Origin of the sequence: Mesorhizobium qingshengii (assembly GCF_900103325.1) — a bacterium.
Lineage (GTDB): Bacteria > Pseudomonadota > Alphaproteobacteria > Rhizobiales > Rhizobiaceae > Mesorhizobium > Mesorhizobium qingshengii.
In genome coordinates, this window is record NZ_FMXM01000002.1 from 393,717 (window position 1) to 506,110 (window position 112,394).

The 112,394-nt window shown below is 62.3% G+C and carries 110 protein-coding genes, 4 tRNA genes and 1 pseudogene (2 of these 115 cut by a window edge); 39 read left to right on the forward strand and 76 right to left on the reverse strand.

Annotated elements, in window-relative coordinates; all coding sequences use genetic code 11:
- The 6 genes in view from BLS48_RS01985 to cpaB are tightly spaced (at most 59 nt apart) and all read right to left on the reverse strand, a layout consistent with a single transcriptional unit that may run on beyond the window.
- Positions 1–421: the 5' end (the start) of a type II secretion system F family protein gene (locus BLS48_RS01985; protein ID WP_091575199.1), read on the reverse strand. It extends 545 nt beyond the left edge of the window; 421 of the gene's 966 nt are visible here — the first part of the coding sequence; its start codon is at positions 419–421; the stop codon falls past the left edge of the window.
- Positions 422–425: 4 nt separating this feature from the next.
- Complete coding sequence (locus BLS48_RS01990; protein ID WP_091575200.1) at positions 426–1,847, reverse strand: TadA family conjugal transfer-associated ATPase; 1,422 nt, start codon at positions 1,845–1,847, stop codon at positions 426–428.
- Positions 1,844–3,058: a CpaE/TadZ family protein gene (locus BLS48_RS01995; RefSeq protein ID WP_091575202.1), complete on the reverse strand. Its 1,215-nt coding sequence runs from the start codon at positions 3,056–3,058 to the stop codon at positions 1,844–1,846. Before BLS48_RS01995 ends, BLS48_RS01990 begins: the two co-directional genes overlap by 4 nt.
- A 34-nt stretch (positions 3,059–3,092) precedes the next feature.
- Positions 3,093–3,362 (reverse strand): hypothetical protein, encoded by a 270-nt coding sequence (locus BLS48_RS02000; RefSeq protein WP_091575204.1) that lies wholly within the window; start codon positions 3,360–3,362, stop codon positions 3,093–3,095.
- 4 nt (positions 3,363–3,366) lie between these two features.
- Positions 3,367–4,785, reverse strand: coding sequence for a type II and III secretion system protein family protein (locus BLS48_RS02005; RefSeq protein WP_425284649.1), 1,419 nt, complete (start codon positions 4,783–4,785; stop codon positions 3,367–3,369).
- Positions 4,786–4,844: 59 nt separating this feature from the next.
- Positions 4,845–5,750: a Flp pilus assembly protein CpaB gene (gene cpaB / locus BLS48_RS02010; RefSeq protein WP_091575207.1), complete on the reverse strand. Its 906-nt coding sequence runs from the start codon at positions 5,748–5,750 to the stop codon at positions 4,845–4,847.
- A 258-nt stretch (positions 5,751–6,008) separates the two neighbouring features.
- On the opposite strand from cpaB, the gene parE reads away from it, so the two are divergent.
- Complete coding sequence (gene parE / locus BLS48_RS02015) at positions 6,009–8,063, forward strand: DNA topoisomerase IV subunit B (RefSeq protein ID WP_091575626.1); 2,055 nt, start codon at positions 6,009–6,011, stop codon at positions 8,061–8,063.
- Between the two features lie 46 nt (positions 8,064–8,109).
- A complete protein-coding gene (locus tag BLS48_RS02020) occupies positions 8,110–10,176 on the forward strand; it encodes an FUSC family protein (protein ID WP_167364908.1) in 2,067 nt (688 codons plus the stop codon).
- On the opposite strand, the gene BLS48_RS02025 is transcribed toward BLS48_RS02020, so the two are convergent.
- Positions 10,173–11,294, reverse strand: coding sequence for a DUF2336 domain-containing protein (locus BLS48_RS02025; protein ID WP_091575210.1), 1,122 nt, complete (start codon positions 11,292–11,294; stop codon positions 10,173–10,175). The two genes, BLS48_RS02020 and BLS48_RS02025, sit on opposite strands and share 4 nt — an antisense overlap.
- Before the next feature lie 109 nt (positions 11,295–11,403).
- Here BLS48_RS02025 and BLS48_RS02030 point away from each other — a divergent pair, with 109 nt between their 5' ends.
- Positions 11,404–11,898 carry a MaoC family dehydratase gene (locus tag BLS48_RS02030; protein WP_483127881.1) on the forward strand — a complete coding sequence of 165 codons (495 nt, stop codon included), beginning with the start codon at positions 11,404–11,406 and terminating at the stop codon, positions 11,896–11,898.
- A complete protein-coding gene (locus BLS48_RS02035; protein ID WP_091575214.1) occupies positions 11,898–12,779 on the forward strand; it encodes an HpcH/HpaI aldolase/citrate lyase family protein in 882 nt (293 codons plus the stop codon). The genes BLS48_RS02030 and BLS48_RS02035 overlap by 1 nt, the downstream gene beginning before the upstream one ends.
- A gap of 2 nt (positions 12,780–12,781) precedes the next feature.
- On the opposite strand, the gene BLS48_RS02040 is transcribed toward BLS48_RS02035, so the two are convergent.
- The 3 genes from BLS48_RS02040 to BLS48_RS02050 form a co-directional block, all read right to left on the reverse strand.
- Complete coding sequence (locus BLS48_RS02040; RefSeq protein ID WP_091575215.1) at positions 12,782–14,683, reverse strand: CASTOR/POLLUX-related putative ion channel; 1,902 nt, start codon at positions 14,681–14,683, stop codon at positions 12,782–12,784.
- 186 nt (positions 14,684–14,869) lie between these two features.
- A complete protein-coding gene (locus tag BLS48_RS02045; RefSeq protein ID WP_091575217.1) occupies positions 14,870–15,478 on the reverse strand; it encodes a flavin reductase family protein in 609 nt (202 codons plus the stop codon).
- Positions 15,479–16,063 carry a nitroreductase family protein gene (locus BLS48_RS02050; protein WP_091575218.1) on the reverse strand — a complete coding sequence of 195 codons (585 nt, stop codon included), beginning with the start codon at positions 16,061–16,063 and terminating at the stop codon, positions 15,479–15,481.
- A gap of 155 nt (positions 16,064–16,218) precedes the next feature.
- Between BLS48_RS02050 and BLS48_RS02055 the strand changes: the two genes are divergently transcribed.
- Positions 16,219–17,181 carry a hypothetical protein gene (locus BLS48_RS02055; protein ID WP_091575220.1) on the forward strand — a complete coding sequence of 321 codons (963 nt, stop codon included), beginning with the start codon at positions 16,219–16,221 and terminating at the stop codon, positions 17,179–17,181.
- A 77-nt stretch (positions 17,182–17,258) separates the two neighbouring features.
- Here the strand turns inward: BLS48_RS02055 and BLS48_RS02060 are convergent, their stop codons facing one another.
- From BLS48_RS02060 to BLS48_RS02080, 5 genes are all read right to left on the reverse strand, one after another.
- Entirely contained in the window at positions 17,259–18,197 is a 939-nt protein-coding gene (locus BLS48_RS02060) for a lysophospholipid acyltransferase family protein (RefSeq protein WP_091575222.1), read from the reverse strand.
- A gap of 83 nt (positions 18,198–18,280) precedes the next feature.
- The gene (gene thrS / locus BLS48_RS02065) at positions 18,281–20,257 is read right to left on the reverse strand and encodes a threonine--tRNA ligase (RefSeq protein WP_091575223.1); all 1,977 of its coding nucleotides are present in this window, start codon (positions 20,255–20,257) and stop codon (positions 18,281–18,283) included.
- Between the two features lie 237 nt (positions 20,258–20,494).
- Positions 20,495–21,322 carry a class D beta-lactamase gene (gene blaOXA, locus BLS48_RS02070; protein WP_091575225.1) on the reverse strand — a complete coding sequence of 276 codons (828 nt, stop codon included), beginning with the start codon at positions 21,320–21,322 and terminating at the stop codon, positions 20,495–20,497.
- A 147-nt stretch (positions 21,323–21,469) separates the two neighbouring features.
- Positions 21,470–21,844, reverse strand: coding sequence for a membrane protein insertion efficiency factor YidD (yidD, locus tag BLS48_RS02075; RefSeq protein WP_091575226.1), 375 nt, complete (start codon positions 21,842–21,844; stop codon positions 21,470–21,472).
- 64 nt (positions 21,845–21,908) lie between these two features.
- Positions 21,909–22,082, reverse strand: coding sequence for a hypothetical protein (locus BLS48_RS02080; RefSeq protein WP_091575227.1), 174 nt, complete (start codon positions 22,080–22,082; stop codon positions 21,909–21,911).
- A gap of 91 nt (positions 22,083–22,173) precedes the next feature.
- On the opposite strand from BLS48_RS02080, the gene BLS48_RS02085 reads away from it, so the two are divergent.
- The gene (locus tag BLS48_RS02085; protein WP_091575229.1) at positions 22,174–23,097 is read left to right on the forward strand and encodes a LysR substrate-binding domain-containing protein; all 924 of its coding nucleotides are present in this window, start codon (positions 22,174–22,176) and stop codon (positions 23,095–23,097) included.
- Here the strand turns inward: BLS48_RS02085 and BLS48_RS02090 are convergent.
- Positions 23,094–23,540, reverse strand: coding sequence for an iron-sulfur cluster assembly scaffold protein (locus BLS48_RS02090; RefSeq protein WP_091575231.1), 447 nt, complete (start codon positions 23,538–23,540; stop codon positions 23,094–23,096). The genes BLS48_RS02085 and BLS48_RS02090 overlap by 4 nt on opposite strands.
- A 240-nt stretch (positions 23,541–23,780) precedes the next feature.
- On the opposite strand from BLS48_RS02090, the gene folE reads away from it, so the two are divergent.
- The 3 genes from folE to BLS48_RS02105 all read left to right on the forward strand — a co-directional run bounded on the left by folE (position 23,781) and on the right by BLS48_RS02105 (position 26,024).
- Positions 23,781–24,416 (forward strand): GTP cyclohydrolase I FolE, encoded by a 636-nt coding sequence (gene folE, locus BLS48_RS02095; RefSeq protein WP_091575232.1) that lies wholly within the window; start codon positions 23,781–23,783, stop codon positions 24,414–24,416.
- 93 nt (positions 24,417–24,509) lie between these two features.
- Positions 24,510–24,968: a phosphoribosyl-AMP cyclohydrolase gene (hisI, locus tag BLS48_RS02100; RefSeq protein ID WP_091575627.1), complete on the forward strand. Its 459-nt coding sequence runs from the start codon at positions 24,510–24,512 to the stop codon at positions 24,966–24,968.
- Between the two features lie 84 nt (positions 24,969–25,052).
- A complete protein-coding gene (locus BLS48_RS02105; RefSeq protein ID WP_091575628.1) occupies positions 25,053–26,024 on the forward strand; it encodes a patatin family protein in 972 nt (323 codons plus the stop codon).
- 7 nt (positions 26,025–26,031) lie between these two features.
- On the opposite strand, the gene recJ is transcribed toward BLS48_RS02105, so the two are convergent.
- The 8 genes from recJ to BLS48_RS02145 form a co-directional block, all read right to left on the reverse strand.
- Positions 26,032–27,816 carry a single-stranded-DNA-specific exonuclease RecJ gene (gene recJ / locus BLS48_RS02110; RefSeq protein WP_091575629.1) on the reverse strand — a complete coding sequence of 595 codons (1,785 nt, stop codon included), beginning with the start codon at positions 27,814–27,816 and terminating at the stop codon, positions 26,032–26,034.
- Positions 27,817–27,903: 87 nt separating this feature from the next.
- Positions 27,904–28,128, reverse strand: coding sequence for a DUF6434 domain-containing protein (locus tag BLS48_RS02115; RefSeq protein ID WP_091575234.1), 225 nt, complete (start codon positions 28,126–28,128; stop codon positions 27,904–27,906).
- A 72-nt stretch (positions 28,129–28,200) separates the two neighbouring features.
- A complete protein-coding gene (gene glpX / locus BLS48_RS02120) occupies positions 28,201–29,184 on the reverse strand; it encodes a class II fructose-bisphosphatase (protein WP_091575235.1) in 984 nt (327 codons plus the stop codon).
- A 259-nt stretch (positions 29,185–29,443) separates the two neighbouring features.
- Positions 29,444–29,611, reverse strand: a complete 168-nt coding sequence (locus BLS48_RS02125; protein WP_081293949.1) for a Thivi_2564 family membrane protein — start codon at positions 29,609–29,611, stop codon at positions 29,444–29,446.
- A 71-nt stretch (positions 29,612–29,682) separates the two neighbouring features.
- On the reverse strand, positions 29,683–30,039 hold the full coding sequence (locus tag BLS48_RS02130; RefSeq protein WP_091575237.1) for a hypothetical protein: 357 nt from the start codon (positions 30,037–30,039) through the stop codon (positions 29,683–29,685).
- Positions 30,040–30,173: 134 nt separating this feature from the next.
- The gene (locus BLS48_RS02135) at positions 30,174–31,487 is read right to left on the reverse strand and encodes a homoserine dehydrogenase (RefSeq protein ID WP_091575239.1); all 1,314 of its coding nucleotides are present in this window, start codon (positions 31,485–31,487) and stop codon (positions 30,174–30,176) included.
- Positions 31,488–31,533: 46 nt separating this feature from the next.
- Positions 31,534–32,751 (reverse strand): LL-diaminopimelate aminotransferase, encoded by a 1,218-nt coding sequence (locus BLS48_RS02140; RefSeq protein ID WP_091575240.1) that lies wholly within the window; start codon positions 32,749–32,751, stop codon positions 31,534–31,536.
- Positions 32,752–32,808: 57 nt separating this feature from the next.
- Positions 32,809–33,195, reverse strand: a complete 387-nt coding sequence (locus tag BLS48_RS02145) for a hypothetical protein (RefSeq protein WP_091575242.1) — start codon at positions 33,193–33,195, stop codon at positions 32,809–32,811.
- 98 nt (positions 33,196–33,293) lie between these two features.
- On the opposite strand from BLS48_RS02145, the gene BLS48_RS02150 reads away from it, so the two are divergent.
- The 3 genes from BLS48_RS02150 to BLS48_RS02160 all read left to right on the forward strand — a co-directional run bounded on the left by BLS48_RS02150 (position 33,294) and on the right by BLS48_RS02160 (position 36,894).
- Positions 33,294–35,129 carry a PHA/PHB synthase family protein gene (locus tag BLS48_RS02150; protein ID WP_091575243.1) on the forward strand — a complete coding sequence of 612 codons (1,836 nt, stop codon included), beginning with the start codon at positions 33,294–33,296 and terminating at the stop codon, positions 35,127–35,129.
- A 267-nt stretch (positions 35,130–35,396) separates the two neighbouring features.
- The gene (locus BLS48_RS02155; RefSeq protein WP_244529489.1) at positions 35,397–36,596 is read left to right on the forward strand and encodes a YcbK family protein; all 1,200 of its coding nucleotides are present in this window, start codon (positions 35,397–35,399) and stop codon (positions 36,594–36,596) included.
- Positions 36,597–36,819: 223 nt separating this feature from the next.
- A tRNA-Glu gene (locus tag BLS48_RS02160) sits at positions 36,820–36,894 on the forward strand.
- A 537-nt stretch (positions 36,895–37,431) separates the two neighbouring features.
- Here the strand turns inward: BLS48_RS02160 and BLS48_RS02170 are convergent.
- The 7 genes and pseudogenes from BLS48_RS02170 to BLS48_RS02190 all read right to left on the reverse strand — a co-directional run bounded on the left by BLS48_RS02170 (position 37,432) and on the right by BLS48_RS02190 (position 41,517).
- A complete protein-coding gene (locus BLS48_RS02170) occupies positions 37,432–37,722 on the reverse strand; it encodes a hypothetical protein (RefSeq protein ID WP_143019379.1) in 291 nt (96 codons plus the stop codon).
- 860 nt (positions 37,723–38,582) lie between these two features.
- A complete protein-coding gene (locus BLS48_RS35535) occupies positions 38,583–38,840 on the reverse strand; it encodes a hypothetical protein (protein WP_167364884.1) in 258 nt (85 codons plus the stop codon).
- A 137-nt stretch (positions 38,841–38,977) separates the two neighbouring features.
- Positions 38,978–39,109, reverse strand: a complete 132-nt coding sequence (locus tag BLS48_RS36530) for a hypothetical protein (protein WP_280142499.1) — start codon at positions 39,107–39,109, stop codon at positions 38,978–38,980.
- A 124-nt stretch (positions 39,110–39,233) separates the two neighbouring features.
- On the reverse strand, positions 39,234–39,671 hold the full coding sequence (locus BLS48_RS02180; RefSeq protein ID WP_091575252.1) for a hypothetical protein: 438 nt from the start codon (positions 39,669–39,671) through the stop codon (positions 39,234–39,236).
- Positions 39,672–39,818: 147 nt separating this feature from the next.
- Positions 39,819–40,683 (reverse strand): annotated as a pseudogene (locus BLS48_RS02185) (ATP-dependent DNA ligase).
- Positions 40,684–41,072: 389 nt separating this feature from the next.
- Entirely contained in the window at positions 41,073–41,237 is a 165-nt protein-coding gene (locus BLS48_RS35540; RefSeq protein ID WP_167364910.1) for a hypothetical protein, read from the reverse strand.
- Positions 41,224–41,517, reverse strand: coding sequence for a hypothetical protein (locus tag BLS48_RS02190; protein ID WP_091575254.1), 294 nt, complete (start codon positions 41,515–41,517; stop codon positions 41,224–41,226). The genes BLS48_RS35540 and BLS48_RS02190 overlap by 14 nt, the downstream gene beginning before the upstream one ends.
- A gap of 499 nt (positions 41,518–42,016) precedes the next feature.
- Here BLS48_RS02190 and BLS48_RS02200 point away from each other — a divergent pair, with 499 nt between their 5' ends.
- Positions 42,017–42,553 (forward strand): DnaJ domain-containing protein, encoded by a 537-nt coding sequence (locus BLS48_RS02200; protein WP_091575257.1) that lies wholly within the window; start codon positions 42,017–42,019, stop codon positions 42,551–42,553.
- Between the two features lie 172 nt (positions 42,554–42,725).
- Here BLS48_RS02200 and BLS48_RS02205 read toward each other — a convergent pair whose 3' ends face one another.
- The 7 genes from BLS48_RS02205 to BLS48_RS02235 all read right to left on the reverse strand — a co-directional run bounded on the left by BLS48_RS02205 (position 42,726) and on the right by BLS48_RS02235 (position 46,911).
- Positions 42,726–43,127 (reverse strand): TadE/TadG family type IV pilus assembly protein, encoded by a 402-nt coding sequence (locus tag BLS48_RS02205; RefSeq protein WP_091575258.1) that lies wholly within the window; start codon positions 43,125–43,127, stop codon positions 42,726–42,728.
- The gene (locus BLS48_RS02210) at positions 43,117–43,542 is read right to left on the reverse strand and encodes a TadE/TadG family type IV pilus assembly protein (protein WP_091575260.1); all 426 of its coding nucleotides are present in this window, start codon (positions 43,540–43,542) and stop codon (positions 43,117–43,119) included. The genes BLS48_RS02205 and BLS48_RS02210 overlap by 11 nt, the downstream gene beginning before the upstream one ends.
- Before the next feature lie 20 nt (positions 43,543–43,562).
- Complete coding sequence (locus BLS48_RS02215) at positions 43,563–44,789, reverse strand: pilus assembly protein TadG-related protein (protein ID WP_167364911.1); 1,227 nt, start codon at positions 44,787–44,789, stop codon at positions 43,563–43,565.
- A 475-nt stretch (positions 44,790–45,264) separates the two neighbouring features.
- Positions 45,265–45,561, reverse strand: coding sequence for a DUF6074 family protein (locus tag BLS48_RS02220; protein WP_244529490.1), 297 nt, complete (start codon positions 45,559–45,561; stop codon positions 45,265–45,267).
- A 166-nt stretch (positions 45,562–45,727) separates the two neighbouring features.
- Positions 45,728–46,024, reverse strand: coding sequence for a DUF982 domain-containing protein (locus BLS48_RS02225; RefSeq protein WP_091575262.1), 297 nt, complete (start codon positions 46,022–46,024; stop codon positions 45,728–45,730).
- A 141-nt stretch (positions 46,025–46,165) separates the two neighbouring features.
- Positions 46,166–46,402 (reverse strand): hypothetical protein, encoded by a 237-nt coding sequence (locus tag BLS48_RS02230; RefSeq protein ID WP_091575263.1) that lies wholly within the window; start codon positions 46,400–46,402, stop codon positions 46,166–46,168.
- Positions 46,403–46,512: 110 nt separating this feature from the next.
- Positions 46,513–46,911 carry a hypothetical protein gene (locus BLS48_RS02235; RefSeq protein WP_091575265.1) on the reverse strand — a complete coding sequence of 133 codons (399 nt, stop codon included), beginning with the start codon at positions 46,909–46,911 and terminating at the stop codon, positions 46,513–46,515.
- Between the two features lie 222 nt (positions 46,912–47,133).
- Here BLS48_RS02235 and map point away from each other — a divergent pair, with 222 nt between their 5' ends.
- Positions 47,134–47,961: a type I methionyl aminopeptidase gene (map, locus tag BLS48_RS02240; protein WP_091575632.1), complete on the forward strand. Its 828-nt coding sequence runs from the start codon at positions 47,134–47,136 to the stop codon at positions 47,959–47,961.
- Positions 47,962–48,006: 45 nt separating this feature from the next.
- Here map and BLS48_RS02245 read toward each other — a convergent pair whose 3' ends face one another.
- The gene (locus BLS48_RS02245; protein WP_091575633.1) at positions 48,007–48,975 is read right to left on the reverse strand and encodes a quinone oxidoreductase family protein; all 969 of its coding nucleotides are present in this window, start codon (positions 48,973–48,975) and stop codon (positions 48,007–48,009) included.
- 97 nt (positions 48,976–49,072) lie between these two features.
- On the opposite strand from BLS48_RS02245, the gene BLS48_RS02250 reads away from it, so the two are divergent.
- The 3 genes from BLS48_RS02250 (at position 49,073) to BLS48_RS02260 (ending at position 51,952) form a co-directional block, all read left to right on the forward strand.
- On the forward strand, positions 49,073–49,915 hold the full coding sequence (locus BLS48_RS02250) for a LysR family transcriptional regulator (RefSeq protein ID WP_091575634.1): 843 nt from the start codon (positions 49,073–49,075) through the stop codon (positions 49,913–49,915).
- Positions 49,916–50,110: 195 nt separating this feature from the next.
- On the forward strand, positions 50,111–50,866 hold the full coding sequence (gene radC, locus BLS48_RS02255; protein ID WP_091575267.1) for a RadC family protein: 756 nt from the start codon (positions 50,111–50,113) through the stop codon (positions 50,864–50,866).
- A gap of 306 nt (positions 50,867–51,172) precedes the next feature.
- Complete coding sequence (locus tag BLS48_RS02260) at positions 51,173–51,952, forward strand: hypothetical protein (RefSeq protein ID WP_091575268.1); 780 nt, start codon at positions 51,173–51,175, stop codon at positions 51,950–51,952.
- A 169-nt stretch (positions 51,953–52,121) separates the two neighbouring features.
- On the opposite strand, the gene BLS48_RS02265 is transcribed toward BLS48_RS02260, so the two are convergent.
- Positions 52,122–52,646, reverse strand: a complete 525-nt coding sequence (locus BLS48_RS02265; RefSeq protein ID WP_091575635.1) for a hypothetical protein — start codon at positions 52,644–52,646, stop codon at positions 52,122–52,124.
- A gap of 163 nt (positions 52,647–52,809) precedes the next feature.
- On the reverse strand, positions 52,810–54,285 hold the full coding sequence (tig, locus tag BLS48_RS02270; RefSeq protein WP_091575270.1) for a trigger factor: 1,476 nt from the start codon (positions 54,283–54,285) through the stop codon (positions 52,810–52,812).
- Between the two features lie 342 nt (positions 54,286–54,627).
- Between tig and BLS48_RS02275 the strand changes: the two genes are divergently transcribed.
- Positions 54,628–54,712, forward strand: a tRNA-Leu gene (locus tag BLS48_RS02275).
- 28 nt (positions 54,713–54,740) lie between these two features.
- Here the strand turns inward: BLS48_RS02275 and BLS48_RS02280 are convergent.
- The 3 genes from BLS48_RS02280 to BLS48_RS02290 are packed head-to-tail and all read right to left on the reverse strand — an operon-like array spanning position 54,741 to position 57,916.
- A complete protein-coding gene (locus BLS48_RS02280) occupies positions 54,741–56,189 on the reverse strand; it encodes an aromatic amino acid lyase (protein ID WP_091575271.1) in 1,449 nt (482 codons plus the stop codon).
- Between the two features lie 27 nt (positions 56,190–56,216).
- Entirely contained in the window at positions 56,217–56,801 is a 585-nt protein-coding gene (locus BLS48_RS02285) for a GDYXXLXY domain-containing protein (protein ID WP_091575273.1), read from the reverse strand.
- Positions 56,798–57,916 (reverse strand): DUF2157 domain-containing protein, encoded by a 1,119-nt coding sequence (locus BLS48_RS02290; RefSeq protein ID WP_091575274.1) that lies wholly within the window; start codon positions 57,914–57,916, stop codon positions 56,798–56,800. Before BLS48_RS02290 ends, BLS48_RS02285 begins: the two co-directional genes overlap by 4 nt.
- Positions 57,917–58,154: 238 nt before the next feature.
- Here BLS48_RS02290 and BLS48_RS02295 point away from each other — a divergent pair, with 238 nt between their 5' ends.
- The 5 genes from BLS48_RS02295 (at position 58,155) to BLS48_RS02315 (ending at position 60,948) form a co-directional block, all read left to right on the forward strand.
- Positions 58,155–58,295, forward strand: coding sequence for a DUF1127 domain-containing protein (locus BLS48_RS02295; protein ID WP_013531315.1), 141 nt, complete (start codon positions 58,155–58,157; stop codon positions 58,293–58,295).
- A gap of 50 nt (positions 58,296–58,345) precedes the next feature.
- A complete protein-coding gene (locus BLS48_RS02300; RefSeq protein WP_091575276.1) occupies positions 58,346–58,486 on the forward strand; it encodes a DUF1127 domain-containing protein in 141 nt (46 codons plus the stop codon).
- A 373-nt stretch (positions 58,487–58,859) separates the two neighbouring features.
- Positions 58,860–60,272 (forward strand): methylenetetrahydrofolate--tRNA-(uracil(54)-C(5))-methyltransferase (FADH(2)-oxidizing) TrmFO, encoded by a 1,413-nt coding sequence (gene trmFO, locus BLS48_RS02305; protein ID WP_091575277.1) that lies wholly within the window; start codon positions 58,860–58,862, stop codon positions 60,270–60,272.
- Between the two features lie 69 nt (positions 60,273–60,341).
- Positions 60,342–60,632 carry a type II toxin-antitoxin system ParD family antitoxin gene (locus BLS48_RS02310; RefSeq protein WP_091575279.1) on the forward strand — a complete coding sequence of 97 codons (291 nt, stop codon included), beginning with the start codon at positions 60,342–60,344 and terminating at the stop codon, positions 60,630–60,632.
- Positions 60,616–60,948, forward strand: a complete 333-nt coding sequence (locus BLS48_RS02315; RefSeq protein ID WP_208604573.1) for a type II toxin-antitoxin system RelE/ParE family toxin — start codon at positions 60,616–60,618, stop codon at positions 60,946–60,948. Before BLS48_RS02310 ends, BLS48_RS02315 begins: the two co-directional genes overlap by 17 nt.
- Before the next feature lie 9 nt (positions 60,949–60,957).
- Here BLS48_RS02315 and BLS48_RS02320 read toward each other — a convergent pair whose 3' ends face one another.
- The 6 genes from BLS48_RS02320 to yajC all read right to left on the reverse strand — a co-directional run bounded on the left by BLS48_RS02320 (position 60,958) and on the right by yajC (position 66,632).
- Complete coding sequence (locus BLS48_RS02320) at positions 60,958–61,908, reverse strand: sterol desaturase family protein (RefSeq protein WP_208604574.1); 951 nt, start codon at positions 61,906–61,908, stop codon at positions 60,958–60,960.
- On the reverse strand, positions 61,908–62,342 hold the full coding sequence (locus BLS48_RS02325; RefSeq protein WP_091575282.1) for a hypothetical protein: 435 nt from the start codon (positions 62,340–62,342) through the stop codon (positions 61,908–61,910). The genes BLS48_RS02320 and BLS48_RS02325 overlap by 1 nt, the downstream gene beginning before the upstream one ends.
- 79 nt (positions 62,343–62,421) lie before the next feature.
- Positions 62,422–63,264, reverse strand: coding sequence for a phytoene/squalene synthase family protein (locus tag BLS48_RS02330; protein WP_167364912.1), 843 nt, complete (start codon positions 63,262–63,264; stop codon positions 62,422–62,424).
- A gap of 1 nt (position 63,265) precedes the next feature.
- Positions 63,266–63,658, reverse strand: coding sequence for an Mth938-like domain-containing protein (locus BLS48_RS02335; RefSeq protein WP_091575284.1), 393 nt, complete (start codon positions 63,656–63,658; stop codon positions 63,266–63,268).
- Positions 63,659–63,686: 28 nt separating this feature from the next.
- On the reverse strand, positions 63,687–66,239 hold the full coding sequence (secDF, locus tag BLS48_RS02340; RefSeq protein WP_091575285.1) for a protein translocase subunit SecDF: 2,553 nt from the start codon (positions 66,237–66,239) through the stop codon (positions 63,687–63,689).
- A 51-nt stretch (positions 66,240–66,290) separates the two neighbouring features.
- Positions 66,291–66,632 (reverse strand): preprotein translocase subunit YajC, encoded by a 342-nt coding sequence (gene yajC, locus BLS48_RS02345; RefSeq protein ID WP_010909882.1) that lies wholly within the window; start codon positions 66,630–66,632, stop codon positions 66,291–66,293.
- A gap of 291 nt (positions 66,633–66,923) precedes the next feature.
- Here yajC and BLS48_RS02350 point away from each other — a divergent pair, with 291 nt between their 5' ends.
- Positions 66,924–67,799: an ATP-binding protein gene (locus tag BLS48_RS02350; RefSeq protein WP_091575638.1), complete on the forward strand. Its 876-nt coding sequence runs from the start codon at positions 66,924–66,926 to the stop codon at positions 67,797–67,799.
- A 40-nt stretch (positions 67,800–67,839) separates the two neighbouring features.
- Here BLS48_RS02350 and BLS48_RS02355 read toward each other — a convergent pair whose 3' ends face one another.
- Positions 67,840–68,661 carry an AraC family transcriptional regulator gene (locus BLS48_RS02355; RefSeq protein ID WP_091575287.1) on the reverse strand — a complete coding sequence of 274 codons (822 nt, stop codon included), beginning with the start codon at positions 68,659–68,661 and terminating at the stop codon, positions 67,840–67,842.
- A gap of 111 nt (positions 68,662–68,772) precedes the next feature.
- Here BLS48_RS02355 and BLS48_RS02360 point away from each other — a divergent pair, with 111 nt between their 5' ends.
- Positions 68,773–69,663 (forward strand): NAD-dependent epimerase/dehydratase family protein, encoded by an 891-nt coding sequence (locus tag BLS48_RS02360; protein WP_091575289.1) that lies wholly within the window; start codon positions 68,773–68,775, stop codon positions 69,661–69,663.
- Positions 69,664–69,774: 111 nt separating this feature from the next.
- On the opposite strand, the gene BLS48_RS02365 is transcribed toward BLS48_RS02360, so the two are convergent.
- The 13 genes from BLS48_RS02365 to BLS48_RS02425 all read right to left on the reverse strand — a co-directional run bounded on the left by BLS48_RS02365 (position 69,775) and on the right by BLS48_RS02425 (position 85,687).
- Entirely contained in the window at positions 69,775–71,304 is a 1,530-nt protein-coding gene (locus tag BLS48_RS02365) for a peptidoglycan DD-metalloendopeptidase family protein (RefSeq protein WP_091575291.1), read from the reverse strand.
- A 244-nt stretch (positions 71,305–71,548) separates the two neighbouring features.
- A complete protein-coding gene (locus tag BLS48_RS02370; RefSeq protein WP_091575292.1) occupies positions 71,549–72,208 on the reverse strand; it encodes a protein-L-isoaspartate(D-aspartate) O-methyltransferase in 660 nt (219 codons plus the stop codon).
- The gene (gene surE / locus BLS48_RS02375) at positions 72,205–72,963 is read right to left on the reverse strand and encodes a 5'/3'-nucleotidase SurE (protein ID WP_091575639.1); all 759 of its coding nucleotides are present in this window, start codon (positions 72,961–72,963) and stop codon (positions 72,205–72,207) included. Before surE ends, BLS48_RS02370 begins: the two co-directional genes overlap by 4 nt.
- Positions 72,963–74,267 carry a serine--tRNA ligase gene (serS, locus tag BLS48_RS02380; protein ID WP_091575294.1) on the reverse strand — a complete coding sequence of 435 codons (1,305 nt, stop codon included), beginning with the start codon at positions 74,265–74,267 and terminating at the stop codon, positions 72,963–72,965. Before serS ends, surE begins: the two co-directional genes overlap by 1 nt.
- 112 nt (positions 74,268–74,379) lie before the next feature.
- Positions 74,380–75,255 carry a twin-arginine translocase subunit TatC gene (gene tatC, locus BLS48_RS02385; RefSeq protein WP_091575296.1) on the reverse strand — a complete coding sequence of 292 codons (876 nt, stop codon included), beginning with the start codon at positions 75,253–75,255 and terminating at the stop codon, positions 74,380–74,382.
- On the reverse strand, positions 75,252–75,968 hold the full coding sequence (tatB, locus tag BLS48_RS02390; protein ID WP_091575297.1) for a Sec-independent protein translocase protein TatB: 717 nt from the start codon (positions 75,966–75,968) through the stop codon (positions 75,252–75,254). Before tatB ends, tatC begins: the two co-directional genes overlap by 4 nt.
- A gap of 29 nt (positions 75,969–75,997) precedes the next feature.
- On the reverse strand, positions 75,998–76,219 hold the full coding sequence (locus BLS48_RS02395) for a twin-arginine translocase TatA/TatE family subunit (protein WP_013895102.1): 222 nt from the start codon (positions 76,217–76,219) through the stop codon (positions 75,998–76,000).
- 169 nt (positions 76,220–76,388) lie between these two features.
- Complete coding sequence (scpB, locus tag BLS48_RS02400) at positions 76,389–77,153, reverse strand: SMC-Scp complex subunit ScpB (protein WP_091575299.1); 765 nt, start codon at positions 77,151–77,153, stop codon at positions 76,389–76,391.
- Positions 77,150–77,950 (reverse strand): segregation and condensation protein A, encoded by an 801-nt coding sequence (locus BLS48_RS02405; RefSeq protein WP_091575640.1) that lies wholly within the window; start codon positions 77,948–77,950, stop codon positions 77,150–77,152. The genes scpB and BLS48_RS02405 overlap by 4 nt, the downstream gene beginning before the upstream one ends.
- A gap of 60 nt (positions 77,951–78,010) precedes the next feature.
- A complete protein-coding gene (nagZ, locus tag BLS48_RS02410) occupies positions 78,011–79,030 on the reverse strand; it encodes a beta-N-acetylhexosaminidase (RefSeq protein WP_091575301.1) in 1,020 nt (339 codons plus the stop codon).
- A gap of 168 nt (positions 79,031–79,198) precedes the next feature.
- Positions 79,199–82,537 carry an SPOR domain-containing protein gene (locus BLS48_RS02415; RefSeq protein ID WP_091575302.1) on the reverse strand — a complete coding sequence of 1,113 codons (3,339 nt, stop codon included), beginning with the start codon at positions 82,535–82,537 and terminating at the stop codon, positions 79,199–79,201.
- Positions 82,538–82,640: 103 nt separating this feature from the next.
- Entirely contained in the window at positions 82,641–84,398 is a 1,758-nt protein-coding gene (argS, locus tag BLS48_RS02420) for an arginine--tRNA ligase (protein WP_091575304.1), read from the reverse strand.
- 74 nt (positions 84,399–84,472) lie between these two features.
- The gene (locus BLS48_RS02425; protein ID WP_091575305.1) at positions 84,473–85,687 is read right to left on the reverse strand and encodes a deoxyguanosinetriphosphate triphosphohydrolase; all 1,215 of its coding nucleotides are present in this window, start codon (positions 85,685–85,687) and stop codon (positions 84,473–84,475) included.
- Between the two features lie 76 nt (positions 85,688–85,763).
- On the opposite strand from BLS48_RS02425, the gene erpA reads away from it, so the two are divergent.
- The 4 genes from erpA to BLS48_RS02445 all read left to right on the forward strand — a co-directional run bounded on the left by erpA (position 85,764) and on the right by BLS48_RS02445 (position 87,711).
- On the forward strand, positions 85,764–86,111 hold the full coding sequence (gene erpA / locus BLS48_RS02430; RefSeq protein ID WP_091575307.1) for an iron-sulfur cluster insertion protein ErpA: 348 nt from the start codon (positions 85,764–85,766) through the stop codon (positions 86,109–86,111).
- 10 nt (positions 86,112–86,121) lie between these two features.
- A complete protein-coding gene (locus BLS48_RS02435) occupies positions 86,122–86,514 on the forward strand; it encodes a VOC family protein (RefSeq protein WP_091575309.1) in 393 nt (130 codons plus the stop codon).
- Positions 86,515–86,521: 7 nt separating this feature from the next.
- Complete coding sequence (gene xth, locus BLS48_RS02440; protein WP_091575311.1) at positions 86,522–87,316, forward strand: exodeoxyribonuclease III; 795 nt, start codon at positions 86,522–86,524, stop codon at positions 87,314–87,316.
- A gap of 95 nt (positions 87,317–87,411) precedes the next feature.
- Entirely contained in the window at positions 87,412–87,711 is a 300-nt protein-coding gene (locus tag BLS48_RS02445) for a hypothetical protein (protein WP_091575312.1), read from the forward strand.
- 51 nt (positions 87,712–87,762) lie between these two features.
- On the opposite strand, the gene BLS48_RS02450 is transcribed toward BLS48_RS02445, so the two are convergent.
- The 10 genes from BLS48_RS02450 to BLS48_RS02495 all read right to left on the reverse strand — a co-directional run bounded on the left by BLS48_RS02450 (position 87,763) and on the right by BLS48_RS02495 (position 101,032).
- A complete protein-coding gene (locus BLS48_RS02450; protein ID WP_091575314.1) occupies positions 87,763–88,590 on the reverse strand; it encodes a tetratricopeptide repeat protein in 828 nt (275 codons plus the stop codon).
- Positions 88,577–90,301 carry a dihydroxy-acid dehydratase gene (gene ilvD, locus BLS48_RS02455; protein WP_091575316.1) on the reverse strand — a complete coding sequence of 575 codons (1,725 nt, stop codon included), beginning with the start codon at positions 90,299–90,301 and terminating at the stop codon, positions 88,577–88,579. The genes BLS48_RS02450 and ilvD overlap by 14 nt, the downstream gene beginning before the upstream one ends.
- 279 nt (positions 90,302–90,580) lie before the next feature.
- Entirely contained in the window at positions 90,581–91,801 is a 1,221-nt protein-coding gene (locus BLS48_RS02460; protein ID WP_091575318.1) for an OmpP1/FadL family transporter, read from the reverse strand.
- A gap of 393 nt (positions 91,802–92,194) precedes the next feature.
- A complete protein-coding gene (locus BLS48_RS02465; protein WP_091575320.1) occupies positions 92,195–93,487 on the reverse strand; it encodes an OmpP1/FadL family transporter in 1,293 nt (430 codons plus the stop codon).
- 368 nt (positions 93,488–93,855) lie between these two features.
- The gene (locus BLS48_RS02470) at positions 93,856–96,639 is read right to left on the reverse strand and encodes a valine--tRNA ligase (RefSeq protein ID WP_091575321.1); all 2,784 of its coding nucleotides are present in this window, start codon (positions 96,637–96,639) and stop codon (positions 93,856–93,858) included.
- Between the two features lie 206 nt (positions 96,640–96,845).
- Entirely contained in the window at positions 96,846–97,703 is an 858-nt protein-coding gene (locus BLS48_RS02475) for a PopZ family protein (protein ID WP_091575323.1), read from the reverse strand.
- Positions 97,704–97,922: 219 nt separating this feature from the next.
- A complete protein-coding gene (locus tag BLS48_RS02480) occupies positions 97,923–99,311 on the reverse strand; it encodes a TolC family outer membrane protein (protein WP_091575324.1) in 1,389 nt (462 codons plus the stop codon).
- Between the two features lie 183 nt (positions 99,312–99,494).
- On the reverse strand, positions 99,495–100,163 hold the full coding sequence (locus tag BLS48_RS02485; protein WP_091575326.1) for a protein-L-isoaspartate O-methyltransferase family protein: 669 nt from the start codon (positions 100,161–100,163) through the stop codon (positions 99,495–99,497).
- Positions 100,164–100,253: 90 nt separating this feature from the next.
- Positions 100,254–100,327 (reverse strand) — tRNA-Cys (locus BLS48_RS02490).
- Positions 100,328–100,774: 447 nt separating this feature from the next.
- Positions 100,775–101,032, reverse strand: a complete 258-nt coding sequence (locus BLS48_RS02495) for a PGPGW domain-containing protein (RefSeq protein ID WP_091575327.1) — start codon at positions 101,030–101,032, stop codon at positions 100,775–100,777.
- 224 nt (positions 101,033–101,256) lie between these two features.
- Between BLS48_RS02495 and BLS48_RS02500 the strand changes: the two genes are divergently transcribed.
- Positions 101,257–101,331 (forward strand) — tRNA-Asn (locus tag BLS48_RS02500).
- Between the two features lie 301 nt (positions 101,332–101,632).
- Here BLS48_RS02500 and BLS48_RS02505 read toward each other — a convergent pair.
- Positions 101,633–103,576: a winged helix-turn-helix domain-containing protein gene (locus BLS48_RS02505; RefSeq protein ID WP_091575329.1), complete on the reverse strand. Its 1,944-nt coding sequence runs from the start codon at positions 103,574–103,576 to the stop codon at positions 101,633–101,635.
- Positions 103,577–103,806: 230 nt separating this feature from the next.
- Here BLS48_RS02505 and BLS48_RS02510 point away from each other — a divergent pair, with 230 nt between their 5' ends.
- The 7 genes from BLS48_RS02510 to BLS48_RS02545 all read left to right on the forward strand — a co-directional run bounded on the left by BLS48_RS02510 (position 103,807) and on the right by BLS48_RS02545 (position 110,480).
- Complete coding sequence (locus tag BLS48_RS02510; protein WP_091575330.1) at positions 103,807–104,241, forward strand: monooxygenase; 435 nt, start codon at positions 103,807–103,809, stop codon at positions 104,239–104,241.
- Positions 104,242–104,304: 63 nt separating this feature from the next.
- A complete protein-coding gene (locus tag BLS48_RS02515; RefSeq protein ID WP_091575332.1) occupies positions 104,305–105,315 on the forward strand; it encodes an NAD(P)H-dependent flavin oxidoreductase in 1,011 nt (336 codons plus the stop codon).
- Between the two features lie 514 nt (positions 105,316–105,829).
- A complete protein-coding gene (locus tag BLS48_RS02520) occupies positions 105,830–106,492 on the forward strand; it encodes a class I SAM-dependent methyltransferase (RefSeq protein ID WP_091575333.1) in 663 nt (220 codons plus the stop codon).
- A 211-nt stretch (positions 106,493–106,703) separates the two neighbouring features.
- Positions 106,704–106,982, forward strand: coding sequence for a hypothetical protein (locus tag BLS48_RS02525; RefSeq protein ID WP_091575335.1), 279 nt, complete (start codon positions 106,704–106,706; stop codon positions 106,980–106,982).
- A 1,070-nt stretch (positions 106,983–108,052) separates the two neighbouring features.
- Positions 108,053–108,247, forward strand: coding sequence for a hypothetical protein (locus BLS48_RS02535; protein ID WP_091575338.1), 195 nt, complete (start codon positions 108,053–108,055; stop codon positions 108,245–108,247).
- Positions 108,248–108,472: 225 nt separating this feature from the next.
- Positions 108,473–108,787 carry a GYD domain-containing protein gene (locus BLS48_RS02540; RefSeq protein WP_091575641.1) on the forward strand — a complete coding sequence of 105 codons (315 nt, stop codon included), beginning with the start codon at positions 108,473–108,475 and terminating at the stop codon, positions 108,785–108,787.
- 1,261 nt (positions 108,788–110,048) lie between these two features.
- Positions 110,049–110,480 (forward strand): cupin domain-containing protein, encoded by a 432-nt coding sequence (locus BLS48_RS02545; RefSeq protein ID WP_091575339.1) that lies wholly within the window; start codon positions 110,049–110,051, stop codon positions 110,478–110,480.
- Between the two features lie 132 nt (positions 110,481–110,612).
- On the opposite strand, the gene BLS48_RS02550 is transcribed toward BLS48_RS02545, so the two are convergent.
- Complete coding sequence (locus BLS48_RS02550) at positions 110,613–111,068, reverse strand: carboxymuconolactone decarboxylase family protein (RefSeq protein ID WP_091575341.1); 456 nt, start codon at positions 111,066–111,068, stop codon at positions 110,613–110,615.
- Between the two features lie 289 nt (positions 111,069–111,357).
- On the opposite strand from BLS48_RS02550, the gene BLS48_RS02555 reads away from it, so the two are divergent.
- Together BLS48_RS02555 and BLS48_RS02560 are read left to right on the forward strand one after the other, a co-directional pair.
- Positions 111,358–112,116 (forward strand): copper homeostasis protein CutC, encoded by a 759-nt coding sequence (locus tag BLS48_RS02555; RefSeq protein ID WP_244529491.1) that lies wholly within the window; start codon positions 111,358–111,360, stop codon positions 112,114–112,116.
- On the forward strand, positions 112,113–112,394 hold the 5' portion of the coding sequence (locus tag BLS48_RS02560) for a GNAT family N-acetyltransferase (protein ID WP_091575345.1). 216 nt of this gene lie beyond the right edge of the window; the window shows 282 of its 498 coding nt (coding positions 1–282); the start codon lies at positions 112,113–112,115; the stop codon falls past the right edge of the window. The genes BLS48_RS02555 and BLS48_RS02560 overlap by 4 nt, the downstream gene beginning before the upstream one ends.

The window sequence follows — 112,394 nt, forward strand, 5'->3', positions numbered from 1 at the left end:
GCTTGCGCATGAAACGCATCGTCATCACCGGCAGCACCGGCACCAGCACGACAAACAGCACAAGCCCCATCAATAGCGGCAAGCCGTACCAGATGGCGACCAGAGCGGCGGCGAATGCCACGCCCGAGGTGATCATCAGGAATTTCGATTGCGGCATGATCATGCCAGACTGGGTGCGCAGCGCACGAAACCGGTCCGGCGAGAACAGCGATGTCCCCGCATCGAGGCCACGCTCCTTGCGCAGCTGGATCAGCACCTGCTCCTGGCTGATCTTGTTTCCCTGCAGCTTCATGCGCCGGTTGATGGCGCTCCGCTTGTCGCTGCGGCCGGCGTAAAGCAGATAGCAGGCCTCGGCGATCAGGATGCCGGTAAGCCCGGCCGCCGCATAGATGACATAGATCGCGCTGAACCCGTCGAACACTTGGCTACTCCTGCGGCCGGCCGGGTTCGAAGTATCGTCCGGGGAATTCGATGCCCATGGCGCGCAGATCCTCGAGGAAACGCGGCCGGATGCCGGTCGCCTCGTAGTAACCGAGGATCTTGCCGTCGGCCTCCATGCCGGTGCGCACGAAGCGGAAGATCTCCTGCATCTGGATGACGTCGCCTTCCATGCCGGTCACTTCGGCGACGCTGGTCACCTTGCGCTTGCCGTCGGACAGGCGTGTCAGCTGGACGATAAGGTCGAGCGCGCTGGCGATCTGGCTGCGGATCGACTGCACCGTCATCGGCATGCCGGTCATGCCAAGCATCTGCTCAAGACGCGAAATGGCGTCGCGCGGCGTGTTGGCATGGATGGTCGCCATCGATCCTTCGTGGCCGGTGTTCATTGCCTGCAGCATGTCGAAGGCTTCTTCGCCACGGCACTCGCCGAGAATGACGCGGTCGGGACGCATGCGCAGCGCGTTCTTGACGAGATCGCGCTGCTTCAGTTCGCCATGGCCTTCGATGTTAGCCGGGCGCGTCTCCATGCGCGCGACATGCGGCTGTTGCAACTGCAACTCGGCCGCGTCCTCGATGGTGATCAGCCGCTCGTCTTCGGGAATGAAGGCCGACAGCGCGTTGAGCATGGTCGTCTTGCCAGTGCCGGTACCACCCGAAATGATCGTCGTCTTGCGGGCGTGGACCGCTGCGGCCAGCACTTCGGCCATGTTCTGGGTGATGGCGCCGAATTCGACCAGCTTGTGCAGACCGAGCTTGTTCTTGGAGAACTTGCGGATCGACACCAGCGGTCCGTCGACGGCGACCGGGCGGATGGCGGCGTTGAAACGCGAGCCGTCCAGCATGCGCGCGTCGACCATCGGCTGAGATTCGTCGACGCGGCGGCCGACAGCTGCAACGATCTTGTTGATGATGCGCAAGAGATGCGCCTCGTCCTTGAACGGAATGTGAACCTGCTGCAGCTTGCCCTTCTTTTCGACAAAGCAGTTCTGGTGGCCGTTGATCAGGATGTCGTTGATGTCGGGATCCTTGAGCAGCGGCTCCAGGGGACCGAGACCAACCATCTCGTCGACAATGTCGTCAACCAGCGCGCCAAGTTCGGCGGTGTTGATCGCCATCCGCTCCTGCTTGGTTTTTTCCGACACGAAATCATGCACCTGGCGGCGCATCTCATCCTTGGGCAGACGCTCCAGCGCGACAAGATTGATTTCCTCGAGCAGCAGCCGGTGGATGCGCACGCGTGCATCGAGCACCTTGTTGGCATTCTTCGCAGGTGCTGCTTCCGGCTTTGCCGGCAAGGCCTTTCGGCTCGTCGGAATGACGACGGCATGATGCGCAACCGGCGTTGGCTCGGCGGCGCGCTGCGGACGCGCATCGCGGTTCTGCAACGTGGAGAAGCGGCTGCTCATCCTGCCTTCCTCTTCAGCAATTCTCTGCCCATGCCAAACAACGAACGCGATTTCGTCCGGGTTGGGACAGCTTCCTCTGGCAGGATGATCTTCTTCAGATCGTTGATGACATTGGCGTTCGGATCGATCTCGTGCAGCGGCACGCCGCGGTCGACCGCCTCGCGCACCAGACGGTAGTTGTTCGAAATGCCGCCGACGAAATGCTCGCCAAGGATCTCCTGGACGTCGGCCTGCTTGATGCCATTGTCGAACATCTTCTGCTCGAAACGGTTGACGATGACGTTCGGCTTCACTTCCTTGCCCACGGTCTCATAGACCGCCTGGATCAGCCGCTGCGTGTGGCGCAGGCATGGCACCGTCATTTCGGCGACAATGTAGAGCTTGTTGGAACCGAGCAGCACGGTCTCCGTCCACGGAAACCAGGTACGTGGCATGTCGATGACGACATTGTCGAAATAGGCCGAGACAAGATCCAGCATACGCACCACGACATCGGTCTTGAACGAGCGCATCTCGGCGGGATGCGTCGGCGCCGCCAGCACGCAAAGCCCGCTGGCATGCTTGGACAGCATCACGTCGAGCAGTTGCCGGTCGAGGCGCTCGGGCTGGTTCTCGATCTCGGTGATGTCGAAGCGCGGTTCGAGGTCGAGATATTCGGCACAGGCGCCCTGCTGGAAATTGAGGTCGACCACGCAGGTCGAGGCGCCGCGCGTTACCGAGTGATGCAGCTGGAAGGCGGTCTGCAGCGCCAGCGTGGTGGTCCCGACGCCGCCCGCGGCCGGCATGAAGGTGTAGATCTGCGACTCGGTGTTTTCCTCGCGCCCAGGCCCTTGCAGCGCACGGACGACCGAGCGCACGAGGTCGGCGGTGCCGATCGGCTTGACCAGGAAATCCGCGACCTTGAGCTGCACGAGGATGCGCACCGCGGCCGCGTTGAACTCCTGGGTGACGACGACAACCGGCGTCTTGCCCTCCAGCCGGCGCATGATGCGCTGTAGCGACTCGACCTCCTCCAGTTTTGCCGCATCCATGTCGACGATGATGACGCCGAAGTCGGCCTCCTGGATCTCGCCGCGTAGTTCGCTGACATTCTTTTCCACGGTCGCGAGCTGGATGATCTCGGAGGAGGCGAATGCGGTCCGCGTGTCCTGCACAAACGTCCTATCGGTCGATATGAGCAGGATCTTCCTGGTCTTGGTGCCGTTTGCCATTCTTGTCAGCCTGTCAGGTCGGTCGACCGTTGGATCAGTTGGTTGTGGTAGTCTGTGACGCCTTCGCACCGGCCGCCTGATCGGGAGTGACGGCCGCCGCGCTGTCGCGCTGTGCGGGTACCAGAAGCCTGGTGTTCTGGACGCCGTATTTCCACGGATCGACCATCTGCATGACGGTGTTCGCGGCCTGTGCGTTGCCGGCGTCCGTCGTCACCCCTTCGCTGCGCACATAGTCGTCGCTGGTGCAGCCGGCGGCGAAGCCGGCAAGCAACAAGGTGAAGCACAATCCTCGAGCCTGACGCATGATTTCAATCCTTTGGCAGGTCGAGGAAATGGCCGGCCGTGGTGGCCGCAGCGGGTTGCGTGACACGGCCGTCGGCCATCGCGACAGCGCGGCCGGGATCGGAGCCCTTCACTTCCTCGGTATTGTTGAGGAAATAATCGACGTTGCTGGCCGGCTGCGTGCCGTCGGTCGGTTCGACGAGCTTCTTCGAGGGGTCGACCGGTTTGACCAGGTAGGGCGTGACGATGATGACCAGGTCGGTCTCGCGCCGCTGATAGGATTTCGACGAGAACAGCGCCCCAAGCACCGGCATCTTGCCGAGGCCGGGAATGCGCGACGTGGTGATGTCGTTTTGCGACTGCAGCAATCCGGCGATCATGAAGCTCTGGCCGTTCTTCAGGTCGACCGACGTCTTGGCGCGGCGCACGATGAAGCCGGGCACCGAAATGCTGCCGATGTTATAGGAGGCCGAGGCGTCGATCGAGGAGACTTCCGGCGCGATGTCCAGGCTGACCAGCCCATCCTTGAGCACCGTCGGCGTGAAATCCAGGCTGACGCCGTATTTCTTGTAGCTGACGGAAATCTTGCCGTTGTCCTCGGAGACCGGGATCGGGAATTCGCCGCCGGCGAGGAAGCTGGCTGTCTCGCCGGAGCGGGCGATAAGGTTCGGCTCGGCCAGCCGCCGGGCCAGGCCGCGCTCTTCCAGCGCCTTGATGGCAATATCGATCGATACGCCGTTCGACAGAAGCCGGCCGATGATCTCACCGGTGCCGGCGGCCGGCACCGAGCCCGGATCGAGCGTGACGTCGCGCCCGCCGATGCCGTAGGCGAAATTGGCGCTATATTTGGCACCCAGATCCTGGCCCGCCTGGCGATTGATCTCGACGAAGCGGACATTGAGCTGAACCTGCTGCGATGACGAGATGTTGACCGAGTTGATCACTTCCTCGTTGCCGGAAAACCGCGTCGCGATCTTGTTCGCCTTTTCGGCGGCGACCGCGTCATCCGCCTCGCCTGACAGCACGACACGGCCATTGGCCGAGCCGACCTTGATCCGGGCGTCCGGCACGCTGGCGCGGATGGTGCTCGCCAACTGGTCGGTGTCGAGCGTCACCTCGATGTCGATGGTGCCGACAAGCTGCTTGTTCTGATCGAACAAAGCAACGCCGGTGGTGCCGAGGTTGTTGCCGAGCACATAGAAGGACTTGTCGGTCAGCGGATTGACGTTGGCGATCTCCGGATCGCCGATGACGATCTGGTAGAAGGCAGCGCTCGTCATGATCGTCTTCGGCTTGCCCTTGGCCACTTTTATCGAGGCATTCTTGGTCGACGACACATAGACGATGTCGTTGTCGGCCCTGGCCGAGGCGCCGAAAGTCAGCATCGCGGCAGCGGCCAGCGAAGCCGCGACAGCCAGGCTACGCACAACGCGCAACCTTCCCATAATCCGATACGCGATCAGCCCGAGCATTGTCCCGTCCCTCACCCAGTCCCCACTGGCTTCTATTTCTGGTCCCGCGAAGGAACCTGATATTCCTCGGCCTGCGTGCCGCGCGTTACGATAATCGTCTTGAACTTTGGCTTCTCCGGCTCTTTCGGCATGGCATCGAACAGCGATCCTGCAGCCGCCTTGACATTGGATGCCACCGACCCGCCGAAGGATGAGATGGTGGTGACGCCGTTGTTGCCGTCGCCGCCTTCGGAGGCCGAGCGAAGCGACAGCGACAGCGTGCCGACGGTGCGGGCAAGCGCCACTTTCTGCGCGCCGTCGGTCGTCACCTCGATGGTCACCGAATTGGCAATCTGCGGCGTCGTCTGGCGCACGTCCGCGCCCTGCCCGACACTCAGCACCTTGGCGTCGGCGACGACGATCTCGGAGGTGATCGTCGAACCGGCCGCCCCTTGAGCATTCTTGGCCACTTCCTGGATTTCGCCGGCGTCGCGCGTCAGCACGACATCAACGCGGTCGCCGGGGGTGACGAAGCCGCCGACACCGGCAATCTCGTCGGTGCGGATGGTCACCGCCCGCATTCCGGGCGTCAGCATGTTGGAAAGCGTCGCGCGGCCATTTGCCCCCGACAACTTGGTGAGCAGCACCGGTTCGTTGACCTCGATCGGCGACAGCACCACGCGACTGCCTTCGCCAAGCAACCCGTCGATGGTGGCAAAGGCGCCTTGCGGCAAGGAATCCTGCGGCCAGGGGATTTCGCTGAGCTTCGCGCGGTCGAGCTCCATGCCATAACGCAATGGGGCACTCGCCACCACGATGGTCTTGAACTCGATCCTGGGTGCCGCGGGAGGGGCGATCGACGCCGTCTTCTCCTCGGAATCGGCCGCAGCCTGGCGCTTGACCCAGAAATCCGCGGCAAAGATCGAGATCGCACCGAAAACGGCGGCGATCCCGATCATCGTTATGGCCTTGCCCCTCACGCCGAAAACCCCTGATGCCCGTAGTTTCTTGTTTTGTTGGGCTCACGTTAGGCGGCATTGTTAAAGAATCAGGAATCTTGTGCAGCGCATTGGACCTATTTCCGCCGGCTTGGTTATCGAATGGTTTTGGGTTAAGACGGGGCAGATCCCCGAACGGAACAGGAACCTCGGTCGCTTGGCGCTGAAAAGCGTGGCAGTATCCCGAGGTGATTCGCAGCACCGGAATCTATGGCAGGCATGGACGACAACAACGATCTTTTCGGCAATCTGGACAAGCAGCCGCAGCCGGTTCGCACACCGGCGCGCCAGGCGGACCCGCTGGTGCAGGCCACCAAGCGTCCCGCTGCGACCAAGGATGGCAGCGAGGGCTATAGTGCCGCCGACATCGAAGTGCTGGAGGGGCTGGAGCCGGTGCGTCGCCGGCCAGGCATGTATATCGGTGGCACCGACGACAAGGCGATGCACCATCTGTTTGCCGAGGTCATCGACAACTCGATGGACGAGGCCGTCGCCGGCCACGCCACCTTCATCGATGTCGAACTTTCCGCCGACGGCTATCTCGCAGTCACCGACAATGGCCGCGGCATCCCGGTCGATCCGCATCCGAAATTCAAGAAGCCGGCGCTCGAAGTGATCATGACGACGCTTCACTCGGGCGGCAAGTTCGACTCGAAAGTCTACGAGACCTCGGGCGGCCTGCATGGCGTCGGCGTTTCCGTGGTCAACGCGCTGTCGGACCATCTCGAGGTCGAGGTCGCGCGGGGACGGCAGCTTTACCGGCAAAAATTCTCGCGTGGTGTTCCAGTGACCGGCCTGGAGCAACTCGGCGAGGTCCATAACCGGCGCGGCACAAAAATACGGTTCCATCCCGACGAGCAGATTTTCGGCAAAGGCGCCGCGTTCGAACCGGCGCGGCTCTACCGCATGACGCGCTCGAAAGCCTACCTGTTCGGGGGCGTCGAAATCCGCTGGACCTGCGATCCGTCCCTGATCAAGGAAAAGGACCAGACGCCGGCCAAGGCGGAATTCCATTTTCCCGGCGGCCTGAAGGATTATCTCAAAGCATCGCTCGGCGACGACTTCCAGGTGACGCGCGAAATCTTCGCCGGCAAGAGCGACAAGCAAGGCGGCCATGGTTCGCTCGAATGGGCGGTGACCTGGTTCGGCGGTGATGGTTTCATCAATTCCTACTGCAACACCATCCCGACCGGTGAAGGCGGTACCCACGAGGCTGGCTTCCGCAATGTGCTGACGCGGGGCCTGCGCGCCTATGCCGATCTTGTCGGCAACAAGCGCGCCTCGATCGTCACCTCGGAAGACGTCATGATCTCGGCGGCGGGCATGCTGTCGGTGTTCATCCGCGAGCCGGAATTCGTCGGCCAGACCAAGGACAGGCTGGCGACGATCGAGGCGATCCGCATTGTCGAGAGCGCGATCCGCGATCCGTTCGACCATTGGCTGGCCGACAATCCGCAAGAGGCCTCGAAGCTGCTCGAATGGGTGATCGCCCGCGCCGACGAGCGGGTGCGCCGCCGCCAGGAAAAGGAAGTGTCGCGCAAAAGCGCGGTGCGTAAACTGCGGCTGCCGGGCAAGCTCGCCGACTGCACGCAGAATGCCGCCGCCGGCGCCGAACTCTTCATCGTCGAAGGTGACTCGGCCGGCGGCTCGGCCAAGCAGGCGCGCGACCGCGCCAGCCAGGCGGTGCTGCCATTGCGCGGCAAGATCCTCAACGTCGCCAGCGCCGGCAACGACAAGCTTGCCGGCAACCAGCAGATTTCAGACCTGATCCAGGCGCTCGGCTGCGGCACACGGTCGAAATACCGTGATGAGGATTTGCGCTACGACCGCGTCATCATCATGACCGACGCCGACGTCGACGGCGCCCACATCGCCTCGCTGCTGATTACCTTTTTCTATCAGGAGATGCCGGCCCTGGTGCGTGGTGGCCACCTCTTCCTGGCGGTACCGCCGCTTTACTCGATCAGGCAAGGCGGCAAGGTCGCCTATGCCCGTGACGACGCGCACAAGGACGAGCTTCTGCGCACCGAATTCACCGGACGCGGCAAGGTCGAGCTTGGCCGCTTCAAGGGGTTGGGCGAGATGATGGCCGCGCAGCTCAAGGAAACCACCATGGATCCGCGAAAGCGCACGCTGCTTCGGATCGACGTGATCGATGCCGAGGCCGCGACCAAGGACGCGGTCGACGCGCTAATGGGGACCAAGCCGGAAGCCCGCTTCCGCTTCATCCAGGAACGCGCCGAATTCGCCGAGACGGAAGTGCTGGATATCTGAACATCGTCTGCTCTAGCTTGTTGGCGTCGAGTGCGGAGATGAGCGATTGACCTGGGACCGGCTGCGCAGCGGTTTTATGGCGAGGCTTGCCGCCCTGACGCAGCCGACGCGCTCGGACTGGATTTTCGCCCTTCGCACCGTTTCGGCCGGCTTGATGGCGCTTCTGGTCGCCTACGCCCTCAAGCTCGACCACCCGCAATGGGCAATGATGACGGTGTTCATCGTCGCCCAACCCGTTGCCGGCATGGTGCTTGCGAAAGGCTTCTACCGGTTGCTCGGCACGCTTGCCGGCGGCGTCGCCGCGATCGGCATTACCACGGTCTTTGGCACCAACCCCTGGGTGCTGGTGACCGTGCTCGCCGTATGGATCGGCATTTGCACCTTCGTCTCGTCGCTGCTGCGCAATCCCGAAGCTTACGGTGCCGCCCTTGCCGGCTACACCGCGATGATCATCGGCTTGCCCTCCTTCGGACAGCCGCACCTCGTTGTCGATCTCACGGTCGCGCGTTGTGCCGAGATCGTGCTCGGTATCGTCTGCGCTGGCCTGACCAGCCGGCTGATCCTGCCAAGACTGGCCAGCGACGCCATCATCTCGCGGCTGAAGCGCTGCATTCTCGATCTCGCCACCTATGCCGGCGGCGCGTTCTCCGGTGGCGATGCGGCAACGCTCTCCGGCCTGCATCGAAAGCTGGTCGCCGACACCCAGACGCTCGGCGAGATGCGCGCCTATGCCAGGCTCGAAGCGCCGAGCTTCGCGCCGCGCGCCCATCCGGTCCGGCGCACCATCGGACAACTGCTCTCCGCCCTGTCGGCGGCTCGCACGCTGCATTCCCACGCCGCTCCGAAGAACGCGGCCCTCATACCGGTGCGCTCAGAGTTGCAGGCCCTTGTCAGCGAACTGGCGGCCAGGCCGGGCGCGCTCGACGATACGGCGCCTTGGGTGGAACGGCTCGATGCGATCTCGGCCAGGGCACGGCAGATGCCTGATGCATCGGTCGACCAAGGTGATGACAGGGTTGGCACCGTCACCCGCCTCATCATCGCCGCCGATTTCGCCGAGGCCCTCAAGCAGGTGCTGCGCGGCCTCGATGCCCTGCGCGCGCCTGTCGTGCGCCCGGCCCGGGGCAGCAGGCAGCCCGCGCTGGTGGTGCACCGCGATTACCCCGGCGCATCGCGCAACGCCATACGCGCCGCCCTCGCGACGCTGCTGGTCGCGGCTTTCTGGCTGACGACCAAATGGACGGAAGCCGCCGGCACCGTCATCCTCGTTGCCGTCGTGTCGAGCCTGTTTGCCGCGCGGCCGGACCCGGTCCAGGTGTCCTGGGGCTTCTTCAAGGGAACGCTGCTCGCTTTGCCCTTTGCCTTTCTCGTCGGCCAGATCGCGCTGCCCGCCCTGCCCGGCTTCGGCTGGTTCATGCTGTTTGTGGTGCCTATCCTGGTGCCAACGGCCCTGGCCATGGCCAATCCGCGCTATGTTGGCGTGGCGACGGCCTTCGCCATCAACTTCCTCGCCTTCCTCAGTCCGCATCAGGCGATGACCTATGATCCTGGCCCGTTCTTCGCCGGATCGGCGTCGATCCTGGTCGGCATCCTGCTGGCAATCGGTGTCTTCATCGTCGTGCTGCCCGCCAATCCGTGGCTGGCGGCCAACCGCATCGTGCGCGCCATGCGCGAGGATCTGGCGCGGCTTTGCCTGCATGAGCGCGTGGCGAGGCGTTCGGCCTTCGAGAGCCTCGCCTATGACCGCATCAACCAGCTGATGCCGCTAGTGCAGAACGCCGGCCGGAAAGGCGATGCGGTTCTGGGCGGCGGCGTCGCCGCCGTCACGGTCGGTCTCGAAATCCTGCGGCTGCGCGGCGCAAGCCAAGGCCATGCCATCCCGTCCGAGACCGCGCTTTCGATCGCCAACTTCCTGAAGGGGCTGGCGCGCGAGCTGCTCTTCCGCGCTCCGGGCGATCCGCAGACAGCGACCGTCGCCGTCGCTCGCCAATATGCGGCGTCCATCGCTCGGCGAAACGACACCGGTGAATTGCTGCAGATCGCGGCATCGCTACGCATCATTGCCGCCGCGATGGACGATTTCCCGGACTTTTTCGCGAAGAATGAAGGTTAAGCCGCCGCGATCGCCAGCGCATGGCCGCGCGCATTCTCACGCAGCGCATCGAGATGGATCGACTTGACCAGGGCGGCGAGATCGCCTTCCGCCGACTGTCCGCCCACTTCCTTGAGCATCAGCCAGCTGACCTCCTGCACTCCAGCGACGCGCTTGCCGTTGGCGACCTCGCGCCAGATCTTCAGCGCACGCAGGATGACGGCATGCGTGGCGGTGGCGAGGCCGGCGCTGCGAAACAGCGCCTGCAAAGCCACGTCGTGCCCGCCGGCCAGCAACGCCCTCACCCTTTGTTCGGACTGCTGGCTGAGCGCGACCAGCGCCGAGCCGAAGAAATCGACCTTGCCGTGCGCGATGGTTCGGATGAGGAAGCTGGCGGTGAGATCGCCGCGCAGGCGCAGATGTTCGATCAGCGCCGAATGTTCTTCCTGACGCGTGCCCTCGATCAGCGTCACCGAGGCCTTGATGCAAGCGTCGCGCATGACGCGGTCGGCCCGGGCGGCCCCCATCAACGCCATGACCAGCGGCGACGTCTTGAGCATTTCACCGAGCTTGACGAGCAGCATATGCCGGCAGTCGGCAGGCAGGCGGGCGTCTGATATCAGCGCCTCGCGCACCAAAGGCAGGTGCCCATGGCGTTCGGCCATGCGGCGGAAGCTGAGCGAGGCGATGTCGGCGCCGCTGTTGGCGAGCAAAACGGCACAGGCTTCCGCCTCGCCGATCTCGGCGATGGCAGCCGACAGCGCCATCGAGACGAGCGGCCGATCGGCGATCAATTTTTGCGTCACTTTCGGACTGCTGGCCACGCGGTTGATCAAATCGGCGTCGGTGAGCAGCGGCGAGCGTGCCAGGACCACGCCGGCGACTTCCGGCTGGTCGGACGCCAGCGCGCTGATGATCTGCAGCGGCGCGTGGTGGCTCATGGACAGCGCTTCGGCCATCGCCAGCCGCACCTTTGACGAGGCGTCGTCGAGCAGCAGCGTCAGCGCCGCCTCGGCGGCGCAGCGATCCTCGAAAGGCAGGTCGGAATTGACATAGGCTCGAGCCAGCGCGTTGGCCGCGGCGGCGCGCTCCGAGACCCTGGCCGTGCAAATCCATCTCAAAAAATGCGAAACGACCATGCCGCCTGCCTATGCCCCTCACCAGAATGCTTCTGGTCCCGTGGAGACGGTAGGCAGAAATGGTTTACGAACGGTTCACCATGTTCATTAACTGGCTTGCGAGCGTGGTTTGCAGCGCCTATCAACCGTCAGGCAGCGGAGGAGAAGGAAAATGGCCGGGCTTTATCTCCAGGAGTTCGTCGTCGGCCACGTCTTCCAGCACACACTGCGCAAGACCGTCACCGAGAGCGACAACATGCTGTTTTCGGTGATGACGCTGAACCCGCAGCCGCTGCATATCGATTTCGACTTCGCCGCCAAAAGCGAATGGGGCAAACCGCTGGTCAACTCGCTGTTCACGCTCGGCCTGATGATCGGCATTTCGGTCAATGACATCACCGTTGGCACCACGGTCGCCAATCTCGGCATGAAGGAAACGGTGTTTCCGCATCCGGTTTTTCATGGCGATACCATCCGCGTCGAAACGACGGTGATTTCGGTGCGCGAATCGAAATCGAAGCCCGATCGCGGCATCGTCGAATTCGAGCACCGCGCCTACAACCAGCATGGCGACCTTGTCGCCAAATGCACCAGGCAGGCCATGATGCTGAAGAAGGCGGCCTGATGCGTTCGCTGCTGTTCGTCCCCGGTGACTCGGAGAGGAAGCTGGAGAAGGGTTTTGGCGCCGGCGCCGACGTTGTCATCGTCGACCTCGAGGATTCCGTGGCGCCCCAAAACAAGGCGCTGGCGCGCGAGATCGCGGCACGTTTCATCACCAGCCACAGGACGCAAACGGGCTCCGCGATCTATGTCAGGGTCAACGACCTCTCGACCGGGCAGACCGATGACGATCTGGCGGCGCTCGTTCCAACCAGGCCCGACGGCATCATGCTGCCGAAGTCGAACAGCGGCCAGGATGTGCAGCATCTCTCGGCAAAGCTCCGGGTTCGCGAGGCCGAAAACGGCTTGGCCGACGGCGCGATCACGATCCTGCCGATCATCACCGAAACACCGGCGGGCGTGCTGGCGGCGGCGACCTATGCCGGGGCAAGCGCGCGACTTGCCGGCCTCACCTGGGGGGCGGAAGACCTGTCGGCGGCGCTCGGCGCACGCGCGGCGCGCGACGAGCGCGGCCGCTACACCGATGTGTTCCGCCATGCGCGCCTGACGACCATCCTTGCGGCCGCCGCAGCGGAAGTCGCGGCGATCGACACCGTCTTTCCGAATTTTCGCGACATGGCCGCCTTCGAAGCGGAGTGTGCCGAGGCGGAGCGGGATGGCTTCACCGGCAAGATGGCGATCCACCCCGATCAGGTGCCCGTCATCAACGCCGCTTTCACGCCTTCGGCGGAGGCTGTGAAACACTCCATGGCAATCGTCGACGCATTCGCGGCGGCGGGAAACCCCGGCGTCCTCGGCATCGACGGCAAGATGGTCGACCGCCCGCATCTGCGCCTGGCCGAACGGCTTCTGGCTCGGGCCAGGGCAGCGGGGATTTCCGCTTAGTCTCAGTCCCGCGCCAGCACGATGATCCGGTCTTCCGGCAGATAGGCCAGCGCTTCCGACTTCAGCGGGTTGACGGTCACCCCGCCCAGCGCTCGCTGGTCGGCGTCTGCGGCGCGGATGCGTCGGTGACCTATAGCGATTTCGCCGCGCAACCGCGCGGATTCCGCGATCGTCCAGAAGGTCAAAGGCCGGTCGATGGCGACATAGTCGGCGACCGGACGCATGTAGATTTCAGAACCCTTCTCGTCGAGCAGGTCATCGAAGATCGCGGCGAGGTGCTGGTTCTCGGACGCCTGCGCCAGCATCAGGCTGACCAGCCTGTTGCTGACGACGAAGTCATCGGCCTTGGTCACCGCCGCAAGCTCCCGGTTGCGCACATCGATCATCTCGCTGACGATGCTGATGTGCAGGCCGGTATCATCCGCGATCTTGCGCAGATGCAGCAGCGTCACCAGGGTGCGCGTATCGGCCGGCTGTGCTGCCATGGTTTCGCTGTAGCCGAGGACGAGCACGTGGTCGTAGGAAGGCACATCCAGGCCTGCCAGCGCGGTGCTGCTCGACGTGTCGGTGACACGGCAATTGACCGTCAGATTGTCGCCGGCGACCGGCAGTTCGGCAACTTCCTGCTGGAGGCCGGGCGTATCGGCGGCGATGGTCAGGATCGAACCAGGCGCGACGTAGCGCGACAATTCGTAGGTGATGATCGGACCGCGCCTGTTCCAGCCAAGGACCAGCATGCGCTCAGGCTTTGCCTCGACGGGCTGCGGGCCGCGGATCGCCGCCGCGTCGATCTTGATCCCAGCGCTTCCCAGCTTTATCGCGGCATCGTCCTCGGCGATGATAATGGCGCGCATGTCCTTGGCGATCACGAGGTTCGACGAAGGGTTGAGACTGACGCGCCCCTTGGCGTCGCAAAGCCCGATCAGCGTGCAGTGCTCAAACGCCATCACCGCCTCGCCGAAGATCTTGCCGGCGAGGTCCGGCTGCTCGATCGTGTAGATTTCGCAGCCGTCGAAATCGAGCAGCTCCGAATAGACGCCGCTCAGACCCGATTGCCGGCTCGAATGCACGACGATGCGCGAGATCAGCTGGTCGGCCAGCACGAGCTGCACCTCGGCTCCGCCGACGACGCGGGCGACCTCGGCGTTCTTGCCATCGCGAATCTCGGCCGCGATGTTGTAGGGGTCGGCGCGCCGGTTCGGGTCATTGACCAGCGCCAGCACCGTCTTGATGACCTGCGAATCCGGATCGTCGCCGTCGGGCGACAGCACGATGACCGAGCGCGAAGTCTGCGGATTGACGATGGCCAGGTCGTAGAGATCGGTCGGGTCGCCGCTGCGGCAGATGATGCGCGTGTTGCCCAGTTTGCCGACCTTGGCCGCGATCTCGTCCTCCATCTCGACCTTGTCCATATTGGCCATGACGACGATGCGCGGATGGCGGCGGCTGGCATTGGCAATGACGAGTTCGGAGATGACGTCGAAGATCGACGGCGACCAGTTGAGGATGATAGTGTGATCGGTCTCCAGCACCCGCGAACGGCCCTTGCGCAATTCATCGAGCTTGCTGTCGACACCGGCGCTGAGCACGCCGATGAGAGCCGAGACGACGAAGATGCCGGCCAGCGTGACCAACAACATGACGAGACGGAAGGCCCAGCCAGTGTCACCGCCCATCGTGCCGGAATCGAGCGTGCGCATCAGCGATTCCCAGAACGCTTCGAAAAAGTTCAGCGGCTCGCCGCCTTCCGGCGTGATGCGGGTCACCGCAAGGAAACCCGCGGCGGCGATGATGATCAGCAGGGAAATGACGGCGAGCCAGCCGATCAGCGCGATCGGGCCGGCGGCCATGCTCTTGTCAAAGCCGTAGCGCAGCCGGGTTCCCAGCGAGTCTCGTTTCTTCATGTCGCCGGCGCCCCGCACTATCCCCAAGGTCGATGCGCCTACCCCAACGCACCGCCGAAGCCGCTCTCTTAGCGTGTGTTTTAATAAAGGGGAATCGCTTTCGCTTTTTCATGGCCGATCGCTCTGGACCGCTCATCGGCCTTCCAAACCGAAGCATTGGGATTGCGGTCGGGCCGAGTCTGAGGGTTAGTCCGTGCCCCAGCGCGGCCGGCGCATCGAAAATACCTCGTCGACGCTGGCATAGTCCATGTAGCCGAGACGAGCGACGTTGCCGGCCTTGGTGATGTCGAACAGGCCGTCTTTCAGGAAGGCATCGTCGATGTGCACGCCGACCACTTCGCCGGCGACAACGACTGCGCTCGTCGGCGTTCCATCGAGCCCCCTTGGCCGAAAGACTTCCGTCACCCGGCATTCGAGCGTTGCCGGTGCTGCCGCCACGCGTGGCGGCGCGACGAGGCGCGACGGCGCCATGGCAAGGTCGGCATAAACGAACTCATTGACGCCGCGCGGTGCGCTGACCGAGGTGCGGTTCATCTTCTCCGCGAGATCGCGACTGACGAGATTGGCGACGAACTCGCCTGTTTCCTGGGCGAAGGTAGCGCTGTCCTTCTCGCCTTCGGAGGAGAACCAGACGATGAAAGGCCGCGTCGAAACGGCGTTGAAGAAGGAGTATGGCGCGAGATTGATTTCGCCAGCCGCGTTCAGCGTCGAAATCCAGCCGATCGGACGCGGCGCCACGATCGCCTTCGACGGATCGTGCGGCAGCCCGTGGCCCTTTGACGGCTCGTAGAACATTCAGCCCACCCACGGCCCCGAATAGTCGCCGTAAAGCTTGGCCGGGTCGGGCCGTGGCCGCTCCGGTGCCGGGCCAGCATAGGAGCCGATATGGACAAAGCCAATGACGCGCTCCTGCGGCGCCAGCCCCAGCAGCGCCCTGCCCTCCGGCACATCGGAATACCAGTTGCTGATCATGTTGGTGCCATAACCCAGCGCGTTGGCTGATATCATCAGGTTCATCGCGGCCATGCCGCCAGACAGGAACATCTCCCATTGCGGGATTTTTGGATTCTCCCTCGGGATCGACACGACGCCGATCACCAGCGGCGCGCGTGAGAACCGCGCCAATTCCTGGTTGCGGCGGCCCTCCGGCAAAGGTCCTTCCCGCTGTTCAGCAAGGGCAGCCAGTTGTCTGCCGATCTCGACGCGCGCGTCGCCGCGGTAGAGGATGAAACGCCAGGGTTCGAGCCGGCCGTGGTCGGGCACACGTGAGGCGGCGGCGATCATCGTCGCGATGTCCGCGTCATTCGGCGCCGGCTCCTTGAGCTCCGGGATCGGCGCTGAATTTCGGGTCAGCAGGAAGTCGATGATCGGCGACGCCATGGGCGCAAGTCTCCTAGAACTCTTGTTTGAGCTGAAGCGCGCCATCGGGAACAGGGCGGCTCGGGCATTGGCGCGGGCGGCGCCGGACGGAAGAGTCCTGTCGATCGGACTCTTAAGCCTTGAAATTGCCACCGCCATGGGCTTCAACGCAAGGCATGTTCGAGGGGACACTGCGTCTTTTCCTGGTCTGGCTCTGTGCCGCGCTGTTCGTCGCGCCGGTTTCGATGGCTGTTGCACAGCAAAAGGACGGCGTCAGTGACCTGAAGCTGCCCGGCATTTCGAGCTATGCGACGCCGAAAAGCGAAACATCGCTCGCGCCCGGTGGTGGCGGCGCCATCACGCTGTCCGCCCAGCTGACCGACAAGGGTTCCGACATCACCCGTGGTATCGTCTGGCGCGTCTTCAAGCCCGAAGCCGTGAACGGCAAATTGCCGATGGTCGCTTCCGCGCATGGCGGCACCGCCGTCTTCCAGCTCGAACCCGGCAGCTATCTGGTTCATGCATCCTATGGCCGGGCCGGTGCCACCAAGCGCATCACCGTCGGCAAGGACACCAAGCGCGAAAACCTGGTGCTCGACGCCGGCGGGCTGAAACTTGACGCCGTGCTGTCCGGCGGGGTGCGAATCCCGCCCAAGAATCTGCGCTTTTCGATCTACGAAGGGCACGCCGAACCCAATGGCGACCGCGCGCTGATCATCCCCGACGTCGAACCCAACACTGTCGTTCGGCTCAACGCCGGCATCTACCACGTCGTCTCGACCTATGGCGCGGTCAACGCGGTCATCCGCTCCGACATCCGCGTCGAAGCAGGCAAGCTGACGGAAGCCACCGTCGAGCATCACGCCGCCGAGATCACGATGAAGCTGGTCCGCGAAACAGGTGGCGAGGCAATCGCCGACACGTCCTGGTCGCTGCTCAACGAATCCGGCGATCCGATCAAGGAAACCGTCGGCGCCTTCGCCTCTATGGTGCTGGCCGAGGGCGACTACACCATCATCGCCAAGAACCGCGACCGCATCTATCAGAAGGATTTTACGGTCGTGGCCGGACAGAACCAGGAAATCGAGGTTCTGGCCACCGAGGCAGCGGCGATGGACCCCGAGGAAGGTGCGGATTAGCCTTCTGCCGGACGCTTCCAAGCGGCAAATACCCGTTTCTTTGACCTTGTGGTCAGCACCATACGTGGATGCTGATTTCAGGCTGCCAGCTTGGTCCGCGCCGGCAGAAACGGAATCTTGCGACGCGCTGTGACTGGCGCCAGATCGAAGACGCCGCGATGAAGGCGGTTGAGCAATGCCTTGCGGTCGCGCAAAGGTTCCAGTTCGCTCCAGCTCAGCACATCGCCGACGCGCACGTCGATCGCCTTGCCCGACAGCCGCGCGAACTCGTGGATGAGCAGCGAAATGCGCAGCGTCAGCGAGGCCTTGCCAACGAATTTCGCCACCCGGCCGTCGCGCTCGGCCATGTTCATCGGGCCGCTGACCAGATGGAACAGCCGGCCGTTCTGCCCGGAAAAATGCATCGGAATGACCGACGCCCTGGCGTCCTGGACGAGACGCGCCGGAAACATCTTCCATGGCAGGTCGCGCGCACGGCCAAAGCCCTTCGGCGCCGTGGCGACACCACCGGCCGGAAACACCACGATGGTGACACCCTCTTTCAGCAGCCGCACCGCCTCGTGGCGCACGGCCATGTTGTTTTTCAACGCGTCCTTGGACTCGGAAAAGTCGATCGGCAGCGAATAGGGTTCCATCTCGCGGATCTTGAGCAGGTCCTTGTGGATCATCACCCGGAATGGGCGCCCCAACTGCTCGGCCAGCGAAAGCACGGCAATGCCATCCCCAATGCCGAACGGATGGTTGGCGACGATCACCAGCGGCGTATCCGGCAATTGCGCGGGCGGCCATTGATCGGCGGTCCGCACACGGACGTCGATCAGCTCGAGCATGCGGCTGAACACGCGCTCGCCGGTCGGCACGACCTGGCGGCGCCAGAAATCATAGAGCGCCGCATAGCGGTCGCGTCCCGACAGGCCTTCAATGGAATGGATGACCCACCGCGTCAGCGCCGGCTGGCGCGGATTGGCATAGGAAAGCTCGGGAAACGGTTTCTCGCGCGTCTTCAGTTTGAGCATGCGGGCTCGTTACAAGGTTGGCGTGACAAGGATATGAAAGTGGCGGTGGATCGCTCCACCGCCATGTCGTCGAGACTAGTGGATCAGGCAGCGCGTTTGCGCCGGCGGTCAGGCGTGATCGCTTCTTCGCTCAATTGTGCGATCGCCTCGGCAAGGCCAAGCGGTTCCTGGTCGCGCGAGCCCAGTCGGCGCATGTTGACCGTCTGTTCCTCCGCCTCGCGCTTGCCGCAGACGAGGATGACCGGAACCTTGGCCAGCGAGTGTTCGCGGACCTTGTAGTTGATCTTCTCGTTGCGCAAATCCGCTTCCGCCAAAAGCCCGGCGGCCTTCAGTTTCGCCACCACCTCGGTCGCATAGCCGTCGGCATCCGACGTGATCGTCGCCACCACCACCTGCAGCGGTGCGAACCAAAGCGGAAAATGACCGGAATAGTTCTCGATCAGGATGCCGAGGAAGCGTTCCATCGAACCGCAGATGGCGCGGTGCACCATCACCGGCTGCTTCTTTTCGGAATCCGAGCCGATGTAGAAGGCGCCAAAGCGCTCCGGCAGATTGAAGTCGACCTGCGTCGTGCCGCACTGCCATTCACGGCCGATGGCGTCCTTCAGCACATACTCGAATTTCGGCCCGTAGAAGGCGCCCTCGCCGGGATTGATCGAGGTCTTGATCCGATTGCCGGACCTCGTCCTGATCGTCTCCAGCACGCTGCCCATGATCGCTTCGGCGTGGTCCCACGCCTCGTCGGTGCCGACGCGCTTGTCCGGTCGCGTCGACAGCTTGACGCTGATTTCGTCAAAACCGAAATCGGCATAGGTCGACAGGATCAGGTCATTGATGCGCAGGCACTCCGACGCCAGCTGCTCCTCGGTGCAGAAGATGTGCGCATCGTCCTGCGTGAAGCCGCGCACGCGCATCAGCCCGTGCAGCGCGCCCGATGGCTCATAGCGATGGACATTGCCGAATTCCGCAAGTTTTACGGGCAGGTCACGATAAGACTTCAACCCATGCTTGAAAATCTGCACATGGCCCGGACAGTTCATCGGCTTCAGTGCGAAGACGCGGTCATCGTCGGTATCGTCCCCGGCGACCGTCACCTTGAACATGGCGTCGCGATACCAGCCCCAGTGGCCTGACGTCTCCCACAGGCTCTTGTCGAGCACCTGCGGCGCGTTAACCTCCTGATAGCCCTGCTCGTCGAGGCGGCGGCGCATGTAGTTGACCAGGTTCTGGAACATCCTCCAGCCCTTGGCGTGCCAGAAGACGACGCCCGGCCCCTCTTCCTGGAAATGGAACAGGTCCATCTCGCGGCCGAGCTTCCGGTGGTCGCGCTTCTCGGCCTCCTCCAGCATCGTCTGGTAGGCTTCGAGCTGCGCCTGGTCGGCCCACGCGGTGCCGTAGATGCGCGTCAGCATCGGATTGTTCGAGTCGCCGCGCCAATAGGCGCCGGCCACCTTCATCAGCTTGAAGGCGTTGCCGATCTGGCCGGTCGAGGCCATGTGCGGGCCACGGCAGAGGTCGAACCAGTCGCCTTGCGCATAGATCTTGAGATCCTGATCCTCGGGAATGGCGTCGATCAGCTCGAGCTTGTAGCGCTCGCCCTTCTCGGCGAAGACCTTCTTCGCCTTGTCACGCGACCAGACTTCCTTGGTGAACGGCTTGTTACGCGCGATGATCTCGCGCATCTTCTTCTCGATCACCGGGAAATCGTCTGGCGTAAACGGCTCGTTGCGGGCGAAATCGTAGTAGAACCCGTTCTCGATCACTGGCCCGATCGTCACCTGCGTCCCCGGCCACAGCTCCTGCACGGCTTCCGCCAGCACGTGGGCGGCGTCGTGGCGGATGAGCTCCAGTGCGCGCGCATCGTCACGGGTGACGATCTCGACCTTGCCGGACTTGCCGAGCGGGTCGGAAAGGTCGCGCACGGTGCCATCGATGGCGTAGGCTACGGCCTTCTTGGCCAGCGACTTCGAGATCGATTCGGCAAGACCAGCGCCGGTCATCGCCGCGTCGTAATCGCGGACGGAGCCATCGGGAAATGTCAGGGAAACGGAATTCAGCATTTGTATCTCCTATCCAGTCCCGCAAACGAGCGCGGGTGGTTAAAATGCAGGTCGCCCAAAGCGTGCAGCGGCTTTGGGCTACGACATGCATTGGGGTAAAGCCGGATGCGTCCGACAGCGGGCGGGTTTTAGAGGCAGTGCCGCGCCAGGTAAAGAGCGCTGATTGGCCTGGCAGTCAGGAAATGTCGCTAGAGGTGTCGCCGGGCGATTTTTCCAGGCTTGCGCCGAAGCGCAGGCTTATTTGATGAGCTGCGGCAGGTCTTTCAGGAATCCGGCCCGCGTCTTGAGGCCCTTGGGCATGTCGGTCCGTTTCGTGTCGACAACGAGCCTTGCAAACACAATCTGGCGGCCGTCCTTTTGCGCCCAGCCGACGAACCAGCCGAGCGAGCGCTTGTCCTGGATCTTGTCGGCATCGTTGGCCAGCCTGGTGCTGCCGGTCTTGCCTTGCACCGTCCAGGCTCCCGCCTGGAAGGTCGGGATGATGGCATTGGTCATGTCATAGGCCTTGGCCGAAACCGGCAGCTTGCGGGCAAGCAGTTTGCGCAGGAAATCGACCTGCTCGACCGGTGTGATCTTGAGCGAGGAATTCACCCAGGATTGGGTCAGGCCATCATTCTTGCCAGGGGTGCCGGAAACGTCGGCGTTGCCGTAGTCGAACTTCGAGACATAGCCGGCAAGGCTCTGCGGCCCAAGCCTGCGGGTGACTTCACGCGAATACCAGAGGATCGAATCCTTTTCCCAGATCGTCGGATCGACGGTCTTCTGATCCCGCTTCACCGCATTGAACTCGTCCTTGTAATCCCAACTCGGCGTGTGCGCGTCACTCAGGATCCCGGCATCATAGCCAATCAGCGACAGCGGCACCTTGAACGTCGAGGCCGGGCTGAACCGCTGGTCGCACACCCCGTCCTGGTAGAGCGTCTTGCCGCTCGCCGCGTCGGCGATCAGCGTGCAGCGGACATCCCCCAGCGGCGCCGATTGAGCGCGCATCGGAAATCCCAGCAACCAGGCAAGCAGGAACAGGATTCCGGCAAAGATGAAGGGAAGACGGTCGACGTTGCGCATTTTGAGGCTCGCTCCAGAAGGGGGTCGCGAGTGGCTTAGCGAGGTCTCTTGTCTCGATTTTGTCTCAAATGCGCAGTCTTTGTGCAGGCTTGCGTTAACCCTACCGGATCGTAAATGCGCACTGCCGCCGGGGCTTGACCGGCGCCATCAGCCCTGCGCTTTGCCGTGCTTGCTGCCGATCCGCCAATAGCGCCAGGGCATGAACCAGACGTAACGATCCGCCAGCGCCTCCGGCACAAGGTCGATGCCACGCGTGCCGAATGGCCCGCAGCGCAGCACCCGGAAAAATCCCATCCAGCCGCCGGCCCACAGGCCATGGCGGGCGATTGCCTCATGCGCATATTCGGAACAGGTCGGCAGGTGCCGGCAGGAATTGCCGACAAAGCCGGACAGCGTGAGCTGGTAAAGGCGCACAAGCGACGTGCCGAGGAGACGCCCGGGCGTCTTGCGCCACGGGCCAGGCCAATTGCGCCCGCGCCTCGGCCGTCCGGCGATATGCGCATGCCCATGTTGGTCGCGCACCGCATTCTCCGTATCGCGTTTCCAAACGGATAGATGTGGACTTCGGCCGGAGAACGCAATCCCCTCACCTACCCTGCCATCGCGGACGGGAGCGGCGAAACGGATGCCGGTCGCCCGAAGGTGCCCAGCGCCCAGGACTGGCCGGCTCTTCATGGCGCTTTGCATGCAGCCGTTCGTCATGCCATTGAAACGTTGCGACCCGCATGACATCACCAAAGATGCTCAGGAACTGGATCATGACCGTGTCTCCTTTGACGCGATTAGATCGCCACTGGCTCTCGCCTTCAAACGAGTATAATTTCCACTACGGATAATCTGAGGTTATGCGAATGAAGCGCGGACGCTTGCCGCTGACGGCATTGAGGAGCTTCGAGGTGGCGGGCCGGCATCTGAGCTTCAGCAGGGCCGCCGAGGAGCTTTTTGTCTCGCAGGCGGCGATCAGCCGGCAGATCCGCGAGCTCGAAATCTTCCTGCGTCAGCCCCTGTTCGAACGTCACCACCGCCGCGTCGAACTGACCGATGCAGGCCGGCGTCTGCTCGCCCAATTGGTCCAGAGTTTTGACGACATCGACAGACTGCTTTCGGAATTGGTCACGGTCCCGGCGCAGTCCGTGGTTCGCGTCAGCGTCGAACCCTCACTTGCATCCGTGTGGCTCGTGCCACGGCTCAATCGATTTCGCGAATTGCGACCCGATATCGACGTTTCCCTCGAAGTCGATCCAAGGCTGATCGAGTTCCGCGGCGATCAGCCCGAACTTGCCTTGCGCTTCAGCGCGCATGCCGCCTCGTGGCCACACAGCGAGGCTGAGCGACTTGCATCGACAGTCGATTCACCGGTTCTGTCGCCGGCGCTGCTCGCCTCGGGTCCTGCCCTTGAGAAGCCGATCGACCTTGGTCGCTACACGCTTTTGCACGAGGAAAACCGGCAGGGCTGGGCGCGCTGGTTTGAAGCAGCCGGCGTTCCCGCCGATGCCGTGCCCGCGCGCGGTCCCATGCTGGCCGATGCGTCACTTTCAAAGCAGGCCGCCCTGCTCGGGCATGGCGTGGCGCTGGGCGATCTCTTGCAGATCGGCGAGGAAATCGCATCCGGCGCCTTGATCAAGCCGTTCGACATCGATGTCGCCTCCGGCGCTTATTGGCTGGTGGCCAGGAGTTTGAGGAATCTATCGGAGCCGGCCGCGGCATTCGCCGACTGGGTCCGGAGCGAATTTGCCGAAAGCAGGCGCGCGCCGGATTTAGGGGATCCCGCCTAAGCCGCTTCTTCGGCGCGCTTCTTCTCGATCTGGCCGATCGCGTCGACCACGGCGTCGAAGGTCAGCATGGTCGAGGCATGGCGCGCCTTGTAGTCGCGCACCGGCTCCAGATACTTCAGGTCGGCGAAGCGGCCGTCAGGCGGGGCGCCATTCTCCTTCAGCATCTTCAGCATGGTGTCGCGCACCGCGCGCAATTCTTCGGCGCTGGCGCCGACGACATGCTGCGCCATGATCGAGGATGACGCCTGACCCAGCGCACAAGCCTTCACGTCATGGGCAAAGTCGGTGACCACGCCATCCTCCATCGTGAGGTCGATGGTGACGGTCGAGCCGCACAGCTTGGAATGCGCCTTCGCGGTCGCGTCGGGATGGTCGAGCCGGCCGATGCGCGCGATGTTTCCGGCAAAACCGAGAATTTTCGCATTGTAGACGTCGTTGATCATTATTTTCCAATCCGTCGCCGCCCAGCGAACAGCGATTGCCGCTGCCGTGTCTTCCTTTCGCTCGTCATGACCATATATAATGCTGGCAGTCCGGTATCGACAAGGCAGCGAAAGCCAGCGTCATTGCCGGGAAGTTCACGCCGCTTACGGGGCTGGAAACGGGGCGAGTTTCCGACGCCGAAAGGTCGTGGTCCGTTCAACTCGTTCCTCCGCCGAGAGGAACTACGGGAGACGCCTTTTATGGATGCCGTTATCAAGAAACTCATGCCCCAGTCCGCCTACATGGAAAAACCGGTCACCGACCGACCGAGCGAAGCTGAGGTCGAGGCTGCCGTGCGCACGCTTTTGCGCTGGACCGGCGACAATCCGGACCGTGAGGGGCTCGTCGACACACCGAAACGCGTGGCCAAGGCCTATCGCGAAATGTTTGGCGGCTACGACATGTGCCCGGCCGAGGAACTTGGCCGCACCTTCGAGGAGGTTGCCGGTTATGACGATCTGGTCATCGTCAAGGACATAAGTTTCCATTCGCATTGCGAGCATCACATGGTGCCGATCATCGGCAAGGCGCATGTCGGCTATCTGCCCGACGGCAAGGTCGTTGGCCTGTCCAAGATCGCGCGCGTCGTCGATATCTTCGCCCATCGCCTGCAGACGCAGGAAGCACTGACCGCGCAGATCGCTGGCGTCATCCAGGATGTGCTCAATCCCCGTGGCGTCGCCGTCATGATCGAGGCCGAGCACATGTGCATGGCCATGCGCGGTATCCGCAAGCAGGGTTCCACCACCCTCACCTCGACCTTCACCGGCGTCTTCAAGGACACTCCCGATGAGCAGGTTCGTTTCGTCACCATGGTGCGCGGCGGCGGGGTCTGATCGGTTTCCCGCCGGCTTCGCCTGACCATGATCCCGAAAAGGGGAGACCGGTTTTCGGAAACGATCATGGTCAAACAGGAAAATGAACCGGCGATGTCGGCACTGGAATTTCCGAAAGCTCCATCAGACAAGAAAGCGCTGGAGGAAGGCACTGTCCTCTCGCCGCGCTTTGATGCCGCCGGCCTCGTCACTGTGGTCGTCACCGATGCCGAAGATGGCATGCTGTTGATGGTGGCGCACATGAATGCGCAGGCGCTGGCGCTGACGCTGGAAACCGGCATCGCCCACTACTGGTCGCGCTCGCGCAACGCACTTTGGAAGAAGGGCGAAACCTCGGGCAATTTCCAGCATGTCGTCGAGATACGCACCGACTGCGATCAGGACGCATTGTGGCTGCGCGTCAAAGTGTTGGGCCACGATGCAACCTGTCACACTGGTCGGCGTTCATGCTTTTATCGGACGGTGGGGCTGATCGACGGCAAGGCGACGCTTGCCGGCGACGGCAGCAAGCCGCTGTTCGATGCGGAAAATACGTATCGGAAGCCTTTGTGAACCATTCAATATTCACAAACCACTCATATTCACTATTCTCAAACGGACTTCCTGTAGAAAGGGAGTGGGACAAGGGAGATTATGGTGCTCGAGTGGGCGTCATTGCGTAACAGACCAGACGTTCGGGAAGCCAACGGCCTCTCTTCGTCGGGCGGCGCGTCCGAACCAAAACCTGCAAAGAAAACAGGCATTTCGCTCGCCTTGGGTGGCGGTTGTGCCAGAGGCTGGGCCCATATTGGCGTGCTGCGCGCGCTCGATGAAGCCGGTATCGAGCTCTCGATGATCGCCGGCACTTCGATCGGCGCGCTGGTCGGCGGCTGTTACCTCGCCGGCAAACTGGATGAGCTGGAAGACTTCGCCCGCAGCCTGACCAGGCGGCGCATCTTCGGTCTGCTCGACCTCAATCTGCGCGGCAGCGGCCTGTTCGGCGGCATGAAGCTGGACGCCCGCCTGCGTGAACATGTGGCCGGTGTTCGTTTCGAGGATCTGCCCAAGCCCTTCGTCGCCGTCACGTCGGAGATCCGCACCGGCCATGAAATCTGGTTGTCGAGCGGTTCGCTGATCACTGCCATGCGCGCTTCCTATGCGCTGCCTGGCGTGTTCGAGCCGGTAAACTGCAACGGCCGCGTGCTGGTCGACGGTGCACTGGTCAACCCGGTTCCGGTTTCGGTCTGCCGCGCCTATGAGCAGCCGCTCGTTGTGGCGGTCAACCTTCACTATGATCTGTTCGGCCGCGCCGCCGTCATCAAGCACAGCGCCGGCGAGCTGGTCGTCGAAAAGGACGCGCCGAGGCCCGGCCAGGTCGACACGGAACGCCAGTCCCGCGAGACACGGCTCGGCATTACCGGCGTCATGGTCGAAGCCTTCAACATCATCCAGGACCGCATATCGCGCGCCAGGCTTGCCGGCGATCCGCCTGACATGTCGCTGCAGCCGAAGCTCAGCCATATCGGCCTGACCGAATTCCATCGCGCCGACGAGGCGATCCGTCTCGGCTATGAGGCAACGATGGCGCAGATCGGCGAACTGACGCGGCTGCAGACCGTTCTCGCCTGATCAAACCCTACGCGCGGGCCGCGTCGACAATGCGAAATTGCACCGTTCGGTTGCCGTTCCAGTAGTTGCCTGAGAGCGAGCCGGCGACATGCACCGTCTTGCCCCGGTTCTTGAACAGGAATTCGCCAAGTGCCGTATCGACGGCGCGGAAGGCGATTGCCTGGATGCGGCCGCCACTTTCCGACTGCAAGTCGACGCGAATGTGGTTGGTGCCGACCGGCCTGGCGTCGGCCAGCCGATGACGCGGCAGCACAAAGACGGGTGCCGCATGCCCGGCACCGAAGGGTCCCGCCTGCTCCAGCGCGTCGAGCAAACCAACCGTCGCGCCTTCGGCGGCCAGCGCGCCATCGATCGCCAGGCATTCCTCGCCTTGCAGCCGGAACACATCGGCCGCCGCCCGCTCTTCGAAAAACGCCCTGAGCTCGCCAAGTCTCGAGCGCTCCACAGTGATGCCGGCCGCCATGCCATGGCCGCCACCCTTGACGATCAACCCGGCATCGGCGGCTTCTCGCACCAATCGGCCGAGGTCGAAACCCGATACCGATCGGCCCGAACCGGTGCCGACGCCATTGGCATTGAAGGCGATGGCGAAGGCCGGCCGCCGCGCGTGATCCTTCAGCCGTGAAGCGAGCAGGCCGACAATGCCCGGATGCCAGTTGTTGCTGGCGGTGACGACGATCGCCGGGCCATTGCCACCGGCAAGTTCGGCATCAGCCTCGGCGCGCGCCGCCGCCAGCATCTCCTGCTCCATCAGCTGCCGTTCCTGATTGAGCCGGTCGAGCGTTTCGGCAATGGTGCGAGCCTCGACTGGATCGTCGGTGGCAAGCAGGCGGCTGCCAAGTGCCGCATCGCCAATGCGCCCTCCGGCATTGATGCGCGGGCCGATGAGATAGGCCAGATGGAAGGTGCTGATCGGCTCGCCGATACGCGAAACCCGGGCGAGTGCCGCCAGCCCTTGGTTCTTTTGCTGGCGCGCCATTTGCAGCCCTTTGACCACGAAGGCGCGGTTGACGCCGATGAGCGGTACCACGTCGCAGACGGTCGCAAGTGCCACCAGATCGAGCAGCGAAAGCAGGTCCGGCGGCTCAGCGTCGGCCATACGGCCACGCAGGATCTTCGCCGTCTGCACGAGGGTGAGGAAGACGACGCCGGCTGCGCACAGATGGCCCTGCCCGGAAAGGTCGTCGTCGCGGTTGGGATTGACGACAGCGATTGCCGCCGGCAACGGACCGCCAACCTGATGGTGATCGAGCACGACGACATCGGCGCCGGCCGCATTGGCGGCATCGATGGAAGCGGCGCTGTTGGTGCCGCAATCGACAGTGACGATCAGTGTCGCGCCGCGCGAAACGAGTTCGCGCATGGCGTCCGGATTGGGACCATAGCCCTCGAAAATGCGATCCGGAATATAGATTTCCGACGGCACTGAGAAATGCGCGAGAAAACGCTTCAGCAAGGCCGACGAGGCGGCGCCGTCGACGTCATAGTCGCCGAAGATCGCCACCTTCTCCCTGGCTATCACCGCAGCGGCGATGCGGGCCGCTGCCCTGTCCATGTCGGTCAGCGATGCCGGATCCGGCAGCAGGTCGCGGATCGTCGGATAGAGAAACCGCTCGGTCTGCTCGGCGGTGACGCCGCGACCGGCAAGCACGCGCGCGACAATGTCGGGCACGCCATGGCCTTGCGCGATGGCGAGCGCAATCATGTCCTGCCGCTCGGTCAGCCGGTGCTCCCAGGAGACGCCGGTAGCCGACTGCCTGACGTCGAGGAAGAGGCGCCGTTCGCCGGTCATGCGGTTTGCCAACTCATATGTGGCCGCAGGATAGGCCAAGGGCAGGCAAAGCCAAGCGGTTCGCGGTGATGGGAGACCTCAAGAAAACTACGCTTTCCGCTTTTCAGCCTGGCGCCGAAGCCATTCGTCCGCGGCATCCCCGATCGTCTTTTGCGCCCCGTCCTTGAGCCAGGCCATGAAAGGTCGGTCGAACCTGAACCCATCGCCGCATTCGCGGGTGAGAAAGCGACGCACGTTCTGGGTGTTGCGATAGGATTTGGTGATGGCCGTGGCACGCGAGATCGGGTCGGCGTGCCAGTCGAACGGTTTCATCGCCAGGTCCTTACAGCCAGCATCGGATGCAACCAGATGGCTAACGACTGCGACGTGGCATCGCAAGCCGGTCTAGAACTTATCCAGATCCTGGTGCCGGGCCTTGATCTCGCGCACGGTCCGCGACGACGAGCGCAACACGATCGTGTGGGTGGTGATGTAGGTGCGGCCGAACTTCACCCCCGCCAGCATGTTGCCGTCGGTGACACCAGTGGCCGCGAACAGCACGTCGCCGCGTGCCATGTCTTCCGCACGATAGACCCGCTTCGGATCGGAAATACCCATTTTCGCGGCGCGCGCGACCTTCTCGGGGGTATCGAGGATCAGCCGGCCCTGCAACTGGCCACCGGTGCACCGCAGCGCCGCCGCGGCCAGCACCCCTTCTGGTGCGCCGCCGGTGCCGAGATAGATGTCGATGCCGGTTTCCTCGGGATCGGTGGTGTGGATGACGCCGGCGACATCGCCGTCGCCGATCAGCCGGATCGCGGCACCCGTGGCGCGCACGGCGTCGATCAGCTTGGCATGGCGTGGCCGGTCGAGGATGCAGGCGGTGATGTCCGAAACCGCGACGCCCTTGGCCCGGGCGAGGCTTGCGATGTTCTCGGCCGGCGAGGCATCGATGTCGATGACGCCATCGCCATAGCCTGGTCCGATGGCGATCTTGTCCATGTAGACGTCGGGCGCGAACAGCAGACTGCCCTTCTCGGCGATCGCAATGACGGCGAGCGCGTTGGGCAGGTTCTTGGCGCAGATCGTCGTGCCCTCGAGCGGATCGAGCGCGATGTCGACGGCCGGACCCTTGCCGGAACCAACTGCCTCGCCGATGTAGAGCATCGGCGCCTCGTCCCGCTCGCCCTCGCCGATCACCACGGTGCCCCTGATGGAAAGCCGGTTGAGCTCCTGGCGCATGGCATCCACGGCGGCCTGGTCGGCCGCCTTCTCGTCGCCGCGACCGCGCAACCTCGCGGCGGCGACAGCGGCCCGTTCGGTGACGCGCACCAGCTCCATGGTGAGTATCCGGTCAAGACCGGCGACGATGTTCTGGGCCACATTCATTTCGGCAGATCCTCGCTTGCACGCCGCCTCCCGCCGGAGGCGCGTCTCTTTTGTCAAACGAGCATGACAACGGCAAGACCTGCCGAGAGTTTTATCGAATAACCAGGAATATCAATCGATTAAACCACATTATTGAAATGCGTCCGGGCCGGTCGGGAAGAACCGGGCCGGTCTGAAAAAGTGAAAATCATGATGGGTTACCGGTCGGCTGCCTGACCCCATCACAGCCAGCTGCGACGCATTGGCGCGCTTCGCTCGCCTAGAAGACCGCGAGATATTTGAGCAGCGAAATGATGCCAATGATGATGACGATGATCTGGACGATCTGCCTCATCCTGGCGTCGAGCGGCAGACGCTGAACCAGATAGAGAACGAGAATGATCACAAGGAACGTGATCAGGATGCCTATCAACATCGATGAAGCCATGGTGCCCTCCTGGAAATGATTTATTGAGAACGAGAAAATGAGCCGGCAAAGCCGGCTCTATCGGGACGCCATCAATACCAGCGGCGCGGCGTGTCGTTCATCGACTGGCCAATCGCGAGCCCAGCCAGAAAGCCGAGCAGGCCGATTACACCAACCACGGCTGTCGTCGTGCCAGGATTCTCACGCGCGACTTCCGACACCGCCTGGGCCTGAGTGCGCAACTGCTGGGCGGTTCGCGACGCGCGGCTAGCCGCGGTATCGTAGAAATCGGAAGCCTGCTCGCTGGCGTCGTCCAGCATTTCCGCGCTGCGCGCCGAAATGCTCTTGTTGATCTTGGTGATCTCCTTGCGCAGTTCGGCGATCTGCTTTTCCAGCGCCTTCTGAATGTCGTCGATATGGGGGGTGTCGGACTTGTTGGTATCGGCCATGAAGCGGTTCCTTTGGGTTGCTGACCAAGAGAACGGCGCCGAGGCGAATTCGTTCCGGCATATCGCGGCTGTTTGCCATCGCACCGAGGTGCGATACCAGCGCGATCTTGCCCGCGCTGCGGCCCGACTGGAAGCTACCCTGCCCGCTCGATGCGGATAACCTGCGGCTTGTCGGTCAGGTGACCATCCTTGGTGATGCCGTCGACGGCCTTGCGCACGGCGGCCTCGGTCGTCTCGTGAGTCACGAGGATCACCGTCTTCTGCGCCGCAGCCTCCCCGCTGACGGCGTGCTGGACGATCGATTCCAGCGAGATATCGTTGTCGGCCATGCGCTTGGCGATCGCCGCGAACACGCCGATGCGGTCGTGCACCGTCAGGCGGATGAAATAGCCGCCGGCATGGCTGCGCATCTGCGCCTTCTTGTAGGGTTTCAGTTCCTTCGCCGGCCGGCCAAAGACCGGGCCATGCTGGAAGCCGGGCCGGCTCTTGGCGATGTCGGCGATGTCGCCGATAACGGCCGAGGCTGTGGCGTTGCCGCCGGCGCCGGGGCCGGAGAGCAGCAGTTCGCCCAGTATGTCGGTCTCGATCGCCACCGCATTGGTGACGCCATGCACCTGCGCGATGACCGAGGCCGTTGGCACCATGGTCGGGTGCACGCGCTGCTCGATGCCGCTTTCGGTACGCTGGGCGACACCAAGCAGCTTGATCCGGTAGCCGAGATCGCCGGCCGCCCGGATATCCGCCTGGGTGATATTGGAAATGCCTTCCATATAAATGTCGCTGGCGGCGATCTTCGTGCCGAAGGCAAGGCTGGTCAGGATCGACAGCTTGTGCGCGGTATCATGGCCCTCGATGTCGAAGGTCGGATCGGCCTCGGCATAGCCCAGCCGTTGCGCGTCCTTCAGGCAAGCATCGAACGAGATGCCCTCGGCCTCCATGCGGGTGAGGATATAGTTGCACGTGCCGTTGAGAATGCCGAACACGCGGGTGACCGAATTACCGGCCATCGCCTCGCGCATCGTCTTAATGACGGGAATACCGCCCGCCACCGCCGCTTCGTAGTTGAGCAGCACGCCACGCTTCTCGGCGATCTCGGCCAGCGCAACACCATGCTTGGCGAGCAGCGCCTTGTTGGCGGTGACGACATGATGGCCGGCTTCGAGCGCCGCCTTCACCGCGGCGCGCGCCGGCCCCTCGTCGCCGCCGATCAGTTCGACGAAAACATCGATATCGGCGGCCTGCGCCATCTTGACTGGATCGTCGAACCATTTCGCCGATCCGAGATCAACGCCGCGATCGCGTTTCTTGTCGCGCGCCGAGACCGCGGTGACGATGATATCGCGCCCGCACTGCCGGGTCAGTTCCGCCGCCTTGTCGCGCAGCACACGCGCCACCGAAGCGCCAACCGTGCCAAGACCGGCAATTCCAACACGCAGTGCTTCAGCCATAGCCGGCGACGTCCTTCAACTCAGATCGAAATTGTGTGCGAAAAACCTACCGGTGTGCGGAAAGCGGCACCACGTTGTTGGGTTGCTTGGCGCTGGTCGACAGGAAGCGCTTGATGTTGCGCGCCGCCTGCCTGATCCGGTGCTCGTTCTCGACCAGCGCGACACGCACGAAATCATCGCCATGTTCGCCAAAGCCGACACCGGGCGCCACCGCCACGTCGGCGTGCTCGATGAGCAGCTTGGAGAATTCGAGCGAGCCGAGATGACGGAACGGCTCAGGAATCGGCGCCCAGGCGAACATCGAGGCCGCGGGCGCGGGAATGGTCCAGCCGGCCCGGCCGAAGGCATCGACCATCACGTCGCGACGCTTGTGGTAGATGTCACGCACCTCGGCGATGTCGGCGCCGTCACCGTTGAGCGCATGCGCGGCCGCCACCTGGATCGGCGTGAAGGCGCCATAGTCGAGATAGGATTTCACTCGCGTCAGCGCCGAGATCAGCCGCTCGTTGCCAACGGCAAAGCCCATGCGCCAGCCGGGCATGGAAAAGGTCTTCGACATCGAGGTGAACTCGACGCAGACGTCGATCGCGCCCGGCACCTGCAGCACTGAAGGCGGCGGATTGCCGTCGAAATAGATCTCCGAATAGGCAAGGTCGGAAAGGATGATGATGTCGTTCTTCTTCGCGAACGCCACCACGTCCTTGTAGAAATCGAGCGAAGCGACCAGCGCCGTCGGGTTCGACGGATAGTTGAGGATCAGCGCCAGCGGCTTCGGGATCGAATGGCGAACACCGCGCTCGAGCGCCGGGATAAAGCCGTCATCGGGCTCCACCTGCAGCGAGCGGATGACGCCACCCGACATGATGAAGCCGAAAGCGTGGATCGGATAGGTCGGATTGGGGCACAGGATCACGTCGCCCGGGGCGGTGATCGCCTGCGCCATGTTGGCGAAGCCCTCTTTCGAACCCAGTGTCGCCACCACTTGCGTGTCCGGATTGAGTTTCACGCCGAAGCGGCGGGCATAGTAGTTGGCCTGGGCGCGACGCAGGCCCGGAATACCGCGCGAAGAGGAATAACGATGGGTGCGCGGATCGCGCACGACCTCGCAAAGCTTGTCGACGATCGCCTTGGGGGTCGGCAGGTCCGGATTGCCCATGCCGAGGTCGATGATGTCGGCGCCGCGCGAACGGGCGCTGGCCTTGAGCCGATTGACCTGCTCGAAGACGTAAGGCGGAAGCCGGCGGACCTTGTGAAATTCTTCCATGGCAGTTCCAGACATCACTTGGTGTTTGGGGGGCGCGTTTGCGCGCGCCCTATATACTCATTTGCAGGTAGGGTCGAGGGTCGGGTCGCATTTGCCTTCGATCTGCCTCAGCGTTTCGCCGCCGTGTTTCTTGGCAAGATCCTTGAGCGCCGCCTGGTCGGTGACCTTGGGACCGCCGCCTTTCGCGCCCTGCGCGTTCTCATCCGCCTTCAATTGCGCAAGCTTGGCGTTCTTCTCGGCTTCGGTGAACTGCGGTGCCGCCACCTGGGGCTTGATGTTCAGGTTTGGAAAGGTGCCGGTGTCCTTCGGCCCCATGCCCGCCGCGACGGGCCCCGGGCCGTTGGTGCTCGAACATCCGGCAATCCCCAGAAGGATGATTGCCGCGCCGATGCGCAGAAAACGTCCAGCGCCGAAAAAAACAGTCTCGCCAATATTAATCGTCATATTGTTTCCTTGGCAGCCGAGGTAGAGCGAGATTGGACCCGGTCGGATGTCCCATGTTAATATGTCAAGAAAACGCTTCGGGAGGAACCCCGCGAACCATGTCCAAGACACCCGATTCGGGCAAAGCGGAAGATGACGAGCCTTCGACCGTCGAGCAATATCTGGTGAAGGACCCGGAACGCTTCGCCCTGAACATGGCGCGCATGATTGAGCAGGCCGGCAAGGCTGCTTCCGCGTGGGCTGAGCCGCGCGAAAAAGGCGAGGTGCGCGACAGCGTCGCCGAGCCGGTTGTCGACATGGTGAAGACCTTCTCCAAGCTCAGCGAATACTGGCTTTCCGATCCGCAGCGCGCGCTGGAAGCGCAGACGCGGCTGTTCTCCGGCTACATGACTGTCTGGGCCAACGCCATTCAGCGCACCAGCAACGCCGCCGAAGGCACTGAAGACGCCGTCAAGCCGGAACGCGGCGACAAGCGCTTCCTCGACCCCGAATGGGGCCGCAACGCCTTCTTCGATTTTCTCAAGCAGACCTATCTCGTCACCTCGCGCTGGGCGGCCGACCTGGTTGAGCACGCCGATGGCCTGGACGAGCACACCCGCCACAAGGCCGGCTTCTATGTCAAGCAGGTGTCCAACGCCATCTCGCCGTCGAATTTCATCCTGACCAACCCGGAATTGTTTCGCGAAACCGTCGCCTCGAACGGCGAAAACCTGGTGCGCGGCATGAAGATGCTGGCCGAGGACATCGCCGCCGGCAAGGGCGATCTGAAGCTGCGCCAGGCCGACTATTCGCCCTTCGAGATCGGCAAGAACATCGCCACCACTCCCGGCAAGGTGGTTGGCCGCAGCGATGTCGCCGAGATCATCCAATACGATCCCGCGACCGAGATGGTGCTCAAGCGGCCGCTGCTGATCTGCCCGCCTTGGATCAACAAGTTCTACATCCTCGATCTCAATCCGCAGAAGTCCTTCATCCGCTGGGCTGTTGAACAGGGCCACACCGTCTTCGTCATCTCCTGGATCAACCCGGACGAGCGCCACGGCACCAAGAGCTGGGAAGCCTACATACGCGAAGGGCTGCAATACGGCCTCGACACGATCGAGAAGGCCACCGGCGAAAGGGACGTCAACGCGATCGGCTATTGCGTCGGCGGCACGCTGCTGGCGGCGGCACTGGCGCTGATGGCACAAGAGGGCGACGACCGCATCAAGTCGGCCACCCTCTTCACCACGCAGGTCGACTTCACCCATGCCGGCGACCTGAAAGTCTTCGTCGACGAGGAACAGGTCGCGGCGGTGGAAAAATCGATGAGCGAAAAGGGCTATCTCGACGGCACCAAGATGGCGACCGCCTTCAACATGCTGCGTTCGGGCGACCTGATCTGGCCTTATGTCGTCAACAACTACATGCGCGGCAAGGATCCCCTGCCCTTCGACCTGCTCTACTGGAATGCCGATTCGACCCGCATGGGCGCGGCCAACCACTCTTTTTATCTGCGCAACTGCTATCTCGAGAACAACCTTTCACGCGGCACGATGGAACTGGCGGGGCACACGGTGTCGCTCGCCGACATCACCATTCCGGTCTACAACCTCGCCTCCAGGGAAGATCACATCGCGCCGGCCCTCTCCGTTTTCCTCGGCTCGAAATATTTCGGCGGCAAGGTCGACTACGTCATGGCCGGGTCGGGCCATATCGCAGGCGTCGTCAATCCGCCGGCATCCAAGAAGTATCAGTACTGGACCGGAGGGACGCCGACGGGCGACTTCGACCAGTGGGTTGCCGGGGCCACCGAACATCCAGGATCCTGGTGGCCGCACTGGCAAGACTGGATCGAGGCCAAGGACAACACCCGCGTGCCGGCTCGCAAACCCGGCAAGCATATGAAAACCTTGGGGGATGCTCCCGGTACCTATGTGAAGGTGCGTGTGTAACGGACTGTAATGTCTGGTGAGTTGACGGACCGGCAAAAGCGGGCGAAATGGTGTCGTCAACCTTCAAGCGGCCGCAATTCGTCAATCGCTGCAAAAATACTTCCAGGCTTGCTGATTTGACACAGGTCTCGTTTCCGGATCGGAGACAAAGGTACTCGACGCGACGTTTCAGTGCCGCGCCAAGGATATACCGACCGGACATCGAGGGGGAATTTGGCTTTGAAATCAGCAGGATGGAGCCTCGCAAAGGGAGAACGTCGCGCCATCATGGCAGCGCTCTGTTCCGTGCTTCTGGCTTCCTGCACCTCGGCTGGCGACCCGACAATGTCGGTTGGAATGCCGGGTTACAGCGCTACCGCATCGGACATAAGCGCGGCCTCGAGCGTCAAGGCGACCACTGTCGCCGATTCGTCGCAGGTCACCACCGAGCAGACGACCGTGATGACGGCAAGCGATACGGCGCTTCCCGAGACGGTCGCCTATGTACCAATAACGAACCCCCAGGCCGCCTTTCCGCTGACTCCTCCGGCGGGCGCCGAAACGATCGCGGGAAACACGCCGCAGTCATTGCAGCAGCCGGCACAGCCGGCGCGGGAGAACGATGCGGTCGCGCAACAGATTGCCGCCGCCGATGCAGGCGTGACCGCGCCAAAACCCGCAGCCGCGCCGGCGATGAACAATCCGGTCTACGTGACGGCTGGCGAGATGCCACAGTCGCCGCAGGTCGAAGCACCCAAGAAAAAAGGCTTCCTGGCCTCGATGTTTGGCGCCACGCCCGCCTCGGCGACGCCGCTCATCAACACCAGGTCGGCTGAGCTGCCCGCAGCGCAGGCCAAGCCGGCGCCAGCACCGGCAAAGCCGATCATCACGCTGGCCTCGGCCAATTCCACGGCAAAGCCGGTGCAACTGGCCTCGATCGGGGGCGATACCGGTCACATCACCGGTATCGATGCCCTGCCCGGCGTGCGCCAGACGGCCCTGTTCGAAATCAAGCGCAAATCCGGCCTCGACGACGAAAGCGACGTCGACCTCAATGAGGACGAGGGCACGGGCGCCGGGGCCTATCAGGTCGCGTCCGCCGCCGGAATGGCCCGGCTGGCGCCCAACGGATTGCTCAAGCAGAACGAGAGCGTCGACGTGGCGTGCCTGAAGCCCTCGCTGGTTCGGGTGCTGAAGACGATCGAAGGCCACTACGGCCGCAAGATGACGGTGACGTCAGGCTATCGCGACCCGGCCCGCAACCGCCGTGCCAACGGTGCCAAGAATTCGCTGCACATGTATTGCGCCGCCGCCGACATCCAGGTCCCCGGCGTTTCGAAATGGGAGCTGGCAAGCTATATCAGAAGCATGCCCGGCCGCGGCGGCGTCGGCACCTACTGCCACACCGAATCTGTGCACGTCGATGTCGGACCCGAGCGCGACTGGAACTGGCGTTGCCGCAGGCGCAGCGGCGGTGGCGACGGCTAGCAGCAACCTCGTCATCCCAGGGTGAAGCAGGAGCGAGGCTCCGTCGCGGAGACCTTGGAATCCATGCCGTAACCTTGGCCGAGAATGCAGCCGGGCAGAGACCGGCACCTTGGCGGACCTGGCGAAACGGCTGGTTTGACAGGCTGGAAAAAAGTTGTCCAAGGCGGCAACTGACGGGTTGCCGGTTGCGCACAACGCCAGTATAAGCCGCTTTCATCTGAACGCGCCCATCGTCTAGCGGTCAGGACACCGCCCTTTCACGGCGGTAACAGGGGTTCGATTCCCCTTGGGCGTACCAGAGATTTCAAGCACTTAGCGAAAACCTGCCAGCCTCTGTCCAACGTTTGGCCAATTTCCTTTCCGGCATGAGCAGACCCGGCGTGGCGCCATTTTGATTTCCAAGAGTTTCCTGCGACTATCGGCAGGTCCGGGCGACATACGCGCGACATGGAGGGGCTTTGCTTGGAGGATGGTGGATCTAAGGGAAATGCTCAAGACCGAGGCCGCAGAGTTGGCTTTCACTGAGGAACGGACGGCCGGAAAACTACGGCGCAAGCTTGCCCTTCACGATGAAACTGGGGCAAAATTGAAATCCAATCTGGACAACGCTGCCTCTGCGGCTGGCCGCATGCACAGGTATCAGCCCATCATTGACGAGACGCCACAATGTCCGCGCTGTTGGATATCGCGAGCAAAGCACGAGCCCATGGTTGGCCAAGGCAGCGGTGGCAAAAACGATTTGTTCAAGTGCCGCGAATGCGGGCACGAGGTGCCCTTCCTACCGTAAAAGCCCGCCACCGTGAGGCAGCGGGCTAGGTAACAACTCTGCTACCAATCAGTGGCGACCGGCTGGAGCTTGTAGAAACTGAGCGACCCCTTCCGCGTCGTCGGCACTATTATTGGTGCTGCAACCCCGCAGGATGGCGGCGGCGATCTGGAGCATGTCGGACCGGCTCCCTACCAGTTTCGACACAATGGCGTTTTCTGTGGTGCCATCATGGGTGCAGCGCTGCGCTACGAGCAACGTCAGCCTGATATTCTCGCCCAAGAATTGGAGAGGGGCAGAGCCTGTTACAAAGGTATCGGGAACGCAAAAGGGTTCGACGGTTGGAATATGAGCGTTCATCACATTAAGTCCTCTGGGTATAGACCAGCTTACCAGTGACCGGTGTCCCAGCCGCACGCAGGGACCGCCAAGGCTTCGTGCGCCTCAGCAGCACCTTCGATTCAATCGATATTCCTGCTTATCGCGGTCCGGGTTGCCAAGCCCACGGACAAGATGCGCTTGTTCGATTATATTTCAAGTCCTCCTTTTGGGGGCGAAGGTATATGGGGGCCGAGTAATGAGTCAGATTTATTCCGACAGCACTCCGCCAACGGATTGGCCCAAGAACGTCAGAATGATCAGCATCAACGGGCTTGATCACATCGGTGTCGATCCAAGGACAAACGCACTTGTATCATTTTAATACAATCCTCAATTGGTAGACTCGCGCGGCGCATCGGCAGTTAGTGCTTCCCGGCCGAAGGAGGGAAAGGGCCGCAAACTGGGAGAAAACGATGCCCGCACACAAAGAGGACTATCGAACTAACCGAGCCGACTACGCCATTGCTGCGACGCGTGGCCGCCCCCTCGCCGAGGCTGGCGATCGCGAAGCGCTACTGGCAAGCAAAAAGAAGTCCCTCTGGCTGAAACAGCGGCGGTCACTCAAGTTGGCTGAGAACCCAATGGATAGCTCGCCGCTGCCCAAAAGAACATCTCGCGGGTAGGTGGCCCGGCGCTGCCCATTTCCCTCTGCTCAAATCGGCAAGCGCGCCCTTACTGGGTCGGGTGCTTGAGCGTTTCTGCCTCGACGCTCCGTCCGTCCCAAGAAGCCATAGACTGACACCGCGACAAGGCGCATAGTTCGCTCATGTCGCTGCCTCAACGCACCGATCTTTCGAACGACAATGGCAAACCGATCTGGCGGCGGCTACCACAGCCCTTCACGCGGCCGTCAGGGGGCTAGATGCGCCCGTTGAAGAGCTGGCCAGAAAAATCAAAGCGCCCGTTGAGGGAGCGTGCAGCATAAGCGCGCTTCCTACCACCCCTTCACCTTCGGCGTGATCTCCTCGACACGCACCTTGTCGCCGATCTCCTTGCCATCGCCAGGGCTTCGCCTTGTCTTTCGTGGTCATCACCGTGCGCCAGTGCGGCTTCTCAAACACGCTCACGACGTAGGTCGTTGCCGGCTTGTCGGTCATCGCGTCCCCTGTGGTCAGTTGAAAGCCCGCGCCTCTGGCGGAGAACGCGGGCCGATCAGGGTTACCTGATCTTCAGCAGGCAATGGAGGGCACCGCCCGCTGCCAGGCCGAAACTTTCAGATGCGGCTAATGTTCCGTCAAGCCGTCCGATCGAAAGTCGGTTTCCGGTCGCGGTTTCGGCGGGCGTTGATGCCGTCATAGTCGGGAACGCATGTGATGCGAACCGTTTCGCGAGCTGCGAGGGTGTCGGCGAGGATCTTGTGGGGCATGGCGATCTCCATTGAAGGGGTCGCCGCAACGAAGGATTATATTCCTGAGCTGGATCGGGGCCCGCTGCCGTGCGGTTGATACGGGCCGAGCGGCAGCGGGGCTTCTCGGGCTTTCGAAAACGACTCAGGCCGGGATCAAAAGAGCAATTCGATGGATGCCAACCACGCTGCTGATGTTGGTGGCTTTGTCCGACTTCCCCTTGCCGCAACTGTAGATTCCGCCGTCTTTGACCGTGTAGGCGGGTATGCCCTTCTTTTCTATTTTGAACTCACCGGCAATGACGTGGCAGATCATGTCCATGTCCATCAAAGGCTGATCGTCGGGATCAGAAACTCCAGGTTGATAGATGACATCGATTATCTTGATGCTCTTATAGGCACTGATCTGCGACTCCTGCTCCCCGACTTCCACCATTCGTCGTCCATGTCCCATGTCGATGCCGTCAGTGGCGCCATAGGTGGGAGCTGCCGCCTCCGCCGGCGCTGCCAGTGAAAATACGGGTGTCGCGGCTGTCACGGCGAGACCAAATTTAAGGGCTGATCTGCGATTAAGGTGTTCCATGTAACGGTCCTCCCTTTAAGCAGTAGTGCGATAATTCGCACGGTGGATTCCGCGCTTAAGTTCGAAAACTGTCAACCATATTTAGCTAACAACTCTGTCGACCACCACGCCGCCAGCACCACGATGCCGACGAAACCAAAACGCCGTTCATTGATCTTCTTCAATTCGGAAATCCTGCAGCGAGGCATGCCGCAGATCCTCCTCGCCGCGCAAGTGCTTCACACGGCCGACGAGGCCCGGCTTGACCCATTGCGTCGCTGGCCGCTTCATGCCCTTGGGAGCTGGCCCGGAATGTTCCTGGACGCGCTGCCAAGCCGCTCGCGTATGGCGCGACTGGAGTTGATAAATGCGGAGCCGATATACTTGCCCGTCACGCGGTCAGCCATGAGCGCAAAGGCTGGCTTGCCGCGCTCCCTCTCGACGCCAAGCAATTCGTATTCGTCGATCGCGTAGCATTTCGCCTTCAGCCAGCTGGTCGACGGACCGCTGCGATACCGGCTGTCGCGGCGCTTGGAGACCATGCCCTCCAAGCCAGCGTTGTCGAGCAGGTGATAGATGGCTTTCGCCCCACCCGGCAGCGGTTCGCTGAACTGAATTCGCCCGCCTGCTTCAATCATGCTGGCAAGGATCTCGCGCCTCTCCTCCAGCGCCATGTTGCGCAGATCGTGGCCATTGAGGTGCAGCAGGTCAAACGCGACGAAATAGAGAGCGCGCTGCCTGCGCGTAATCGCCTCGCGCAATTCTCCGAAGTCAGACAGGCCGGCTTCGTTGAGCACGATGATCTCGCCGTCTACGATGGCGTTCTCGGCACCGAGGCTGGTGGCCTCCTTCACCAGATCGCTATACTTCGTCGTCCAGTCGTGGCCGTTGCGCGTGTAGATCCTGGTGCCGTCTTCATTGATAATGAGCTGCGAGCGGTAGCCGTCGAATTTACTTCGTGAATCCAGTCGTCGCCTTCGGGAGGCTGCTCGACGAGCGTCGGCATCAACGGCGGGATAAACTTCAAACGCATGAACTGACTCGCAGAACCGCGATTCAATTAGCGGAGACTGAATTAGTTCCGGGGCATTTTAACCAATCGTTGACCGCGCTGTCCTATTCTGGAACAGCGCGGTCAAAACCCCAACCCTGGCAGCGCAGGCGGCTCCGGCAACCCACCCCCGGCGCAGTGTCGGAGCCGCTACCACACATCACTAGAATACCAGCAATGGTTGAATCAATTGTTACCGCACGCGCTTTTCCATTGCGCGTGGGTGGTAGGATCACCCCGCCTTCTTGCGCATCAACGACGCCTTGGACGAGGATGACGCGCACGAATTCTGGTTCTGGCTTGACCACCTCGATGCCGCGACCGGCGCAACGATCTTCCGCTTGGCACGAGTCCGCAGCATCGCCACATTTTCAGATGCAGACGTACCCCATTCGGCCACCGCCGGCTGGAGTTGCGGCGAAATGCTTGATCTCGCTCGGTGCTGCCGGGGCGACATAGGCATTCCTGCCGGCTGCGATCTCGCCATAGACAGCCAGACGGGCAGGCTCGGGAACCTCCCGGTCAAAGCGTTCCATGAACACCCACTGCGCGGTTACTGCCAAGGCTGCGCACCATGTCGGCAACGTCGCGCTGTACGTTCATCAGGTGGGCTTTGAAGCCGCCCAGGCTGTCCCAGTCCGAAACCAGCTTGCGGCCAGCCTCGGAACTGCACAGCGAGTTGCGGCATTCGCAGGCATCCATAGACACCGTTGGAGTAACTGAGTCCGGGTTAACCTGAAACTGCTCGGCCTGGAGCAATGTGAGATATTCCCTGTTCAGCCCGGAGCGCTCATAGAGGTCGAAATCCTCCTTCATGATGCGCTCAATTTCTGCCTTACGAGTGGGGTTTGCGGGCAAGGAGGCAAAACCCGCCTGCTCACCGCCACTCGTAAGGCCTTCCGTCGCAGGCAACCCAGATGCCGCGCCAGAATATCCATCGAATCTGTCGCCGTCGTCTGAAACTCGGAGAAATCGCTCCGGCTCTCACTTATTAGCGCTCGCTTGTATTCTTCGTGAAGCAGGATCATTATTCAACCCGTCAGGTTGCTGAGGGGTGGAGAGCGCCATGGAACTAAGTTGCCATGATCAAAGCGGGAGCATTTTTGCATCATCCGCCTTCCTTGACCTCACGGCTGTCTTCATAATCTTGGCCGCATGTGCAACTGCACGGCTAATTGCAATGTCACGCGCGGATTCTCTCGACCAGCGTCAGACCGCGCAGACCCAACCCGCAAGTTGATGGACTGCTGTTTCTTGCCTTTAGCGGTCACGCTCTCGACGGCGGGCGCAAAAGCGATGTTGTGGGAGCACCACCTTGTTCATTGACTACTACGAACTTCTGGAAATCAGCCCGAACGCCAACTCGGAAACGATAGAACGGGTATTTCGCTATTTTGCTATGCGCTATCATCCGGATAATCAGGATACCGGCGATGAATCACGCTTCAGTGAAATCTTGGAGGCGCACAATGCGCTCAAAGATCCGGTCAAGCGCGCGCAGTACGATATTCAGTATAAAGACCATTTGAAACTTCGCCACGAGTTGATTGGGGAAGCCAGCAACAATAAAAGCATTGAACGCGATGTCGTCATTCAGGCCAAATTGCTCTCGCTTCTTTACGTCAAGCGCCGGCAAGACGTGAACAATCCTGGCATTGGCGATACAGAAATCGAACGCCTATCGGGCTGTCCGCGTGAACATCTTGAGTTTCATCTCTGGTATCTAAAAGCAAAAGGCTGGATAGGAAGGATCGAGAACGGGATGTTCGCGATCACCGTAGAAGGCATTGATCGCGCCAATGCCGAACATCGCCGTGACTCCACAACAAGACTACTGGACCATGCAGGCTGAAAAGCTGAAGCTCGCGTCAGGCTGGTGTTTTCTCCTCAGAACGGTCAGACCATCGCCATGCACTTTGATGTGGTAACAGGGGTTCGATCCCCTTTTGGCCAATATCGTCCTGACAGCCGTGCCAAGCTTGCGTCATGTGACTGCCAAAAGCCAATACTGGCAGACCATGCGCCTAACCGACCAGCGGCACGGTAACGGTGGTCGCGTAGTTGATCGGGAAGGCGCTGAAGTAAGGGAAGTCGATGACGAAGGCATAGGTGGCGGTCAGATGCGCCATGCGGAAGCCGCCGCTCACCGGATCGATGACGATCGTGACGTTGACATCCTTCAAACCCATGGCCTGCAATTTTTGCGTGGCGATCGATTGAATCTCGGTCTGGGTGAGCGTGTTGTGAAGCTGTAGCGCGCGTGATGTTGTCTCCAGCGTATAGCGAACGCTGGACACGGAGTTCATCGACCAGCCGAAGGCGAAGATCCCGAACAGCAGCATGACGAGGAACGGCGCGATCAGCGCGAATTCCAACCCGGCCCCGCCCGATCGGTCCCACCTGAACGCGCTTGCCCTAGCGGACACGGATCACCTCCAGGTGGCCGATGGCGCTGGGGGTGGAAAAAACACCAAAGGTGAAGGGCGGCGTCCAGGTGGCCGATGCCTGGATCTGAACATAGACCGAGGGTACCTTCGGCCCACTGCACAAGGTCGAGGCGTCGACCACGGTCGTCCCGCACATATAAATCCGGCTTAGCGTGACCTGGCCATCCGCCGGCCGCTTCTCCCAGCTTGAAACGGCAACGGCCTGGGTCGCCGTATCATTGGTCGATCCTGCCAGGATCAGGTTCGCGGCGGTCTTCACGCCGGCGCGCATCGACAGCGAGCTCGTCACATAGGACCAGCCGTCGATGATACCAAGCAACGCCACGCACAGGAAGGGCAGGACCAACGCGAACTCAACCGCGGCAACGCCCGCTTTATCGCTCAGGATCGGCATCGATCGGGATTCCACGGAGGTTACTCGACCAGGGCCACGGACTGCGCCGCCGGAATGTTGCGCATTCCAAGGCTGGTGCAATCCTGGTTGATGGTTGTGCTGCCGGACCATTGAATCGTATTGGCGACGACCTGAGTGCAGCCGCTGTTGCCCGAGAAGTTGCCAAGATAACTCACTTGCTGTTTTGGGAAGTAGATGGCCCCGGTCAGCAGTGAATCCGCTGTGCCGTTGAATGTGCTGGATGCGCTGTTGCCGGCCCTGTCGCCGTAGAACAGCACACCGGAATAGGTGCCCGAGGTCGGCGCGCTGAGCTTCACGGAGGCATTGCCGTTCATGCTGACGGTCGAACTGCCCGACATGAAGATTGTCACACCGCTGCCGATGACGGCCGCGTTGGCGTTTATCTTGAGATCACCCTGAACGACATAGACGCCGGGCGAGAGGGTGACATTGCCCTTCAGCGTCATGCCGCTGCAATAGGTGCCTGGGCTCAGCGTCGTCTTGTTGTAGTTCTGGCAAGGGTTCGAGGCCGCCGGGGCCGGCAGGTCGGCAAAGGGATCGGCGGCAGGCAGCGCCTGGGTGATTGGGTCCGCGCAGAGAGTGGTGACAGGATTGCTAAGAGAGACGCCGCCCGCCGATATAAGGCAATCGACCTGGAGGCCAGCCGAGCCCTGAAGCTTGATGGCGTCCGGAGCGATCGAATTGGACATCACCACGCAGCCGGTGACCTTCACGGTGGTATTGCCGGAAAATAGTACAGCCTGCGGGGCGGTCGGATCGAGCGCAGTCATGCAGGCCTTCGAGGCATTGGTGATGAGCGCCACCGCCCTCGCCTGTTCGGGCACCTGGCCCCGTGTGAAGATCGCGGTGAACATCCTGTCGAGGTTCTGGCGGACGATAACCTCGACCGCTTTCTTCGCCGTGTTCGGGCCGGATGCCGGAGGTGTGTTGACGACAATCGTGCCCGAGCCCAGCCCATTCGTCTTGGCCGACTGGGTCGCGGCTGCCACGATCGTCGGCTTGTCGGACCCCGAGATCTGCTCGAGCGCGCCGGCGTAGGCGGCGGCATCGGCGGTCGCCTGCAGTCTCAGGCTGTTGTAGTACCAGTAGGAGGTCTCCACACCGAAGCCCGCGGCGCCGACAACGATCGGCAAGCTGAGGGCGAAGATGGTGGCAACATTTGCGCTCGTGCCCCGGCATATGCCGTTCACCATAAGCCGAATTCGGGTGAAGCAACTTGAGGTCATAACCTGAATTAGAAAGCACGCACATATGAACGAAGGGCTAAAAAGTTCAGTTCATTTTTGATCAGCGATCTATTGTCCTCAAAAAAAGCGGTTCGTTGGCTAATCAACGCGCAAACAAGGCAGCTGGACACTACGGATGACACATCCGACGAAGCCACCGGCGTGACGGAACAGACAACATAAAGCATAGTGCTGTTTCGACGTAACACTCTCCACAGCATGGTTGCTGGCTGCCCGCGCCGGTTCACCCGGTGCGGGCTTTTCGTCACCGTGCGTCTCGAGTATTCCGTGCCTCTCGCCTGGCAAGCTAGCGCCTAAAAAAGTCTTGCTGCCATGGGCAGCGGGCAGGTTCCGGAGTCGCCAGGGATCAACCCAGCATAGGGATCAACTCAGTTAGATCAGCGAGCAGCGAAGGGGACAGTTGCGGCGCTGCCCCAGCTCAGTTCGACGCCACCGGTTTCGCGAAAAAACCAGTTCAACCGGCGTCGGCGGCCAGCATGTGCATCTCTTGCTGGACTGCAAAGAAGAAACGGCGAACCTCTTCGCTGGCCGAAGTCCTGTCCTTCCCCGAGCCGACAATGTGATCAAGAAGCTCGGAAGCTTTGGCTTTCCAGAAGGAAGTCGCCTTGTCGCCATGCAGGGTCCCCAGCTTGGCGGCAACCTCCCGAACAAGGAAAACCTGACGATCAATCGGGAACGCACGCACGTTTGCTGAGGACATCTTCCGAACCATGGGACTGACGCAACGAATCAACCATTGCTGAACAAGCAATGGCGTAACCTCGAAGATGGAAACGGAACCTTAACGCCGCTGGCGGCGGCGCGTCTTCGTGCGGTCGTTCGGGACAACCGCAGGCGATGATCATCGCGACACGTCAGGTCCGTTCAAACGCGGCCCTTGGCATTTGGATCGGGGCAGCCGAAACGGGCGATGGCCCTCAAGCCTGCAGCGATCTCGCCTCGCCACCGCGCTTGCGCGGCGTCATCATGTCCCTGGCCATCAGTCCGCTCGCGCGACAAAACGCCATGAACGCCCGGCAAGCATCCTCGGTCTTGACCACGTCCACCGTAGCGCCAAAGCAGGCATTGAAGGCCTTCTGATAGACCGGGCCCTGACGTCGCGCGGGCCAGTCCTGAAGAAAATCGAGCGCCTGTTCGACGCCGTAAATCTCCTCGACTGGCAGGCCGGGCGCGGGTGCGATGCGCACCGGCACCTCGAATTGCAGTCTGTCCATTTCCTGTCTCCCGAACTGGCGTCGCACAAGCAACGCCGTTCGTCGTCAAAAGTTGCCTTGACCGGCTTCTGGCCCAGAAATGTGTCGTCACTGCGGTCGCGAACCGCTGCGTGACAGCGACTGCGCCAGGAGCGGTCAGCCTCACTGGTTCGCCGGGTCGGTCTCGGCGTCAAAAGCCATGCGGACCACCGTGACCAGAACGAAAGCCGATGGCGCCGCGAAAATGACGGCGAGGATTACCGCCCCGGTTCCCGACAGGCCGAGTGTCTCCGCGACCGCCCAATAGACGGTTCCGATGCAGATGAGCGCCTGGACGGAGAGGAATGAAGCCGCCGAAACCGCGCGCGACAGGGTTTTGAATGTCTTGATGCGTTGCATTGAAATAATCCGGACATGACGCGCCGCACGACCGTGCGCGGCCGGCAGCCGCCGCACGGTCACGACGCGAAAGGGATAGGTATGTGGTGAAAAGTGCGGTCCTGGACCGCTCAGGCCGGGATGGAGGGCGGTGCGCGCGGCTGGTTGGCGCTCGCCTTGCGACCCGGGGCCGGTCCGTGTTCGGAAGCAACCGCGTCCGGCGAAGTCCGGTCAGACCGAAGGAAAACAGCTTCGGGAACCGGCAGGGCGGTATGGCCGCTGGCGAACTTGACCAGCACCGGCCGGACAGCGCGAACTTCCGGCGCTTGCGCCTTGCCGGTGACGCGCAGCAGCGCCGCTACCTCGCCAGACCGTTCCACGCCGACGCTGGCACCGCCCGATGCAGCGTCCGCGAAGGCTGGCATCTCCGGCCGGCCAAGGCACAGCATCGCCAGCAGCACCATGCCCATCAGACATGAGCAGGTCGCCGCCAGCGGCGCTTCAAGCAATCTGCTGCGCTTGGCCGTCATGAAAGGCGCGATCTCCCAAAACCTCCTCCGCCCTAACGCAAGGTGGCAAGAAAGGAAAGCAAGCGGGCACAAACCGGCAAGACATCGGCCCTGACGATGCAAATATCCAGACTGCACGGCCGCGTCAGGCAGTTCTTCCTTGAACCTTTTGCCCTCAAGTGCCAAATCTGTCGGGATTTCACATTGGGTCTTCGAAAGGCCTCTACCGGCAATACGGACAAAATGATCACCTATCTCGACGCCGCCACGGCACCGCTCAGAAATACCGGCCAGATCCGCCTCTATGGCGAGGAAGGCTTTGCCGGCATGCGCAAGGCATGCGATCTCACGGCGCGCTGCCTCGACGAACTGGTGCCGATGGTCGAGCCTGGCGTCACCACGGAGGCGATAGACCGCTTCGTCTTCGAGTTCGGCATGGATCACGGCGCGCTGCCGGCGACACTCAACTATCGCGGCTACACGAAATCATCCTGCACTTCGATCAACCATGTCGTCTGCCATGGCATTCCCGACAACAAGCCATTGAAGGACGGCGACATCGTCAACATCGACGTCACCTACATCCTCGATGGTTGGCACGGCGATTCCTCGCGCATGTATCCTGTCGGCACCATCAAGCGTGCGGCCGAACGCTTGATGGAAGTCACCTATGAATGCCTGATGCGCGGCATCGCGGCGATCAGGCCCGGCGCCCGCACCGGTGCCATCGGCGCTGCTATCCAGACCTATGCCGAGGGCGAGCGTTGCTCGGTGGTGCGCGATTTCTGCGGCCACGGCGTCGGCCAGCTTTTCCATGATGCGCCGAACATCCTGCACTATGGCAATGTCAACGAGGGCGTCGAGATGCGGCCCGGCATGATCTTCACCGTCGAGCCTATGATCAATCTCGGCCGGCCGCATGTGAAGGTCCTGTCCGATGGCTGGACGGCGGTGACGCGCGATCGTTCACTGTCGGCGCAGTACGAGCACACGATCGGCGTGACCGATACCGGTTGCGAGATCTTCACGCTGTCGCCCAAGAAGCTCGACCGCCCCGGCTTGCCGGCATAGGGCGCCGCACCCGCAAGGTCGGCCGACCGGCGGGTTGGTGCCAGCCTATGGGATGAGCAACAGACTTCCGGTGGTTCGCCCAGCTTCGAGTTCGGTGTGGGCTTTGGCCACGTCGCTGAGCGCGAATTCCTCGCCAATGGCCGCCGTGATGTTCAGCCGAAAGGCGTCGATCAAGGCTGCGGCGGCTTCGGCGTAGAAAGCCTGGTCGCCGGTCGCGGCCATTATGCTTGGGTGGGCAAGAGCGCGGTTGGGCCGTAACTGGTCAAGAGAAACCGGTGGAATTGGCCCGGCCGCCTGCCCGAAACTGACGGCAGTACCGAACGGCCGTATGCATTGGATGGTCTTGGCGAGCATGGCACCGCCAATGCCGTCATAGCCTACATCCACACCTCGACCACCTGTAAGCTCCAAGACTTGCTGAACGAGATCGGCATCGCGCCCGACGATGAGATGGTCGGCGCCATGAGAGCGAGCAAGTGCGGCTTTTTCCTCAGAACTGACCGTGCCGATCACCGTTGCGCCCAGATGTTTTGCCCAACGGACCAGAATGGCTCCAAGGCCGCCTGCCGCCGCATGAACCAGGATGACTGTGCCCGGCTTCACGGTATAGGTGCGGTTGAGCAGCATGTAGGCAGTCATACCCTTGAGCGTCGATGCCGCCGCGGCGCGCGAACCGACCCTGTCCGGCAGCTTGATCGCCCGCCCCGCCGGCAGCAGGCGCGTGGTGGCATAGGCGCCGACCGGGGCGCCCGCATAGGCAACGCGGTCCCCGGGAACAAGGAGCGTGACCTCGGCGCCAACGGCATCGACGATACCGGCCCCCTCGGCGCCGAGCACGGCGGGATAGGAGGGCAGCGGGTAGATTCCCTTGCGATGGTAGATATCGAGAAAATTGACGCCGATCGCCTCATGACGGATACGGATTTCCTTCGGGCCGGGAGATTGCGGCGCGCGCTCCAACAGCTGCATTTGGTCAACACCCCCGGTAGCAGTCAGCGTGACGGCAATACCCATCTTCATTCTCCAATCTGATGTTCGATGGATGAATGGCAGATGGCAGTTTGATTGAGAATTACCTATAAGCTCCCAGACAATGGGAAAAAATGATCAGATGCTGGATTGGGAGGACCTTCGCCATTTCCATGCTCTTGCGCGTCTGGGAACCCTGTCGGCCGCCGCCCGGGCACTCGGCGTGGAGCATGCCACAGTAGCGAGACGGGTGGCGCACCTGGAAGAAAAGATCGGCGCCAAGCTCGTTGACCGGCGCGGGCGGCGCCTTTCGCTTACGGCCAAGGGCCAGCAGATTGCAAGCATCGCCACGCGAATGAGCGAAGACGCCCTGACAATCGAGCGCGCCGCACTGAATGCGGACAACCGGCATGCGGGCACGGTCAGGGTAAGCGCCCCGCCTGCCTTGGCGACCGCGCTGCTGGCCGAGAGGTTTGTTCGCCTCCGGCAACGACATCCCGGCATCGATGTCGTGGTCATCGGCGAGACGCGCTACGCCTCGCTTGGGCGGCGGGAGGCAGATATCGCCGTGCGGATGGCGCGACCGGAACAGGGCGACCTGACTGTCACCAAGATCGACGAGATTGGCTTCAGCCTCTATGCCGATCCCGCCTATCTCGCCGCGACGCGCGAGGCGGATTGGTCCTTCGTTGGTTATGAGGAGACCATGGCCTCGTCGCGGCAGGAAAGGATGCTTTTGCAGATTGCCGAGGGTCGTCCAGTCGCTATCCGCGCCTCTTCGCTGGAGTTTCAACTGGCTGCCGTCAAGGCCAGTGGCGGCGTCGCGCTGCTGCCCGATTTCATGGCGGCGGATCTGAATTTGACCAGACTGCCTTTGCCGGGCGATCCACTTACGCGCGAACTCTGGTTGGTCGTGCACACGGATATCAAGGATGTGCCGCTGATCCGCGCAGTGCTGGACGGGCTTGGCGGCAAGGTTAGATGAACGGGTGAAAGAGGCGGCCGAACTGCAAATCGGTTGACTGCCAACATGGCGGCACGCGCCGTATACGCACTACGAACCCACCTTTCGGCATGATGACGGTTGCGAAGTTTCACGCTGTCACCAAAAAAACTCGACCATCCCGGCCTGCTGGCCTAGTATTTCGATGGGTCGGGCGGCAGTTGGATGCGGGGGCATATGGGGGACACGGGCGACGACGAGCGGAGTTTCTTCTCCGAAGCGCCGGTCCGGCCTGCGGCGAAAGCCAGGACGCTCGATGAAAAGCCACATTATCTCGGCCATCGCGACCGCTTGCGCGAGCGCTTTGCCGCTGCCGGTCCGGACGCCCTGCCCGATTACGAGTTGCTGGAGCTCCTGCTGTTTCGCCTGATCCCTCGCGCCGACACCAAGCCGGTCGCCAAGGCGCTGCTGGCGCGGTTCGGCACACTGGCCGAGGTGCTCGGCGCGCCCGTCGGCCTGCTGCAGGAGGTCAAGGGCATCGGCCCGGCGGTGGCGCTCGACCTCAAGGTCGTCGCGGCTACCGCGCAGCGCATGGCGCGCGGCGAGGTTCGCGGCCGCGAAATTCTCTCCTCATGGCAGCAGCTTCTCGACTATTGCCGCTCGGCCATGGCGTTCGAGGAGCGTGAGCAGTTCCGCATCCTGTTCCTCGACAAGAAGAACGCGCTGATCGCCGATGAGGTGCAGCAGGTCGGCACCGTCGACCACACGCCTGTTTACCCGCGCGAAGTGGTCAAGCGCGCCCTCGAACTCTCGGCGACCGCGATCATCCTGGTGCACAACCATCCGTCGGGCGACCCGACGCCGTCGCGCGCCGACATCGAGATGACCAAGGAGATCATCGACGCGGCCAAACGGCTGGGCATCGCCGTGCATGACCACATTATCATCGGCAGGAAAGGCTATTCCAGCATGAAAGGCCTGCTACTGATCTAGTCGACGACCTGCCGACGAAGTCGTGTCGCGAGAGGAAAGTCAGGGCGTTCGCGCGTGACGCGTCGCAGATCTGATCGTGACTTATGCTCTCGTCATCGACTTCCCTTGCTTCAGCGCCATTCCGATGAACCACTCGACGACCGTTACCGTGCCGCCAGTTGGCAATCAGGACCATGGCGCCCACGAATTGCCAGGCTCGCGCATTGAAACCGCATTTGACTAAAGTTTACACCGTGCAATTAGCAATTCCTCATATGACGCTGCTATAGCGATTGGGCGGAGGTGGCGATTCCCCGAGGAGGTACCATGACAAACCGAAAAACACTGTTCGCGGCGCTTGCCGCGTTGGCGCTTCTGGCGTCTCCGGCGCTCGCCGGAGCCGGCGGCAATGGGCACGGCGGCGGCAACGGCGGTGGCAATGCTGGCGGCAACGGTGGTGGCAATGCTGGCGGCAACGGCGGTGGCAATGGCAACAGCGGCGCCTCGCATGGCAAGTCCGCGTCGGCCCCAGGGCAGGTGGCCAAGTCGGAAACGGACACGACGACCGGCACCACGGTCGACACGACGCAGGTCGCGTCCGTGCCCAACGACAAGAACATCCATGCCAAGCTCGGCCGGCTAAACTCGCTGCAGCGCAACATCAACGCCTATATGCATTCCAAGAGCAAGAAGTTCGCTGCCATTCAGGCGTTTGTGACGCAGTCCGCGAAAGCCAAGGCCGCCCAGGCCGCGGCTGAAGCGGCAGCCGCCACAGCCGCTGCCGCCCAGGCCCAACTGGATGCCCTGAATGCGCAGCTGACCGCGCTGCAGGCGGACCCGACCGCCACGGCTGAACAGATCCAGGCTCTGCAAGACCAGATCACCGCTCAACAGGCCGTTGTCGACGCCGACAACGCGGCCGCCACCCAGGCCCAGGCGGACGCTGCCGCAGCCACCGTCGGCACAGATCAGGCGTCGCTCGACGCGGCTCTTGCGGATATGGCCAACAAGCCCGTCGACGCCCAGGTCACGGCTTGGGCCCAAGGCGTGCTTGCCGACAAGATCGACCAGATGGCCGCAACGATGCAAACGGGGGCGACGCCGTAGGGCATTGCGACCGAAACGGCAGTAGCCAGTCAAGAAAGATGCCGCCGGGCTCGCCCGGCGGCATCGCAACGTTGATGGACGCGTTCTGACAGCCGGAGAGCTTGCGCAAGAGATCCAGGTGGTTGCCTGAGTAAGCTCCGCCTGTCGCTGCGCTGGCCTCGCGCTACGACTACGGCGGATCGGTGTTGCAGCTGCCGGCAATCTGGTCGACGGCTTCGCCGAGCCCGGCGAGATCGAAATCGGCCTCGCCGCGCCCCGACAGCAGCCCGAACCGCCAGGAAAGCAACAGTCGGCTTGCGGAAACAAGGCGTCTGATGCCGTCGGCCCCGTCGCGAACCAGCATCCTGCCGCGCGGCCCGACCGACCAACTCTCAGTGAACTTGCTGCCCTGGTCGACCATGACAGACATGGTGATCCTGCGGCTGGCTGAGACGGCGTCATTCAGCTGCAGCCATTCTGTCCAGTGCGGTTCGCTGTTTGCCCGGCAGGCAATCGTCAGGATCGGGCTGTAGCTCAAGGCGCCGCCGCCGGTGATCAGCTTGTTGGTTGCATAAAGCGATGCCGTGACGAGACCGTCTTCGCCCGTACCGAACCGCCAATTGTCAAGAACCGTATCGGCTTGGGCAATGCCACAGACCGAGACAAGAACCAGCGCGATTGCCGCAGCGTGTCCCACTTCAACCAACAGCCTCAACACGCCCTCCAACAGCCAAGCGGCTTGCGATACAAGCGCAGATAAGAATCAAAGCTTGGTATCGCTACAGGCCGTCGCTCGCGAAGCGTTCCGGCTGTTGCAGTTTCGCAACAAAAAAGGCCGCCTCGAAGGCGGCCTTTCCTGTTTCAACGAAATGCTCGAACTATTCGGCGTCCTTGGTGGCCTTCTTCTTCGGCGCTGCCTTCTTCTTGGGCTCTTCCGCCTCGTCGGCCTTCTTGTCGTCGGCCTTCTTGGCGGCGGCCTTCTTCGCCGGCTTCGCCTTGGTCGTGGTTTCGGCCTCCTCATCGTCGGCCATCAGCTCTTCCTTGCTGACCTTGACGTCGGTGACGGAGATCTGGCCGAGCAGATGGTCGACCACTTTCTCCTCGAACATCGGCGCGCGCAGCGTGTTCAGCGCTTCCGGATTGCTGCGGTAGAACTCGAAGACTTCCTGCTGCTGGTCGGCCGGATAGCGACGCACCTGCTCGAACAGACCGCGCTGCAACTCTTCATCCGACACGGTGACGCCGGCCTTCTCGCCGATTTCAGCCAGCACCAGGCCGAGACGCACGCGGCGCTCGGCGAGACGCAGATATTCGGCGCGTGCCTCTTCTTCCGTCGTCTCTTCGTCGGCGAAGGTGCGTCCGGCCGCTTCCAGGTCACGATTGACCTGCGCCCAGATGTTGTTGAACTCGGCGTCGACGAGCTTCGACGGTGCCTCGAACGAGTAGGACGCGTCGAGCTGGTCGAGCAGCTGGCGCTTGACCTTCTGACGCGTCATGGCACCGAACTGGTTCTCGATCTGGCCACGCACCACGTCACGCAGGCGTTCCAGCGACTCCAGGCCGAGGTTCTTGGCGGTCTCATCGTTGATTTCCAGCGCACCGGGCTGGGAGACTTCCTTGACGGTGACGTCGAAGGTCGCTTCCTTGCCAGCCAGGTTCGCCGCCTGGTAATTTTCCGGGAAAGTCACGGTGACCTGCTTTTCGTCGCCGGCCTTGGCGCCGACCAGCTGATCCTCGAAACCCGGGATGAACTCCTTGGAACCCAGCACCAGCGGCTGATCGGTACCGGCGCCGCCAGCGAAGGCCTCGCCGTCGATCTTGCCGACATAGTCGATCGTCACGCGGTCGCCATTGGCGGCCTTGCCGGTCTTCGGCTCGTAGCTGCGTGCCGATTCGGCAACGCGCTGGACCTGCTCGTCGATCTCGGTGTCAGGCACGTCGAACACCTGACGTGTCACCTTGATGTCGGAGAAATCCTTGATCTCGATCGCCGGAATGATTTCGTAGTTGAGGCGGAATTCGAAGTCGGCGCCGCCAGCCAGGATCTTCTCGGCTTCCTTCTCGTCCTCGGTCATGATGACCTCGGGCTGCATGGCGGCCTTTTCGCCGCGGCCCGAAATGATCGAACGGGTAGAATCGTTGAGGATCTCATTGACCACTTCGGCCATGAACGACTTGCCGTAGACCTTACGCAGGTGCTGCACCGGCACCTTGCCGGGACGGAAGCCGTTGATGCGGACCTTGTTCCTAGCGTCCGAAAGCCGCGCCATCAGCTTGGCTTCCATGTCACCGGCCGGCACGGTGATCTTGATCTCGCGCTTGAGACCGGAGTTGAGTGTTTCGGTGACCTGCATCGTAAAACCTTTGTTTTCACCAATGAGGCTGCCAAACGGCTTTCTGCCGTTTACAGCCTGCCGGTATATTCTTGCCGGGAATGGCTTTTGGCACGGAACCTGGCGATTTGACCGAAAATACGGCTCAAATTCTCCCAAACTGCGTTCCAAAATGTGAATAAGTCTTTGTTTTTCCTACTTCTTATCACATTTTGTAGAAGCGGATCGTCGCGTCCCGTCACATTCGACACGCCTTTTGTCACAGGCGAGCCTAATTTTCAACCATCTTCGCATTTCGGCGAATAACCATCATTTTGGCCCTGACATTGACAGAATGATGGCTACATGGGATTGCCGGTTCATGCGGATGTGGCGGAACTGGTAGACGCCCTGGATTTAGGTTCCAGTGCCGAAAGGCGTGGGGGTTCGAGTCCCTTCATCCGCACCAAGCCGCCTGCCATTTCTGGCATCGGTGTCTAAGCCTCGAACGCTCTGCCTGTGAACCACTCGGCCAGCTTTGCAAGCTCCGGCCCCAGCACGCGATCCTCGCCGACAGGCGGCACGACATCCCTGATTTCGTCGACGAATGACTGCAGGGCCGGCGGTGGCGCACGCCCGGTGACGTGCAGCGCCTGCGAGGCCATCATCGCCAGCATCGCCATCGCCGCGTCGACGCAGCGGCCGGCGGTCGCCTCCTTGGTCCAGGCGAAGAACGCCGTCGTGGCGACATCGTCCTGCCCGGCGCCGGCTGATTCCGTTCCCGGAATGAAGGTGCGCTGGGCGGCAAGCTTGGCCTGCTCGAGATAGCCGGTGATCGCCATCGGAACATAGCCGACATTGCCGTGGCCGTCGCTGTCGGCCCAATGCCGCCTGGTCATCAGGAGATCGGGCAGCAGCGACACCTTGCCATTCAGAAGCTTGGAGGCGTGACGGTCGCAGAGCAGGCAGATATCGGCCCATATCGCCGCAAGGTCGTCCAGCGCCGGCGTCGCCATGGCGTTGTGATAGCCGCCCGTGCTGATGCAACGCCCAAACGGATGCGCGTCATCGGGCGGGATGTAGACGGGATTGTCCGATATCGAGGCCAGCGAGACATCCGCCGCCCGCTCGGCCGACGAGAGTGCGCGATGCGCCTGGCCGAGAACGCGCGGCACGATGCGGTAGCTGACCGGCGCCTGATAGTTGCGCCTGCCATCTCCAGCATCGACCAGAAATTGCCGCAGCCCCTGGAGGGCCGCCGCCTCGTGCTCATCGCCCCAGAGTGTGTCGATCGCCGCGTCGTAGTGTTCGAGCGGGGCGCGAAACGCTTCGATCGACAGCGCAAACACCTTGTGCGCGATCCGGATGCGGCGGCGTGCCGCGAGCGCCGCGTCGGCCACCAGAGCGGCAGCACAGGGCGAGCCGTTGATCAGCGAGCCTCGTTCCTTGACCTCCAGGTCGAAACGCGTCGAAAGCTCGGCAAACAGCGGATAGAGCGCCAGGATTTCGCCGGCGCCGCCCTGACCTGAGGCCGGCACCATTGGCATCGGGCCACCGTCGAGCATCGCGGCGACGGCGAGCGCGATGCGCGGCGTGGTGGCGGCGTTGCCCTCGATGAAGTTCGTCAGGCGGGCAAGCACGATCGCCCTGACCACGCGATCGGGCAAAGGATCGCCGAACGAGGTTGCGGCGGCAAAGGCCTTGATGCGCGCATGGCGGTCCCGCTCGTCAAGTTCGAGCTTGCGGCTCGCCAGTTCTCCCATGGCGGTGGTGACGCCATAGATCACCGGTGGCGGATCGGTTTCAATCAGCTTCAGGAACGAGGCGCGGCAGTCGGCGATGCGCCGCAAGGCCGTCTCGCCGATCTCCACCGTGTCCTTCTTCCAAGCGACGCGAAAAACAGTGTCGAGGTTGATGTCTTCACGTGTCGTCAGGATGATCTGCATGCTTCACACCACGGCAGGCACGGACATTTAGTAAAGCGGCTCCTCGAACAGCGTCTTGTCGCCATCCACCAGCGCCTTGATCTGCGCGGTGCCATCGCCAGAGAGCGCGAGGCGTATCCCGAACGGACGCACCCGCATGTCGTTCTGGATCGCCATCCCCTGGCCTTCCGGCAGGTAGAAGCGTTCGATGCCATAATCCGGCGCGATGGTCATTCCCTCCCCGCGAAGATCCCAGCCTTCGGCGACATGGCCTGATATATCGGCCTCGTCGGCGGCGGCCGGCGTCAGTGCCTTGCCGAACCAGGCGGTGGTCGGCGTCCAGTAGCCGTCGGCGCCCTTCTTCAGGCGGACGACGATCGACGTGTCGTCGCTGGAGAATTTCTCGGCCGGAATGTTGGCGATCATTTTCACCGGTATCCGCGAAATCTCGTAGCCAAGGATAATGTAGTCGCCGCGCAGGAGATCGCGTGGATCGACGGGTTCGATCTTCAGCAGCACCTCCTTGCCGTTGCGCAGGATCGCCGCCCGGCCGGCGATGATCCAACTCAGGAAGCCTATCTGGACGAGCGCCAGCACCAGCGCCGAGATGATCAGCCGCTTTCCGGTCATCATGCCGTGGCTCCCCCGGTTGCTGGACCCTTCATGCGCTTTTCCACGCGAATGATGACGAGGGCAAGGATACCGAGCAGCACCGCGGCGGCAAGGAAGAAGCCCGCCGTATCGAGCATCGATTGCAAGGTCACGACATAGATGATGGCGAGTTCGAAGGCGAAGCCGAGATAGGCGAGCCAGCGCAGCCCACGGCTCTCCCGGCCCGCCAGCACGATGGCGGCGACGATGCCGGCCAGCGCGACGACCGAGGCGATGGCAAAGCCAATGTCGTAGGTGCTTTCATCGGCCAGTTCGAACTGGATGATCGCCAGGCCGGTGAGGAAGCCGAGCAAGGCGTGCAAGGGCAACCGGCCGCCAAGCTGGACGATCTTGTCGACCAGGCCCGGCGCGAAGATTGAGGCCGCGAACAGCAGCACCGACACGATGACCAAGGGGATCGCCACCTGCAGCGTCGCGTGATCCATGGCGAACAGCACGAGATAGAAGAGCAGCGACACGATAATGAGGTGCCGCGCCGGCTGGCTGCGGGTCCAGAACGAAACGGCAAACAGCACGATCGCCATGACCACGAAGAGATGCGGAAACTCGGTGCGATTGAAATAGTCGAACCCTTTCAGGAACAGCCAGGCATCGGCGATGCCGACCGATGCGACGGTCAGCGGGTTCGAACGCAGCGCGACTGCCGCCAATGCCGTGCCGGCACCCCAGGTGACCAAAGCAGACGCCTCGTCGCCGGACAGATGATACATCTGGCCGATCAGCGCGATCGAACCGCCGAAAGCCGCGGCCGCCACGATCCACAGCGCCTCGCCGATCGCCGCATGGTCGCGCGTCTTCAACACCGCGCCGCCGACATAGCCGCCAAGGATGACGGCAAACAGTGCCGCTACCCGTGCCAGCCGCGGGATCGCGTCCCAATTGGCGGCGACGAAAATCAGGATGGCGGCGCCGAACAGCAAGGCGGCCATCATCGCCAGGATGGAACCGAAGCTGAGCGATTTGCGCTCGTTGGCCTCGACATCGCGCGCCAGGGAATCGGCGGTCGCCGCATCGATCAGGCCGGTCTGTTGCCAGCGCGCGATATCGGACCTGATCCGCGACGAATAGCTCGCCATGCTGCCCCTCCCCCGCTTCGGTCTTTTTTTCAGCCGACCCGGTCAAACCGTTGACGCAACGGCATTTTCCGATTCGGGTTTCTTTGTGTCAGGTCCGTGAAGGCGCGTTAATGTTGCATTGCACAATTTGCATTGCTGCCATGCAGCCATAGCGCTTTTAAATCGATATGGGTCCGCCTATCTATGGTTCGTACACAAAGACGGAATGATCCGGAAGAAAGACGAAACGAGAAATACCATGAACCTGATCCGCAACTACCGCAACTGGCGCCGCTACCGGGACACTGTCTCCGAGCTGAGCCGCCTGAGCAACCGTGAACTGACCGACCTCGGCATCAGCCGCAGCGACATTCCTTACGTCGCTCGCAAGGCGGTCTAAATTCTTCGGACCGCAAATGGTCCGAACCAGTTTTGAAAAAGAGAACGACAATGAACCTGATCCGCAACTATCGTAACTGGCGCGTTTATCGCGAGACGGTTACCGAGCTGGGTCGCCTTTCGAACCGCCAGCTGCATGATCTTGGTATCGTCCGCGACGAAATCAAGAGCGTCGCCCGCCGGGCGATCTAATCCAGGAATTTCGCCAGGGTCGACCTCCTCCCCGACCCTGACGAATACGGTCACCCCTTACCTCCTCCCAAGGGTTGACCACCAAAACGGCGCCCGCCGCACCTCCTCCCGCGGCGGGCGCTGTTACCCAAAAGGGTTTCGCCCCTTTCAAAAATAGCGAAAGAGATTTCGTCAAAGCCGACCTCCTCCCCGGCGATGACGAATACGGTCGGCCTTCACCTCCTCCCGAGGGTCGACCCCCAAAACGACACCCGCCGGACCTCCTCCCCCGGCGGGTGTTGTTGTTTTCAGGGGCTGGTTCCTTCGGGAGCAGTTTGCCCGGCACCACGCACGGCAATTGCAATCGCCGCACCAAGCGATTATTCCGGCGCTCATGAGCAAAAATCCCATCCACATCATCGGCGGCGGCCTCGCCGGCTCCGAAGCTGCCTGGCAGGCGGCGCAAGCCGGCGTGCCGGTTGTCCTGCATGAAATGCGGCCCGTTCGCGGCACCGATGCGCACAAGACCGATGGTCTGGCCGAACTTGTCTGTTCCAATTCGTTCCGCTCCGACGACGCCGAAAACAACGCCGTCGGCCTGTTGCACGCCGAAATGCGGTTGGCTGGCTCCCTGATCATGAGTGCCGGAGACGCCAACCAGGTACCGGCTGGCGGTGCGCTTGCCGTCGACCGCGACGGATTCTCCGACGCCGTGACGAAAAAGCTCGAAGCGCACCCGCTGATCACCATCCAGCGCGAGGAAGTGCAGGGCCTGCCGCCGGCGGATTGGGATCAGGCAATCATCGCCACGGGTCCGCTGACCGCACCTTCGCTTGCCCAGTCGATCGCCGAGGCGACCGGCGCCGACGCGCTCGCCTTCTTCGATGCCATCGCTCCGATCGTCCATTTCGATACGATCGACATGGACACCTGCTGGTTCCAGTCGCGCTACGACAAGGTCGGGCCCGGCGGCACCGGCAAGGACTATATCAACTGTCCCCTGGACAAGGAGCAGTACCTTGCCTTCGTGCAGGCACTGGTCGATGGTCAGAAAACCGAATTCAAACAATGGGAAGGCACGCCCTATTTCGACGGCTGCCTGCCGATCGAGATCATGGCCGAACGCGGCGTCGAGACGCTGCGCTATGGGCCGATGAAGCCGATGGGGCTAACCAATGCGCACAATCCGACGGTGAAGGCCTATGCCGTCGTGCAGCTGCGGCAGGACAATGCGCTGGGCACGCTCTACAACATGGTCGGCTTCCAGACCAAGCTGAAGCATGCCGAACAGGTGCGCGTGTTCCGCACCATCCCGGGCCTCGAAAATGCCGATTTCGCCCGCCTCGGCGGCCTGCACCGCAACACCTACATCAACTCGCCGACCTTGCTCGATGCTTCGCTGCAGCTGAAGTCGCGCCCCGGCCTGCGTTTTGCGGGCCAGATCACCGGCTGCGAGGGCTATGTCGAGAGCGCCGCGATCGGCCTGCTCGCCGGACGCTTCGCCGCCGCAGAAAGGCTCGGCCATGCGCCCTCGCTGCCGCCGCTCACCACGGCTTTCGGTGCATTGCTCAACCACATCACCGGCGGCCACATCGTTTCCGATGACGAACCCGGGAAACGCTCCTTCCAGCCGATGAACGTCAATTTCGGCCTGTTCCCGCCCGTCGAAGCCCCGAAGACCGAGGGCAAACGCATGCGCGGCAAGGACAAGACGGTCGCCAAGCGGCATGCGATCACGTCGCGCGCCCGGGCCGACTGCCGGCAATGGCTGGGATTGGCGGCGCAAACGGCAGAAGCAGCGGAATAGACTTGCCGGCCTGATGGACCCCTGGCGTAAAGTGGGATAGTATCCTACCTATGCCTAAGAGAGATATCCATGGAAGCCGCTGAAAAACTGTCCGTCACCGTCACGCCCGCCATGGCGCGCATGATCCGCGAGAAAGTCCAGGACGGCTCCTTCGGCTCGGCGAGCGAGGTCATCCGCGCCGCACTTCGCGCCTTCCAGCGCGAAGAGGAAGAGCATACCGAGCGGATGGCGTCGATCCGGGCGCGGGTGACGGCGTCGATCGAGGACACGAGACCGAACCTTTCTGGAGAAGAGGTTCGCGACCGGCTTAAGAAATTCGCTGGGCAATATTCGAGCCGCGCTGATGATTCGGCGGCTTGAAGTCGAATATCTCGAAAGTGCCAGCGCCGATCTTACCAACATTTTCACACACATAGCCGAGGCAACCGGAAGTCCAGACGTAGCGCTGAGATTCGTGCTGCGCATCGAAGACCGCTGCCAGAGCATTGGCAACGCACCTCGGGGTGGTCGTTCTCGTGACGACATCGTGCCAGGATTGCGAACGGTGCCGTTCGAGCACTCTGCTGTCATCGCCTACATCGTGGAAGACGATCTCGTCCGTATCGTCAACATTTTCTACGGCGGCCGCGACTACGAGACACTGATGCGCGATGGTGGCTCGACCGCGCCCTTATGATAAAAGCAGCTATTCCGCCGGCTCGGCACTTGCAGCCGGCAGCCCCGGCTTGCCCGCCTCGCCCGGATTCCGCCTGACATAGGCGGCCTTCAGGCTTTCCGATGTGTCGCGCAAGCCGTCATGGCTCCAGCCGGGCGGCTTGATCAGGTAGTTGAGACGATCGCTGAGCGAAAGCCTCGGAGCAAAGGCATCCGCGAACATGCCGATCCATTCGTGGAACGCCACTTTCAGCGGATTGAAGGTGCCGATATTCTTGACGATGCCGTAGCGCGGCCGGTCCTCTTCCAATTCCTCGACGAAGGTGCCGAACATGCGATCCCAGATGATCAGCGTGCCGGCATAATTGGCGTCGAGGTACCGCGGATTGGTGGCGTGATGGACGCGGTGGTGCGAGGGCGTGTTGAAGATGAATTCGCACCAGCCCCACATCTTGCCGACGGTCTCGGTGTGGATCCAGAACTGCCAGACCAGATTGAAGCCAAAGGTGAAGGCAATCACCGCCGGATGGAAGCCGAGCAGCACCAGCGGCGCCTGCAGCACGAACATGAAGGTGAACAGCCCGGTCCAGCTTTGTCTCAGCGCCGTCGACAAATTGTAGTGCTGGCTGGAATGATGGTTGACGTGCTCGGCCCACACCCAGCGCACCCGGTGCGCAATGCGGTGGTAGACATAGTAGCGCAAATCATCGAGCAGGAAGGCGGTCAGGAACACCCAGAACGACAGCCCGAGATTGAAGATCCGGAATTGCCACAGCCATAGCAGTGCCCAATAGGACACGACGCCAAGCAGCAGCCCGGCGACGACATTGCCGGTGCCCATCATCAGGCTGGTCAGTGTGTCGCGCGTCTCGAACGAGCCCTTGGCGCGGCCGGTGCGCACCAGCCACAGTTCGATCAGGATCGCTGCGACGAAGAACGGAATGGCCAGTTGGGTGACCTGCGGGAAATCGTAACTGTCCATCACGCGGCCTCCTTGGTGGAATTGCGGTGTTGCGACCCGAGAGCGTTCAGCAAGTCCTGCGCATCAACGGCGTCGGCAAAGCTGAAGCGGCCTCCCTTCCAGGTGAAATCGGCAAGTCGAAACGAGACCACGCCTGCACCCTCGGCCACCAGAGCCGTGACATCCGCGGACGTGACGATGCGCGTCAAAAAGCAGTCGCCGATGCTGTGCACGATTCCGATGCGCCCTTGCCCGATATCCAGAAACGCTGTCCTGGCATCCGCCGTCAGGCGAACCCGCGTAGCAATGTCATCGGGAAAATCCTCGGCGAAACGGCTCAACGCCTGATCCGGACCGGCCAGCATGGCCGCCTTGCTGCCACCGGTGAAATGCACCGCGGCAACCGACAGCGCAATGCCAAGGACGACGATCGCGACCAGAACGAGCAAACTCATGGATTTCCTCCGGGCCGGCCTGTCGTCTTAGGCGACAGTTCCCAGCTCGGCCGAATCCTTAGCATGATTGACGTTTACGTCAAAGTGCCGGCCAGCCCTTGCTCGCGCGACGCAGCAATAGCCAATGCCGGCGTAGCGCCGACAGCCGCGCCACGCCGTCGAGCGGCGAGCCACTCTCCATTTTCGTCAGGTAAGCGCGCGACAGGGCCACCGGCAGAAATGCCGGACGCAGCAGGACCGGCAGAGCCGACGCCCCCTGCTCGAAGGCGGAAAGATGATCCCGCGCCAGCGCAATCATCGCCGCCACCGCACGCTTAGCGCCGGGGCCGCCGTCACCGGCAACAAACTCTTCCGGCGAAGAGCCCGCCGCCGCCAGGATATCGACCGGGACAAAACACTGCCCACGTTTGCGGTGCAGCGGCAGCAGAAGCAACAGGCCGGTTATCGCCTGGGCGCAGCCGGCCCTGCCCGCCAGTTCAGCGAAACGCGGCGCCTCGACGGGATCGAGCACCATCGCCGCAAGCTGGATGAGAGCGGCTGCCGTCTCGCCGCAATAGCCTTCGAGATCGGTGCGCAACGGCATCGGATCGTCATAGAGATCGAAAATGCGCGCCTCGAGCATGTTGTCGAACGCCGACTTCGGCAGCTTGAACGCAGCAATGGTGGTGTTCAAGGAATCGGCAACAGGATGGCCGGCACCCGCCTCGCCACCGGCGGCAATGACATCGCGCCACCATTGCAGCCGCACTTCGCCGGGCAACGGCTCGTGGATGCGATCCCGGATACCTGCGATCTCGGCATTGAAGGCATAGAGCGAAAACAGCGCGTCGCGCTTGTCGGCCGGCGCGTAGAGCGCGGTGAGATAGCGGTCGTGGTCGGCGGCGCGCACCGCGTCCATGACGATTTTGGCATTTTCGGACATATCAATCGACGGCGATCAGCGCGGCGGCCACGGCGCGGTCTTCCGCCAGAAGGACATTATAGGTCCGCACCGCAGCCCCCGTCGACATCGGGTCGGACGTGATGCCCGCCGCCTTCAGCGCCGCGCGCAGCGCCGCCGGCAGCGGCCGGAGTTCCCTGCCCATGCCGACCAGCAGGATCTCGACCTTGTCGGCCTCGGCCAGCAGCCTGTCGAAATCAGCCACTGTCAGCGCTGTGGCGTCGGCCGGCTCCCAACCATGGATGCCGGATGGCAGGCACAGCAGCGAGCCGCGATGCGACATGTCGGCAAAGCGGAACCCGCCATTGCCGTAGGCCTCGATCGGCGCACGGCCAGGGAAATGCGCCTCGCGGATGACGATGCCTTTGCCGGTCACCGTTGTGTCACCCCTTCGCGGCCGCGCGTCAGGTCGCGACCGCTTTGCCGCCGCCCACCGGCTTCTCCTCGTCGGAGGTTGTAGCCTGCGGCCGCAGCTTGAACAGGATCAGCAGCGGTGCCGCGATGAAGATCGACGAATAGGTGCCAAACACGACGCCGAACAGCATGGCCATAGTGAACGAGCGGATCACCTCGCCGCCGAACAGCACCAGCGCCAGCAAGGCGAGGATCGTCGTCACCGAGGTCAGCGTCGTTCGCGACAACGTCTCGTTGATGGCGTTGTTCAACAGCTGCGGCAGCGGCATTCGCTTGTATTTTCGCAGATCCTCGCGAACGCGGTCGTAGACCACGATCGTGTCGTTCAGCGAATAGCCGATGATGGTCAGTATCGCCGCCAGCGACGACTGGTTGAATTCAAGCCCGGTGATGACGAAGAAGCCGAGCGTCATCACCACATCGTGCACCGTCGCCACGATGGCGCCGACCGCGAACTGCCATTCGAAACGGAACCAGACATAGACCAGGATGCCGAACAGCGCGACCAACATGGCGATCGTGCCTTGCTTGGCCAACTCGCCGGAAACCGTCGGTCCCACCACTTCGACGCGGCGGAAATCATACTGGTCCTGCAGCTCGCCGCGCACCTTGTCGATGACCGTCTGCTCGGCATTCTCGCCGCCATCCTGCGTCCCGACGCGGATCAGCACGTCGTTCGGCTCGCCGAACTGCTGTACCTGCACTTCGCCAATGTTGAGTTCCGTCAATCTGCCTCTGATATCGGCGAGATCGGCGGTGCCGCTCTTGGCCTTCACCTCGATCAGCGAACCGCCCTTGAAATCGATGCCGTAATTGATGTCGATGGTCATGAACAGGACCACCGACAGAACCGACAGGAAGCTCGACAACGCGAACGTCCAGCGGCGGATGCCCATGAACGGAATCTTCGTGCCCGGCGGAATGAAGGTCACCGGCGCCTTCGGCAATTCCTTCGGACGGGCACGGCGCAGCCAGATCGACACCAGCAGCCGGGTGAAGGTGAAGGCGGTGAAGACGGTGGTCAGGATGCCGATGGCGTAGGTGATGGCAAAGCCCTTCACCGGACCGGTGCCGAGATAGAACAGCACCACCGTGGCGATCAGCGAGGTGACGTTGGAATCGACGATGGTGGCCAGCGCCTTGGAGAATCCGGTGTCGATCGCCTGGATCACGGAGCGGCCGTTACGTCGCTCCTCGCGAATGCGTTCGTAGATCAGCACGTTGGAATCGACCGCCATGCCGATGGTCAGCACGATACCGGCGATACCGGGCAAGGTCAGTGTCGCGCCAAGCAGTGACAACAGCCCGACGATCATCGCCACGTGCACTGCCAGAGCGATGTTGGCGAGGAAGCCGAGGAAGCCGTAGGCGACGAACATGAACGCAACGACGAGGATCGAGCCGATGATGCCCGCGACCTTGCCGGCATGGATCGAATCCTGGCCGAGGCCCGGACCTACGGTGCGTTCTTCGATCACCGTCAGTGTCGCCGGCAGCGCACCGGCGCGCAGCAGCACAGCGAGATCGTTGGCGCTCTGGGCGGTGAAATTGCCGGAGATCTGGCCAGTGCCGCCGAGGATCGGCTCACGGATCTGCGGCGCCGAGATCACCTGATTGTCGAGCACGATCGCGAACAGCTTGCCGACATTCTGCGAGGTCGCCTGGCCGAAACGCGCCGCGCCCTTCGAATCGAAGCGGAACGAAACCACCGGCTCGTTGTTCTGCGAATTGTATGTCGCCTGCGCATCGACGAGGTTCTCACCCGAAACGATGACGCGGTTTTCGATCAGGTAGGGAACCGGCGGATCGTCCTGCGAATAGAGGATCGAGGAGCCGGCAGGCGGACGGCCGTTGAGCGCATCCTGCACCGGCATCGACTGGTCGACCATCTGGAAGGTCAGCTTGGCGGTCTGGCCGAGGATTTCCTTCAGCCGTTGCGGATCCTGCAGACCCGGCACCTGGACCAGGATGCGGTCGTCGCCCTGGCGCTGCACGATCGGCTCGGTGGTGCCGAGTTCGTTGACACGGCGGCCGACGACTTCGATCGATTGCGTCAGCGCCGTCGAGGTGCGGTATTTGATGCCGGCGTCGGTGACGGTGAACTTGAGCAGGCCGGGCTCGGAATCATCCAGCGTCATCTCCTGGATGGAGCCGCCGCTGAACAGGCCGGCAGCGACAGGATCGGTCAATGTCTTCAGCGCCTTCTTGGCGGCATCGACCTGGGCGAGATCGGTGATGCGGACCTGCACGGTGCGGCCCGATCCGGCAAGGCCGGTATAGCCGACCTTGGCATCGCGCAGCAGCGTCCTGATCTCGTCCCGCGTCGTTTCCAGCCGATCCTTGATCAGATCGTTGGGATCCATCCTGAGCAGGATGTGCGACCCACCCTGCAGATCGAGGCCGAGCGTCATCTGCCGCTTCGGCACCCAGCTGGGCAGTTGGGCCAGCGTACTGGCGGAGAACAGGTTTGGCGCGGCGAGGATCACTGTGATGGCCACGGCCACCCAGATCAGGATCATCTTGAAGCGCGAAAAATACAGCATATGGCGTCGTCCGTCAGAGCGTGTCCGCGGATCGCTCCGCCTGGAATTTGGTTATTTCTTGGCGTTCTGGTTGGCCACCGGCTCGCCCTTGACGCGCACGTCGGCGATCGTCGAGCGCAGCGCGGTCACCTTGGTGCCACCGCCGAGGTCGATCTCGAGCTCGTTGTCGTCGATCACCTTGGTCACCTTGCCGACAAACCCGCCGCCGGTGACGACCGTGTCGCCGCGGCGAACCGCCGCCAGCATCTCACCGCGCTTCTTCAGCTGCGTGCGCTGCGGCCGGATGATCAGAAAATACATGATCACGAAAATCAGGACAAACGGCAAAATGCTGATGAACATATCTGGAGAGGCGCCGCCGATGCCTTGGGCGTATGCCGGTGTCACGAACATCGAGAGTACTCCTGAATTTTGAAAACAGCCGCCAACGTCCTGCGGAGTTTGGCGGCCCCTTGAAATTTGGCCGGAATATAGTCGGTAAAGTTGTCAATGCAACTGCGCGGCTGGGCAAATCGGCTGCTTTTCCGGCCTGTTGAGCCGTGTTAGAGCATGACCGGGAAAAGCGCGAGCCGGTTTTCGGAAAAGATCACGCTCGAACAAAAGGTTGCAACCGGTTTCGAACCCGACGGAATCGGACAGGTCCACGCACCGACACTTCAAAACCGCGAAAAACAAAAGCCAGACATGACCGACAGCAGCATTGACGCCCTGAACCAGAAGCTCGACCGCCTGATCGAGGCGGTCGGCCGCCTTGCCCCGCAACCGGTGCCTCAAACCGATCTCGGCGAGGCCGATTGCTTCGTCTGGCAGGCCGACCCTGGTTTTCTGGAGCCGGTACACAAGGTCAATCGCGTCGACATCGGCCTGATCCGTGGCGTCGACCGTGTCCGTGACATCCTTGTCGACAACACCGAGCGCTTCGCCGCCGGCTATGCCGCCAACAACGTGCTGTTGTGGGGGGCGCGCGGCATGGGCAAATCCTCGCTGGTCAAGGCCGTGCACGCGGACATCAATGCCAGGGCCAGGTCCGACCTGCCGTTGAAGCTGATCGAGATCCACCGTGAGGACATAGACACGCTGCCGAAGCTGATGGGCCTGCTCAAGGCGGCTCCCTTCCGCTTCATCCTGTTTTGCGACGACCTCTCCTTCGACCACGACGATACGTCCTACAAATCGCTGAAGGCAGCACTCGAGGGCGGCGTCGAGGGGCGCCCGGCCAATGTCATCTTCTACGCCACCTCCAACCGCCGCCATCTGTTGCCGCGCGACATGATCGACAATGAGCGCTCGACCGCCATCAACCCATCCGAGGCGGTCGAGGAAAAGGTCTCGCTGTCCGATCGTTTCGGCCTGTGGCTCGGCTTCCACAAATGTTCGCAGGACGAGTATCTCGACATGATCGACGGCTACGTCCGTCATCATGGCCTGGCCATCGACCCCGAGCAACTGCGCGCCGAAGCGCTGGAATGGGCAACGACACGCGGCAGCCGATCGGGCCGCGTCGCCTGGCAGTTCACCCAGGACCTGGCCGGTCGGCTTGGCAAGCCGCTGAAGGATTGAAGCGTTGGTTCCCGTCGCAAAACGCAATCAAGCGACAATGTCATTCGGGCGGCTGCGCCCGTCGCAAGTCACGCGGCGTTTGGCCAATCTCGCGGCGCATCCAATGCGCCAGATGTGACTGGTGTGCGAAGCCCGTCAATTCCGCAACCTCGCTTGTGCTGAGATCGCCTTGCTGCAGCAGAACGCGTGCGCGTTCGACGCGACGTCGCAACACGTAGCGATGCAGGGTGACGCCCGTCGCTACCTTGAACCATGTCCGCAAGTGCGAGCTGCTCGCGCCGGCAACCCGGCTTAGCCGATGGATCGAAAGCGGCTCGTGGAGAGCGGCCTCAATGTGCTCCAGGACGCGCTTGAGCTGGGTATCCGACAACCGGTTCGTTCGTTCGATGTCTGAATCATCGAGGCCAAGCAGCCTCACCGCGAATGCGGCGCCAATGCTGTCGGCAAACAAAGGGCCACTCGGCACGTTTGCATTGAGATCGCTCTGGAGTGCTCGAGCGAGATGTTCGATGCTCTGGTCACGAAGCAAATGGCGTGTGTCGAGCCGCGATGCTCGCGCCCTGCCACCAAGTTCCGCCGCCACCCTTTCCATCAAGGCTGGCTGCAAGACAATCTCAATCGTGTCGAACGGGGTTTCAGCCTCGAAACCGCCCTCCTCGCCAGCTGGCACCAGATCGATATCGCCGGCGCGCCTGACGAAATATCGCCTAACCTCATTGCAGTAGGAGCGTGTCGCGGCGCTTGTATGCACCATGATGCGATGGTGTGGCACCCGCGGAAGACGATGGACGCCTGCTTCAATATGCCGGGAAACCATTGTTACGTCGGACGGGGATCGGGCCGGAGCGAATTGCGGACGCATGCTCTCTCGATTCATGGCAAAACCTGTTCAAGATTTGGCAATTCCCGCGCGATTTTCAATGCCGCGAACCTGTACTCACGCCTCTCCATCAAGCTTGGAAGAGAGGTTGCCATGAGTTTCTATGTTGTTGTCGGTGCGGGCCCGGTTGGACGCGAGACCGCTCGTCTTCTTGGCGAAGAAGGACATGATGTCGTTCTCACAAGCCGCAGCGTCGGCTCGAACGCGCTGCAGAACGTTCGGGCCATACAGGCCGACGCCACGGATGCCTCGGAACTGTCGCGTATCTGCCGAGGCGCCGATGCCATCTTCATGTGCGCCATGGCCACATATCATCGGTGGCCGACCGACTTTTTCCCCATCATCGACGGCACCGTGCGCGCGGTGGAAGCGGTCGGCGCGAAGCTCATCGTGCTCGGAAACCTCTATGGCTATGGGGAAAATGCCGATAGCCCGCTTCGCTCCGACCTGCCTCTAGACCCGACTTCGAAGAAGGGAACCGCCAGGACGATTATGTGGCAGCGGGCGGCCCGTGCCAATGTGCCGGCGATCGAAGTACGGTCCAGCGACTATCTCGGACATGGCGCGATCAGCTACTTCTCACTAGTCGCGCTGCCCTCCATCATCGAGGGCAAGCCTACCGCCTTTATTGGAGACCTCGACGCAACTCATGCCTGGACCTTCACCAAGGACGTCGCCAAGACGCTTGTCGCGGCCTCCCGCTACACGGGTGAATGGCGACGGGCGTTTCACGTTCCCTCGCAATACGCCTCCCCCCGGGAACTCATCCAGAAAATCGCGGCGATGCTCGGACGAGAGGCTTCAGAGACACGTTCCTATTCCGTCCCCGAAATGGAAGCGTTGGGCATGCATGAACTCATCGAGATGAGCTACCTCTTCGAGAGCCCTTTGCTGGTTGATTCCTCCGACGCCGAGGCACTTCTAGGCGTGAAGGCCAGTAGCCTTGAGGAGATGATCGCCGACACGCTCCTTGATCATCTTTGAGCCTTGCGGACAGGCATTTGTACAAAACTGAAAAAGCCCGCCCCTTGCGGAGCGGGCTGAGCGGGCGGGCCGGACTGGAGGTCAGGCGGCCTGCAAATCGCTTTTTTTATTCTATTCGAGATAGCCCGACGGATCGACCGGAGCCGAGTTCTTGCGCACTTCGAAGTGCAGCTTCGGCGAGTCCGTCGTGCCGCTCATGCCTGACAGCGCGATTTCCTGGCCGCGCTTGACCTTCTGGCCGCGCTGGACCTCGATCGAACTGGCATGGCCGTAGACGGTTACCAGGCCGTTCTCGTGGCGCACCAGCACCGTATTGCCGAATTCCTTGAGCCCATCGCCAGCATAGATGACGACGCCATTCTCGGCTGCCTTGACCGGCGTGCCCGTGGGCACGGCGATGTCGACGCCGTCCTTGCCAGCCCCGAAACCAGAGATCACGCGGCCGCGCACCGGCCAGCGCATCTTGCCGATGCCGGTGGCGTCAGGCGCGACAGCATCGTCGTCCTCAGCCTGCTGAATGACCTTCGAATCTTTCTTCGGCGGCGTGTAAGACGCCAGCGTTTCCGACGGCGTCGTCTTTGCAGCCGGCTGCGTCGTTGCCGTGGTCACCGGGTCGATCTTGGCCGGCTTGGCGCTGGCGACGGTCGCCGCTCCACCAGCCGGCACCTTCAGGGTCTGGCCGATCTTGAGCAGGCCATCCTTCATGCCGTTGGCCTGCTTCAACGCGACGACGCCGACGCCGGTCTTCCTGGAAATCGAGGACATCGTGTCCCCCGACTGGACGGTGTAGGTGCCGGCGGCGCCGGTCGCCTTGGCCACCTGCACGGGCTTGGGCTCCTTGGGCTGGCTTGCGGCGGCCGAAGCGTCGACCTGAGCAGCAGCCTTGCCCTCCTTGAGCTTCGGCTGCTGTGGCAGCACAGCGACCTTTTCGGGCGCGGTGGCCGGAAGGTCGTGCTTGCCGTCCTTCGCTGGCTTGGCATCAGCAACTTTCGCTTCGGCCTTGCTCGAATAGGCATAGGCCGGGATGACCAGCTTCTGACCGGTCTTCAATCCCTTGGTCGGGCTCAGCCCATTGACCTTCATGATGACGTCGGCGGGCACCTTGTAGCGGTGCGCCAGGCCGCCAATCGTTTCGCCATCCCTGACGACGATCTCGGTGGCATGCGGGGTACCGGCGGTGGCCACGCGCGGCGCGTCAGGCTGTGCGACCTTGAACGGCGATCCCGCGGGAGCGACGGTGCCGGTCGTGGTCCTGTCGACGTGAGGAGCCGGACGCACCAAGGCCGGCGCCGATGCGACGCGGACCGGGTTTGCGGCAGGCGCAAGCGCGGGAGCCGGCTGCGCCTGGGCAACGGGCGGCGGCAGCGGCCGTGACGAAACCGGCTCGAGGCTGGAGCGGCTCACCGACTGCGTATGGCTGCCGTCGAGCGGAGCGGCCGCGACATCGCCCGGATAGGGCTGCAAGGCATCCTGCTTGTTGATGATGGCGCGCTGATTGTTGGTCGAGGACGTGAAGACGTCGTCGACGCTGTTGAACCGAGAGGCCTGGGAACTGCACCCGGCCGCAGCGCCTGCAATCATGAGGACGGCGCAGCCTCGCGCCAGATTGCGCCCGTTTGCCTTCAAAACACTGAGTTGCATCGCAATAACCCGCACATACGCTTACCAACTGGGCATGATTAAAGCGCGTTAATGTTACTGGTCGGTTAACCCCTTAAAATCAGACGCAAATTTTCTTAAAATATTTGAGGCCGCTTGGAGAAGCACCGAGACCAGCTCAGGCGAGCTTGCAAGCGGTCTCCCCAATTGAGCGCAAGTGGATCGCGCCGCTGCCAGGGAAGCTCATGACCTCGCCGTGCGCAGGCGGCATCGCCTGAACAACAAGCTAGATGACTGCAGCCACGCTGCGCAGGATCGGCTGCAGGCGAACGAGGCCGATATCCTCGCGCTCGAACCGGCTTCCGACCTTGGTCAGTTTGGCCAGCACCTGTTCGCCCTCTTCGGGGCCGATCGGGGCGATGACGACGCCGCCGCTCGACAATTGGTCGAGCAGGAAGCGCGGCAGGCTGTCGAAGGCGGCCCACGCGACGATACGATCGAACGGTCCTTCATTCGGCAGCCCGCCGGAACCATCCGCCTGGCGCACGATGACATTGCCGATGCCAAGCGCCTCGAAACGCTGCCTGGCCTGCTCGACAAGCGTCTTGTAGCGATCTGTGGTGACGACCCGCGCCGCTAGCCGCGACATCACCGCTGCCGTGTAACCTGAGCCGGTCCCGATCTCGAGCACGCGGTTGCCCTGCTCGATGGTGAGCGCCGCGATCACCGCCGCCTGCATGTCGGCGCCTTCGATCGCCTCGCCGCATTCGATCGGCAGCATGCGATCCGACCAGGCGATCTGATGGAACTGGGCACCAAGAAAACCACGCCGCGGTGTCGCCTCGAAAGCAGCGATCAGCGCCTTCGGCACCGTTCCCCGGCCGCGCAAGCGCAGCAGAAAGGCGGCGAAGCCTTCGCGATCATCGATTGGAAGCCCCTGATTCATGCAAGCGCCTTGCTCAGTTGGTCACGGATTTCATGCGCGGTGAGGTCGAGATGCAGCGGTGTCACCGACACCAGCCTGTTGTGCAGGGCGTAGAGGTCGGTGCCATGCTTGCCTTCGACCGGCTCGCGGCCGAAGCGCAGCCAGTAGTAGGGCAGCCCGCGCCCGTCGCGGCGCTCGTCGACCCACAGGCTATGCACGAGCTTGCCTTGCGAGGTGACCACCGTACCGGCGACTTCCTCGGGAAGGCAGTTCGGAAAATTGACGTTGAGCAGCACGCCGTCCGGCAACGGCGTCGCGACAAGCTTCTTCAGCAGCGCCGGCGCCAGCGCCTCGGTCGTCTCGTAAGGGACGACACGATCCTCGCCGACATAGCTGTAGCCCTGGCTGAGCGCGATCGAGCGGATGCCGAGCAGCGCGCCTTCCATGGCGCCGGCGACGGTTCCCGAATACGTGACGTCGTCGGCGATGTTGGCGCCGGAATTGATGCCGGACAGGATCAGGTCCGGCGCACCCGGCAGGATCTTCTTGACGCCCATGATGACGCAATCGGTCGGCGTGCCGCGCACGGCGAAATGCTTCTCGCCGATCTTGCGCAGCCGCAGCGGCTCCGAGATCGACAGCGAATGCGCATAGCCGGACTGGTCCTGCTCCGGCGCCACCACCCAGACATCGTCGGACAGGGTGCGAGCGACGCGTTCGAGCGACGCCAAGCCCTCGGCGTGAATGCCGTCGTCATTGGTCAGGAGAATACGCATCATTTCGATTCGATCTTTTCCAGACCGCCCATGTAAGGCCGCAGCACTTCAGGAATGGTTACGCTGCCATCCTCATTCTGGTAGTTTTCGATGACAGCTATGAGCGCGCGACCAACCGCGGTGCCCGAGCCGTTCAGCGTATGGACGAAGCGGTTGCCCTTGCCGTCCTTGTCCTTGTAGCGGGCGTCCATGCGGCGCGCCTGGAAATCACCGCACATCGAGCAGGACGAGATTTCGCGATAGGCGTTCTGGCCGGGTAGCCAGACCTCGATGTCGTAGGTCTTGCGCGCACCAAACCCCATGTCGCCGGTGCACAGCGTCATGGTGCGGAACGGCAGGCCGAGCCGCTTCAGCACTTCCTCGGCGCATTGCGTCATCCGCTCATGCTCGGCGAGCGACGATTCCTGATCGGTGATCGACACCAGTTCGACCTTGTAGAACTGGTGCTGGCGCAGCATGCCGCGCGTGTCGCGCCCGGCCGAACCCGCTTCCGAACGGAAGCATGGCGTCAGCGCTGTGAAGCGCAGCGGCAGTTTTTCATGCGCGGTGATCTCCTCGCGCACCAGATTGGTGAGCGGCACCTCGGCGGTCGGGATCAAGCCAAGCCTACCCTCCCCGTGCGACGTGAAAAACAGATCTTCCTCGAACTTCGGCAGCTGGTTGGTGCCGAAAAGAACGTCGTCCTTGACCATCAATGGCGGGATGACTTCCTCATAGCCATGCTCGGTCGTGTGCAGGTCGAGCATGAACTGGCCAAGCGCGCGTTCCATCCGCGCCAACCCGCTCTTCAGCACGGTGAAGCGCGATCCCGACAGTTTCGCCGCCCGCTCGAAATCCATCATGCCAAGCGCTTCGCCGACCTCGAAATGCTCCTTCACCCAGTTCGGGCGCGTCGGTATCTTGCCGACGATGTGCTTGACCACATTGTCGTGCTCGTCCTTGCCGACCGGCACATCTTCGAGCGGCACATTGGGCAGCACCGCCAGCGCATCGTTCAGTGCCTTGTCGAGTTCGCGTTCGCGTGCCTCGCCGTTCTGGATGAAGGTCTTGATCTCGCCGACTTCAGCTTTCAATTTTTCGGCAAGTGCCGCATCGCCCGAACGCATGGCGTTGCCGATCTCCTTCGAGGCGGCGTTGCGACGCTCCTGCTTCATCTGCAACTCGGTGACGTGCTCGCGCCGCGCCTCGTCCGAGGCGATCAGCCCATCGACCGTGGACTGCGCGTCACCGGCCGACCAGGAGCGCTTCACCAGCGCCTCGACAAGGGCCTTCGGGTTGTCGCGAATCCATTTGATATCAAGCATGGTTTTTTCGTCCTCAAGCTAGGCTAGAGGGGCGTAAACCGCATCCTTGATCGATGCAAGATGAGGCTGGGCGGCGGTTGTCGTTTTCCGCCGCGAGTACGGGCCTGTTACTTTACGAGGCTGCCGGCGCCGGTGGCTCGTCCGGCGCTTTGTCCGCCACGGCTTCCGCAGCATCCTGCTTCTCGCGCGCCACCCGCTGCCTTTCCTGGTCGCGCTCGATCCACCGCGCGGCCCAGATCGAAACCTCGTAGAGCAAGATGGTCGGAAGGGCCAGGCCGATCTGGCTCATCGGATCGGGTGGCGTCAGCACCGCCGCGACGATGAAAGCAATGACGATCGCCCATTTGCGTTTCTCGGCCAGCCCCTTGGACGACAGCATGCCGACGCGCGTCATCAGGCTGGTCACCACCGGCAGCTGGAACACCAGGCCGAAGGAGAAGATCAGCGTCATGATCAGGCTGAGATATTCCGACACTTTCGGCAGCAGCGAAATCTGCACCTGGTCGTCAGTGCCGGCCTGCTGCATGGCGAGGAAGAACCACATCACCATCGGCGTGAAGAAGAAATAGACCAGCGAGGCGCCCATCAGGAACAAGATGGGCGACGCGATCAGGAACGGCAGGAAGGCGTTGCGCTCGTTCTTGTAGAGGCCGGGCGCGATGAATTTGTAGATCTGCGTGGCGATCAGCGGAAAGGCGATGACCATGCCGCCGAACATGGCGAGCTTGACCTGGGTGAAGAAGAATTCCTGCGGCGCGGTGTAGATCAGCTCGACCTTGTGCGGATCGAGCCCCGCCCACTTCGTCGCCCATTTGAACGGAACGACCAAAAGATTGAACAGCTTCTTGGCGAAGAAGAAGCAGACCAGGAAGGCGACAAAGAAACCGCCTAGCGACCAGATCAGCCGCCGGCGCAACTCGATGAGATGCTCCATCAGCGGCGCCGACGATTTTTCGATCTCGTCCTTTTCCTTGTCCGAAACGCTCACTTGGCGGCTCCAGCCGTCTTCTTGGCCACCGGCTTCTTCGCCGCAACCGGTTTCGGCTCGGCTTTCGCCACGGTTTTGGTCGCGATCGCCTTGGCCGCGGCCGGCTTCGCTGTTTTGGGCATTTCAGGCTTTGAAGCCGTCACGACTTTCGTCGGCGCCTTGGCCGCCGGTGTCGCCTTTGCCGGTGGAGCCTTGGCCACTTTCTTCGCGGATACCTTCGTCGTCACGACCGGTTCGGTGGGCGCCGACGATGTCACCACCGATTCATCGGTCATTGCCGGGAAAATCGGCGCTGCTGGCGCAGCCTCAGGCCCGTTGACGCCAGGCATGGTCGTTGCGCCGTTCTTCAACGGTTCGGCCGCCTGCGGGGTTGAAGCGGCAGGCGCTGCCGGATCGGCGGCCGGCTTCGGCTTCATCGCCGCGTCGACGCCCGAGCGCACATCGGCCGCCGCCTGCTCGAATGGATTGAGCTGTTTGCGGATCTCGGCGGCCGGACTGAGGTTCCTGAGCTCGTCGACCGACTTCTTGACGTCGTCGAGCTCGGCTTCCTTCAGCGCTTCGTTGAACTGTTTCTGGAAGTCGGCCGCCATGGTGCGCAGCTTGGCCGTCGTGCGGCCGAAGGTGCGCAGCATGTTGGGCAAATCCTTGGGCCCGACGACCACGATCATGACGATCGCAATCACCAGCATTTCGGTCCAGCCGACTTCAAACATGGCTATCTGTTCCGACTAGAACCTGTGGCTCAGCTCTTGCTGGCTTTTTCCTTCACGGCCGAGACGGTCTCGTCGGCACGATGTTCGACGGTGCGCTTGTCTTCGGCAACGTCGTCGTCGGCCATGCCCTTCTTGAAGCTCTTGATGCCCTTGGCCATGTCGCCCATCAACTCGGGAATCTTGCCACGGCCGAACACCAAAAGCACGATCACCAGCACGATCATCCAATGCCAAATCGAAAATGAACCCATAGCAAATCTCTCTCGAATGTTTTCCCTGGCGATGATCTATGCGTTTTCGCGTTGGGATTCAAACACAACTGCGACAGAGTTTATGAAAGGCTGGCGGATGTCACGCATTTTCGACGCCATGGCCCGCTACGAATCCGCGCATCCTCGACAAATGGGCTGCAATTGCCGGTCAATCTTCCGTGACGCGCGGCGTCAGCAAGCCGAGTTCCTCGAGATCGATGTCGGTCAGCGCATCCTCGTCGTCGGTCAACGCATCGGGATCGGCCGGCGGCTGCGGAATGGAGAAATTCGACGGCATGCGGCCTGAAAGCAGCCCGGCGCCCTTCAGTTCCTCCATGCCGGGAAGATCCCGGATTTCCTCCAGCGCGAAATGGTCGAGGAACGTGTCGGTCGTACCATAGGTGACGGGACGGCCGGGCGTCCGGCGCCGGCCGCGCATGCGCACCCATTCCGTTTCCAGCAGCGTGTCGAGCGTGCCTTTCGAGGTTTCGACGCCACGGATGTCCTCGATCTCGGCGCGCGTCACCGGCTGGTGATAGGCGATGATCGCCAGCACTTCGAGCGCGGCGCGCGACAGCTTGCGCTGCTGCACCGTGTCGCGGCTCATCAGGAAGGCCAGATCGCCGGCGGTGCGAAATGCCCAGGCTTCGCCGACGCGCACCAGATTGACGCCGCGCCGTGCATAGATCTGCTGCAGTTCAGCCATGGCGACGGCGACGTTGATGCCGTCAGGCAAGCGCGCCGCGAGCTGCTTTTCGCTGACCGGTTCGGCGCTGGCGAACACGATCGCCTCGGCCATGCGCACGGCTTCCGCCAGATGCAGTCGCTCGGCCGGGTTCTGTACCTGCTCGGCCGGCTCCTCGGAAAACAGCACTTCTTCCGGTTCGTCACCAACCTTGAACGGGATAACCGAAGCGTTGGCGCGTTCGCTCATGATGCCACCTCGACTGCCTTGATTGCCTGCACACGGCCGCGCAGATAGATCGGCGCGAACACTTCGTCCTGCCGTACATCCATCTTGCCTTCGCGCACCAGTTCCAGCGTGGCCGCAAAGGAGCTGGCGATCGCCGTGCGCCGCTCCTCGGGGCTGGTCATGTACTCGATCAGAAAACTTTCCAGCGTTGCCCAGTCATGCAGGGCCCCGACCAGCCGGGTCAGGATATCGCGCGCATCCTTGAGCGACCAGACGCCGCGCCTGGCGATCGTCACATTGTTGATCGCCTGCTTCTGCCGCTGCTGGGCATAAGCGGTCAAGAGATCGTAGAGCGACGCCGAATAGGCGTTGCGCCTTTCGACGATGACCATTTCCGGCATGCCGCGCGCAAACACGTCGCGGCCGAGCCGGTTGCGGTTGACCAGCCGCGCCGAGGCATCGCGCATGGCTTCCAGCCGCTTGAGCCGGAACTGCAGCACAGCCGCCAGTTCCTCACCGCTTTCGCCCTCGTCGCCCGGCTGCTTGGGAATGAGAAGTTTCGACTTGAGGAAGGCCAGCCACGCCGCCATCACCAGATAGTCGGCGGCAAGCTCGAGCCGCAGCGCCCTCGCCGTCTCGACAAAGGTCAGATATTGCTCGACCAGCGCCAGGATCGAAATCCTCGCCAGATCGACCTTCTGCGTGCGGGCGAGATGCAGGAGCAGATCGAGCGGACCTTCGAAGCCGGCCACATCGACGACCAGCGACGGGTCGCCAGTGACGCGTGAATCGTCGTTCTCGGCCCACAGACGGTCCATCGGTGCGGCCTTCGCGGCCTTGCTTTCCAATGTCTCCGCCACGTCCTCTCGCTTCCTTTGTCAGGCCACCGCGTCGAAATAGGTGGCAAATTCCGCACGTATCTCGGCTTCTTCAGCCGCGTCGTGTTTCTTAATATAGGTCAGCGCCCGCTTGGCGCGCTCAAGCGACGTGCCTTCAAGCCCTGTGGTGCGCGATGCGATGCCCGCCATCTCCTCGAAAACACCGTTACAGTGAAGGACCAGATCGCAGCCCGCCGCAAGGATCGAGGCCGCCTTTGTCGGGAAATCCCCAGAAAGTGCCTTCATCGAGGTGTCGTCGCTCATCAGCAGCCCGTCGAAGCCGATCTCGCGACGAATGATCTCATCGATGACCTTTCCGGAAGTCGTCGCCGGGTTGTTGGGATCGATCGCGCTGTAGACGACATGCGCCGTCATCGCCATCGGCAGATGGTTGAGTTCCCTGAACGGGGCAAAGTCATGCCGCTGCAGATCGCTCAGCGAGGCGTTGACTATCGGCAATTCGAAATGCGTGTCGGCAAAGGCTCGCCCGTGGCCCGGAATGTGCTTCATGACCGGCAACACCCCGCCCGCCATCAGGCCTTCGGCCGCGGCCCGGCCCAGTTCGATGACAGGGCGCGGCTCCTTGCCGTAAGCACGCGCGCCGATGACGTCGCTGGCGCCTTCGATCGGCACGTCGAGCACCGGCAGGCAATCCGCCGTAATGCCATAGCGCAAGAGATCGAAAGCATGCAGCCGCGCCATCAGCCAAGCCGCGCGCGCGCCGGCGTCGTGATCGTTGCGCCACAACGCGCCGAGCGCGCCGCCGGCGGGATAGTTCGGCGCCAGCGGCGGGCGCAGGCGCTGCACCCGGCCGCCCTCCTGGTCTATGAACACCAGCGCGTCCGGGCGTCCGATGCAGTCGCGCATCTCGGCGACCAGATCGCGGATCTGCTCTGTCTCGCCAATGTTGCGCGCGAACAGGATGAAAGCCCAAGGGCATTCATTGCGATAGAAATTGATTTCTTCGCGGGTGAGCGATTTCCCGGCACAGCCGAGGATCATGGATTTTGATTCGGTCATGCCGGGAGTCTAAGGCTTCGCGCGATCAAAGGGAATCGTCCCGGACAGATGCGGTCAAACGTCAGATCTGCTTCCACATGAACAAGTCGGAGCACATGAAAAAATCGGGCACATGAAAAAGCCGGCGTGGCCCTTGGGTCACGCCGGCTTTGATTGGCTGGTCAGTTCCTAGCGCGACACGAAGCAGTTGCCGCCGGCCGCCTTGTAGCTGGTGCACAGGTTGATCGCATCGTTGCGCGACTGCGCGGGCACGCGGACGCGGTAGAAAGTGCCCTTGCCGGCGATTTCGGCCTTGACGATGTTAGCGGTGCGGCCGGCAAGCACGCTGCCGTAGCGGCGCTGCAGGTCCTGGTAGCTGGACTGGGCGCTTTCGACCGTCGGCTGCGAAGCGATCTGCATCGACCATGAACCCCCGCCGGTCGCGGTTGACGACGGATCGATGGACGCAACCTGATCGGGCTTGACCTCGCCGACGACATCAACCGGCTGGTCGGACGGGCGCTGCGGCGCGACCGGAACCTTGGCCGGCGTGTTGGCCGACTGAGCCTTGGGCTTGGCTGCCGGCTTGAGCGCCGGCTCGTCATCCGCCTGGACGGCGGCTGGCGCCACGGTGCCAGTCTGGTCCGCGTCGGCCTGCGCCGCCGGGGCAACATGCTGCGGCGCCGGATCGACCGGCTCGGTGGCGGCCACCTGCGGTGCGGCGGGCGCCGGATCCTCGCGCGGCACCAGCGAACCGTCTGATTTGACCACCATGGTCCTCACCTTGCGCGGCGCAACCGCGACGACGTCGGCGTTCGTACCCTTGTCGGCATCCTGCAGCACCTGCGCGATGCGATCCTCGGATTTCGGCGCCGGAGCGGCCGCAACGGCATTACCGGCCGCATCCGCACCATCAGTGGCGGCGGTGGCATCATCGGCCGTACCCGGCGAAAGATCGATGGCACGAGCTGGGTCCTTAGCCTGCACATCCACCGGCTCTTCGGTGTTGGTGACCAGCTTTTCCTGGACCGGCTGGGTGGGCTTCGCCCCCTTGGCCACCGCGTCGTAGACCTTGTTGTCCTGGTTGGGCACCACGGCGCCGCCCGGATTTTCCGGCTTGACCTTGATCGGCGTGTTATCGGCCTTGACGATCACCGGCGCTTCGCTGCCGCCCTTGCCGCCGAATGACAGCGCAAAGGCGCCGAGGCCGCCAGCCACCGCCACGGCACCGATAATCGCGGCAATGAACATGCCACGCCCACGCGAGGATTTTGCTGCCTCCCGCTCGCCGAGCCCCGGAACAGACATCGCCTCGTCCAGCTCGGGATCGTAGTCGAGCTCATCGACGGTGAAGTCTTCCGCCTGTGAAACCGGCTGGCTGCCGGGCAGGTTGTCGAGGTTGAAGCCGTCAGCGGCATCGGCATAGCCCATGGGCGTCGCCGCGCGGGCAGGCATTTCCATCGGCCGCGCCGTATAGGTCCGCGCTTCCGGCTGATAGCCTGGCTTGAGCCCCTCATGGCCCGGCTTGACTTGATCATAGCCCGGCTTGACCTGGTCATAACCCTGCTTAACTTGGTCATAGCCCGGCTTGAAACCGGCATTGTAGGATTCATCGTCATAGGACGCGCTGGATGCGTTGGCCGCTGGAGCAGCAGCAACATCCACCGCGTTCATGTCTGTGAGCAGGCTGGCGAACTCGGCATCAAGATCGTCATAGCCAGACGCCGCCGGCTCGTCTTCCTCGAAGTGCAGTTCCGGAATGTCGAGATCGTCCGCCAGCGCCACGACACGTTCCGGCACATCGACTGTCTCGACATCAGGCATTTCTTCGTAACGCGCAGGCTGTCGCGCCTGCGGCACGGATACAGGGTCTGCAGGGGCGACAATTTCAACTGGCTCGGCCGAACGGTAGGACGGCACGGCAGCCACTGCCGGCGTCGCGGCCACGGATGCCATCGAAGCGGTCGGTTGAGCGGCAAATGTGGGCTGTTGCGGAACCGGTGTCACGCGGCTCCACGAGCGGGCAGGTTCTGCCGGTGCGGAACGCTCCGCCAGCCAATCGAGAGAATCAGCCTCATCTTGCTGGGAAGCGGCCACGTCATGCGGATCGAGGCTTTTGGCCAGCGCCGCGTCGAACGCATCATTGTCGAAATCGACATCAGCCTGTCCGGCGACATCCGAGCCCAGATCCTCGCCCCGAAGTTCATCAACCAGAAGATCGTCGAGATCCGCTTCGGCGGCCTGGGCGGTGTCAGGCTGTTGCGGTTCATCAGGCGTGGTTTCGTCAAGATCCCAGTCGAGGTCGCCAACGAGATCAGTCGATTCCTCGGCGCTTTTTGCCACGGCAACAGCCGGCTGAGCGGCGACGGCTGGCTGAACCATGACGGCCTCGCTGGCCACCGGCGCCGTGCGCGCGGTCATGGCGCCCAGCAGCGCGTTCAACTCGTCTTCCAGACTTCGTTCATCCGCGATGGGGGCGTGCACCGGCTCGGCCACAGTGGCGGCTGGCGCTGCCGGCTGAACGGCAGCGGCGGCAATCTCGGCAACCGGCTCTTCGGCCGTGTCGACAAACGCATCGTCGAAGTTCAGGTCGAAGGCATCGTCCGACGCCTCTGCGGGCCTGTGGCTTTCGCCCTTCGCGTCTACTTCATCAGCGAGCAAGTCATGCGTTTCCGGCGCATCGAACGCGACCGGGCGATCCGAGGCAACATCGAAATCCATGTCGACATCAGCCATGGCGTCGTCCGCGTGGCCGGCGAAATCGCCGTTGGAGATCGCCTGGGTGTCACTCACGGCTGCCTGAGCCGGCAAGGGGTACGCGACCGCATCCGCCTCGATGTGGGACTGCTCCGCGGACGACTGATTGTCGAGCATCAGCTCGTCCTCGAGCGAGATCGCAACCGCATCGTCGAATTCAGGATCGTAGGCCGGCTCGACAGAAGCATGCATGTCGGCAGCGGCAACAACGTGCTGGGCTTCGTCGGCTTCGTCATCGATCTGGAAATCCTGATCGAGCGACGCCGCGAGCTCGTCTTCCATCGGCTGATCGTCTTCGAATGGCGAAACGTCTTCGAGCGAACTGGCGACGGCATTGTCGAAATCGGAGCCGAAAGCCGCCTCGACGGATGGTGCGGTTTCGGCTGCGCCGAGATCAGCATGATCGGCGACGGCCGCATGGTCGTCGAAATCCGCCATGTCCAGATGGAAATCGTCGTCGAGCGACACAGCAAGATCGTCGTCCGCCGCACTGACGGCAGCCGCTTCGAATGCCGGCTCACGAGCCTCGATAACCGGAGCCGCGGCGCTGTCGTCGGCGCCGAACTCGCCCATCAGTTCCTTTTCGAGGTCGATGTCGAAATCGCCCTCTTCCGCAGGCTGATCGGCAACGGCAGCTTTCGGCTGGGCAGGCGCTTGCGGCCTGACCGGCTGGCGCGGGTCGAATCCCATGATCCTCGTCAGTTCCGCGAACGGATCATCGTCGGCGATGTCGTTGTGGTCGGCTGCTCTCAGCTGGGTTCTGTCTGCCATTATTGTTCCCGAACTCGCACTCATTCGGACGCCATGGACGTCGCGTAGGGTTGGCCCTTACCAGCGCAATGTGGGCAAAAGGTGACAGGTTTTTTAGTCAAACCTAACGCATTTCGGTGGGCGCGGCGGCTCCGATCAACGTCAGGCCGGACGTCAGAACGTCCGAAACAGCCTGCACCAGCCCTAGTCTGGCATGCGTCAATTGTCGGTCGTTAACCTTAACAAAACGTAAGTCCGGATTATCGGTACCGCGGTTCCAGTGTCCATGGAAACTGGAAGCCAGATCGTAGAGATAAAATGCCAGCCGATGCGGCTCGAGCGCAAGTGCCGCGGACTCGATCAGGCGTGGATATTCGGCAAGCTTGCGGATCAGGCCGATCTCGCCCTCGTCGGTCAGTGATGTCACAGCGGCGGCAAGGCTGGCGCGGTCGAAATTCGCCTCCCCCAACTGCTCGCTCGCCTGCCGGAACACCGAATGGCAGCGCGCCGAGGCGTACTGCACGTAGAACACCGGGTTGTCCTTGGACTGCTCGGTCACCTTGGCGAAGTCGAAATCCAGCGGCGCATCGTTCTTGCGATAGAGCATCATGAAGCGGATCGCGTCGCGGCCGACCTCCTCCACCACTTCGCGCAGGGTGACGAAATCGCCGGAGCGCTTCGACATGCGCACCGGTTCGCCGTCGCGAAACAGTTTCACCAGTTGGCACAGCAGCACCGTGAGTTTCACTTCGTCGCCGGCAATTGCGCGTGCCAGCGCTTCCAGCCGCTTGACATAGCCGCCATGGTCGGCGCCGAGCACGTAGATCAGGTCGACGAAGCCGCGATCGACCTTGTCCTTGAGATAGGCGACGTCGGCGGCGAAATAGGTGAAAGAACCATCGGACTTGACCAGCGCCCGGTCCATGTCGTCACCGACGGCCGTCGAGCGGAACAGGGTCTGCTCGCGATCCTCCCAATCGTCGGGCTTCTCGCCCTTGGGCGGCGGCAGCTTGCCCTTGTAGATATGGCCCTTCAGCGTCAGGTCGCTAATGGCCGAGCGAATCTTCCTGGCATTGTCGGCGTGCAGCGTGCGCTCGGAGAAGAACACGTCGTGATGCACGTTGAGCAGCGCCAGATCCTCGCGGATCATCGCCATCATCGCATCAATGGTGCGGTCCTTGACGATGGCGAGAGCCTCGTCATCCGGCATCTGCAGCAAGGAGTGGCCAAATTCCTTGGCCAGCGCCTGGCCGACAGGAACCAGGTAATCGCCGGGGTAAAGCCCGGCCGGGATCTCGCCGATATCCTCGCCAAGCGCCTCGCGGTAGCGCAGCACAACCGAACGGCCGAGCACGTCGATCTGCGAGCCGGCATCGTTGATGATATATTCCTTGGTCACATCGTAGCCGGCGAAGGCCATCAGATTGGCGAGCGCGTCGCCGACCACGGCGCCCCGGCAATGGCCGACATGCATCGGACCCGTCGGGTTGGCCGAGACATATTCGACATTGGTTTTCCTGCCCCCACCAACCGTCGAGCGGCCATAATTGCGGCCTTCGCCAAGTAGTGCGGTAAGATGCGCCTGCCAGAAACCGTCCTTCAGCCGTAGATTGACGAAGCCAGGCCCGGCGACTTCGGCGGCGGCGACATCCTTGTCGTCCCGCAGCGCTTGCGCCAGCCTTTCGGCCAGCATGCGCGGATTCTGGCCCGTCGGCTTGGCCAGAACCATGGCCGCATTGGTTGCTAGATCGCCGTGGCTGGCGTCGCGTGGCGGCTCGACGGCAATGCGCGACAGGTCGGGCGAAACGCCGTCATTGTCTTTCAAATCAAGCGCTTCGACGGCTTTTATGATTCGCGCGGTGAAATCGGCGAAAATGTTCATTGGTCTGGCTCTGGGGTCTGGCGCTGGCGGCTTTACAAGGAATCCGGCTCGTTGCCGGTAAAATCGAGCCCGCCCTAGCTCAAATCCGGCGTATGGTCAAACAAACGCCGGTGCTCCTTGAGCGCGTAGGTATCGGTCATGCCGGCCAGGAAATCGGCGACGCTGCGCGCCTTGATGCGATCGTCGGCCCGATCCAGCCCCTCGCGCCAGCCGTCCGGCATGGCGCGAGGGTCGGCGAAGTAGACGTCGAACAGGTCCCTGACGATCTGCTCGGCGTCGGCGCGCACCCGCATGACCTCCTCGTGCCGGTAGAGATGCTTGTAGAGAAAAGCCTTCAGTTCCTTCTCGGCCGCAGCCATCTCAGTCGAGAAGGTGACCATGGTCTCGCCCGCCGCCCTCACCGCGTCGGCGCTCTGCGGCCTGATGCGCTCCAGATTGGCGGTCGTCGACCTGATCACATCCTCGACCATAGCGGTGATCTGCCGCCGCATCAGTTCATGGCCGGTGCGCACGACATCGAGACCTGGATAGCGTGCACGCACGCCCTGCAGGATCGTTCCCGGCAGCGAGACAGTCTCCAGCATGTCCAGCGTCAGCAGCCCAGCTCTCAGGCCGTCGTCGATATCATGCGTGTTGTAGGCGATGTCGTCGGCGATCGCCGCGCATTGCGCCTCGATGCCGGCAAACCGGTCCAGTTCGAGGTCGTGCAGTTGTGAGTAATCACGGATCGCTTGCGGCACCGGCCCTTTCAGGCCCTTGCCGTTGACGTCCGTCATCGGCCCGTTGTGCTTGACCAGGCCTTCGAGCGTCTCCCAGGTCAGGTTCAGCCCGTCGAATTCGGCGTAGCGCGCCTCCAGCCTTGTCACGATGCGCAGCGATTGCGCATTGTGGTCGAAGCCGCCCCATTCTGCCATTTTCTCGTTCAGCGCGTCCTCGCCGGTGTGGCCAAAGGGCGTGTGGCCGAAGTCATGCACCAGCGCCACCGCCTCGGCGAGGTCCTCGTCGCCGCGCAACGCTCGCGCCAGGGCGCGGGCGATCTGCGCCACTTCGATCGAATGGGTCAGCCGAGTGCGATAATGGTCGCCCTCATGGGCAATGAAGACCTGCGTCTTGTGCTTCAGCCGCCGGAATGCCGTTGAATGGATGATGCGGTCGCGATCGCGCTGGAACGGCGTGCGGGTCGGGCTTTCGGCCTCGTCGAAAAGCCGTCCGCGCGACTTTGCCGGGTCGCAGGCATAGGCTGCGCGCGGCCGATAGCCGAATCCGATGTCGCCAAGCTCATTTGTCATGGCTGATGCCGCCGCAGTTGACTTGCCCCGTCGCGCTTCATACCTATCATGTGAAACCGAAAGCAAGGTGACGCCCATGGGCGCGGATGCCAAGACTGCCATGAAAGTCGATATGACCGAGGCTGCCGCCAAGCGGATCGCCAAGATTGTCTCAGGGCAAGCCGGCAAGACAGCGTTGCGCGTTTCCGTCGAAGGCGGTGGTTGCTCCGGCTTTTCCTACAAGTTCGATCTGGTCGACACCCGCAACGATGACGACGTCGCCATCGAGAAGGACGGCGCCACGGTGCTGATCGACGATTTGTCCCTAGTCTATATGGGCGGTTCGGTCATCGACTTCGTCGACGATCTGATGGGCCAGTCCTTCCAGATTCGCAATCCGAATGCGGTCGCCTCCTGCGGCTGCGGCACCAGCTTCTCCGTCTAAAGCCATTGCCATGCCTGCCATCGGCGCGGTCCGTCAGATCGCGCTGTCGGCCGGACGCGACCTCGACGCGACATTGGCCTTCTGGCGCGATGTGCTCGGCATGAAGCTGCATGCGCGCTTCGATCCGCCCGGTATTGCCTTCATCATGGCCGGCGATGTGCGGTTGCTGTTCACTGACGGCATACCGGCCGGAACTGTCTATCTCGACATGTCAGGCCTCGACGATTTCCATGCCCAGGCGAAAGCCGCGGGTGTGCCGTTCACCGCGCCGCCGACGCTCGTCCATCGCGACACCGAAGGCCAGTTCGGTCCGGCGGGGGAAAGCGAATGGATGGCCTTCCTAAAGGACCCGGCCGGCAATACGATCGGCCTGGTCGAACGCCATCCGCCGCAAGAACAATGAGACCGTCATGAAAATCGTCACCTGGAACATCAACGGCGTCCGCGCCCGCATCGGCAACCTCACCCATTGGCTGACCGAGAGCGCACCCGACATCGTCTGCCTGCAGGAGATCAAGACAGTCGACGACCAGTTCCCGCGCGCCGAGATCGAGGCGCTCGGCTACAATGTCGAAACCCATGGCCAGAAGGGCTTCAATGGCGTCGCCATCCTGTCGAAGCTGCGCTTCGACGAAGTCAATCGCGGCCTGCCCGGCGACGATGCCGACGAGCAGGCGCGTTTCATCGAAGGCGTTTTCTCGACCGACAAGGGCGCGTTGCGCGTCGTCTCGCTCTATCTGCCGAACGGCAACCCGATCGATGACGAGAAGAAATTCCCCTTCAAGCTGTCCTGGATGGCACGGCTGGAGCGCTGGGCCGAGGATCGGCTCAAGTTGGAGGAGGCCCTCGTGCTTGCTGGCGACTACAACGTCATTCCCGAGCCGATCGATGCGCGGTTTCCGGAAAACTGGCTGGGCGACGCGCTGTTCCAGCCGCAGACGCGGCAGGCCTTCCGCCGGCTGCTCAATCTGGGTTTCACCGAGGCGGTGCGCGCCGTCACCGACGCACCCGACACCTATACGTTCTGGGACTATCAAGCCGGCGCCTGGCAGAAGAACAACGGCATCCGCATCGACCATTTGCTGCTGTCGCCGGAGGCCGCCAACCGGTTCTCATCCGCCTCGATCGAAAAGCATGTGCGCGCCTGGGAAAAGCCGTCCGATCACGTGCCGGTGGCGATCGATCTCGCGCTGCAGCCGGCCTGACGGCCTTCGACCGCGGTGCGCTGATACCAGCCGCCAACCCTCATATCGCCACAATCGCACCGTTGACTCGGGATCAGCGTGGCGGCTGGGTTTCCATGACCATACGATTTGCTCTTTGTCCGATCGGCCTGGCATTTGCCATGGTCGCGCCTGCAGCGGCACTTGCCGCTCAGGAATGCTTGGCCAATGGAAAATCGTACCCACTTGGCCAGGTCGTATGCCTGACGGTTGCCGACAACAGCCATCTTGCCCGCTGCGAGATGGTGCTCAACAACACGTCCTGGACGAAGATTCAGGACAGCTGTCCTGAAAACACGCTGGCGCCGCATCCGCATGTCACGCCGATCTCGACACCGGCTCCCAGCATGGTGCCGACGGAACCGACCGAGAACTGATCAAGATCGAAAATCGAGTGCTGCGTTGGTGAGGCCTGCGTGGCCGCGAGCCTACTGGTCGGCGTTGCCGCCCTTGGTCAGGATGTCATCCGCGAGCGAGATCGCGGTGCGGCGGTCGGCTTCGCCGGCGGTGGCAAATGCCTCTTCCTGCATACCGCGGATCCAGGGCTGATCGGCCGGCGAAGCGCGTTCGAGCGCCGCGGTCATCATCGCCAGGCCGCGAACGATCTTGCCGCTCTGGAACAACAGGTGGCCCAACGTCGCCTGTGCGCCGGCATGGCCCTTCTCGGCGGCGAGCTGGAACCAGCGCCCGGCCTGCTTGACGCTGGCCTTCACGCCGCCCTCGCCCTTCAGGAACATCTGCCCCATCTCGAACTGCGCGTTCGGATTGCGATAATTGGCGGCGGCGCGCATGTAATATTCCTGAGCCGCCACCTCGTTCTCGGTGATCGGGCTGCCGGGAATACCCTTGCGCAGATAGTCGCCAAGCGCCACCAGCGCGTCGGAGACATAGCTTTCCTCGGGCGAGCCGGGCTCGACATCCTGGTCGACGATCTCCGAGAAGAACTTGAACGCCTCATAGTCGTCGCGCGCCACGCCGTCGCCTTCGGCATACATGCGCGCAAGCTTCCAGGTGGCGCCGATCTGGCCGTTTTCAGCGGCGTATTTGTAGGCCTCGGCGGCCTGTTCCTTGTGGCCGTTCTTGTAAGCGGAAAAGCCGAACTGGAACACCGCCCACGGGCTGGACTGCGGCTTCACCCCGGTCTTGTCATCGAACACCTTGTCGTCGAAGGCCATGGCCTGGCCCACGGCGCCAAAGATCGCGACCGCGACCAGTGCCGAAAAGACAGACGACCTCAACAACTCAGATGTCCGCATAACAGTGTGTTTCTTTCGCACCACCCGGATGGGTGACCGCGCCATCGCGCGCCGGCCCTACCGTCTGTGCATATTTCCAAATCGCGCCCGACTGATAGTCGGTCGTGCGCGCCTTCCAAGTCTTTGCCCTCTCCGTCAGTTCGGCTGCCGACAGCGCCACGTCGATCGTGCCATTCACCGCGTCGATCGAAATCACGTCGCCATCCCTAAGCAACCCGATCGGGCCGCCGACGGCTGCTTCCGGCCCGACATGGCCGATGCAGAAACCGCGCGTCGCGCCCGAGAAGCGCCCATCGGTGATCAGCGCCACCTTGCCGCCCATGCCCTGGCCGTAAAGGGCCGCCGTCGTCGACAGCATCTCACGCATGCCAGGGCCGCCGCGCGGCCCTTCGTAGCGGATGACGAGAACCTCGCCTTCCCTGTAGTTGCGATGCGTCACCGCCTCGAAACATTCCTCCTCCGAATCGAAGCAGCGCGCCGGACCGGAGAACTTCAACTCCGACATGCCCGCGATCTTGACGATCGCGCCTTCGGGGGCAAGGTTTCCCTTCAACCCCACGACGCCGCCGGTTTGAGTAATGGGTCTGTTGGCGGGGCGGACCACGTCCTGATGTTCATTCCAGGCAACGTGCTCCATATTTTCGGCCAAAGTGCGGCCAGTCACGGTCAGGCAGTCGCCATGCAGGTAGCCGTGGTCGAGCAACGTCTTCATCAGCAGCGGAATGCCGCCCGCCTCGAACATGTCCTTGGCGACATATTTTCCGCCGGGCTTGAGGTCGGCGATGTAAGGCGTCTTCTCGAAGATCTTCGCCACATCGAACAGGTCGAACTTGATGCCGGCCTCGTGTGCGATCGCCGGCAGATGCAACGCTGCGTTGGTCGAACCGCCGGTGGCGGAGACCACGGTCGCGGCATTTTCCAGCGCCTTCAGCGTGACGATGTCGCGCGGCCGGATATTTTTCGCGATCAGCTCCATGATCTTTTCGCCCGAGGCGAAATTGAAACGGTCGCGCATCTCGTAGGGCGCCGGCGCGCCACAGGAATAGGGCAGCGCCAGACCGATCGCCTCGGCGACCGTGGCCATGGTGTTGGCGGTGAACTGGGCGCCGCAGGAGCCGGCCGACGGACATGCCGCCTGCTCGATTTCAAGCAGCTCGGAATCGCTGACCGTGCCGACCGAATGCTGGCCGACCGCCTCGAACACATCCTGCACGGTGATCTGGCGGCCGCGATAGTTGCCGGGCAGGATCGAGCCGCCATAGATGAAGATCGACGGCACGTTGAGACGCACCATGGCCATCATCATGCCGGGCAGCGACTTGTCGCAGCCGGCGAGGCCGACAAGCGCATCGTAGCAATGGCCGCGCATGGTGAGTTCGACCGAATCGGCAATGACCTCGCGCGACACCAGCGATGACTTCATGCCCTGGTGGCCCATGGCGATGCCATCGGTGACGGTGATGGTGCAGAATTCGCGCGGCGTGCCGCTGGCGGCAGCGACGCCCTTCTTGACCACCTGCGCCTGGCGCATCAGCGAGATGTTGCAGGGGGCTGCCTCGTTCCAGCAGGACGCGACACCGACCAGCGGCTGCGCGATCTCGGCCGCCGACAATCCCATCGCATAGAGATAGGAACGGTGCGGCGCACGCGCCGGACCGACGGTCACATGGCGGCTGGGCAGCTTGGCCTTGGAAATGACTCTGGCGTCCATACTCTTCCTTGCCGCGGGCGGTGCGGCCTGCCCCATCGCCGAGCCTCTTGGCGCGTGTCCCGAGACAAGATCGAGGTGCGCCGGGTTTATGGCGGGAAATAGGCAATTCCCTCGGCCTGACTTTTAGCGCAGGGGTTGTTCAGAAAGTGTTGCCAAAACGCAACAATCGCATAAGGCAAAAGCTGTGCGGCTAATATGCAACGCAACTTGGATACCAGGAACCCGTCCAAACAAAAAAGGCCGGGCGTTGCCCCGCCTTTTGCTAAAACTTTCAGCGGTTTAGAACTTGATCTTGAGACCGCCGGAAATCGCCGTCACGAGATCATTGCCGAAGTCGTAGCTGACTTCCTGGCCAGCCACATAGCCGTTCTCGTCAGCCAACGTCCCTGAGTGGCCGCTGGTCAGCACGCCGATTGCACCGGCCAGGCGCAACTCGATATTCGGTCTTGGTGTATAGGCAACGCCGCCGCCCAATGTCCAGGTATCGGTCTGGTCGCCATAGCCATGCGATGTGCCGCGGTCCCACGAGATCTGCGCGGCGCCGCTCCATTGCTCATTGAACTGATGGCCAATGCCGCCAGTAACCGTCCAGCCGTCACGGTACATCAGGTCGAGCGACGTCAACCTGATTGGGTATGGGGAAATCGTGGTGCATCCAAGAGCCTTGGTCGCCTGCGAGCAAATCGGAACACTCTGCAGCACACTCCAATTGACCCATTTGACCGAACCGAAGGCGAGCCAACCAGGAGCGATGCCGGACTGCAATTTCAACTCCAACGAATCCGGCATGGACTCGGTGGGAGCATATATGTCGGTGACGCTGCCACCGATATTCAGGGTGCCCGAGATATTGTCGAGCTTGACCTGCGAATTGTAGACGAGGCTGGCGCGCAGCGCGATGTCCGGGATTTCGTAAGCGATGCCGGCGCGCCATCCCCAGCCACTGCTGGTCAAGTCCACACGGCCGATTGTGGTGCCGAAGGCCGGGTCCGCGTAGCTCTCCTTGAAGCCATAGACTTCCTGGTAGAAAACGCCCCCGATGAAGCGAAGCTGCCCCTTACCCGCATCCATCTTGTAGGAGCAGGTGCCAGCATAGTTGTTGCTTTTGATCTCCGTCTGGATGTTGGAATAGGACCCGTTCCAGATGCCGGGATTTGAACTTGCTCCCCATGGCTGCGAATAATCCACCAAACAGTCAACGTCATGACCAAGCGAAGCCTTGAAGCCGATATACGGCACCCAGTAGCCCTCGGTATTACGAGCCGTGCTCTTGCCCGTCAGCCCTCCACCGGACGTGTCCGTCGCGTTCTTGAGGTCGCGCTGAGGCATGACATAGGTCGCTCCCATGTCTGAAGCAAACGGCGCCGGATCAAACAGAAGGTCGATGTCGTAGCCGCCGCGCTCCAAGCCACCGGCATGCGCCGAGTTCATCGCCGTCCCAATCAAAGCCAGCGAAAAGCACCCTGCCCGCAGCAGTGCTTTCAGACGCAAATTTTTCATGAGTCTCTTCCCCAAAATCGATACAACCTAAGCAAGAACCAATTCGCATGGATAGCGCAACAACGATTTCAAGAGCCATACATGTACACATTGAGGAAATGGATTTCTCAGATGCGGTAGCCCATCAATACGGTCGATTGGAAATACCCAACTGCGCGCGCATCCACGATAAAAAGCCAGGAAAACCAGGCAAAAAGGCCTGGAAATAACATCTTCCCTAGCTAATTTTCTCGTTGTTACATTACGGCAACAATGCGACAAAAACTTCCGTTTACGTCAATCGCAACGGAATGGCTGTTCTGAATGGTTTCTCGGGGGGCCATTGGGAAAGGTTGGGCAAACAAAAAAAGGCCGGGCATCGCCCGGCCTTTTTGTACTGAGTTCTGAAAGAACTCACCACTTCACCTTGAACGATCCTGATAGAGCGCTCACCAGATCGTTGCCGAAGTCATATGTCACGTCGGTACCATAGTTCACGCCGTCCGATCCCACGACCGAATGTCTTGACCCGCTCGTCAGGACGCCGAGAGCGCCACCGAGGCGGAGTTCAACGTTTTGCGTCGGCATATAGGATACACCGCCGCTGACAGTCCACGTATCGGTCTGCGCGCTGAGACCGGTCGTCGTTCCACGATCCCAGGTAAGGCCGATAGCTCCACTCCACTTCTCATTGAACTTGTGACCAATGCCGCCCGACACCGTCCAGCCATCTCTATAGAGGAGGTCAAGCGACGTTGCCCGTGCTGGGCTGGTGGAATTACACGCAACTACGCCCTTTGTGGACGTCGGGCAGAACGCAATGCTCTGCAGCGTACTCCAGTCCATCCACTTCACGGAGCCGTAGGCCAGCCAGCCGGGAGCTATGCCGGACTGCAGCTTCAATTCGACGACCTGAGGGACGTCTGCCGAACCATAGACCGGTATAACCGAACCAGCACCCGGGACTATAACGCTCGGGAGACCAGCGAGTTGGCTGAGATCCAGCGTGCCCGTGATATCGTCGAGCTTCACAGCCGAATTGTAGACCAGGCTCGCGCGAAGGGCGATTTCGGGAATCTCGTAGGCTATGCCGGCGCGCCAACCCCAGCTCTTCCCCTCGAGCTCCAGCCTTCCGGTGCCGTCACCAGTAATCGGGAACCCCAGCCCACCCGCGACCAAAGGCGCCAATACAAGACGTTCCTTGAAACCGGACACATCCTCCTGGAATACGCCACCAATGAAGCGGAGCTTGCCTTTGCCAACGTCGAATTTGTAGGAGCAGGTCCCGGCATAGGCGTTGCTGTCAATCTTGGTTTCGATGTTGCTTTGTGCGCCGACCCAATTGGCGCCGGGGGCGCTGTGCGCACCAATCGGCTGGGAATAGTCGATCATGCAGTCGATATCATTGTAACCGACTTTCACGCCGGCACGTGGAACCCAATAGCCCTCGGTATCGCGGGCGGTGGTCGAGCCCCCACCGATCCCGTTCGAGCCAAGGCCATCGCTTGACTTGACGTCCTTTGCGTTTTTCAGATCGCGATCCGGCATCACATAAGTGCCGGAGAATTCCGTCGCGACCGGAGCCGGATCGAACAGCAGATCGATATTGTAGCCGCCGCGCTCAAGGCCGCCAGCATGCGCGACGCCCATCAAAGTCAGCGAAAGGCCCCCTGCCCCCAGCAGTGCTTTCAGTCGCAAATTGTTCATGGATCTCCTCCCCGAATAGCTAGTGCATCAAGCTAGAACCAATTCAGGTTAACGCCGCAACAATGAATTCATGAGGCGTACATGTACATGTCCACCGGACGCATTTTCGACAAAATGCGACTGACGCCGCGAGGCTGGAAAAAAGCCATTAGCGGGCGCCTCGACGGGAAAAATGGGAAAATTGGATCCCAAAAAGCTCAAAAAAGCACTTTTCAGGGGGCTCCGGCGCCCATTGTTACATTATGGCAACAATGGGGCTAAAACTTCCGTTTACGTCAATATTAACGCAACGGAATGCCCATTTTCGAGGCTTTTCGAGGCAAGAAGATGCTCTTTCGGGACAAGTCGAAACATGGCGAATCTGCTCTTCAACCGGCGTCGCGAACCCTGGTCAATGCCACCGAAAGCCTGTCCTGCGCATCGCGATATTCAGCGAGCTTTTCGCGCTCGGCCTCCACAATCTCGGCCGGCGCACTGGCGACGAACCTGTCGTTGGACAGCTTCTTGTGCAGGCGGGCGATTTCCTCGGTCAGCTTGGCCAGTTCCTTCTGCAGCCGCGCGGCCTCGGCCGCGAGATCGATCAGGCTGCCAAGCGGCAGGCAGATCGTGGCCTCGTTGAGCACGATCTGCGCCGAACCCTTTGGGGCAGTATCGGCCAGCGAGATGTCACCGACCCGTGCCAGCCGCTTGATCGCCGAATCCTCACGAGCGAGTCTTTGGCGCGTTACGTCGTTGGCGCCAACCACCACTAGCGGTGCAATGGCCGCCGGCGGCACGTTCATCTCGGAGCGCACCGAGCGGATACCGGAGACGAGGTCGACCAGCCAGTTGATGTCGGCGGCCGCATCCGCGTCCTCGAAATCCGGCGACGGCCACGCGGCATGACACAGCAGTGAGGCCCGTTCCTTGCCCTCGCCGGCTGTCTGCGCCCACAACTCCTCGGTCATGAACGGCATCATCGGGTGGAGCAGCTTGTAGATCTCGTCGAGCACGAAGGCGACGCAGGCGCGGCTTTCGGCCTTGGTCGCCTCGTCCGTGCCCATGAACACCGGCTTCAGCAGTTCCAGGTACCAGTCGCAGAACAGGTTCCAGACGAAGCGGTAGGCGGCACCCGCCGCCTCGTTGAAGCGATATGAGGTGATGCCGTCGGTTATCTCCCGCGCGGCGCGCGTCAGTTCGGTGAGGATCCAGCGGTTGACCGCCAGCTTGGCATCGCTCAGCCAGAAATCGTCATTGCGGGCGACTTCGTTCATCTCGGCGAAGCGCGTCGCGTTCCACAGCTTGGTGCCGAAATTGCGGTAGCCGGCGATACGCGCCGGGTCGAGCTTCACGTCACGCCCCTGTGCCGCCATCACCGTCAAAGTGAAGCGCAGCGCGTCGGCGCCGTATTCGTCGATAAGATCGAGCGGGTCGATGACGTTGCCTTTCGACTTCGACATCTTGGCACCGTTCTTGTCGCGCACCAGCGCGTGGACATAGACGGTGTGGAACGGCTCTTCGTCCATGAAGTGCAGGCCCATCATCATCATGCGGGCAACCCAGAAGAAGATGATGTCGAAGCCAGTCACCAGCACGTCGGTCTGGTAGTAGGTCTTCAGCTCTGGCGTCTGGTCCGGCCAGCCAAGCGTCGAGAACGGCCACAGCGCCGACGAGAACCAGGTGTCGAGCACGTCCTCGTCGCGAGTCAGGATCTCGCCCGGCTTGAAATTCTCCAGCTTGTCCTCGACCCAGGCCTTCCATGGGCCTTCCAGCGCCAGATAATATTCGATCGCGGCACCCAGCGCCTCTTCCTCGGTCTTTTCGACGAAGACGCGCCCATCCGGCCCGTACCAGGCCGGTATCTGGTGGCCCCACCAAAGCTGGCGCGATATGCACCAGGGCTGGATGTTTTCCATCCAGTCGAAATAGGTCTTTTCCCAGTTCTTCGGCACGAAGTTGGTGCGGCCCTCGCGCACCGAGGCGATCGCCGGCTTGGCGAGTTCCGCCGCATTGGCGTACCACTGCTCGGTCAGGAACGGTTCGATCGGCACGCCGCCGCGGTCGCCATGCGGAACGGCATGGCGATGCGGTTCGACCTTTTCGAGGAAGCCGCCGGCTTCCATCAGCTCCACGATCTTCTTGCGCGCGACAAAGCGGTCGAGGCCGTTGAGTTCATCCCAGACAGCCTGGCGCTCCGGCGTCACCTCGAGTCCAGCGAGAAAATCCTCGTTGTCCCTCAGATTGACCGCGGCCTCGATGGTGAGGATGTTGATCGCCGGCAGCTTGTGGCGCTTGCCGACCTCGAAGTCGTTGAAGTCGTGTGCCGGCGTGATCTTGACCGCGCCAGAGCCCTTCTCGGGGTCGGAATATTCATCCGCCACCACCGGTATCTTGCGGCCGACGATCGGCAGCACGATGTTCTTGCCGACCAGGTGCCGGAACCGATCGTCGTCAGGATGCACGGCGACGGCCGTGTCGCCGAGCATCGTCTCGGGGCGAGTCGTCGCCACCGTGATGAAGGTCTTTGGATTCTCCGGATCGAAGACCTCGCCCTCTATGGGATAACGGAAGTGCCAGAGATTGCCGTTGACCTCCTGCTGCTCGACTTCGAGATCTGAGATCGCGGTCAACAGCTTCGGATCCCAGTTCACAAGGCGCTTGTCCTTGTAGATCAGCCCTTCCTTGTAGAGGGTGACGAACACTTCGAGCACGGCCTTGGACAGGCCTTCGTCCATGGTGAAGCGTTCGCGTGACCAGTCCGCCGAGGCGCCCAACCGCTTCAGCTGGTTGAAGATCGCGCCGCCGGATTCGGCCTTCCACTCCCACACTTTCTCGATGAACTGCTCGCGCGTCAGGTCGCGGCGATGGACTTGCTTTTCCATCAGCTGGCGCTCGACGACCATCTGTGTGGCGATGCCGGCATGGTCCATGCCCGGCTGCCACAACACGTTCTTGCCGCGCATGCGCTCGAAGCGCACCAATATGTCCTGCAATGTGTTGTTGAGCGCGTGGCCCATATGCAGCGAGCCGGTAACGTTCGGCGGCGGAATGACGATGGTGAAGGCCTCGGCCCCCTCGTCAGCGCCGGCGCCGGCGCGAAACGCGTCGGCCTCTTCCCACACTTTGGCGATCTTCGGCTCGACGGTTTTTGCGTCGTAGGTCTTTTCAAGCATGGGAAATGGTCCGCGCTGTCGGGATTTTTGCTGGTCCGGTGTAAATCGGAAGGTTTTGACCAAGTCAACCGCAAGGGGCAGGACCGGGCTCTCGACGTCAAATAGACACGGCCGGGATCAGGTCAAGGAAGGCAAGCGCGCCAGCGGACCGCACCAACAGAAACGCCGCCCCTGGGGCGGCGTTTCATCGGTGATCGGGATGGAGATTACTGCGCTCCGCGCGCCACGCGCTCGATCTCCTCGCGCACCAGCCGCTCGACCAGTGTCGGCAGATTGTTGTCCAGCCAATCCTGCAGCATCGGCCTCAGCATCTCCTCGGCCATCTCGTCGAATGTCTTCTTGCTGCGGCTGGCAAACGCATCGGAAAGCTCACCAAAGGCAGCGGCAACCTGCCGGCCCGTGTGCTCGGAAACGATGGCCGGACGAACTGACGGCGCGTCGCTGGCCACCGCCGGCCGCGCCGGACTTCCGCCCGGACGAGACTGCTCGAAGGCCCCGTTCGTCGCCGGCTCGTCCCTGTGGGCCGGCTCGTCCCTGGGATTGTCCACCTCCGGCTGGGCAACCGACTTGCGCGCCTCGCCCCTGTCCGCCCCCATTTGGGCCTGCTCGCCGACCGCGGCGATCTCGCGCCGCCAATCGGCAATGCTGGCGTCGGGGGTCGCGACAGGACGCGTCGCCGGCGCCTCGGCAGCGGCCAGCGGGGTCGGCTCGGCGGCGACCCGGGCGCTGACCTCGGCAAGTGTCATCGATGGCTTTGCCGGGGTGGGTTCGGAACGCACCGGTGTTTCCATCCGCCCAATCACCGGCTCGGCCGCCGTCACCAGCGCCTGCACTTCCGCCAGCTTGACCGGCTTCCTGACCTCGGGCGCGGCATGCAGGTCGGCACGGAATGCCTCGACGTCGGGGACTGGATCGGCGCTCGATGCCGGCTCCAGATCCTGGCGCGGCTCATCGGCCTCGCCCGGTTGCTTGCGGCCGGTATCGCTGTCTTCGATGATCCTCCTGATGGAAGCCAGTATCTCTTCCATCGAAGGTTCGCGCTGTGCGCTGCTTGCAGTTGCCATCGTCACATCCGCCGCCTTTGTGACCCATTGCAGATTTCCGCTCCGGCAAAGCCGGATCGAATCATGGCGACAGGGTAACCGACGGATCGCCGCACGAGAATCCCCAATCTCGGGACTTGTGGGATTTCAACAGATTAGAGCATGTTTCCGGAAAGCGGAGCCGGTTTCGGAAAAGATGAAGTTCGAAGAGGTAGACTGCGGAATCCGAACCGAACGTCCTCAGCGGCCATCCGGCGTGCGCAGGCCGAACCACTTGTCCTTGACCGCGTTGTAATGCTCTTCGGGCTTGTATTTCGTCACCTGCAAGCCAAGGCGGTCGACGGACAGGCGGCCGGTCGCCTGCAGGATGGCGTAGCTCGCCACCACCACGTCATGTTCATAGCCGGCCTGATTGATCTCGGCGGTGATGACCGTCGCCTGTGCGTTGAGGACATCGAGCGTGGTGCGCTGGCCGACATTGCGTTCTTCGATGACACCGTTGAGCGCCAGCTTCGCGGCCTCGATCACTTGCCTGTTGGCCGCGAGGCTTTGCTGCGCGGCGGTGTACTCGGTCCAGGCGGCGGTGACGGCCTGGCGCACCTGGTCGCGGCTGACATCGACCTCGATGCGGGCCTGGCTGAGCGATTCCTTGTCCTGGCGCACGATCGCCGAGGTGCGGCCGCCCGAATAGATCGGGATGGTCAGCGTGGCCCCGATGCTGGCCGAATTTGTCGTGCCGTCCTGCGTCGAAAGGGAGCCCGGCACGGTATTGCGATAGGCGCTCGAAACGCCGGCGGAAGCAGACAGCTGCGGCAGCAGAGCGCCTTCGGCCGACTTCACCGAAAAGGCAGCGGCGTCGACCAGATGCTGGGTGGCAAGAATGGCCGGGTGCTCGTTCGAGGCTACACCTACGGCGGCGGCGAGACTGGACGGCAACAGCTTTGCCACCGGCGAAGCGGCTTTAAGCTTGCCCGGCTCGTCGCCGACGATCTGACGATAGAGCGCGGCACTTGCCAGCGCCTGCGCCCGGGCGGCGCTCAGCGATGCCACGGCGGCGGCCCGCGAAGCGTCGGCCTGTGCCACGTCGGTACGCGTGCCTTCGCCAACATCGAAGCGCGAACGCGCCGCACGCGCCGTTTCGGTCAGGAATTGCAGGTTCTGTTCGGTCAACACGGCCACCTGCCGGTCGCGAATCACGTTCATATACGCTTGGGCCGCGCTGAACAGGATGTTCTCTTCGGTGTTGCGCAGGCTTTCGACCGACGCGCGGACCTGCGATTCGGCGGCCGCCACATTGTTCTTGGTCTGAAAGCCGTCGAACAGCGTCTGGTTGATCTGGACGCCAAAATTGCCGGTGGTCAGACGCGCGCTTGAGTTGGTGCCGTTGAGGTGGCTGCTGGAGTAATCGATACTTGCCGAGCCTGTGACTGTCGGCCGCCAGCCCGATTTGGCAATGGCGACGCCTTCATCGGTGACACGGACGCCTGCGCGGGCGGAATTGAGCTGGGAATTGTTCTGATAGGCCTTTGCAAGCGCGCCAAGGATGGTTTCCGCCGAGGCCGAGAATGGAGAAAGCGCGGTGGCGGAAACGAGGATGGCGGCAAAAAGGCTCTTGCGTACAGACAGCACAGTGTATCCCTCATTCGTTTTCCATGGGAACCGCGCCACGCCAGTCTCTCCTTGTGAGCAACCGGCGCCGCGCGTTTAGTGTTCCCTGCTGCTCAGCCCCAAAGCGCCCCCAGTTTGCGGATCAGCAACGATTGTTCAAACACAAGCGACCATGACAAAGCCTCTCCTGCAAGGCAAAATCACTCAGAATTCGAAGGCATGCGCACGTTCGAAGCCCGGTAGTGGCTTAATTGCCGCATTAAACGCGCGTCTTCCGGTTACAACCCCCCCTGCCTTGAAAAAAAGCCGAGCCACACCTGAATTGCCTTGCCCTTCAACGGCGACAAGGCGGCCGCCTTCGGCAAGCTGGTCGAGCAGCGGTGTCGGCACGTCCTCGACGCTGCCGCCGATGAAAATGACGTCATAAGGCGCCTTGGCGGCATGACCTTGCGACAAGGCCCCCTGCACAACGGTCACATTGCCGCAGCCAAGCGATGAAAGCGTTGATTTGGCAGTCTCGGCCAGCGCCGAATCGCTCTCGAGCGCCACCACGGACCCGGCCAGTCGCGACAGGATGGCCGCTGCGTAGCCGGTGCCGCAGCCGACATCGAGCACCGAATCGGTCTGATTTATCTCAGCCAGTTGCATCAGCTTGGCCAGCGGCGAAGGTTCCATGAGGTAGCGCGCGCCACCCGCGCCATCGGCAATGCGGATATCCTCGTCAATATAGGCGAGATCGCGCTGGCCGGCGCCGACAAAGACCTCTCTTGGCACGACAAGCATCGCTTCCAGCAATGGCGCGCTGGTCACATCGGTGGTGCGAACCTGACCATCGACCATCTTGACGCGACGTTCGGAAAAATCAGCGCTCATGTCCCAACCAATCCGCTTGCCGCGCCAGAAGCGCGGTTCATTTCGACCCGAACTTCAAGCTCCGGCGCGGATGCGCGGGAGCTCGGGCATTGGAGGCCTCGCCCGGAATCGAACCGGGGTGCAAGGATTTGCAGTCCTCTGCGTAACCACTCCGCCACGAGGCCTCGTTGCTCCCGGCGTTCCACCCGGTTCCAATAGGTTGCGGCGAAAATGCCGTCAAGCGGCCACCGTGCATTCCGAACGGTTTCCTCGGCACCAATCCGGGCAGCATGTGTCAAATCCTCAAGCTCCGGGAATCGCGGCGATATATTAGCGGATTGTTTAGCATGGGCCGTCGCCGGAAAAAACCGATGAGCCGCCCAGGTGTTGAGCAGGACAGGAAGCGCCAGCCATGCGCTGGGCAATGGCGGCAAAAGACAAGAACGCGCCAGCCGGCCTGCCGAAGAGCTTTTGCGCTACGCCATTGAGCGCCCTTGCATCGGCAGTGGGAGCAGCCTGTCGCCGCTCGACCGGGCGAAGCACGCTTCAGCCGCGGCGATTCTCAGGCATATCCGCAAGGCACTGAAGGAGCACGCCCGCCGCCGAAGCGTGCCATCTTGCACCGTCAACCTTCAATCCGGTCGACGGCGCCGTTCCCACCAGACGACAAAGCGACGGCGGTGGCGGCGAACCATGGCGAATTCGTAAGACAGCACCAGCAATCCGAGCGGCACCATCCAGAAGCCGAGGATCGGCAGGAAACCGAGGATGCCGCCGATAGTCAGCAGCATACCGATCGCGATTCTGAGTCCACGCGAGCGCGGCATCTTGAATTCGCGTCCCAAAACCGAAATTTTCCGCGCTGGCATCTGGTTGTCTTGTGCTGTCATCGTCTCGAAAGATTGACCCGTTCGACCGTTCAAGAGCGTCATTGAACCAAAGCCGCAGCCACCCTTTTCGGTTCCATATCCCTCGTCAGACGGCTTATATGAGGGCCTCCACGGACGATTGCGAGAAACCATCGTGCGAAAAAGCCTCGGAAAAATGCGAAATGCTTCTTTGCAAAGCCGAAAAGGGCAGCTATAGGCTGCGCCACTCACATCAGAGCCTCCGTTCCCCGGTAGCTCAGTGGTAGAGCAACCGGCTGTTAACCGGTTGGTCGCTGGTTCGAATCCGGCCCGGGGAGCCAAATCTTTTCAAGCGCTTAGCCGATCTTGAAAGACTGCCGAAAACGGTAGATCTACAGCATATTTACAGAATCTGAGTTCGCTAGAGGGTGGTCTGACCCCGCTGGCGCGAGATCGATAGGAGTTGCCGTTCGGCTCAACAGTCAAAATGAGCATGTTGCGGACATCACCAAGCCACTACTCGGACGTCGCGTTTTGAGCCGGTAGCGGACTGGCAGCCTCACGTCTGGAATCGGGACACAGACATTGGCCTTCACCCGGACATCGACTCGATTCGATCTTCTAGGCCGTCAAGTAGGGCAACTATTGGTAAAGTGCATGCGGCGGACGTGCCGAGTAGACGTATCGATAACCGGCCTTTGGGACCGTCGGAATGCAATCGCGCCTGGACCCCAGCTTCTTGCGCAACGTCCGCACGACCGTATCGACAACGTTGCTACCGACATATGTGCGTCGCCAGATACGTTCAATGAGATCCTCGCGTCGTACCACCGCGGGCGCACGATCGATCAGCTCACCAAGGACTTGCGCCTCCAGACGGGTCAGCTCGACTGCGTGTCCTTCCACAACTACCTCGCGGCGATCGCGCGCGAAATCCAGATTGTCCCTATCGATCATTCCCGTCGGTCCGGCATCGACCAGAGCCGAGACCCATCCAATCATGTCGCCGCCCGGAACTTCGAGCACCATAGTGGCCGGCATGTCGGTTAGAGCCTCTTGCAAGGGACGAAACCCGAGCCGATGCAGCAGCTCGCGGTCGCCTGCAAAGGCATAACAGTAAATCCGCGCCATTCCCCAACGCTCGATATAGTTGCGTTTCAGGTCGAGAATGCAGGCGATGCGGCTAGCTTCGTGGGCTTCGGTGGCCCTCGCCGAAATTTGGCGGATGAACAGGACTTCCCCATTCACGGGATTCGCAGCCAGATGGATTTGCCACGCTCCAAAGAGAGGATCAAATGCGCCGAGCCCGTCGTGCGGATCGTCCTGGCGCGCGAACAAGTAGAAAGCCAGCACTTCACCGCCCGGTCCTCGCGCTACGGAAAACCGGTGCGGCAGACGCTGAATCCAAGCCTCGATACGTGTGCGCTCGTCGCCGCCGTCGCGGAGATCGACGATGTCCAGAATTTGCTGGAAATCGTCAGCGCGGGCCGCCTCGACGGGCGGCGCTTCCGCTTCCGGAGGAAAGAACGCATTTCGAAGTGCGGGCTGCTCCAGCAGGTGGAGAAGATCGGCCATGTGCCGCCATCGGCCGGAGCGCCCCGAACTGCGAAGGCGTTTGACGATCCAGTCTGCCGCGATCTTGCGCCACAGCTGATAGCGTTCGGCTTCAACGCCAGACATCCAATCGACTATGGCCCGCCGCACCGGCTCCGCGATATAGATTCCTTCCGCGTCGCGCGTCGCGAATGGCAAGGCTTCGACAGCCTCGAGCAGCGAAAGCTGTACCGGCTCTTCAGTTTGCAGAATGGCTGACACCAGGGCTCGGTTTGCGCGTCGAACAATGGCGCATGCTTCGACAGCCCGTCGCAACTGGATGTCTCCTATGGCATTCAGGATGGCGTTGGCGAGTTCGCCGGCGTCGCGTGCGGTGCCGAGCGAGCCGGTGCGCGCGGCGTGGATCGCCATGTGCAGGCCAAGAGGATGACCGCCGGTCAAGGCCCAAATGCGCTCGGCTGTTTCCGGCGACAGACCCGCCGCACCAACCACTGCATCGCTTTGGGATCTCGGAAGCGCGCCGAGCTTGATATCAACGAAATACCGTCCGTAGTCCGACGACCAAGCCGGCGGTGGAACGGCTGTGCCTGCTAAAACGAAACGCGTGCTTGCGGGCAGAGCAGGCAAAAGCTCGGCCCGAAGCCATGAACTCGCCAAGCGCCAAGTATCGACATCGTCGATCATCACGACCGTGATTTCCTTGATGCTTGTCAGCGCATCCGCCAAATCGGCAACCGTTCGGGTGACTTCGTTGCCAAGCGCTCGACCCATCACAGCCAGGATTGTCGAGGGGGTGGGTTCCACTGATCCTGCTGCAATTTTGAGCCGTCGGACTCCGTCATCTTCGCGGAGAGTAGCTTCGAGCGCTGAAACGAGCGCCGTCTTGCCGATGCCGGCGGGGCCGTGAAGGTAGACGACGATCGGTCCACCCGGAGCCGTTACCTGACGCAGAAGGCGCAATTCCGAATCGCGTCCTGCCAAAGAAGAACGGCGCTCTGCCCGTATCAGGTCGGCGATCGTGGCCGAAGTCATGGAGCAAAGTTCTCATCGATTACTCATCGGCTCATCATGACCTTATCGAACCGCTCAGTCTACTAAGGCCGCACTGAGAAGGGCGGCCGCCGCAGGAAAGGCCGCCTTCCAGGCAGACGATCCGCGTCGAATGGGGTCGCGGAAACGGTATCGGTTGTCCTTCAGGCCATGGCTGGCTGCCAAGGCCACCGCGGTCTCGGGAAGGAACCAACTCAGAAAGGAAAGAGATCATGAATGAACTCAACACCAGGATCGGTCGCCGCAGGCCCGTCCCCAGCGATCGCGGTGTGCGGCGCACAGCCACGCCGACCGCACTGTTGTTTCGTTTTCCTTTCGCCGGGCCTTGGGGAGAGGAACTGGCGCAAGCCTCGCAAGCACTAGCCAGCGACATCGCCAATCAGGAAGGGCTTGTTTGGAAGATCTGGCTGGAAGACCGTGAAACGGAGCAGGCCGGGGGCATCTACCTGTTCGAGGATGCCGCAACGGCGAGCCGATATCGGGAAAAGCACGAGCGGCGGCTTGCCTCCATGGGACTTACCGGGGTCATGGTGGATGCCTTCTCGGTCAATACCGAGCTATCGGTTCTGACCATGGCGCGGGCCGCGCTCGGCGAACCCAACGCTTCAGAAATTCCTTCGATGGCCACGATGACGATACGGCCATGACGATCAAACCCCGGACGGCGCGATACGCGCAGGCCGCCCTCGATTACATCAAAGGATACAGCTATGATTTCGACATCCATTATGCGGGACTTTGGGCTCGCGACGCCGATCGTCAATGCAGGCATGGCGATGATCGCCCGTCCCGCTCTCGCGGCCGCTGTGTGCGAATCCGGTGGGCTTGGCACGATCGGCTCCGACATCAACCCGCCCCAAATCCTGCGCGATCTCATCCGGAAGACCAAGGCACTTACGAAGCGGCCCTTCGGCGTCGACCTGATCGGCGACTTCGTCACCGACGAACACATATCCGTCCTGCTTGAGGAACAGGTGGCGCTCGCGATCTTCTTTTGGACGTTGCCGACCTCGGAGCATGTCGGACGGCTGAAGCACGCCGGCATCAAGGTCTGGATGCAGGTCGGCCGCGTCGCGGAAGCTGAGCAAGCGGTCGCCCTCGGCGCCGAAGCACTTGTCGTCCAGGGTGCCGAGGCGGGCGGCCACAATCGGGCTGAAGCCTCCACTATGACTCTATTTCCTCGCATTCGCCGACTTCTCCCGGGCCTGCCGCTGCTTGCCGCAGGCGGCATAGTGGATGGCACGACCATGGCCGCGGCGCTCGCTCTCGGTGCTGACGCAGTCTGGTGCGGCAGCCGTTTCCTCGCTTCGCTGGAGGCCGAGGCGCACGATGACTACAAGGCCCGCGTGCAAGCTGCCGATGTGGCCGATACGGCGATCCTGTCCATCTACGGCCCCGAGTGGCCCGATCAGCCCATGCGGGCCATCGTCAATGACGGCGCACGCGCGGCGCTGGGGCGGGAAGCCGAAGCCACCAGGGATGCAGAAGGCCAGGTCATCGGCTCTACCGTCCTGAACGGCCAGACAATCCCGGTGCCGCGCTACAGCGCCATCCTGCCGACGCCCGATTTCGACGGCGACATAGAGCAGGCATGCCTGACGGCCGGACAAGGCGCCGGAAACATCGACGAAGTTCTGCCTGCGGGCGAGATAGTCCGGCGCATGACGGCCGAGGCAAAGTCAGTGGTCCGCCGTCTGGCTGGCATGGTGGAAGCCGCCTGACGCGCGGCCCTCACAGAACCATTCGCAACGATCATCCCGGCAGTGCGCGCGCTCCGGCTGAGCGAACAGCCGGGTCGCGCAAACGCGCTGATGCTGTTGAGCAGTGGCTGTCGCCCACCCAGAACCAGTGATCGTCGCCGGGGACCTCAATGAAGCGCGCGCCTGGGATCTTGGCCGCGAGGAACCGCCCCGGCCTCGGCGAGGGTGATCAGGAGCGCTGCCGCCTTGCGCAGGGCGAGTTCCACCCGCCACCCGCTGAGACGGAACTCCGGAAAACCCAGAAGTCGGAGCTTCGATCCCTCCATCGATCCGTACGCGGCCGCGGGGGACGCTGAGGGGACGCCGGCCTTCTATGTACCCAGGGGACGTCGGGCCAAGTGGGCCCGATCAGGAGACTCCCTTGGAGCGAGAAATGTCACGGATCGATACTCTCCCCCACCATCGTACGGCCGAGCCTGATTTCGGGGATGGCGCGCCTTTCGGCGCCGCGAACACCGGGTAAGGAGGCTGAGACATGTGCCAATCCTGCCTCTCCTGGTACGCACGCTGCATTGCTCCCTACCTCGTCGACGCCGGCTGTTCGGCCAACGCATTCGCCCACATGCGAAGGCGCATGATCCCGCGGGCAGAGGGCGTTGTCGTCGAAGTTGGCTTCGGGTCTGGCCTGAACCTTCCCTACTATGACGCCGCCAGGGTGGCGCTGTTGGTCGGCGTCGATCCAGACGGCACTATGCTCGGCCTGGCCGGACCGAAGAGCCGTTCCCTGCCATTCGACGTCGAATGCCTCCGGGCCAGCGGCGAGAGCCTGCCGTTGGCCGATGCCTTCGCCGACACCGTCGTCGTGACCTATGCCTTCTGCACAATTCCGGACCCCGAGGCAGCGCTGACCGAAATCCGGCGCATCCTGAAGCCGACGGGCCGGCTGATCTTCATCGAACACGGCCAGGCCGAGGGGCCGCGTTGCCGCAGATGGCAGGAGCGCCTGAACCGGCCGTGGGGATCGCTCGCTGGTGGCTGCCACCTCAACCGCGATCCCTTGCGGTTGATCTGCGGGGCGGGCTTCCGCCTGGTTGAAGAGGAGCGCGGGCGGTTCCCCCTGCACTTCTGGCAATTGGGAAGCCACTACGCTGGTGTCGCGGCACCCGACAAGTTGACGGACCTGATGATGCGGGTCTAGCCAGGCCTGTGCCTCGTTATCTCTTCAAGGCGGCCACAACGCTTGGCGCCTCACCTCGGCATGACCCTTCTCCCCGCATTTGGCGTCGCTTTCGCAAATGGCGCGATGGGGCCTTGCGCGGGTAGCAGAAGGCTATGTGAGCTATGTCATAGTCTATTGCAGGGCATCTTCATTAGCATAGTTGCATATTCTGCTACATGGGAGGAAAGCGGTGGCTCGTCCCCAACGCGACATCGGCGGTTATCTGACCAGCTACGGCGGGCTCTCGGGAACCCGAGTGGAAGTGTTTGAGGCCGACGGCGAGTGGTTCGTGCGTATTGTCGAGCATGACGAAGAGCGCACCTACTCTTTTGCGCTGAAATCATTCGCCATGGCATTCGCGGAAAGCCAGAGGATTCACATCAAGCCCCCCACGGTCGTGCGGCTGGAGCGCAACCCATCGCTCCTGTTCACACATGGCCGGTTCACGGCGGCGAACGATCGATTCTAGGATGCCGCGAGACGTGGGGGCGTCCGCGCCCTCCCCTGCCATTTTGCAATGCGTGCCGACCGCCTTTGCCCTTCATTGACAACGGGGGCAGCGGAGTCCCGCCCCCTCGACAGAGACGAGTTCGGCGAAGGCGACGATTGGAGTGGCACCTTTCCGCGACGGCACTATTTCTTGATATTTTAGAATCAGCTAATTTTATGCGGTGGCGGGACCCCAACCCTGCCAAGGCCGGCGCTCGATGGAGCCACCCTGACCCGAGGGCGTCGGCCGCATTCTGCTGGGCGGAAGCAGGCCAGCCCTATATTCCCGAACCTCGGTACTGTGCGGCCTCCATCCACAATGCAAGCGCAAGGGCAGGAGTACGGCCTTTCACCTCATATTCACGACCCCGATACGCTCCTGCCGCAATCCAGACGGTCTTTGACCGCTGATAGATCGTAATGCCCCTTGCGCCCGCCCAATTGCACAATTCTTCGTCATTTCGATGCATTAGCCCAGCCATTTCCCCATCAGGGATGTGGAAGCAATTATGGTGCTGGAGGTGCACTGGCTGTAGAGCTGCCCGCCACTCATCGTCACAACATGCGGCCGGCGCTTAACAGTCCTTCTCGCCGTTTGGATTTGGAACCGGCGCCTCTCGCACATCTCGCGGTGGCGGATCGACATGTTCAAGCTCCGGCGGTGCTTCCTTGTCACGGCGACGGACGGGTGCCTTCTCCTGGTCGGATTTCGGTGACGGATCTTTGACTTTGTTTGGCATATCCACTTCCTCCCATCCCCCGAAACCGGATCGCCGCTCTTTTGTTCCCGGCCAAGAGACCCCCCACCGAGGCAGCGGGCCATATAACCAACTTGACGACTTGATCAGGGGCGGTTTTGCGTTCGTCCGGGACCGCCGCGGGGACCAGCCCGCTGCCGGGACTTTTGGGGGTAGCAGCGGGCTGTCGGGTGTGGGAACCCAGGGAGCAGCGAAGGGCTGAATGAATTCGCTGTTCCCCGGTCAGCCTACGGGACTAGGCTCAGATGCGCGACTTACGGATTCGTAAGGAACAGGCCGGTTTGGGGGATACATGATCACTACGATGTTCCGCTGGGGCGTGATCCTGGGCGTCGTCGGCTTTGTCGGCGGGTTCATTGGACCGCTCATCTTCACGCCCGAGGCCAACCAGGGACCGCTGCTCGGCATCTTCATTACCGGGCCACTCGGGTTCGTTCTCGGCCTGGTGGTCGGGCTGGTACTTTCGTTGCGGCGACGTCGCTACTGACATTCATTCAAGCGCGCCTGCTGGGGGCGAAGCTCGCCTTGGCAGTGCTTGTGGTGGATATTCCCGCGCCTCTCCGACCGGGATTGTCATTATATTAGCCAAGGCGCATATTGTTCCGGCAGCCGGGCCCTCGATAGACCCCTGCGATTAGGTAAAAGAAAAATAGGTCTCGTGTTGTTCAACAATTTGAGCTGTCGCGAGACAATAAGATTGGGAGGAATGCCCATGAAAGTGACTGTATTGGCTAACTACGAGCCTCATGCCGCCAAAGGACTGATACAGGGCTCGGACCGGGAAGCTGCCGTCAAGGCGCTTTTTGAGAGCGTCGGCGGCAGAGTGGCCAGCATGATGTTTACGCGCGGCATCTATGACATCGTCATCAACGGCGAGGTGCCGGATCAATCCGCTGGGATGGGCTTAACGCTAGCAGTGCGGGCAAGCGGCTCGGTGAGCGACCTTGTCGTGCTCGAAGAACTTGACATGAAAGCCGTGATCGCAGCCGCCAAAAAGGCTGCCGGCGCTTACAAGCCCGCCGGCTGAATTGGGAATCGCTGAACACATGAGGCAGCACGGTTTCATTTGACGCACCGTGCTGCCTTCCGATCAGCGCTGTATCCTGGGCTACGTTTGCAAGTTTTGCCGAGATACGAACTGTCTGTTCATTCCCAGCTTACCTGTCACGCTCCGGCGGCCTTGCCACCTTGGGCGAAAGATAGGCCCGCTGCGGGAGCAACGGGCCATCGACTTGGGCAGTGGCGAATTGACCGATCGCGCGTCGGCATTGGGCAGGGACCTAGTGTCCCCTATCACCCGGCTTGTGGCCCACGTCACGCGTGTCAGCCATGGTCAGACTTGTCGTGATTCCGACGGCGGTGGAGCAGAGGACGACGATAGCCAGAACCCTGAATATTGCACGTAGCATCTTAGCCTCCTGTTCGCCGAAACCGGCCTATCCAGCGTCGGGAACGCCGGAATTATACCTTCCTTTCTCAAGGGGATTTACGACACTCGGATACCTCAATCGGCTAACCTGGCATGTCCTTTCGAGCGACTTCCCGCTGCATTTGCTCCTGTTTGTTCTGATCGAGACACCTTGCTGCGCGCGGTTTGCTTTGCCCCATCGGATGGCGACAGTTCCGACCAGCAGCGTCCAGCAGCCTCCAGCTTCCGCGATCACGCCATAACCCCGACCGTCCGAATAGGCCATGTGTGCGGGGCGGCGGACCTGACGGTTCGTCTGGCCGGTGTCACGTCTCTCCAAGACGCGGCTCCGGCCTACCGCGGCTTCCTGCAGCAAGAAAAAAGGCCGCTCCATTCGTCGCGTGGCCGCACCGGCCACCTGCCCATGTCATCGACTCACCCAATTTAAGTCAGCGCGCCGTGCTTGAAAGCGCAGCGATCTCTGTTACTTGCGGCGTGGGGTTAGTGCGTTTGGCTTGGATAAGAAAAATTGGCAACGGCTTTAGCGAATGCGGAATGCCCGCACTGTCATGGCAACGGCAGGGTTTTCGACTGCTCCAGGTGGTATGCGTCAAAGGGGCATTGTTGCCCGCAAGGAACCCATCAAACCGGTTGCCCGGGAAAGACGATCGCCTGTTCTGGATGTGCCGGCCTGGGGACGCTGGCAGAACCCAGGCTCAGTGCCGCGGCATAGCCCTCGATCGGACAGCGGCAACCACGGAGCAACCCGGGCTCCGGGTGCGGCCGGACTAAGGACGCGGCCCGGCAGGCTTCTCGCCAAAGACCCTACCTTGCACGAGGATGGCCGCCGCGCGATGCTGGCACCCCTGTGGAGCGAATCATGCGAAAAATTCTGATTCCTGGGCTGCTGCTCGCGGCGGTCCTTTCCGCAAACCCGGCTTGGGCACTGGACAGCAGCGGCACGCCCGTTATCGTCACCCCGCTTGCGTCACGCACTACAACCGCTTCCGGCCAGCCGATCATCCTGCCGGGGAAAAGCGTGCAGGTCCTGGTTTCGACCTATGACATCGCGCCGGGCGCCACCTTGCCGGTGCACAGGCATCCCTTTCCCCGCTACGCCTATGTCGAGGCCGGGACGCTGAAGGTCACCAATGTCGAGAGCGGCAACAGCAACACCTACAAGACGGGCGATTTCATCATCGAAATGATCGGACAGTGGCACCAGGCCACCAATATCGGCGACGGTCCGGTCAAGCTGCTGGTGATCGATCAGGTCGAGGAAGGCGCCAAGAATACGGAGTTGCGCCAATAGCGGCCTGCCTCACGGTCGCCGCCCGAAACCGATGTGCCGAAGCAGCCCGTCCTTCGGGACGAACTGAAGCACACCGGCAAGGTGGAGAGCGATCATTCCGGTGAGCAGCACCGCCAGCGCCGCCCTGCCCCACTACCCCCAGGCGCCGACCATCTGTCGTGTCGTGGCGTTTAGCCGGTTGAAGGCGTTGATCAGGGCGATCTGGACGACCAGGGCGGCCAGCGCCTTTTCATCATAGTGCCGGGCGGCTTCGTCCCAGACATCGTCCGGCACCGCGTCCGGCCGGTCGGCGAGCCTTGTGCCGGCCTCGGCGAGCGCCAGGGCCGCCCGTTCGGCGTCGGTGAAGTATGGCGTCTCCCGCCATGCCGCGAGGGCAAAGATGCGCTCGTCCTTTTCGCCGGCCTTCTTCAGTTCGCGCGCATGCATGTCGACGCAGGCGCTGCAGCTGTTGATCTGGCTGGCGCGCAGATGGACGAGCTTGCGCGTCACATAAGGCACCTCAGCCGCCACGGTCGACTTGTCCAGCGCCAGCAGGGCCTGCAGGGCGCCGGGAAAGAGCGCTACCGGATTTTTGATCCTTGCTTGCATATCTGCCTCCTTCTTGAAGAGTTTTGTCAGGGCGTGTTTTGCCGAGCCCGGATGCCACGCATCGAGGCTTCAGTGTTTGATTCAGCCAGTTAGCCGGTCGCCGTTGGCGGCGTATCGTCCACGCGGGATCAATAACCGGCAGGCTATTGGTTAATCCATAACCAATCAGCTATGAAATTGTCAAGCGTGGAATTTGATGCCTGGCCCAAGTGGCGGCGCGCTGTTCGCGCTTTCGCGCCAACCGGCCCGATGCTAGGGCTGGCGCCGACATCATCGACTGGATCGCCCCTTGACCAAACAACCTCGCCTGCCGCTGATCGAAATCTGTGTCGAAGGCATCGATGGCCTTTTGGCAGCGCAGGCTGCCGGCGCCGACCGGGTCGAACTGTGCGCCAGCCTGGTCGAAGGCGGCATCACGCCGAGCCTCGGCACGGTGCGCGCCGCCCTCGACCAGGCGACCGTGCAGTTTCATGTCATGGTGCGGCCGCGCGGCGGCGATTTTCTCTACAGCAACACCGAATATCGCTCGATGCTTGCCGATGTCGCCGCGCTGCGCGACCTCGGCGTGCCCGGCGTGGTGTTTGGCTGCCTGAACGCCAATGGCACCATCGACGAGGAGCGCATGAACGAGTTGACGAGGGCCGCCGGGCGCCTGAACGTCACCTGCCACCGCGCCTTCGACATGACGCGCGATCCGGCCGAGGCGCTCGAAGCGCTGATCCGCTGCAAGGTCGGCCGCGTGCTGACCAGCGGCCAGCGCGACACCGCCATCGAAGGCATCTCACTGCTGGCGGATCTGGTGCGGCAGGCCGGCGACCGCATCGTTATCCTCGGCTGTGGCGGGCTCGACCTTGGCAACATCGCCGAGGTGCGCAAAAGGACAGGACTGGCCGAAATGCATTTTGCCGCCCTCAAGGACGTGCCGAGCGCCATGCACTACCGCAACCCCCATGTCGGCATGGGCGGCTCCGACCTCGACCGCGAGTACCGCAACACCTTGACCGACACGAACCTCGTGGCGGCGACGATCGCGGCAGCCAAGGCATGACCGCGACCCCAGCCTCGATCAGCCGTGTAGCGCCCGAAGACGAAGCGGCGATCCTTGCGCTCAACAACGAGCACGCAGTCGAACTGTCTTGGCTGGAGCCAGAGCGGCTGTCCTTCCTGCTCGGCGAGGCATTCTACGCGCGCCGCATCGGCGACCTCGAAGCCTTCATCATGACCTTCGACCAGGACGCCGGTTACGACAGTCCGAATTTCGTCTGGTTCCGCGAGCGCTACCCGCGCTTCGTCTATGTCGACCGTGTCGTCGTGGCGGCACAAGCG

Excerpts from the sequence above, each read along its gene's own strand:
- parE (WP_091575626.1), top strand. The coding sequence starts at position 6,009 with ATGGACGACAACAACGATCTTTTCGGCAATCTGGACAAGCAGCCGCAG.
- BLS48_RS02155 (WP_244529489.1), top strand. The coding sequence starts at position 35,397 with ATGGCAGCGCTCTGTTCCGTGCTTCTGGCTTCCTGCACCTCGGCTGGC.
- BLS48_RS02425 (WP_091575305.1), bottom strand. The coding sequence starts at position 85,687 with ATGACAAATGAGCTTGGCGACATCGGATTCGGCTATCGGCCGCGCGCA.
- argS (WP_091575304.1), bottom strand. The coding sequence starts at position 84,398 with ATGAACATTTTCGCCGATTTCACCGCGCGAATCATAAAAGCCGTCGAA.
- trmFO (WP_091575277.1), top strand. The coding sequence starts at position 58,860 with ATGAGCAAAAATCCCATCCACATCATCGGCGGCGGCCTCGCCGGCTCC.
- BLS48_RS02465 (WP_091575320.1), bottom strand. The coding sequence starts at position 93,487 with ATGAACAATTTGCGACTGAAAGCACTGCTGGGGGCAGGGGGCCTTTCG.
- BLS48_RS02370 (WP_091575292.1), bottom strand. The coding sequence starts at position 72,208 with ATGAATCAGGGGCTTCCAATCGATGATCGCGAAGGCTTCGCCGCCTTT.
- map (WP_091575632.1), top strand. The coding sequence starts at position 47,134 with ATGATCACCTATCTCGACGCCGCCACGGCACCGCTCAGAAATACCGGC.
- BLS48_RS02485 (WP_091575326.1), bottom strand. The coding sequence starts at position 100,163 with ATGAGCGCTGATTTTTCCGAACGTCGCGTCAAGATGGTCGATGGTCAG.
- BLS48_RS36530 (WP_280142499.1), bottom strand. The coding sequence starts at position 39,109 with ATGCCCCACAAGATCCTCGCCGACACCCTCGCAGCTCGCGAAACGGTT.
- yajC (WP_010909882.1), bottom strand. The coding sequence starts at position 66,632 with ATGTTCGTGACACCGGCATACGCCCAAGGCATCGGCGGCGCCTCTCCA.
- BLS48_RS02280 (WP_091575271.1), bottom strand. The coding sequence starts at position 56,189 with ATGCAGATCATCCTGACGACACGTGAAGACATCAACCTCGACACTGTT.
- BLS48_RS02230 (WP_091575263.1), bottom strand. The coding sequence starts at position 46,402 with ATGCAACGCATCAAGACATTCAAAACCCTGTCGCGCGCGGTTTCGGCG.
- radC (WP_091575267.1), top strand. The coding sequence starts at position 50,111 with ATGGGGGACACGGGCGACGACGAGCGGAGTTTCTTCTCCGAAGCGCCG.
- BLS48_RS02005 (WP_425284649.1), bottom strand. The coding sequence starts at position 4,785 with ATGGGAAGGTTGCGCGTTGTGCGTAGCCTGGCTGTCGCGGCTTCGCTG.
- BLS48_RS02450 (WP_091575314.1), bottom strand. The coding sequence starts at position 88,590 with ATGCGGACATCTGAGTTGTTGAGGTCGTCTGTCTTTTCGGCACTGGTC.
- BLS48_RS02190 (WP_091575254.1), bottom strand. The coding sequence starts at position 41,517 with ATGAAGGAGGATTTCGACCTCTATGAGCGCTCCGGGCTGAACAGGGAA.
- serS (WP_091575294.1), bottom strand. The coding sequence starts at position 74,267 with ATGCTTGATATCAAATGGATTCGCGACAACCCGAAGGCCCTTGTCGAG.
- BLS48_RS02435 (WP_091575309.1), top strand. The coding sequence starts at position 86,122 with ATGCCTGCCATCGGCGCGGTCCGTCAGATCGCGCTGTCGGCCGGACGC.
- erpA (WP_091575307.1), top strand. The coding sequence starts at position 85,764 with ATGGGCGCGGATGCCAAGACTGCCATGAAAGTCGATATGACCGAGGCT.
- scpB (WP_091575299.1), bottom strand. The coding sequence starts at position 77,153 with ATGAGCGAACGCGCCAACGCTTCGGTTATCCCGTTCAAGGTTGGTGAC.
- BLS48_RS02475 (WP_091575323.1), bottom strand. The coding sequence starts at position 97,703 with ATGGCAACTGCAAGCAGCGCACAGCGCGAACCTTCGATGGAAGAGATA.
- BLS48_RS02360 (WP_091575289.1), top strand. The coding sequence starts at position 68,773 with ATGAGTTTCTATGTTGTTGTCGGTGCGGGCCCGGTTGGACGCGAGACC.
- BLS48_RS02330 (WP_167364912.1), bottom strand. The coding sequence starts at position 63,264 with ATGTCCGAAAATGCCAAAATCGTCATGGACGCGGTGCGCGCCGCCGAC.
- BLS48_RS02315 (WP_208604573.1), top strand. The coding sequence starts at position 60,616 with ATGATTCGGCGGCTTGAAGTCGAATATCTCGAAAGTGCCAGCGCCGAT.
- BLS48_RS35535 (WP_167364884.1), bottom strand. The coding sequence starts at position 38,840 with ATGACCGACAAGCCGGCAACGACCTACGTCGTGAGCGTGTTTGAGAAG.
- BLS48_RS02055 (WP_091575220.1), top strand. The coding sequence starts at position 16,219 with ATGTTCGAGGGGACACTGCGTCTTTTCCTGGTCTGGCTCTGTGCCGCG.
- BLS48_RS02320 (WP_208604574.1), bottom strand. The coding sequence starts at position 61,908 with ATGGACAGTTACGATTTCCCGCAGGTCACCCAACTGGCCATTCCGTTC.
- BLS48_RS02510 (WP_091575330.1), top strand. The coding sequence starts at position 103,807 with ATGAATGAACTCAACACCAGGATCGGTCGCCGCAGGCCCGTCCCCAGC.
- BLS48_RS02520 (WP_091575333.1), top strand. The coding sequence starts at position 105,830 with ATGTGCCAATCCTGCCTCTCCTGGTACGCACGCTGCATTGCTCCCTAC.
- BLS48_RS02355 (WP_091575287.1), bottom strand. The coding sequence starts at position 68,661 with ATGCGTCCGCAATTCGCTCCGGCCCGATCCCCGTCCGACGTAACAATG.
- thrS (WP_091575223.1), bottom strand. The coding sequence starts at position 20,257 with ATGCTGAATTCCGTTTCCCTGACATTTCCCGATGGCTCCGTCCGCGAT.
- tig (WP_091575270.1), bottom strand. The coding sequence starts at position 54,285 with ATGCAGGTCACCGAAACACTCAACTCCGGTCTCAAGCGCGAGATCAAG.
- BLS48_RS02130 (WP_091575237.1), bottom strand. The coding sequence starts at position 30,039 with ATGGCCGATACCAACAAGTCCGACACCCCCCATATCGACGACATTCAG.
- tatB (WP_091575297.1), bottom strand. The coding sequence starts at position 75,968 with ATGTTTGAAGTCGGCTGGACCGAAATGCTGGTGATTGCGATCGTCATG.
- BLS48_RS35540 (WP_167364910.1), bottom strand. The coding sequence starts at position 41,237 with ATGGAACGCTTTGACCGGGAGGTTCCCGAGCCTGCCCGTCTGGCTGTC.
- BLS48_RS02395 (WP_013895102.1), bottom strand. The coding sequence starts at position 76,219 with ATGGGTTCATTTTCGATTTGGCATTGGATGATCGTGCTGGTGATCGTG.
- BLS48_RS02460 (WP_091575318.1), bottom strand. The coding sequence starts at position 91,801 with ATGAAAAATTTGCGTCTGAAAGCACTGCTGCGGGCAGGGTGCTTTTCG.
- BLS48_RS02050 (WP_091575218.1), bottom strand. The coding sequence starts at position 16,063 with ATGGCGTCGCCGATCATCGACTTCCTGCTGACCCGAAATTCAGCGCCG.
- BLS48_RS02295 (WP_013531315.1), top strand. The coding sequence starts at position 58,155 with ATGAACCTGATCCGCAACTACCGCAACTGGCGCCGCTACCGGGACACT.
- BLS48_RS02140 (WP_091575240.1), bottom strand. The coding sequence starts at position 32,751 with ATGGAAGAATTTCACAAGGTCCGCCGGCTTCCGCCTTACGTCTTCGAG.
- BLS48_RS02000 (WP_091575204.1), bottom strand. The coding sequence starts at position 3,362 with ATGCGTCAGGCTCGAGGATTGTGCTTCACCTTGTTGCTTGCCGGCTTC.
- BLS48_RS02415 (WP_091575302.1), bottom strand. The coding sequence starts at position 82,537 with ATGGCAGACAGAACCCAGCTGAGAGCAGCCGACCACAACGACATCGCC.
- BLS48_RS02145 (WP_091575242.1), bottom strand. The coding sequence starts at position 33,195 with ATGACGATTAATATTGGCGAGACTGTTTTTTTCGGCGCTGGACGTTTT.
- BLS48_RS01995 (WP_091575202.1), bottom strand. The coding sequence starts at position 3,058 with ATGGCAAACGGCACCAAGACCAGGAAGATCCTGCTCATATCGACCGAT.
- folE (WP_091575232.1), top strand. The coding sequence starts at position 23,781 with ATGGATGCCGTTATCAAGAAACTCATGCCCCAGTCCGCCTACATGGAA.
- BLS48_RS02025 (WP_091575210.1), bottom strand. The coding sequence starts at position 11,294 with ATGGTCGTTTCGCATTTTTTGAGATGGATTTGCACGGCCAGGGTCTCG.
- BLS48_RS02090 (WP_091575231.1), bottom strand. The coding sequence starts at position 23,540 with ATGATCAACGACGTCTACAATGCGAAAATTCTCGGTTTTGCCGGAAAC.
- BLS48_RS02535 (WP_091575338.1), top strand. The coding sequence starts at position 108,053 with ATGATCACTACGATGTTCCGCTGGGGCGTGATCCTGGGCGTCGTCGGC.
- ilvD (WP_091575316.1), bottom strand. The coding sequence starts at position 90,301 with ATGGACGCCAGAGTCATTTCCAAGGCCAAGCTGCCCAGCCGCCATGTG.
- BLS48_RS02445 (WP_091575312.1), top strand. The coding sequence starts at position 87,412 with ATGACCATACGATTTGCTCTTTGTCCGATCGGCCTGGCATTTGCCATG.
- secDF (WP_091575285.1), bottom strand. The coding sequence starts at position 66,239 with ATGCTGTATTTTTCGCGCTTCAAGATGATCCTGATCTGGGTGGCCGTG.
- BLS48_RS02540 (WP_091575641.1), top strand. The coding sequence starts at position 108,473 with ATGAAAGTGACTGTATTGGCTAACTACGAGCCTCATGCCGCCAAAGGA.
- BLS48_RS02210 (WP_091575260.1), bottom strand. The coding sequence starts at position 43,542 with ATGCCGATCCTGAGCGATAAAGCGGGCGTTGCCGCGGTTGAGTTCGCG.
- nagZ (WP_091575301.1), bottom strand. The coding sequence starts at position 79,030 with ATGACCGAATCAAAATCCATGATCCTCGGCTGTGCCGGGAAATCGCTC.
- BLS48_RS02060 (WP_091575222.1), bottom strand. The coding sequence starts at position 18,197 with ATGCTCAAACTGAAGACGCGCGAGAAACCGTTTCCCGAGCTTTCCTAT.
- BLS48_RS02170 (WP_143019379.1), bottom strand. The coding sequence starts at position 37,722 with ATGAACGCTCATATTCCAACCGTCGAACCCTTTTGCGTTCCCGATACC.
- BLS48_RS02350 (WP_091575638.1), top strand. The coding sequence starts at position 66,924 with ATGACCGACAGCAGCATTGACGCCCTGAACCAGAAGCTCGACCGCCTG.
- BLS48_RS02085 (WP_091575229.1), top strand. The coding sequence starts at position 22,174 with ATGAAGCGCGGACGCTTGCCGCTGACGGCATTGAGGAGCTTCGAGGTG.
- BLS48_RS02250 (WP_091575634.1), top strand. The coding sequence starts at position 49,073 with ATGCTGGATTGGGAGGACCTTCGCCATTTCCATGCTCTTGCGCGTCTG.
- BLS48_RS02470 (WP_091575321.1), bottom strand. The coding sequence starts at position 96,639 with ATGCTTGAAAAGACCTACGACGCAAAAACCGTCGAGCCGAAGATCGCC.
- BLS48_RS02115 (WP_091575234.1), bottom strand. The coding sequence starts at position 28,128 with ATGAAACCGTTCGACTGGCACGCCGACCCGATCTCGCGTGCCACGGCC.
- BLS48_RS01990 (WP_091575200.1), bottom strand. The coding sequence starts at position 1,847 with ATGAGCAGCCGCTTCTCCACGTTGCAGAACCGCGATGCGCGTCCGCAG.
- BLS48_RS02035 (WP_091575214.1), top strand. The coding sequence starts at position 11,898 with ATGCGTTCGCTGCTGTTCGTCCCCGGTGACTCGGAGAGGAAGCTGGAG.
- BLS48_RS02125 (WP_081293949.1), bottom strand. The coding sequence starts at position 29,611 with ATGGCTTCATCGATGTTGATAGGCATCCTGATCACGTTCCTTGTGATC.
- BLS48_RS02235 (WP_091575265.1), bottom strand. The coding sequence starts at position 46,911 with ATGACGGCCAAGCGCAGCAGATTGCTTGAAGCGCCGCTGGCGGCGACC.
- BLS48_RS02310 (WP_091575279.1), top strand. The coding sequence starts at position 60,342 with ATGGAAGCCGCTGAAAAACTGTCCGTCACCGTCACGCCCGCCATGGCG.
- glpX (WP_091575235.1), bottom strand. The coding sequence starts at position 29,184 with ATGAATGTGGCCCAGAACATCGTCGCCGGTCTTGACCGGATACTCACC.
- surE (WP_091575639.1), bottom strand. The coding sequence starts at position 72,963 with ATGCGTATTCTCCTGACCAATGACGACGGCATTCACGCCGAGGGCTTG.
- BLS48_RS02300 (WP_091575276.1), top strand. The coding sequence starts at position 58,346 with ATGAACCTGATCCGCAACTATCGTAACTGGCGCGTTTATCGCGAGACG.
- BLS48_RS02505 (WP_091575329.1), bottom strand. The coding sequence starts at position 103,576 with ATGACTTCGGCCACGATCGCCGACCTGATACGGGCAGAGCGCCGTTCT.
- BLS48_RS02045 (WP_091575217.1), bottom strand. The coding sequence starts at position 15,478 with ATGTTCTACGAGCCGTCAAAGGGCCACGGGCTGCCGCACGATCCGTCG.
- BLS48_RS02135 (WP_091575239.1), bottom strand. The coding sequence starts at position 31,487 with ATGGCTGAAGCACTGCGTGTTGGAATTGCCGGTCTTGGCACGGTTGGC.
- BLS48_RS02285 (WP_091575273.1), bottom strand. The coding sequence starts at position 56,801 with ATGATGACCGGAAAGCGGCTGATCATCTCGGCGCTGGTGCTGGCGCTC.
- BLS48_RS02515 (WP_091575332.1), top strand. The coding sequence starts at position 104,305 with ATGATTTCGACATCCATTATGCGGGACTTTGGGCTCGCGACGCCGATC.
- blaOXA (WP_091575225.1), bottom strand. The coding sequence starts at position 21,322 with ATGCGCAACGTCGACCGTCTTCCCTTCATCTTTGCCGGAATCCTGTTC.
- hisI (WP_091575627.1), top strand. The coding sequence starts at position 24,510 with ATGTCGGCACTGGAATTTCCGAAAGCTCCATCAGACAAGAAAGCGCTG.
- BLS48_RS02215 (WP_167364911.1), bottom strand. The coding sequence starts at position 44,789 with ATGACCTCAAGTTGCTTCACCCGAATTCGGCTTATGGTGAACGGCATA.
- BLS48_RS02245 (WP_091575633.1), bottom strand. The coding sequence starts at position 48,975 with ATGGGTATTGCCGTCACGCTGACTGCTACCGGGGGTGTTGACCAAATG.
- BLS48_RS02180 (WP_091575252.1), bottom strand. The coding sequence starts at position 39,671 with ATGGAACACCTTAATCGCAGATCAGCCCTTAAATTTGGTCTCGCCGTG.
- BLS48_RS02495 (WP_091575327.1), bottom strand. The coding sequence starts at position 101,032 with ATGACAGCACAAGACAACCAGATGCCAGCGCGGAAAATTTCGGTTTTG.
- BLS48_RS02325 (WP_091575282.1), bottom strand. The coding sequence starts at position 62,342 with ATGAGTTTGCTCGTTCTGGTCGCGATCGTCGTCCTTGGCATTGCGCTG.
- BLS48_RS02260 (WP_091575268.1), top strand. The coding sequence starts at position 51,173 with ATGACAAACCGAAAAACACTGTTCGCGGCGCTTGCCGCGTTGGCGCTT.
- BLS48_RS02225 (WP_091575262.1), bottom strand. The coding sequence starts at position 46,024 with ATGGACAGACTGCAATTCGAGGTGCCGGTGCGCATCGCACCCGCGCCC.
- cpaB (WP_091575207.1), bottom strand. The coding sequence starts at position 5,750 with ATGATCGGGATCGCCGCCGTTTTCGGTGCGATCTCGATCTTTGCCGCG.
- recJ (WP_091575629.1), bottom strand. The coding sequence starts at position 27,816 with ATGACCGGCGAACGGCGCCTCTTCCTCGACGTCAGGCAGTCGGCTACC.
- BLS48_RS02545 (WP_091575339.1), top strand. The coding sequence starts at position 110,049 with ATGCGAAAAATTCTGATTCCTGGGCTGCTGCTCGCGGCGGTCCTTTCC.
- BLS48_RS02080 (WP_091575227.1), bottom strand. The coding sequence starts at position 22,082 with ATGATCCAGTTCCTGAGCATCTTTGGTGATGTCATGCGGGTCGCAACG.
- BLS48_RS02405 (WP_091575640.1), bottom strand. The coding sequence starts at position 77,950 with ATGGACCGTCTGTGGGCCGAGAACGACGATTCACGCGTCACTGGCGAC.
- BLS48_RS02150 (WP_091575243.1), top strand. The coding sequence starts at position 33,294 with ATGTCCAAGACACCCGATTCGGGCAAAGCGGAAGATGACGAGCCTTCG.
- BLS48_RS02290 (WP_091575274.1), bottom strand. The coding sequence starts at position 57,916 with ATGGCGAGCTATTCGTCGCGGATCAGGTCCGATATCGCGCGCTGGCAA.
- BLS48_RS02365 (WP_091575291.1), bottom strand. The coding sequence starts at position 71,304 with ATGCAACTCAGTGTTTTGAAGGCAAACGGGCGCAATCTGGCGCGAGGC.
- xth (WP_091575311.1), top strand. The coding sequence starts at position 86,522 with ATGAAAATCGTCACCTGGAACATCAACGGCGTCCGCGCCCGCATCGGC.
- BLS48_RS02040 (WP_091575215.1), bottom strand. The coding sequence starts at position 14,683 with ATGAAGAAACGAGACTCGCTGGGAACCCGGCTGCGCTACGGCTTTGAC.
- BLS48_RS02550 (WP_091575341.1), bottom strand. The coding sequence starts at position 111,068 with ATGCAAGCAAGGATCAAAAATCCGGTAGCGCTCTTTCCCGGCGCCCTG.